A 115343-nucleotide genomic window follows, 5' to 3' on the forward strand; every position below is an offset into this window, starting at 1 on the left:
TCTTGCCCGGTCAAAGCAGCGGCGAACCCACCCGGCGGACCCCGCCCCGCCGAGACCACAAGTTGGGCCAGCAAACCTGTGACGACGACCATCGCCGCCGCGAAGCCAACCGCGGCTATGGCCGTGGACGGCAAGTTGGGCACCACGACCTCCGTGAACGCTTCGTGGTGGTGTGCGCTCGAGGAGCCGTTGTTCAGGTGCGGGTGGTCAATGTCGATCGCGGACTCAGCGCCCAGCGATGAAACCAAAGCGTGCGGTGGGTGAAATGGCGGGGATACGTGCCTAAGGATGTCGACGTGCGCCGCGAGCACGAGCATCCCCGCCACAGCCACCACGGTGACGAGGGATCGCGGCCCTAGCCGACTGCATCCAGCGAGGCGCCGGACTTCCGCCCAGATCCTCCGATACCCCATACCCGTTAACGGTACCGCAGCGCCGATCGCTTTTCCAACGGCAAGGACAGGTTTGTTCCGGCGACGCCCCGCCACTCAACCCGGCTCCCGGCTGCACGGCGCGCGCCCAGCTGGTGCGCCCGCAAAACCAAGGTGACTGCCGATGCCACGATGGATCGCAGATAGCAGAGTATGCGTGTCGGCGGCAGGTTGTTGAGGGAGCAGATCGGGGCCAACGAGAACACGCCTCAGGCGCGTTGACATGCTCGCATCACCGATCACATCAACCTCGACTGTCCCAGCTTGGCTCCTCCGTGTAAGAAGACATAGATATGAGCGCGCGCTATCTCGGATTTCTCCGTTGTCCCCGGTGCGGGGAGGTAGCACCAGAAGACCGAGCACCGTTCGGCTGTCCCCGTTGCGCCCGCGGCGATGTGGGTGTGAATCTCACCCCCGCATACGCGCTGACAGCTGGCTGTTTGCCGTCCGAGGCGTCTCAGCCAGGAATCTTCGAATTCCGCGATCTGCTGCCTTTGGCGCCCGAGAATGCTCCGGTGACCCTGGGAGAAGGTCAGACGCCCGTAATTCCGTTGAATCGGCTGGGACCTCGGCTTGGGCTGCACAGACTCATGCTCAAAGACGAAGCCCGCAATCCTACATGGTCATTCAAGGACAGGCTGGCGGCGGCGGCTGTCACAAAGGCAGCGGCGGCTGGAGCTTCAACTGTCATCGTCTCCTCAACGGGAAACCACGGCGCGGCCGTGGCCGCCTACGCAGCCGTGGCCGGCCTTAGCTGCGTGGTACTTACCGTGTCGTCGGTGCCGCGGGAGATAAGCACCCTGATGCAAGCTTATGGCGCCTGCGTCGTGGCGTACGAGAATGGCCCGGACCGGTGGTCGGTGCTGCGGCAAGCGGTCGAGGCGTTCGGCTGGACGCCGATATCCGGGGTTGTGACCCCCCCGATCGGTTCTAACCCGTTTGGTGTGGAGGGATACAAGACGATCGCCTATGAGCTATGGCGCCAACTTGGGGAAGCGCCCGACGTTGTCGTCGTCCCAACAGCCTACGGTGACGGGCTGGCCGGTATCCGCCGGGGATTTTCTGACCTCGTCGAGCTCGGTCTGAGCACCCGCATGCCCAGGTTGGTCGCGGTCGACCCGTTTGGCGCCTATGCCCGCGGGCTGCAATCCCCACCGGGAAAACAGCCGACCGTTCCCACTCGGCCCTCGACTGCATTCTCGGTCGCTACGCGGGTCGCGACCTATCAGGGACTGGACGCAATCCGGGCCACCGACGGCACGGCGGTTGCCGAACCAAGCAATGACGCGATTGTTCGCATGCAACTCGAATTAGCGGCGAGCGAAGGACTTTACGCAGAAGGCGCGTCCGTGTTGGCGGTACTCGCCGCTGCGCAGCTGGCCGCGCGGAGCTGGATCGATGCTGATGAGCGCGTCGTGCTGGTGTCGACGTCGACCGGGTTGAAGGATCCCGGCCCGGCGGCCAGCCACCTGCCCGATTTGCCGGTCCTCGAACCCACCCTGAAAGCCCTCGAAGGCGCGCTGCCGGCGGGCATGTGCCAATGACAATGCGGACCCGAATCCGGGATCACCCCCGGGCCTGGCGGGCGTGCCCGCTATCTGTCTCAGCTGCTCCTTGCTCGGCATCCGGGCGTGCTGATTTCCTGCACCTCCCGAATCCGGTCCAGCAAGCCTGAGACGCACTTGACCCGGACCGTGGTATCCGTCGCGTGCCCGCCCAAGCTGATCAACGTCGATCCAGCCGAAAGCCCTAGCGCTTCAAGGCAATCCGTGATTACTTCGGCATCCGGCGGGAAGTAACGCAGCGTAGCAGACAGCACACCGGTCAGCTCTTCGGACAACGCCTTGATCTGATGCGTGCGCATGCGAGAGATCGGTTGGGCGACGCCGGACACGGTCGGTTCGGCTAGGCGCACCGGGTCCACCCGCGAGGATCGGAAGCGGCACACCCGCCATTGCGCGACCGACGGCACACCCGCGGACAGGTAGGCGGCCAAGGCGCGCCGCGCACTGATTCGGATCGCGCGACGATACAGATCCATCAGGACATTGTCGTCGTCGGGCCGAAAGTCCCAAATGCCCACCAGCCGCGCCGAACCCAGGGCATGCACCCCGCGCAGCACACCGGTGATCTCGTTGTATGGGACGAACCCGCCGGCCTCGGCCAGCGCGGAGACGCGCACCATCAGGTTGCCGCTCAGCGCGATCGACTCCGCGTAGCGCGCAAACTGCTCGGTGTGTTCCGGATCGGCGGCGGTGGCCCTCTGGCGGCGTATGAACCTGGCGGCAAGCAGCGCGCGCAGCGCGTCGGCGGCGAAGAACACCGGCAGCATCGGGGCGGGCGCCCACCGGCTGTCGAACAGCACCGGGCCGGCCGCCAGGTCGGCCCGCACCGGTCCGGTCACCGCCTGGCGCAGCTCCTCGAGGACTCCCGCCGGAATCGCCACCAGGTCATCGTCGGCGACGACAAAACCGGTGCTTGCCGGATCCAGCCGCTGCACCCGAATCACCGCGTCCAACATCAGCTGGCGAAGCTCCCCAACTCCCATCCGGCTCGGCATCACCACCTCGGCGATCCCGAAGCGCACCGCCGCCGAACCCGCCCGGGAGATGGCCGCACGCGCCCGCATCATGGTGTCGTCCGCGGGCCTGCTGGCCGGCCGGTTAACCAAGAACACCACCGAGATCGGCACCGAACACCGCTGCCGGGCCAGTTCGGCGATGGTGTCATCGAGCACGGCCCCGCTCTGCCCACCGAATCCGACCGTGGGAATCAGCACCGGCACCGCGGGGCCCGCCGGAAGCTGGCCGGCCAACTGCTCGACGACGTGGTCGAACAACCGCCGATGGTCGGGACCGGCCTCCTCGCCGGCAGGCCGGCCGGTCAGATACCCGGTCATGGCGCTTTCTCCTCGGTCTCCTGCACGAAGGGCGCGGCGATGCGAGCCAACTGATCCGCACGCACCAGCACCTTCCGGAGAGTGTCGGCACCCATCGGCTTGCGCAGCCCATCACGAACGGGATCCCATCGCGGATCACCAAACGGGCGGTTACCCACGCCCACCTCGGCAGTCGGCGATAGCGCGGGCACCGCGGCGATTACCAGGTCCCGGAGCCCGCACAACACGTCGACCTGGGCGGCCTGCCGCCGCGACAGCACCGGCACGGACGTCCAACCGAACAGACGTTCCTCCTCGTCCTCGACCAACACCGTGACGGTCAGCGACCCCGGCTCGTCGGGTACGGTCGTCGCGCAAGACAATCCACCCTCAACCGGTTCAGCGGGCCGATCCCCGGCCGATATCGTCCACCAGAACCGGGTGCCATCGCGGACCGGCCGGTCCAATGCCACATGAAACGTCACCGGATGCCCGGCCACGGCCAGACAACGGCCATGCCGAGCCGGAAACGGTCCCAACACCCGCACCCCCCGGTTGACCAGCCGGCGCAGCACGTTACGCGTCACTCCAGCCACCACCGAATTGCCCTGCTCGAGAACCCTGGGCCAGTCGGTGGTCCCGCAGGTGAAAACCGTCCCGATAGCGCTGTAGGCGCCCAGCACAGCATTGGCTTCCGCTCCCGCCGGGCGATCCTGCCAGCCCTCCCCCAGCTGCGCGACGCCAAGCACCGCCAGGTCCAGCGGGGTGCCGTCGGTGCCGGCGGCCCGCAGCTGGCCGTCCGGCCCCCGGTCGAGGGTCGCCCCGTCGCACTCGTAGCCGACCAACCGTTCTTCGGCGCCGAACGTGTCCCCGGTGCGTAGACCCAAACCCTCGTACACCCAGTGCCCGCCGTGCTGCACCGTGTAGCCGACGGGGTCTCGCGGGCCGTCCCACCAGCCGCCGCCGCGGCGATAGCTGACGCCGGTCATGGCGTTCTCCGGCGCGCTGCGCCACCACTGCCCGCCCTTCGGATGGCTGACCGGCGGGTGCACACAGGTCATATCACCGTTGTCGGCCAGGTCGATACGCCACCAGCTGGTGTTGCCGCTGAAGAAGGCGACGTTGCCGCCCGCCGCGACGAACTGTTGGACGGCTTGACGCATCCGCGGGCTCCAGTACTCGTCGTGGCCGACACTGAGCAAGAGCCGGTAGCCAGACAACAGATCGGGGTCGCGATGCAGGTCGAGGTCGGTGCAGAAATCGACCGCGACACCCTCCCGCTCCAGCCAGCGGAGCATCGGCAGATCCCAGTGCGCGAACCCTTCGCGCGGGGTGCTCTCGTCGTAGACGTCGATCGCCTCGGGAAACGAGAGTTGACCACCGGTGCCACCGCCGGGACGACGGGTGGTCAGCACCGTGGCGGTTGCCGTGGGCACGAACGACGCCGTGTGGTACATGCTGCCGCCGCCCGATGCGTTGTAGGCGTGGTAGGTGGCCCAGGACAGCTTGTACAGAATCCGTGGCCCATCGCCGGCCTGTCGCCGGACCACGAACAGTGTCCGGCCCGACCGCGCGTCGATAGCGGGTGCCGCATCCGGCGAGTCGATCACGGCGGCGGCGGTGATCACCGCGAGATACACACCGCCCGGCCAGCTGTCGGGGATGTCGAATTCCTCCGGCGGCCAGCCCCAGTCCTGATCCGGCAGCCCCGGCGACAGGTCGTATCCGTGGCACGGTGGACTTGTGCCGAGGTGGACGGTTTGCAAGCCGACCCGGAAGAACGCCACTCGGTAATGGGATTCGGCGGTCGACACGTGCAGCACCAGCCGTCCGCCCGGGCGGACCGTCGGCTCGCGCGGGTACACCTGCGCAGCTACCTCGCGTTGCGGTCCGGTTCGTGCCGATCGCGGTCCTGCCGACCCACCATTGGAGGCTCCTGGCACCGCGAATCCTTTGTCCATGCAAACCCCCGAGTTTGCCGTCCGCTACCTAAGCGGGCGGCGGATCACGCGAGCTGTCCGGTGATACAACGAGAACCGGTCCCGTCAGATATCAAATCTATACCCACGCGGGGTATACGCTAAACCTTGGCTAAGCCGGCAGTTCGGGTGCCGAGACAGAGTAGTAGGACATGAGCGAAACCGCCGACGTGGTAGTGGTGGGAGCCGGGCTGAGCGGTTTGGAATGCGCGAGTGCAATCGTGGCGGCGGGGGTTGGCGACGTTCTCGTCGTCGAGACCGGCGGCGCACGCACCGGCACGACGGCCCCGACCCCGCTGGCATGGGTCAGCACCGCGCCACCGCATTATGTGCGCACAAGCCGCGAACGGCTGGTCGGCGGGCGATCGCTGGACTGGCACGGGGTGGTGCTGCGGCTCGAGGAGTGGGCGCTGGCCGACCCGGCCTGGCCCGCACCGGCCCGGTCGGCGCTGTCGAGTCTCTACGAGCAGGTCGAGGGCGAATTGGCGGATTGGGCGGGCGGCACGCTGAGCCGCGATCGCCAGATCCACGGCTTGGGGCGCGTGTTGCCTGCGGGTCAGGCGGTGCCGCAGGCGGTGCGCCCAGACGGCGACGGCGGCTGGCGCGCCTACACACCGCTGGACCGTTGTACCAGCTGGATGGCCTCCGGCGAGCGCGGGGGCCAGCCCAGGGTCCGCACCGGGTGCCAGGCGCTGACCTTGGTGACCCGGGCGGGCAGAGTCAGCGGGGTTCGGGTGCAAGATCGCGGCACCGGCGACACTGAGACGATCACCACCACCACCCTGGTGCTCGCCGCGGGAACCCTGGACAACACCAGGCTGGTGGCGCAGCTGGCGGGAGCCGACCGGCCACCGGCCTTCACCGGCGTGAACGACCACTTGGTGCAGGGCTTTGTGGTTCGGCTGCCGCCCGCCGCGCTTGGCTGGCCGCAGCCGGCGGACGCGTTTGAGTACCTGGCTTGCGGCAACATCCGGTCCAACCTGTTCGCGCGCACCCGGGCGGTGCCGGAGAACACCCAAGAGGTGCTCCTGGATGTGTGGGCAATGGGCGAGCAGTTACGTTCGGAGCACAATGCTGTCTCGTTCCCCGACCCGGGACGGGTTCCCTGGTACGGCCTGGTCACACCAGGGCTGAGCGAACCCGACCGCGCGGTGCTGGCCGGGCAGCGACGTGAGCTGACCAAGCTGTGGACACGCCTTGCCGGACGTCAGGCCACAGCCTTGCGTCTCCCGGACTTCCTGGACACGCCATTCGCCTTCGATCGGGCACTGGCCCGGGTCATGAGTGAACCGCTCGCGGTGCCGGTCGGCTACTGCTGGCCGCTGGGGACCGTCGAGCACGAATCAGGCACGCTGCCGCTGGGCGGGGCGCACGTCGGCGAGACCGGTGAACTGAGCGCCGCCGCCGGCGGATATGTCGTCGGGCCCGCGACGTTTCCCCGCTCGGGCGCCGCGAACCCGTCACTGACGACCCTGGCGCTGGCCCGCTGGACGGCAGCCAGGGTACTGACGGGCTGAATCGCCGCAGCAGCGTCACAGTGCGCCTGCGTGCCTGGCGACCTTATGGAACGCGGCTACGACAACCTCCAGCCCCGTCGGAGTGCTCAGCAGCACCCGGTGCGGCAGCAGCATCAGGTTGTCGTAGAGGTGCTCGGCGTCTGGAAAGCGGGTGCCGGCCGGCGGCCGCAGCCGTTCGCGCAGCCAGCGGTAGCGCGGTTTCGTCTCCGGGCAGTACAACCGGTTCTGGTGTAACGGACGGTCGGCGCGATACACCCGCACACCCAATTCGGCGGCCACCGCCGCGCACACGCGATCGGTGGGCGCACCGGCGAACGCGTCGGGATCTCGCCGCACACCGTAGGCGAACACGCTGGGCAGATCGAGTTGCGCCGGCCGCGCCAGCGGCCGCAAGCCCGGCACCCGGGCGAGTTCGGCGTCCAACAGCTCACCGGCTTGGGCGCGCTGATGCAGCTGCGCCGGCAGCCGCTCCAGCTGGTCGAGCAACAGCGCTGCCGATAGCTCGGGCAGGCAGTGGTTGGTCCCCATCACCTCGCATGCCTCGGTGAGGTAGGGATAGCCGATCGCCGGATCCGCCTGCGGGTAGCGACGCGAGTCCGCCCGCAACTGCTGCAACCGGTCGTACAGGTGCGCGTCCGACGTGCAAACCGCACCGCCTTCCCCGCAGGTCAGCACTTTGCCCTGTTGCATGCTGAATGCGCCGACGGTGCCCAGTGAGCCCGCCGCCCGGCCGTTCCAGCGGGCGCCGTGTGCTTGCGCGCAGTCCTCGATCACAGCCAGGCCGTGCCTCTTGGCGATGGCGCCGACGGCATCCATGTCGGCCATCCGAGAATGCAGGTGCACGACGACCAGTGCCTTGGTGCGCTCGGTGATCGCCTCGGCCACCGCTGCCGGGCTGACACAGCCGGTGCCCGGGTCCACGTCGGCGAAGACCGGCACCGCGTTGACGTTGAGCACCGCGGTGGCAGTGGCGACCCAGGTGAAGACGGGAACCACCACTTCGTCTCCGGCGCCCACCCCAACCGCCTCCAACGCGATGACAAGGCTGCTGGAACCGTGGTCGGTGCTCACGCAATACGGGACCCCGAGGAACTCGGCGAAGCGCCGGGCGAACCGGCGCTCATAGGGCTCGACGCCGGTCCAGCCGCCGGTCAGCGTCCATCGGCCACTGGTCAGGGCCGCGGTGACGCGTTCGATCGTGGCCTGGTCGCACTGCGGCCACTCGGGCCAGCCGCCCGACCACAGCGGGAGACCCCCGTGCAACGCCAACTCTGCCATGACACCTCCAGGCCGTGCTTCGAGACGATCACCTTACGTGGCATGGCATCCAGGCCAGCCGAAATGGGCGGCGAGCCCGGCCGGCGTCCGGGTGAGGCGGGCTAGTAGCGGCATCGCATAACGTCGTGCTGCCATGGCGTAGATCCCTCACGGCTGGCATGCGATCTGGCGGCTACCGACGAGCCACTTGCGCCGTTTCCGTGGCTGGCCGGATACCGGAACCGTCTCTCAACCAAGCCGCAGGGAATCGCCGCGGCCGCCGAACCCGTCCAAGGTCGGCTTCTCCCCGGACGACGCCACTGCCGCTTAGCGTTGTGGACGGGATCGGAGGCGCCGGGGCCGTACGCGCAAGTTTGCCGAGCTGAATCGCGGGTATCCCCGGGTCATGAGGAAGAAGGTCAGGAAACAAAAGGTGGCAATCGCTGCGGCGACGATCGCGATCGCAGCCGGTTTAGGGGTGGGCGGTGCGGCTGATGCCCAGGCGCGGCCAGCGCCCCTCCCGACTGACCCGTGGTGCCCCGGGTGGTTCTGGAACCCCGTTTGGGGGCCCAATTGGGATTGGGACCACTGCCATGACTCGTACCGCGGCGGCGGACACGGCGGCGGCGGACACGGCGGCGGATACGGCGGCGGCGGACACGGCGGCGGCGGATACGGCGGCGGCGGACACGGCGGCGGCGGACACTAGTGCAGCGTGGTGGCTGCCTGGCAGCCTGAGGGCTGAATCCCGGTCAGCCGCGGTAGTGGTCTTCGCCGCCCGGGGCATTGTTCCCGGCGCGGCTACCCCATAGGGGGGCGAACGTCAACGCTGAGGAGGCGGTCCGTCAGCCGGTCCCTGTGACTAACCAGCGACCGGAGAGGGTGCGAACGCCGACCAGGACAAGTCGGAGCGCCGTAAATGTGGCGAGACCGGACCAGATTCCTGCCAGCCCCCAGCCGAATACGAGCGACAACCAGATCAGCGGCAAGAAACCTACTGATGCGCCTATCACGGTGACGTTGCGCAGGAACCTCGCGTCTCCCGCGCCGAGGAGCACCCCGTCCAGACCCCAGACGATCCCGGCGATGGGAAGCTGGCCGGCCAGAAACCACCAGGGCACCTGGATCATCGCCAGCACCGACTGGTCGTCGGTGAACAGCTCGGGCACCACGGGCGCCCCAACGGCGAGTAGCAGCGCCAGCGCCGAGGCTGTCAGCAGTGAGAACGCCGTAATGCGCCCCGCCACCGACTTGGCGTTCGCGGTATTGCCAGCCCCCAGCGCGGCTCCGACCAGCGCCTGTGCCGCGATGGCCAGCGAATCAAGCACCAGCGCGAAGAAATTCCATAACTGCACCACCACTTGATGCGCGGCGACCGCCGCGGCCCCGAACCTGGCGGCTACCGCCGCGGCCGAGACGAAACAAACTTGGAAAGCGACGATGCGGACGAACAGATCGCGGCCCAGCACCAGCTGCGCCCTTAGCACCGCACGGTCGACGTGCAATGAGATCTGTTCGGCCAGCAGCGCCCTGCAAAACAGCAGTGCGGCCAGCCACTGCCCGGCCAGGTTTGCCGCCGCTGAGCCGGGCAGCTCCAGGCGCGGCAGACCCAGCCATCCGTAGACCAATAGCGGGCACAGCAGCGCCGATAGCCCAAAGCCCGCGACGACATAGCGCAGGGGACGCACAGTGTCCTGCACCCCGCGCATCCACCCGTTCCCCGCCAGCGAGACGAGAATCGCCGGCGCGCCCAAAATCGCGATTCGCAGCCAACGCAACGCCGCCTCGGCGATATCACCGCGGGAGGCGATCACCGACACCAGCGGCAGGCCGGCAGCTTCCACCACGATGGTGATCACCGAGCCGATGGCCAGCGCTAGCCATGTCGCCTGTGTCCCTTCGTTGACGGCCGCCGCACGATCGCCGGAGCCGAAGAACCGTGCTGCTCGCGCCGTGGTTCCGTAGGACAGGAACGTCAACTGCGACTCGCTGAGCACCAGTCCGCCAATGGCCAAACCCGCCAGCGGAAGCGCGCCCAGATGCCCGACCACCGCGGTGTCAAACAGCAGATAGAGCGGCTCGGCGGCCAGCACGCCTAGTGTGGGCAGCGTCAGCGCCGCGATCTGTCGCCCACCGGCACCGGGCCGGGATTTGTCAGTCAACGCTGGTCAGCCTCGTCGGAAGTCCTCGGCTTGCTCTTGCCCGATGCGCCTGTCGGCGCGCAATGCGCTGACGACCGCGACGCAAAGCCGCACACAGCTGCCGCGCAGCACTTGTCCCAGGCTATTTGACAGCTAATCGCCGGTACGGTCGAATTTTTCGTCGAAATGTGCGCTGTGGGTGCAGGCCCCAGTCTGTTCGTGATGACCGCGCCCGGCGAGCAGCGTAATCGGGTCCTGCGGTGGTTGGGGCAGCGAAAACTCCGCGGTTTCCTTGACCGGCGCCGTGCCCCCGTTGGCGCACTTTCCGTCCGCCCCACTGGACCAGGTCCAGCTCCCGCTGCTGAATACGAGTGGCTTCGAACTATCGGGCAGCGCGTGGAAAAAGCTCATGCAGCGATCACCTGTGCGAAGACAATCGGTACGAACAACCCAGTCGTACACGTTCGGTTTCATCCCCGCCTCTTCCCAGGTGATCGTGTCGCGGTACCGGCCGTGCAGCGCCTCGGCCGGCGACACCACCCGCGGCGGCTGGCTCGCCGGGTCGGCAACGCTATTGACGTCGACGTCTCCGGTGCGGGTGAAGGTCACCGGCGTTCTTGTCGCGCAGCCGTTGGCGCTGGTCTTGCTGACTTCACCGGTCAGCGTGCTGTCCGGACGCGGCTGCAAGGTCATCACCACCCAGAATTCGGAGGGAGCGTCACGGCATGTGTCGGTGCTGAGGCCCACGGCCAACCAGCGTCCGCCGACATCGTCGAAAACCATCGCCGACAGCGCTGTGGTTTCGCCACTAATGCGTGACGCCGTCGCCAGGCACCCGGTGGGGCGGCATACCGAGCGCACGCCCCACGTGGTTGTCGACGGCTTCGAACCGGCGACAGGCCCGCCGTCGAGGCCAGGCCCGAGGGCCTGTCCATAGTCGCCTTTGTATGTCCCGGTGAAGGGTCCTCCGGGGGGACCCGCGCTGCTCGCCGCCCCGGCACTCGGCGGCGCCGAGGCGGAAGGATGCTCGTGCCCGGCAAGTTTGACGATCGCGAAGATGCCGCCACCCCCGATCAGCAACGCAACGGCCACCAAAGCGCCAACCAAGAGGTGGGTGCGCCGCTCCCGTCGCTTGCCGGCCGGTGGCGGTGACGGTGCTGGTAACGATGGTGGTAATGGTGGTGGTAACGGTGGTGATGACGGTGGCAGCGGCCGGACGGGCGCATAGCCTGCGCCTGCCATTTGGGTGTCTTGGGCGTTTGGCCCGAGGATCGGTTGTGGCCCGAACCGGGTAGGGGCGGTGCCCCAATCCAACGCGCGGTGCAGCTGAGCAGCGAAGTCCTGGCAGCGGGCGAATCGCTCGGCCGGTTTCTTGGCCATCGCTGTGGCGAACACCGGCTCCAGCGGCGCCAATTCGGGGCGGTGTTGGCCGATCGGTGGCGGCGGGGCCATCACATGCTTGGTGATGACGACCGCGGCGCTGGGATAGTCAAAGGGCTGCCCGCCGGTGAGCAAGTGAAAAGCACTGCAGGCCAACGCATACTGATCTGCGCGGCCGTCGATGGGCTCACCCATCAGCTGTTCGGGCGCGGCATAGGCAATTGTGCCCATGGAAACGTTGGTGGCGGTCAGACCCGCAGTGTCATCGACAGACCGGGCGATGCCGAAGTCGGCCAAAAATATCCGTTGTGCTTCCGAACCCAGGTCGGCGATCAGGATGTTCGAGGGTTTGACGTCACGATGCAACAGACCGCGCTGGTGCGCGTAATCCAGGGCCGCCGCCACGGCGGTGACGATCTGCATGGCCAGGATTACCGGCATCCCGCTGGGATAGCGCTCGCGCAACAGTCTCGCCGCGTCAGTGCCAGCGACAAAGTCCATCGAAATCCAGAACTGGCCACCGAACTCGCCCCGGTCGTGGATGCCGACAATGTTGGGATGCGAAAGGGTGGCGGCGATGTCGGCTTCGCGCACAAACCTGGCCCGGTATTGCGGGTCAGCGGTGAGCTGCGGCGAGAGCACCTTCAGGGCATCTTGGCGCGGCAACCGCGGATGCTGGGCCAGATATACCGTGCCCATCGCGCCCGCACCGAGCACCCGCAGAATGGTGTATCCCGCAAAAACCTCACCGACCGCCATTGGCATGGGCAAATAATAGGTCCGCGCGGCCAGTTAGTCCCGGAAGCGGGCGTCAAAGCGGCGGTATCCGATACCGGGCAGTGAAGCCGGCTTTGTCGTGTTCCTCGCGACGGCACCAGGATGGCCGGCGGCCGTCGGGGTGGCAACGCCGGTGAAAGCCGGACCTCGGTGGGCACCACCGGATACCCGCGATATTCGCCGTGGCCGGAAAGACACCGTCCATATCGTTGCGGATCGCGATGCCATGCCAATGCACCGACGTCGGACCGCTCAGCCGGTTTTGACCGTAATCGCCAGCTCATCGCCGATCGGAGTGGCCGGCCAGTTCGTCCGCCCGAAGGGATACTTGTTAATGACAATCATGTTCATTAAAGTCGGAGTTCGGTCGGATTCATGTGCAGGAGCGGCAGCAAGTGTCACGTCGAGCGATAGAAGTCCTGGCCACCGCCAACGCGGATAGCGCGGTGCTCACCCAGGGCGGGGAGGGGCTGGGTCCCAGTGCGGTCGCGGTGGCTGAGTCGCGAACCGGCCTCTTGAACAAGGACGGGCAGGCCTTGGCGTCACATCAGAGCCCCCGCGGTGCGCCGTGATCGTCCCGCTGTGGATGGCATTGCCGCCGGAAGTGCACTCGACGTTGCTGAGCAGCGGCCCGGGTCCTGGCCCGTTGTCGGAGGCCGCGGCGGCATGGTCGTCGCTGAGCGCCGAATATGCTTCTGCCGCAGAAGAACTCGCGGCGGTGTTGGGCGCGGTACAGGTCGGCGCTTGGGATGGCCCCAGCGCCGAGCAGTATGTCGCCGCGCATCTGCCGTACCTGCTGTGGTTGGCGCAGGCCAGTGCCACCGGCGCGCAGACGGCAGCCCAGCATGACACGGTGGCAACCGCCTACACCACGGCACTGGCGGCCATGCCGACTCTTGCCGAGCTGGCCGCCAACCATGCCATGCACGCGGTTTTGGTGGCAACCAACTTCTTCGGGATCAACACCATCCCGATCGCCCTCAACGAGGCCGCCTATCTGCGGATGTGGATCCAGGCCGCCACCACAATGAGCACCTATCAAGCAATCGCCGGCGCGGCGGTGGCGGCGGTATCGCGCGTCTCGCCAGTGCCGCAGATCCTGAAATCCGACAGCACCAGCGGCAGCGACGGCTGCAACCTCGGCACCCGAACAGATCCATGGACCGGAGAACCCGAGGTGGTTCTTTGCCCGACCGACCCACAGTTCTATTTGGGCTGGGCGTCCGAACTTAGTGAGCAGCTGCCAGGGCTTTGGAACACCCTGTTGACGAATCCAGCGCAGGTGCCAACCTTTCTTGCCGTGATGGAAGCCGATTTCATGTTCCATGTGCAGGTGGTTGTCACCTACCTGATTCAATCTCCGCAGTTGTTGTCGGTCGGCCTTGGCCTGGCGATCGCGAATCTGGGCGCGGTCAGCGGCCTGGCAGCAGGGAGCGGCCTAGCCGGCCTGGCCGCGATACCTACCGGGGGCGCAGCCGCCGAACCTATCCCGGTCGCGGCCGAGCCGAAGTTGGCGACCATCGGGCTCGCCCCGACTGCATCGAGTGTCGTGAGCCCCGGCTCGGCTCCCGCTTCCAGTGCGGTGCCCGCGCACACACCAACCGCCACTCCGGCCGGCCCGCCGCCGCCGGTCGCGGGTGTCGCGGGGTTCGGCTACCCCTACCTGGCCGGCGGCCCCGGCATTGGGTCTGACTCGCGGATGAGCACCAGTGCCAGCTCCGGCGCCAAGAAGGAGGCGCCGGAGCCCGATACCGCCGCGGCCCCGGCGGCAGCCCGGGAGCAGGCGCGAGCACGGCGGCGCCGGCGCGCGACGCTGCGTGGGCATGGCGACGAGTTTATGAATATGGACGTCGAGGTCGCCCCGGACTGGGGCCGGCCGCCGGGTGGCCAAACCGTCGGCGCGGTGGTGAGCTCCGAAGACGGTGCGGCGCCGTTTGGTAGTGCCGGCATCGTTTCGCAGGACAGCATCCCCACGGCAGCGGGATTAACGACGCTAGACGATGACGGATACGGCGGCGGCCCACCGATGCCCATGGTGCCGGGCACCTGGTCCCCCGACCAGCCCGATGCGGCAGGAGGAATTGGACGGCCCAGCTGATGCTCCAGATCTATTGCCCGGCAACTGATTTGGAACGCTGCGACTATCCGGCTTTGGACGCGGGCACCCTGTAGCAGTCGGCCGGCCACTCGGCGCCCGGCGCTAGCTAGCGTGGTCTTGATTGGGCTTCACGACAAACGGAGCCGTGGGCAGCAACGGTCTTGTCAATAGCCGGGTCGTCGGACCAGAAGACTTGACCAACACGTCTCTCCGCGCCAACGGATCCGGCTTGCGATCGTTGGCCATCGAAGCGGGCTCGTCGTAGAAACGTCACCGAAATGCTGCGCTCGAAGTCGTTGGGTTGCGGCACCCGGTGGTGTACCCTGGGCGGGTATGGGGCACATCCGGTTATGGTCGGGTGTCCGAGGTGTCTCGGCATGCAGACCGCTGCGGCTGCGATTCGCTGTCGCGGTAGCGGCTGCGGTGGCGATGCTGGCGATCGTTGGCCACTGCGGGGCGGCGCGCACCGTGTCTGCGACGGCTAACGCACCGCAACCCCTTCTGTCCACATCGCTACCCGGCGCCCTCGCCGTCACTGCGGATCAGCCGCAACTTGTCCAAGGGCTGCCGATTTGCAAGTCGTCGAAGGTATCTGCGATCGCTGCGCAGCCCCAATCGGCGGTCACCGCATTAATTGTGGTGGGCATCGTTTTGGCGGCGCTCGCCGGCAAGGGATGGCTGACTCACCTTGTGGGGCCGGCCGGTCGTAGTCCCCCGCGTGCGCCGGCCACCGTCCTCACTGGTCAAGACCTCTTGACCCGGTTCTGCTTGGCTCGCCGCTGACTGGTCAGCATCAGGCCGTGGTGTTATGCCACGACGGCCGGTGACAGCTGACTCACGTCCACCTCCGCGCCTCATGTCGCGGCCTCGATTAAAGCGGCGATCGCATGAATCATGTCGTGTCCAAGGACCCCCTTGGCTACATCAACCGTGCACTGCGCAGCTCGTGGCAACCGGGCCACCCGAGCGGGTACGACACCACCGGCCAACGTCGCCACCGCGAATCGCGCATCACGCCAGGACCGATCCCCACAGGGGCCGGTGGCGGCAGGTTTGCACAGGTCCAGGCGCGCGGCCTGATTGCCGTCGACCGACTCGCTGAAATCTCGAGCACTACAACGAGCCCGACGACATCGGGACTATTCGAGCAATCGAGCAACAAACGCGTCGGCGGCAGCGGTGCCGACGTTTTCAAGGGAGGCAACCCATGTCATTTGTGACTGCACAACCGGAAGCGCTGGCGTCAGCGGCCGGCGATCTGCAGAGCATCGGTTCGGCAATCAGCGCCGGAAACGGGGCCGCAGCGGCTCCGACGACCGGCGTGGTGCCGGCGGCTACCGACGAAGTGTCGGTGCTGACCGCGACCCAATTCGCCGCGCACGCGCAGCTCTATCAGGCGGTGGCCGCCGAGGCCACAGCCATTCATGACCAGTTTGTCGCCGCCTTGGCGACCAGTGCCGGTTCCTATGCAGCCACCGAGGCCGCCAACGCGGCCGCAACCGGCTGAAGCGGCCAGTGATCGAAGGGATACGCGAATGGATTTCGGGGCGCTCCCACCGGAGATCAACTCCGCCAGAATGTATGCGGGTCCCGGCTCGGGGCCGATGCTGGCGGCCGCGGCCGGCTGGGATGAGCTGGCCGTCGAATTGAGTTCGGCGGCAGCATCTTACGAGGCGGTGATCTCGCGGTTGGTCGCCTTGTCCTGGCATGGTCCGGCGGCGACATGGATGGCGGGCGCAGCCGCGCCCTATGTGGCGTGGATGAACACCGCCGCTGCTCAGGCCGAGCAGGCAGCCGGCCAGGCCCGGGCCGCCGCGGCGGCCCATGCCGCGGCATTCGCGGCGACGGTGCCGCCGCCGGTGATTGCGGCCAACCGCAGCCTGTTGATGACGCTGATCGCCACCAACATCTTCGGGCAGAACACTCCGGCGATCGCGGCTACCGAGGCCCACTATGCGGAGATGTGGGCCCAGGATGCGGCGGCGATGTATGGCTACGCGGGCTCATCTGCGGCGGCGTCGATGTTGACGCCGTTCACCTCGCCGCAGCAGGTCGCCAACCCGGCCGGACTCGCCGCGCAAGGTGCGGTTGTGGCCCAGGTGAGCGGCAATTCGATCGTGACGAACACGCAGGCCGCACTGACCCAGGTGACCTCAATGCTGCCTTCGGCGTTGCAGGGCCTTGCCTCGCCGCTATCGTCACCGTCCTCGGCGCTGAGCTCGCTGAGTCCGATGCTGTCGGTGATGAGTTCGACCGCGTGGATAGCCAGCGCCGGACTGTCGACCGGAGAGAAGCTGAAGGGCCTGCTCCCGTCGGCCACCGCCGCATTGGCACCGGCAATTGCCGACGGGTTGGGTTCGGGCCTGCTCAGATCAGCCTCGGCCGGTTTGGTTGGCGGTAACGCTTCGGTGCTGTCGGCGGGTATGGGGCAGGCAGGCTTAGTCGGGTCGTTGTCGGTGCCACAGGCCTGGACCGCCGCTGCCCCGGCCCGAGCCGCCGCAGCCCTGGCGGGCACTGGCCTCGGTGCTGCTCCGGCCGCCGACGCGAGCGGACTGGGCGGCATGCTAGGGGGGTTGCCGTTGGCGGGTACGCCCGCTCGGGGCATAGCCGGTGTCGTACCTGACGCTCGATTCCTGGAACGGCCGCCCATGGTGCCTCGCTGGTCCATCGGATAACGGGAGACCCAGGCATCGAGGTGGTCCTGATCCCGGCGGAATGGCGCCACGCGGGTCCGGCGGTGGCCCATGTTCTTGCCGCCGCTCGCAGTTGCGGCGGTTCGTTTTAGCAGGGCTGTCAGCGACATTGTCGACGCATGCAGCTTGGTATTGCACACCCCGACGCTGCACGGCCGCGCGATCAACTTCGCCAGCGGCACCGACACGCGGGTGAAGGACATCGTCCAATACATCGTCGAATACATCGAGGACAAATTGGGCGCCACGATCGAACACCGCGCGGCTCGTCCCGGGGAAGTTCAACGGTTTCCCGCTGACATCTCACTAGCCAGGTGTATCGGATTCGGGATCAGCCGCAATACGCCTACGAGCAGGACGGATTCGAGGGCATGTCGATCTAGCTCAAGCCCGTCGCGATTCGGCGACTATTCGTTCAAGGGCCTCGACGGCGGTCACGACATGTCATGATGCGGCGGTGAGCTCCTCGCTGCGGGCCCGGACTTCGACCCGGCCCGGGCAACCGGCGCCCGAGCGGGCAACTGGGCGCGGCGCCCGGGCGGTCATCGCCCGGTTGCTGCTGGGCAGCTCGGCGATACTGTTCATCGAGCTCGTCCTGATCCGCTGGCTGGGGTCAAACGTGCTGCACCTGTCGTACTTCACCAACTTTGTGTTGCTCGGCTCGTTCCTGGGCATCGGCATCGGCTTCTTGATTTCCCGGAAATCCTGGTCGATCCTGCCGCTGTCCAGCGTGCTGCTGATGCTGCTGGTGCTCGCCGTGCATCTGTTTCCGATCAGATTGAACCGCGGCGGCAGCGACATCATCTACTTCACGTCGGTCAGCCCCAGCGGCCTGCCGGCCTGGATCGTGCTGCCGGCGGTCTTCGTTGTCGTGGCAGCATTGATGGCCGGACCGGGCGAGGTGGTCGGCCGCTGCTTCGGGCAACTCGATGCGCTCACCTGCTACCGCTGGGACCTGATCGGTTCGCTGCTCGGCATCGGCATGTTCACGCTGCTGTCCTTCCTGCGGGCGCCGTCGGTGGTGTGGGGGACGGTCGCCGCCGTCATCCTGGTGGCGCTGAATCAGCGCGGATTCAAAGTGGTGACCGCGATCTCGGGCGCCGGGCTGATCCTGGTCCTGCTCGCAGAGTCGATCACGGCCGGCGTCTCTTGGTCGCCTTATTACAAGGTGCAGACCTGGGGACATAGGTCGTGGGACGGCGCGACGCTGGTGGTGATCTCGGTCAACGGCATCCCGCACCAGGTGATGGCGCCGGCGGACTGGATTCTCACCCAGTCCGCTCCGGCCTACCAGCAATACCGCTTGCCCTACGAGCGGACGAACACGCTGCGCCTGGATAACGTGCTCGTCGTCGGGGCGGGGTCGGGGTCCGATGTCGCCATTGCATTGTCCAAGGGCGCTAAGCACGTTGACGCGGTGGACATCGACCCGCGGCTCGTGCAGATCGGCGTCAGGCGCAACCCCGACCAGCCTTACTCGGACCCGCGCGTCACCGTGCACATCAACGACGGCCGGGCCTTCCTGCAATCGACCGACGCCACCTACGACCTGATCCTGTTCGCGCTGCCGGACTCGCTGGCTCTGGTCAACGGCGCCTCGCAGATTCGCCTGGAATCGTTCCTGTTCACCGACCGCGCGCTACGGACGGCCTACGAGCACCTCAAGCCGAGCGGTGTCTTCGCGATGTACAACGCCTATCGCCAGCCCTGGCTCATCGACCGGCTGGCCGAGACGGCGGCCGCCGCCTTCGGACATCGGCCGTGTGTCGACCGGACGGCCAATCATCGTGCAGTGATCACCGTCGCGGTCGATCCGGCCAATCAGAAGTGCGCCGCGCCGTACGCACCGCTTAGCGCGGTCGTCGCGCCCGCCACCGACGACAGCCCGTTCCTCTACTACAAGGGCGGCGCGATCCCGGCGATGTATGTGTGGGCACTGGCCGGAATCATGCTGATCACGCTGCTTGCGGTTCGGCTGCTGGGCGGCTCGTTTCGATCGATGCGGTCCTACTTCGACCTCTTCTTCATGGGCGCCGCGTTCCTGCTACTGGAGACCAAGAACATCGCCACCTTCGCGCTGCTGTTCGGCACCACCTGGCTGGTGAACGCGCTGGTCTTCGCCTGCGTGCTGGTGATCGTCCTGGCGGCCGTCGAGACCACCCGGAAATTCCGCACTCCACCGCTTCCCGTGGTGTGGGGGGCCATCGTCGCGTCCCTGGCTATCGCGTATGTTGTCGACCCAGCCTGGTTGCTGAGTTGGCAGTTCTGGCCACGACTGCTCGTGGCCTGCGTGGTCGGGTTCCTGCCGATTTACCTGGCCAACATCGCCTTTGCCAAGCGCTTCGCCGCCACCGAGCACGCACAGTCCGCATTCGCCATCAACCTGCTCGGTTCCATTCTGGGGGGCTGCCTCGAATATGGCGCCCTGGTGACCGGCTACCGCAATCTGCTGATCGTCGTCGGGGTGCTCTACCTGCTGGCGTTCGTGCTGACCCCGAAGCGGGACGGGGCGCTGGTCACCGTCTGACCCCCGACCGGCCGCACCCGCGTTGAGATGCATTGCGCCAGAAACGATGCCGACGCCGGTGGTGGCGGCAAGGTACCGCACGACGGGGTGTCTCCGGTGATCCCCGGGTCACCCCGCGCCTGGAAGGGCGGCCGGCCGGCGACGTGCCGGATGTGGTGTCCGGCGCGACCAGCTGATGCGGCGCAGTGACCTATCAGCGACCTATCAGCGACGAACCTGGGACGTACCTGGGCCGAGCTTTCGTCACCCGCCAACCGCGGGGCTGACTACGGCGGCAAAACTCGACGCCGTGGCCCTTGAAGGAGCAGGATGCCTTCGTGAGCGACGCCTCGGTGATCGGTTGCGTTGGGACGTTGATCGTGGCAACCAGGGGTGCAGACGGTCCCGGCGAGGTCATACTTTCGGTGCGGGGCACCAGGGAGGCATTCCTGGCCCGCTCCGACGAACCGTTGCCGAAGGGCACCAACGTGTTGGTGGTTGGGGTTCGGGGTGCGAGAACGGTCATCGTCGAGCCCTGGACCGAAATGATCCCAACCGGACTTTTCTCGTAGAAACCGCGAAAGTGTAAGGAGTCCAACGATGCTCGGTTACAAGGTGCCCGCTCCCGACGAGGCGATGCTGATCTCCGGGGGTAAGGCCAAGGGCAACGTCCCCTTCCGGGTCGTCACCGGCCACGGCGCCTTCGTCGTCCCCTTCTTCCGGAAGGCCGCCTTCTTGACGTTGGCCATGTGCGAAGCCGAGGTTGCCGAGAAGTGCGTAACCCAGCAAGGAATCACGCTCAACGTCCGGGCCGTGATCGCGTTCAAGGTCGGCAACGACGCCGAGAGCATCATCGCTGCCGCACAGCGATTCCTGTCCGAGCAAGACCAGATGTCGGTGCTCACCGGCCGCATTTTCGCCGGTCACCTGCGCTCGATCATCGGCTCGATGACCGTCGAGGAGATCATCCGCGAGCGCCAGAAGCTGGCCACCGAGGTACTCGACGGCTCCAAGGAAGAGATGGCCCGGATCGGCCTGACCGTCGACGCGCTGCAAATACAGTCCATCGACGACGACGGACTTGGCTACATCGACGCGATGTCGGCGCCACATAACGCCGCGATCCAGCAGCAGGCCCAGATCGCCCAGGCGCGGGCCAACCAGGCCGCGGCCGAAGCCGAGCAGGAGTCGCAGCGCAAGCAGGCCGAGTTCGCCCGGCAAACCGCCATCGTCAAGGCGCAATACAAGGCCGAGATCGACAAGGCGCAAGCAGAGGCCGCGCAGGCCGGTCCGCTCGCCGAAGCCCAGGCCCAGCGAGAGGTGCTGCAAATGCGCACCGAATTGGCCGAGCGGGCCGCCGAGCTACGACAGCAGGAACTGGTCGCCGAGGTGGTCCGGCCGGCCGAGGCCGAAGCCGAACGGGTACGGATTCTGGCCGGCGCCGACGCGGAGAAAATGAAGATCCAGGCCGAAGCGGCGGCTTCGCACAATCGGGTGGCGCTGGACCGGATGCTCATCGACCAGCTGCCGGTGATCGTCGAGAAAGCCGCCCGTGGCCTGGCCGGGGCGAATCTGACCGTGCTGAACGGCGCCGAAGGGCTCAGCCAGGTGGCTGCCGGGCTGGTGTCGCAAGGTGTGGCCATCTTCGACGCGCTGCGCGGCGGAGCACTCGACTACGACGAGGACTCCGACAACGTGGTGTCGCCGCTCACCGGCGGCGCCAAAGAGGGTGCGTAACGACGTGACCGGCACGCCGATCCGGGCGACTGGGCCGCCCGACGGTTAACGGCGCGACTAACCGGCTATATCCGCTTGGCGAATATCAGTGACGGCCGGCCGTTGGTGGTGTAACACTGAAGCGCCGCGATTCCGATGAGCAATCGGTACCGGCACCTACCGGCAACCTGGGGCGAAAGGTCTGCGGACGTGAGCGAGGAAGTCCAATCAACGGGGCTGGCGGAAGCGGCACGCGATCACCTCGCCGCCGAGCTGGCCAGGCTGCGGCAACGCCACGACCGCCTTGAGATCGAGGTAAAGAATGATCGCGGCATGATCGGCGACCACGGCGACGCCGCCGAGGCAATCCAGCGCGCCGACGAGCTCGCCGTCCTCGCGGACCGGATCAACGACCTGGACCGCCGGCTGAAGTCCGGGCCGCTGCGCGAGACCGGGTCCGACGCGCTGCCCGGTGGCACCGAGGTGACGTTGCGGTTTCCCGACGGTGAGGTCGTCACGATGCACGTGATCTCCGTCATCGAAGAGAGCCCCGAAGGCCACGAAGCGGAAACGCTGACCGCCAACAGCCCGCTCGGTCAGGCGCTCGCCGGGCGTCAACCCGGCGACACCGTCACCTACTCCACCCCCCGGGGACCCAGTCAGGTCGAGCTGATCGCAATGAAGTTGCCCACCTGATCGGCTGACGCGCGGCATCGGAAGGCACCCGGTGCGTCGGCCGGCCCGGTTAGACTTCCCCCCGATGATCCCGCCCGAGCCTGATCCCACGCCCACGCGCGAGCACCATCAGCACCTGCATCTGACGACTCAGATGGTGCGTTTCGTCGTCACCGGCGGTTTCGCGGCGATCGTCGACTTCAGCGTCTACGTTGCGCTCTACAAAGGGGCGGGCCTGCAGGTTGACCTGTCGAAGTTCATCAGCGTCATCGTCGGCACCATCACCGCCTACCTGATCAACCGCCGATGGACCTTCCAGGCCTCACCGAGCAGCGCGCGGTTCGCCGCGGTCATGGGCCTTTACGGGGTTACCTTCGCCGTGCAGGTCGGGCTCAATCATCTCTGCCTGGCGCTGCTGCACTACCGGGGGTGGGCGATACCCGTCGCGTTCGTGATCGCGCAGGGCACCGCCACGGTGATCAACTTCGTCGTGCAGCGAGCGGTGATCTTCCGCATCCGCTGAGCGGACCGCGACCTTGGCTCGTTACCTCCGCTGCCGGACGTCGGCGTCCCGCAACGTCACCGCGGGAGGCGGTACCCTCTTTGACGATGTCGAGCAACGCCAGTTCCACCACTCCCACCCGGCTGACCGGGTGGGGCCGCACCGCGCCGTCGGTGGCCGACGTGCTGCGCACACCCGATCCGGAGGTGATCGCCAAGGCGGTGGCCCGGGTGGCCGACTCCGGTACCCGCGGTGTGATCGCCCGCGGCCTGGGCCGCTCCTACGGCGACAACGCGCAAAACGGCGGCGGCCTGGTGATCGACATGAGCGGACTGAACAACATCCACTCCATCAGCGCCGACACCAAACTGGCCGACGTCGACGCCGGCGTCAACCTCGACCAGCTGATGAAGGCCGCCCTGCCGTTCGGGCTGTGGGTGCCGGTGCTGCCCGGCACCCGCCAAGTCACCGTCGGCGGCGCGATCGCCTGCGACATCCACGGCAAGAACCACCACAGCGCGGGCAGCTTCGGCAACCATGTGCGGTCGATGGACCTGCTGCTGGCCAACGGCGAGGTCCGGCGGATCGCCCCGGACGGTGACGAGGCCGAATTGTTCTGGGCCACCGTCGGCGGCAACGGGCTGACCGGGATCATCCTGCGCGCCACCATCGAGATGACACCCACCGAAACCGCGTACTTCATCGCCGACGGTGACGTCACCGCCACCCTGGACGAAACCATCGCCCTGCACAGCGATGGCAGCGAAGCGCGCTACACCTATTCCAGCGCCTGGTTCGACGCGATCAGCGCCCCCCCGAAGCTGGGCCGGGCGGCGGTGTCTCGGGGCTGTTTGGCCAAGCTCGACCAGCTGCCCGACAAACTGCGGCGCAATCCGCTGAAATTCGATGCGCCCCAACTACTTACGTTTCCCGACGTGTTCCCCAACGGGCTGGCCAACAAGTACACCTTCGGGCCGATCGGCGAGCTGTGGTACCGCAAGTCCGGAACCTACCGCGGCAAGATCCAGAACCTGACGCAGTTCTACCACCCGCTGGACATGTTCGGTGAATGGAACCGCGCCTACGGTCCGGCGGGTTTTCTGCAGTACCAGTTCGTGATTCCCACCGAGGCGGTCGACGAGTTCAAGAAGATCATCCGCGACATCCAGGCCAGCGGCCACTACTCGTTTCTCAACGTGTTCAAGTTGTTCGGCCCCGGCAACCGGGCACCACTGAGCTTTCCCATCCCGGGCTGGAACATCTGCGTCGACTTTCCGATCAAGGCCGGCCTGAACGAGTTCGTCAGCGAACTCGACCGCCGGGTACTGGAATTCGGCGGCCGGCTCTACACCGCCAAGGATTCCCGCACCACCGCCGAAACCTTCCACGCCATGTATCCGCGCATCGACGAATGGATCGCCGTGCGCCGCAAGGTCGACCCGCTGCGGGTGTTCGCCTCCGACCTGGCCCGACGTTTGGAGCTGCTCTAAATGGTGCTTGATGCCGTGGGGAACCCCCAGTCCATCCTGCTGCTGGGCGGCACGTCCGAAATCGGGCTGGCCATCTGCGAGCGCTACCTGCGCAACGCCCCGGCCCGCATCGTGCTGGCCTGCCTGCCCGACGACCCGGGCCGCGACGACGCGGTCGCTGCGATGAAGGCCGCCGGCGCGCGGTCGGTGGAACTCGTCGACTTCGACGCGGTGGACACCGAAAGCCACCCGAAGGTGATCGAGCAGTGCTTTGCCGATGGTGACATAGACGTGGCCATTGTCGCGTTCGGATTGCTCGGTGATGCCGAAGAGCTGTGGCAGAACCAGCGCAAGGCGGTGCAGATCGCCGAGATCAACTACACCGCGGCGGTTTCGGTGGGCGTGCTGCTGGCCGAGAAGATGCGCGCCCAGGGCTTCGGCCAAATCATCGCGATGAGCACCGTGGCCGGCGAACGGGTGCGCCGGTCCAACTTCGTCTACGGCTCCACCAAGGCCGGCCTGGACGGCTTCTACCTGGGTTTGTCAGAGGCGTTGCGCGAGTATGGGGTTCGGGTTCTGGTGATACGGCCGGGCCAGGTCCGTACCCGGATGAGCGCGCATATCAAGGAAGCTCCGCTGACCGTCGACAAGGAGTACGTCGCCAACCTCGCGGTGACCGCGGCCGCAAAAGGTAAGGAATTGGTTTGGGCGCCAGCAGCATTCCGTTACGTGATGATGGTGTTGCGACACATCCCGAGAAGCATCTTCCGCAAGCTGCCCATCTGAGCATGCCGGGCGCCCGCAACGCGCTGGCCACTATTGGCCAGATGGCCCTGGCAGCGCTGGTGGCTGTGGTCGTAGCCGTGGTGTCACTGAACGCTATTTCGCGGGTGGAGTGGCCGGCTTACCCGTCGTCCAACCAGTTGCATGCGCTGACCACCGTCGGCCAGGTCAGCTGTCTGGCCGGGCTGCTCGCCGTCGGCTGGGTGTGGCGCTTGGGGCGGTTTCGCCGGCTGGCGCGGCTGGGCGGGCTGGTGCTGGTGTCGGCGTTCACCGTGGTGACGCTGGGCATGCCGCTGGGAGCCACCAAGCTGTACCTGTTCGGGATCTCGGTCGACCAGCAATTCCGTACCGAGTATCTGACCCGGCTCGCCGACAGCCCCGCCCTGCAGGACATGACCTACCGCGGGCTGCCGCCGTTCTATCCACCGGGCTGGTTCTGGATCGGCGGGCGCGCCGCCGCGCTGACCGGCACACCGGCCTGGGAGATGTTCAAGCCGTGGGCCATCACGTCGATCACCATGGCGGTCGCAGTTGCGCTGGTGCTGTGGTGGCGGATGATCCGCTTCGAGTACGCGCTGCTGGTCACCATCGCCACGGCGGCGGTGACGCTGGCCTACAGCTCACCGGAGCCGTACGCCGCGATGATCACCGTGCTGCTGCCGCCGGTGCTGGTGCTGACCTGGTCGGGGCTGCGCGCCGGCGATCGCCGCCGCGAGCGTGACGCCACAGTCACGCCCGAAGCCGAGCGTGACAATGGCGTCACACGCGCCTTGACGATGAGGACGGACGGTTGGGCCGCCGTCGTCGGCGCCGGTGTCTTCCTGGGCTTCGCGGCGACCTGGTACACGCTGCTGGTGGCCTACAGCGCGTTCACGGTCGCGCTGATGGCGCTGCTGCTGGCCGGGTCCCGGTGGCGGCGCGGCGGCCTCAAGGCGGCCGTCGACCCGCTGCGCCGGCTGGCCGCCATCGCCGTCATCGCGGCCGCCATCGGCTCCACCACCTGGCTGCCGTATCTGCTGCGGGCGGCCCGCGACCCGGTCAGCAACACCGGCAGCGCCCAGCACTACTTGCCGGCCGACGGCGCCGAACTGACCTTCCCGATGCTGCAGTTCTCGCTGCTGGGAGCGCTGTGCCTGCTGGGCACCCTGTGGCTAGTGATCCGGGCGCGGTCCTCGACCCGGGCCGGCGCACTGGCCATCGGTGTGCTGGCCGTCTACCTGTGGTCGCTGCTGTCGATGCTGACCACGCTGGCCCGCACCACGCTGTTGTCGTTTCGGCTGCAGCCGACGTTGACCGTGCTGCTGGCCGCAGCGGGAGCGTTCGGCTTCGTCGAGGCAGCACAGGCGCTGGCCGTAAGGCGGCACGCTGTACTCCCGGTAGCCGGCGCGATCGGACTGGCCGGCGCCATCGCGTTCAGCCAGGACATCCCCGACGTGCTGCGACCCGACCTGACCATCGCCTACACCGACACCGACGGCCACGGCCAGCGCGGTGACCGGCGACCGCCCGGCTCCGAGAAGTACTACCCGGCCATCGACGCCGCCATTCGGAAGGTCACCGGCAAACCGCGCGATCAGCTCGTGGTGCTTACCGCCGACTACAGCTTCCTGTCGTACTACCCCTATTGGGGTTTCCAGGGATTGACCTCGCACTACGCCAACCCGCTGGCGCAGTTCGACAAGCGCGCCACCCACATCGAGAGCTGGGCCAAGCTCAAGACCGCCGACGAGTTCATCGCCGCCCTGGACAAGCTGCCCTGGCCCGGGCCGACGGTGTTCCTGATGCGCGGTGGCCCCAATACCGGCACAGCTAACGCCTACACCCTGCGGCTGGCCGAAGACGTCTACCCCAACCAGCCCAACGTCCGTCGCTACACCGTGGGCCTGAAGGCCGCCCTCTTTGCCGACCCGCGTTTCAGCGTCGAGACCATAGGCCCTTTCGTCTTGGCCGTTCGCAAACCGGCGCCGGGTGCCTGATGGCCACCGAAACCGCAGCGGATGCACTGCAACGCCCCGGCCTGATTGCCGGACTCCTCAGCGGGCCCCACCGGCCCGCATCGTCGCCCGGCTACCATCTACCTCCGTGAGCGATGCGGGAGCAAACTACCGGATCGCCCGGTTCGTCGCCGCCGTCGCGGGCCTGCTCGGGACCATCCTGGCGCTGGCCACCCCGCTGCTGCCGGTCAAGCAGACCACCGCGCAACTGAACTGGCCGCAAGGCAGCACTTTTACCAGCGTCGAGGCGCCGCTGATCGGCTATGTAGCCACCGAACTGACCATCAGCATCCCCTGCCAGGCCGCCGCCGGACTGGCCGGGCCGCAGAACACCGGCAAGACCGTGCTGCTGTCGACGGTGCCCAAGCAGGCCCCCAACGCCGTCGACCGTGGGCTGCTCATCCAGCGCGCCAACGACGACCTGGTGCTGGTGGTACGCAATGTCCCGGTGGTCAGCGCCCCGCTGAGCCAGGTGCTGAGCCCCGCATGTCAGCAGCTGACGTTTACCGCTCACGCCGACAAGGTCGCCGCCGAATTCGTGGGGCTCAAACAGGGTCCCAACACCGAACATCCCGGCGAGCCGCTGCACGGGGAACGCGGCGGCTACGACTTTCGGCCGCAGATCGTCGGGGTGTTCACCGATCTGTCCGGCCCGACACCGCCGGGCCTGAGCTTCTCGGCGACCGTCGACACCCGCTACAGCAGCAGCCCCACCCCGCTGAAGATGGCCGCGATGATCCTCGGCCTGCTGTCCACCGCCGTCGCCCTGGTGGCACTGCACGTCCTCGACACCGCCGACGGCACTCGCCACCGGCGCATCCTGCCGCAGCGCTGGTGGTCGGTCGGCGGGCTGGACGCGCTGGTCATCGCCGTGCTGGTGTGGTGGCACTTCGTCGGCGCCAACACCTCCGATGACGGCTACATCCTGACCATGGCCCGGGTGTCCGAACACGCGGGCTACATGGCGAACTATTACCGCTGGTTCGGCACACCCGAGGCGCCCTTCGGCTGGTACTACGACCTGCTGGCAATGTGGGCGCACGTCACCACGGCCAGCGTCTGGATGCGGCTGCCCACCCTGGCGATGGCACTGATGTGCTGGTGGTTGATCAGCCGCGAGGTCATCCCCCGTCTCGGCCACGCCGTCAAACACAGCCGCGCGGCGGCGTGGACGGCGGCGGGCATGTTCCTGGCAGTCTGGCTGCCGCTGAACAACGGCCTGCGGCCCGAGCCGATCATCGCCCTGGGCATCCTGCTGACCTGGTGTTCGGTGGAGCGCGCGGTGGCCACCAGCCGGCTGCTGCCGGTGGCGATCGCCTGCATCCTCGGTGCGCTGACACTGTTCTCCGGGCCCACCGGCATCGCCTCGATCGGCGCGCTGCTGGTTGCGATCGGGCCGCTGCGGACCATCCTGCACCGGCGCTACAAACAGTTCGGCGCGCTGCCGCTGCTGGCGCCGTTGCTCGCCGCGGCCACCGTCACCGCGATCCTGATCTTCCGCGACCAGACATTTGCCGGCGCGACCGGGGCCAGCCTGCTCAAGCGTGCCGTCGGGCCCAGCCTCAAGTGGTTCGACGAACACATCCGCTACGAGCGGCTGTTCATGGCCAGCCCCGACGGGTCGGTGGCCCGCCGCTTCGCGGTGCTGGCGCTGGTCGTCGCGCTCGCCGTCGCGGTGGCAATGTCGTTGCGCAAAGGGCGAATTCCGGGCACCGCGGCCGGGCCCAGCCGTCGCATCATCGGGATCACCATCATCTCGTTCCTGGCCATGATGTTCACCCCGACGAAATGGACCCACCACTTCGGGGTGTTCGCCGGGCTGGCCGGCTCACTGGGGGCGCTGGCCGCGGTCGCGGTGAGCGGGGCGGCGTTGCGGTCCCGACGCAACCGCACCGTGTTCGCCGCCGTGGTGATCTTTGTGATGGCGTTGTCCTTCGCCAGTGTCAACGGCTGGTGGTACGTATCCAATTTCGGTGTGCCATGGTCGAATTCATTCCCGAAGTGGCGCTGGTCGCTTACCACCGCACTGCTCGAGCTCTCGGTCGTGGTGCTGATGGTGGCGGCATGGTTTCACTTCGTCGACACCGACGACGGGCCGCCCAGGACCCGGATCGGGGCACGGCTGGCCCGGATAACCCAGTCTCCGTTGGCAATTGCGACGTGGCTGCTGGTAATCATGGAAGTCGCGTCGCTGACCCTGGGGATGATTTCCCAGTACCCGGCGTGGTCCGTCGGCCGGTCCAACCTGCAAGCTGTCACCGGCAAGAGGTGCGGGCTGGCCGAAGACGTGCTGGTGGAGCTCGATCCCGAGGCCGGTATGCTGCCCCCGATGAGCGCCCCGGTAGCCGAGGCGCTGGGTGCCGGCCTTTCAGAAGCGTTCACTCCCAACGGAATTCCCGCTGACGTCTCGGCCGACCCGGTGATGGAACGTCCGGGCGATCGCAGCTTCATCAACGACGACGGGCTGGTCACCGGCACCGAGGCCGGCACCGAAGGCGGCACCACCGCCGCACCAGGGATCAACGGCTCCCGCGCCCGGCTGCCGTTCAACCTCGATCCCGCCCGAACCCCGGTGCTGGGCAGCTGGCGGGCCGGCATCCAGGTGCCGGCCCTGCTCCGGTCGGGCTGGTATCGCCTGCCCCCCAAGGAGGAACGCAACAAGACACCGCTGCTGGTCGTTTCGGCGGCCGGCCGCTTCGACCCCCGTGAAGTCCAGGTGCAATGGGCCACCGACGACCAAGCGGCGGCTGGAAAGCCGAGTGGGTCCATGAGTTTTGCCGACGTCGGCGCCGCGCCCGCCTGGCGCAACCTGCGGGCGCCGCTGTCGGCCATTCCCGACAGCGCCACCCAGATTCGCCTGGTGGCCGACGACGAGGACCTGGCTCCGCAGCACTGGATCGCCTTGACACCGCCGCGGATTCCACGGCTGCGCACGCTGCAGGACGTGGTGGGCTCCAAGGATCCGGTGTTCCTGGACTGGCTGGTCGGGCTGGCATTCCCGTGCCAGCGACCGTTCGGCCATCAAAACGGCGTCACCGACACGCCGAAATGGCGGATCCTGCCGGACCGGTTCGGCGCCGAGGCCAACTCGCCCGTCATGGACAAGAACGGCGGCGGCCCGCTGGGCATCACCGAGTTGCTGCTGCGCGCAACGACGGTCGCCAGCTATCTCAAGGACGACTGGTTCCGGGACTGGGGTTCCCTGCAGCGGCTGACCCCTTATTACCCCGACGCCGAGCCGGCACGCTTGCAGCTGGGCACGGTGACCCGTAGCGGTTTGTGGAATCCGGCGCCGTTGCGCAAGGGGTAATACCGGCAGGCAAGTCCGGGTTCAGAAGCTGTCCTAGCTAGGCCGTTGAGAAGTCGGCGACCGGGTCGCGCGCGGCCCGCGCCGCGCACTGTAGGCCCGAAGCTCGACCGCTGGGGTTGCACCAGCTGAGCGCGCACCCCACCCCAGCACCCCACCGTCCGAGCCCGCGCTGGCTGCGCCGAGACTGCGCGCACATCGCCGTTCAGCGCCGGCTTCACGCGACTGACGCAGACTCGACCGCAATAACCGCCCACGCTGTCCGGCCCCGCATCTCAAAGCCACTCAGCCTCGTCGCCTACGATCGACCCTCGTGCCCCTCGACGGTAATGAGCGATCTCACCGGATCGCCCGCCTAGTAGCCGTCGTCTCGGGAATCGCCGGACTGCTGTTGTGCGCCCTGGTTCCGCTGCTTCCGGTGAAGCAGACGACGGCGACGATCCTGTGGCCCCAGGGCAGTACCGCCGCCGGCGATACAACCCAGATCACCGCACCGCTGGTGTCGGGGGCGCCGCGGGCACTCGACGTCTCGGTCCCGTGCGCGGCGATCGCCACCCTGCCCAGCGCCGGCGGCCTGGTGCTGTCGACCCTGCCGGCCGGCGGCGTGGACACCGGTAAACATGGCCTGTTCGTCCGGGCCGACAAGGACACCGTCGTCGTCGCCTTCCGCGACACGGTGGCCGCGGTGGCGTCGCGCTCGGCAATCGCCGAGGGACGCTGCAGCGTGCTGCACCTATGGGCCGACGCCGGCGGCGCGCACGCCGACTTCGTCGGCATTCCCGGTGCCGCGGGAACTCTGCCCGCCGAAAAGAAGCCACAGATCGGCGGGATCTTTACCGACCTGAAGGTGCCCGCCCAGCCCGGCCTGTCGGCCCGCGTGGACGTCGACACCCGATTCATCACCAACCCCACCGCCGTCAAGACGATCGCGATGACCCTGGGCGCGCTGGCGGTGGCGGCCGCCATCGTCGCGTTGGCGGTCCTGGACCGCCAACGCCGGCGCGGCGTGCGACTCTCCCGACGCCGCCCCGGCTGGGCAATCTGGCTTGCCGACGCCGGGGTGATCGCCACATTGCTGCTCTGGCACATCATCGGCCCCACCTCGTCCGACGACGGCTACAACCTGACCATCGCCCGCGTCGCGCCCAAGGCCGGCTACGTCGCCAACTACTACCGCTACTTCGGCACCACGGATGCGCCGTTCGACTGGTATCTCGGCATGCTGGCCCACCTGGCGTCGGTGAGCACCGCCGGCGTGTGGATGCGGCTGCCGGCCACGCTGGCCGGGATCGGCTGCTGGCTGATCATCAGTCACTTCGCGCTGCGGCGGCTGGGACCCGGCAAGGGCGGCCTGGCGTCCAACCCGGCGGCGGTGCTGACCGCCGGCGCGGTGTTCCTGGCCGCGTGGCTGCCGTTCAACAACGGCCTGCGGCCCGAGCCGCTGATCGCGCTGGGTGTGCTGATCACCTGGGTGCTGGTGGAACGCTCGATCGCGCAACGGCACCTGGCGCCGGGCGCGCTCGCCATCATCGTCGCAATGCTGACCGCCACGCTGGCGCCGCAGGGCCTGATAGCGCTGGCCCCGCTGCTTACCGGCGCCCGCGCCATCGCCCAAATCATCCGGCGGCGCCAGGCCACCGACGGCCTACTGGCGCCGCTGGCAGTGCTGGCGGCATCACTGTCGCTGATCACCGTGGTGGTGTTCCGCAGCCAGACGTTGGCGACGGTCGCCGAGTCGGCGCGGATCAAGTACAAGGTCGGGCCCACGATCGCGTGGTATCAAGACTTCCTGCGCTACTACTTCCTCACGGTCGAGTCCAACGCGGACGGGTCGATGTCGCGGCGATTCGCCGTGCTGGTGATGTTGCTCTGCCTGTTCGGAATGCTGTTCGTGCTGCTGCGGCGCGGCCGGGTGCCGGGGCTGGCCAGCGGCCCGGCTTGGCGGCTGATCGGTACGACGGCTGTCGGCCTATTGCTGTTGACGTTCACTCCGACCAAATGGGCCATCCAGTTCGGCGCGTTCGCCAGCCTGGCCGGCGCCCTGGGGGCGGTCACCGCGTTCACCGTGGCGCGGATCGGCCTGCACAGCCGGCGAAACCTCACGCTCTACATCACCGCATTACTGTTCGTGCTGGCGTGGGCCACCTCGGGCATCAACGGCTGGTTCTACGTCGGCAACTACGGGGTGCCGTGGTACGACATCCAGCCGGTCATCGCCAGCCACCCGGTGACGTCGATGTTCCTGGCGCTGTCGGTGCTGACCGGCCTGCTGGCCGCCTGGTACCACTTCCGGATGGACTACGCCGGGCACACCGAGGTCAAGGACAACCGGCGCAACCGGGTCCTGGCCTCCACCCCGTTGCTGGTGGTCGCGGTGATCATGGTGCTGGGCGAAGTCGGCTCGCTGGCCAAGGGCGCGGCCGCCCGCTACCCGCTGTACACCACCGCCAAGGCCAACCTGGCCGCCCTGGAATCCGGGCTGTCGAGCTGCGCCATGGCTGACGACGTGCTGGCCGAGCCCGACCCCAATGCCGGCATGCTGCAACCGGTTCCGGGTCAGAGCTTCGGACCCGACGGACCGCTCGGCGGCGTCAACCCGGTCGGCTTCAAACCCGAGGGCGTGGGCGAGGACCTGAAGTCCGACCCGGTGGTCAGCAAACCCGGAGTGGTCAACTCCGACGCATCGCCCAACAAACCCAACGCCGCCGTCACCGACTCCGCCGGCACCGCCGGCGGCAAGGGCCCGGTCGGGGTCAACGGCTCGCACGCGGCGCTGCCGTTCGGGCTGGATCCCGCTCGCACCCCGGTGATGGGCAGCTACGGCGAAAACACCCTGGCTGCAACGGCCACCTCGGCCTGGTATCAACTGCCCGCCCGCAGCGCGGACCGGCCGCTGGTCGTGATCTCGGCCGCCGGGGCCATCTGGTCTTACAAAGAGGACGGCGACTTCGTCTACGGCCAGTCACTGAAGCTGCAGTGGGGCCTCACCCGCCCCGACGGCAGCATCCAGGCGCTCGGGCAGGTGTTCCCGATCGACCTCGGCCCGCAACCGGCGTGGCGCAACCTGCGGTTCCCGCTGACCTGGGCCCCGCCCGAAGCCGACGTCGCGCGCATCGTCGCCTATGACCCCAACCTGAGCCCCGAGCAATGGTTCGCGTTCACCCCGCCGCGGGTGCCGGTGCTGGAAACGCTGCAGCAGCTGATCGGCTCCCAGACGCCGGTGTTGATGGACATTGCGACCGCCGCCAACTTCCCCTGCCAGCGGCCGTTCTCCGAACACCTTGGCGTGGCCGAACTTCCGCAATACCGGATCATGCCCGACCACAAGCAGACCGCGGTGTCGTCGAACCTGTGGCAGTCCAGCCAGACCGGCGGACCGTTCCTGTTCACCCAGGCGCTGCTGCGGACCTCGACGATCTCGACGTACCTGCGCGGCGACTGGTATCGCGACTGGGGAACGGTGGAGCAGTACTACCGGCTGGTGCCGGCCGATCAGGCGCCGGATGCCGTCGTCCAACAAGGCGTGGTGACCGTGCCCGGCTGGAGCCGGCAAGGACCGATCAGGGCTCTCCCATGACGGTGACCATGAGCATGACCGCAACCAGCCGTGACGTACGGGTGACCCGCTGGGTGGCGACGATCGCGGGCCTGGTCGGCTTCGTATTGTCGGTCGCGACGCCGTTGCTGCCCGTCGTGCAGACCACCGCGATGCTCAACTGGCCGCAGCAAGGGCGGCTTAATAGCGTGACCGCGCCGTTGATTTCGCTGACGCCCGTCGACCTGACCGCCACCGTGCCGTGCGAGGTGGTGCGCGCCATGCCGCCGCAGGGCGGTGTGGTGCTGGGCACCGCGCCCAAGCAGGGCAAGGACGCCAACCTGCAGGCGATGTTCGTCGTCGTCAGCAGCCAGCGGGTCGACGTCACCGACCGCAACGTCGTGATCGTGTCGGTGCCGCGCGACCTGGTGGCTTCCCCGCAATGCCAGCACATCGAGGTCACCTCGACGCACGCCGGAACGTTCGCCACCTTCGTGGGCCTCAAGGATCCCGGCGGGCAACCATTGCGCGGCGGTTTCCCCGACCCCAACCTGCGGCCTCAGATTGTCGGGGTGTTCACCGACCTCACCGGGCCCGCTCCGGCGGGGCTGCGGTTGTCGGCGACCATCGACACCCGGTTCTCCACCACCCCCACCACGCTGAAACTGCTGGCGATCATCGGCGCGATCGTGGCCACCGTCGTCGCGTTGATCGCGCTGTGGCGGCTCGATCAGCTGGACGGGCGGGGCTCAATTGCCCGGCTCCTCCTCAGGTCGCATCGGCCTGCATCGTCGCCGGGCGGGATGCGCCGGTGGATTCCGGCGAACTGGCGCACCTTCACCCTGCTCGACGCCGTGGTGATCTTCGCGTTCCTGCTCTGGCACGTCATCGGCGCCAACTCCTCCGACGACGGCTACATCCTGGGCATGGCCCGCGTCGCCGACCGCGCCGGCTACATGTCCAACTACTTCCGCTGGTTCGGCAGCCCGGAGGACCCGTTCGGCTGGTACTACAACCTGCTGGCGCTGATGACCCATGTCAGCGATGCCAGCATCTGGATGCGGTTGCCGGACCTGTTCGCCGGGCTGGTGTGCTGGCTGCTGCTCTCCCGTGAGGTGCTGCCCCGGCTGGGGCCGGCGGTGGCGTCCAGCAAACCCGCCAACTGGGCCGCGGCGATGGTCCTGCTGACCGCGTGGATGCCGTTCAACAACGGCCTGCGACCCGAAGGCATTATCGCGCTGGGCTCGTTGGTCACCTATGTGCTGATCGAGCGGTCGATGCGGTACAGCCGGCTGACGCCGGCGGCGCTGGCGATCATCGCCGCCGCGTTCACGCTCGGTGTGCAGCCCACCGGCTTGATCGCGGTCGCCGCGCTGGTGGCCGGCGGCCGCCCGATCCTGCGGATCTTCGTGAAACGCCACCGCCTGGTGGGCACGTTGCCGTTGCTGTCGCCGATGCTGGCCGCCGGCACCATCATCCTGACCGTGGTATTCGCCGACCAGACGCTGTCAACGGTATTGGAAGCCACCAGGGTTCGCGGAAAGATCGGTCCCAGTCAAGCCTGGTACACCGAGAACCTGCGTTACTACTATCTCATCCTGCCCACTGTCGACGGTTCGCTGTCGCGCCGCTTCGGCTTCCTGATCACCGCGCTGTGCCTGTTCACCGCGTTGTTCATCATGCTGCGGCGCAAGCGAATTCCCCGAGTAGCGCGGGGGCCGGCGTGGCGGTTGATGGGCGTCATCTTCGCCACCATGTTCTTCCTGATGTTCACCCCGACCAAGTGGGTGCACCACTTCGGGCTGTTCGCCGCGGTGGGGGCGGCGATGGCCGCGCTGACGACGGTTTTGGTGTCGCCGACGGTGCTGCGCTGGTCGCGCAACCGGATGGCGTTCCTGGCCGCGTTGTTGTTCATGCTGGCGTTGTGCTGGGCCACCACCAACGGCTGGTGGTACGTCTCCAGCTACGGCGTGCCGTTCAACAGTGCGATGCCGAAGATCGCCGGAATCACGGTCAGCACAATCTTTTTCGCGCTGTTCGCGATCGCCGCGCTGTATGCGGCCTGGTTGCATTTCGCACCCCGGGGCAGCGGTGAGGGCCGCCTGCCGCGCGCACTGACCACCGCGCCGGTCCCGCTGGCGGCCGGCTTCATGGCGCTGGTATTCGTCGCGTCGATGGTTGCCGGGATCGTGCGCCAATACCCCACCTACTCCAACGGCTGGTCCAACCTGCGGGCGTTCGTCGGCGGCTGCGGGCTGGCCGACGACGTGCTCGTCGAGCCGGATCCCAACGAGGGCTTCATGACTGCGCTGCCCGGCGATTACGGCCCGCTAGGGCCGCTGGGCGGCATCAACCCGACCGGCTTCACCCCCAACGGCGTGCCGGAACACACCGTCGCCGAGGCGATCGTGATGAAACCCAACCAGCCGGGCACCGACTACGACTGGGACGCGCCGACCAAACTCAAGACCGCGGGCATCAACGGCTCCACCGTGCCGATGCCCTACCAACTCGACCCCGCGCGGGTTCCGCTGGCCGGCACCTACACCACCGGGCCGCAGCAGCAGAGCAAACTCGCCTCGGCGTGGTATCTGCTGCCCAAGCCGGACGACGGACATCCGCTGGTGGTAGTGACCGCCGCCGGGAAGATCGCCGGGCACAGCGTGCTGCACGGCTACACCCCCGGGCAGACGGTGGTGCTGGAGTACGCGCTACCTGGGCCGGGCGCGCTGGTGCCCGCCGGACGGCTGGTGCCCGACGACCTCTACGGGGAACAGCCCAAAGCCTGGCGCAATCTGCGGTTCGCCCGCGACAAGATGCCCGCCGACGCCGTCGCCGTCCGGGTGGTGGCCGAGGACCTGTCCCTGACCCCCGAGGACTGGATCGCGGTGACCCCGCCGCGGGTGCCGGACCTGCGGTCGTTGCAGGAATACGTCGGCTCCACCCAACCGGTGCTGCTGGACTGGGCGGTCGGGCTGGCGTTCCCGTGTCAGCAGCCGATGCTGCATGTCAACGGTGTCACCGAGATTCCGAGGTTCCGCATCACGCCGGACTACAACGCCAAGAAGCTGGACACCGACACCTGGGAAGACGGCGTCAACGGCGGCCTGCTGGGCATCACCGACCTGCTGCTGCGCGCCCATGTGATGGCCACCTATCTGTCCCGCGACTGGGCCCGCGACTGGGGATCACTGCGCAAATTCGACACCCTGGTCGATGCCCCGCCCGCGCAACTCGACCTGGGCGCCGCGACCCGCAGCGGATTGTGGTCGCCGGGCAAGATCCGGATCGGCCCCTGAATTCGAGTCTGCGCCCACAGTGTGCCGAGAGCCGCTGAACACGCGCTGGTCACAGTTTCGACGACAAAGACGCAGTCTCGTCGCAGCCTTCCTTACCGTGCGATCAGCACACTCCTGCCGATGAGGGCCCCGTCGGCGTCCAGCGCCTCGAGTTGGTAGTAGCCGTCCCGGCTTTCGGTCACCGGGATCGATGTGTCGTAGCCGGACCAGGCGACGGTGGTCCGCGGCGTCATGGTGTTGCTTTCCGGGCCGTGCAGTAACCGCCATCGGGTCACCCTGGTGGCGCCGTTCCAGACGGCGTGTGCGGTATCGCCGGCGAAGGTCAGTTGCGGGGGTTCGACGGGATCGCCGGTCCACTCGTCGAGGAAGGCCCGATAGGTACCGCCGGTCAGGCTGGCGTCGAACACCATCTCGCCACCCGCGGTGAACTCGGAGATGTGTTCGGCGGTGCCCCATCCGGAGAAGGTGTTGCCACCCGGGAGCTGTTGCAGGTTGCCCATGGCCCCCACGCTGAGATCTCCCGGGTGCCGCTGGGCCCGGACCAGGCTCGCCCGGCCGGCGGCGCTGTCCAGGTGGATCCATTTCAGGCTGGTCGGCACGGAGCCATCGCCCATGTGCCCCTGACTGCCCTGGTAGTGGTTGTCGAACAACGTGATCGTGGCGGCATCGGGCATCTCCACGTCGTGCTGGTAGGCGAATTCGACGCCGTCGTCCAGGGCGAACGTGGACCGCTTACCACCCAGTCGCCAGTTGATGGCGCCGGTGCGGTAATCGACGTTGAAGACCGTGGAGAGGGCGCGCATGCTGATCACCAGGTTGCCCGCCGGGTCCTGCGCGATCGAGTTCATGTGGTAGACGTCGAGCGTCTGACCGGCGGTGTATTTCGCCGGCGAGTCGCTGATCGGGATGTGGCTCAACGCATCCCACTGGAACAGCATCTGGTTCGTGGCCACGTCGACCACCGAGGCGGTGCAGTTGTAGACCCGGCCGTCCCTGGGTCCGCCGATGGGTGTGAGGTCGGCCGCGACCTCCGAGTAGGAGGTGATCAGGGCGCGGCCGTCCGGGGTGAGCCGGAATTCGTGCATGTCCGAGGACAACTCGCCGCCGGGCGTCAGCGTACTGATCACGTTGTAATGTTCGTCGGCGATATAGCTGGCGCCGAGTCCGTGGCCCCATTGCTTGCGGCCCTGCCACCAGGTGAGCACCGGCTTTCCCCGGTAGCGCTGGACCCGGAGGTTGCCCGCGGTCTCCCCGGCCGGAAGTTGGCGCTGCCACACCACATGTCCGGCCTTGTCGGCGATGACCAGCACACAGGGGCGCGACACGTTCCCGAGATGGGCCGCCGTGGTTCCGGAGACAAAGAATATGTAGCCGGGCGCACCGCCGGGCTCGTTGACATTGACCGTGTACCCCAGCGATTGCGGCGAGACTGCCGATGCCGCGGAGTTCGCGGACTTGTGCCCGCGGGTACCGACGGCAATCAGCCCGCCCGCGAGAATGGCTCCCGTGGCGGCACCGAGTTGTCGCCGCGAGATCCGCAATTCGTGTGTCATCGAACTCGTTTCGACGTGCCCATCACCTTGTAGTCACACCCTTGGAGAGCGCCACTTCCCGCGGCCGGTCGCTGTGGTTATACACCAGATTCGAGGGGCGGGCGGCGTATCCGTCCGCACCCGGCCGGCAAATCCGCGCGAGGTTTCGCCGTCGCCGATGCGGTCAATATCTAGTGCGGGTCGGGCAAACCGCGGGGAAAGAATGGTGGGGGCCATGCGCAGGCTGACACGAACTATGACCATAACGGCAGCAATCACTTTGGCGAGTTGCCCGGCGGCTATCACGGTCGCCACTGCGGTGGCCAATCCCGGCACGAGCAGCGCCACCCGGGTGGCGTTGGGTGCGGCCATGCGGCAATGCGATTACAGCCGCACCTCGGTCGCGCCCATGCTGCCGGCGGTTTCTCCCCCTACCGGCACCGGCTCCGCGCTCATCCACCGAGCGGGGTCGCAGGTGGTCGCCGAGGTGCACCTGGTCGACGCGGCGCAGCCGGGGATGCATTACGACGTCGGCCTGATCCAGGAACCCCGGCCATCTACAGCCCCGTGCGGTCCCGGGGCCCCGGGCACCGCTTTCACCGGCCTTGACCTCGATGCGGCCGGGACGGGGACGGTGACCATTCGCGACACGGTGCGCCAAGGCACGACCGGCGTGTGGGTGATTGTCGAGCATCCCAACAGCAATTCCCAAGACCCCGCCGAGTTCTACACCTCCGAGTTCCTGGTGCCCATGTAGGCGAGGCGGCCGCTCGGTAACTAGCAGTGACTTCGGTCCCTACCGCGGCAGGCCGTCGCATGATGCGATTCAAGGTGATGCGTCAATGGCGTCGGATGGAGGTATGGCCATGAACGTCTCGCCCGATTCGCAGACCCGAACCCGCATGTTCTCCCGGGTGCTCGGTCCTTTCCTGGTGATCGTCGACGTGACGGCTGTGGTGCGCGCCTCCGACATGGCGAAACTGCTGTCACAATTCGAGGCCAATTCGCTGTGGACCTGGGTGACCGGGGCTTTCGTCTTGCTGTTCGGCTTGGTGATGGTGGCCAATCACCAGTGCTGGCGCGGTGCCGCGGCGATTATCGTGTCCCTGCTGGGCTGGCTTGTCACGTTGCGCGGGCTGTTGCTGTTGGCCTTTCCCAAGGTCTTCGTGTCGGTCGCCAACAGCATGATCGGGGCGCAGGCCGTGTGGGTGAGCTTGTGCCTGGTTTTTGCGCTGGTCGGGCTGTATCTCACCTACGTCGGCTGGGCGCCGACGCCCAGCCGGCCGACCCAGCACACGGCAACGGCAAAGCCGGATCTGCCCCACGCCGCGTGAGCGGGCCCCGGTATCTGGGCGCAGCGGGTTCGATCGCGGGCTTGGTGGCGGGCTTGGTGGCGAGGGCGTCACCGCGATCGGATGCACTGTGCCCCAAGGGAGCGCCAACGGGAGCAGCACGACCGAGCCGTTCACCACTGACGGCGGCCGCGGCTCACCCTGGTCGGGCCCGCGCAATAGCTACGCCGGATCCCCTTGTGGCGCAAGCTGTTCGCCGCTACTGAAGCGGCCGGCCGAGGCGGAGCCGCGTCCCGGAAGTATAGACATATATAAAACCTATGTAATAGTGTCGCAGGATGAGCGAATACCTCCTGGAGGCCGTGGACCGGCTGCCGTTCTCGACACCGGAGAAAGCCGGGCGCTACCGCACCGAGAACTACCAGGGCGCCACCGGTCTCAACTGGTACCTCACCGATCCCACGCTGCAATTCACCATGGCGTACTACCTGCAGCCCGACGAATTGGGGTTCGCCGAGCCTCATTTGACCCGCATCGGTGAGCTGATGGGCGGCCCGGTGACCCGCTGGGCCGAGAAGACCGACCACAATCCCCCGCAGCTGGAACGCTACGACCGGTGGGGCCACGACATCAGCCGGGTGGTGATGCCGGAATCATTCACCCGGTCCAAGCGGGCCATTCTGGACGCCCAGCAAGCCCTGCGCGACGACGCCAAGCGGGCCGGCGTGAGCCCGTCGCTGCCACTGTTCGCGTCCAACTATCTGCTCAACCAGGCCGACATCGGGATGGCCTGCGCGCTGGGCACCGGCGGCAACATGGTCCGGTCACTGGTGACGGCCTACGCACCCCCCGATGTGCGCGACTACGTCCTGGGCAAACTCAACTCGGGCGAATGGGACGGCGAGGCGGCGCAACTGATGACCGAGCGCACCGGCGGCTCCGACCTGGGCGCGCTCGAGACCACAGCGACACGCTGCGGCGACGCCTGGCTGCTGAACGGCTTCAAATGGTTTGCCTCCAATTGCGCCGGTGAGGCGTTTGTGGTGCTGGCCAAACCCGAGGGCGCCCCCGACTCCACCCGGGGAGTGGCCTCCTTCCTGGTGTTGCGGACCCGGCGGGACGGTTCCCGCAACGGGGTGCGCGTCCGGCGGCTGAAGGACAAGCTGGGTACCCGCTCGGTCGCCTCCGGCGAGATCGAGTTCGTCGACGCCGAAGCCTTTCTGTTGTCCGATGAACCTCAGGCTGATTCCGGGCCGGCCGACGGAAAGGGCCTCGGCCGCATGATGGAGCTGACCAACAGATTGCGGCTGGGCACCGCCTCGTTCGCCGTCGGCAACGCGCGCCGGGCCCTGGTCGAGTCGCTGTGCTATGCCCGTCAGCGACGGGCGTTCGGCGAGGCGCTGATCGACAAACCGCTGATCCGGCGCAAGCTGGCCGAGATGATCGTCGACGTCGAAGCCGCGCTGGCGCTGATTTTCGACGGCACCGGAGCCGCCAACCACCGTCAGCCGCAAACGATCCGGCAGCGCATCGCCGTGCCGGTGACCAAACTGCGGGTGTGCCGGCTCGGGCTCACCGCCGCGTCCGACGCGGTCGAGATGCACGGCGGCAACGGCTACATCGAGACCTGGCCAGTGGCCCGGATCTTGCGGGATGCGCAGGTGAACACCATCTGGGAGGGCTCCGACAATATCCTTTGCCTCGACGTGCGGCGCGGCATGGAACAGTCGCGGGCGCACGAGCCGTTGCTGGCCCGGATGCGCGATGCGGTGTCGGTGTCCGACGACGGTGAGACCACGCGCCTGGTATCGCGCCGCATCGAGGACCTCGACGCGGCGATCACGGCCTGGACGAAGCTGGACCGGGAGGTGGCCGAGGCGCGGCTGTTCCCACTCGCCCAGTTCATGGGCGACGTCTATGCCGCGGCGTTGCTCACCGAGCAGGCGGCGTGGGAGCGGGCCACCCGCGGCGCGGACCGCAAGGCGCTCGTCGCCCGGCTCTACGCGCAGCGGTATCTGGCCGACCGCGGCCCGCTGCGCGGGATCGACACCGAATCCGACGAAGCGCTGCAGCGCTTCGACCAGCTGGTCGAAGGTGCCTTTACGCATCGATTGTGAACTGGCCGACGCTCATTCGGCGTGTCGCGTCGCCCTATTCACAGTCGGCGACTTGGGTGCCACTAGACCGGGATCAGCCCGTGCTTGCGGCCCAAGCGTTGCCATTGCTGCTTGTCCCGCAGTATGTGCATCGACCGGCGCAGTAGCAACCGGGTTTCGTGCGGATCGATGACCGCGTCGATGAACCCACGCTCGGCGGCGATCCAGGGGATCGCCATGTTGAGGTTGTAACCCTCGATAAAAGACTTTCGAATTGCCTGCGCTTCCGGCGCAGTGGGGTCCGGGAAGCGTTTCATCAGCAGCTGCGCGGCCCCCTCGGCGCCGATCACCGCGATGCGCGCGGTGGGCCAGGCGAAATTGAAATCGGCGGTCAGCTGCCGGGAACCCATCACCGCGTACGCGCCGCCGTAGGACTTGCGGACCGTGATCGTCACCTTCGGCACGTCGGCCTCGACCACGGAGTACAGGAACCGGCCGCCGCGCTTGATGATGCCCCGCTTCTCCTCCTCAGCCCCCGGCAGAAACCCGGGGGTGTCCACCACGAACACCAGCGGGATCTGGAACGAATCACAGAACCTGATGAACCGCGCCGCCTTGTCGGAAGCCTCATTGTCGATGGCCCCGGACATGTGCATGGGCTGGTTGGCGATCACGCCCACCGGGCGCCCGTCGACCCGGGCGTACCCGGTGATGATGGCCGGCCCGTGCTGCGCGGCGACGTCCAGGAAGTCGCCGTCGTCGAAGATGCGCAGCAGGATCTCGTGCATGTCGTAGGCCGCATTGTCGGAGTCCGGCACGATCGAGTCCAGCTCCAGGTCGGTCGGGGTGATCTCCGGTTCCAGTCCGGGATTGATGACCGGCGGCTTGCCGAAGCAGTTGGACGGCAGGAACGACAGGAAGTCGCGCACGTACTGGAACGCCTCGGCTTCGGAATTCACCACGTGGTGGATGTTGCCGTAGCGGGCCTGCGCGTCGGAGCCGCCGAGTTCGTCGAGGGTGACGTCCTCGCCGGTGACCTCACGGATCACGTCGGGTCCGGTGACGAAGAAGTAGCCTTGGTCACGCACCGAGACGAGCAGGTCGTCCTGGATCGGCGAATAGACGGCTCCGCCGGCGCATTTGCCGAAGATGAGGGAGATCTGCGGCACCACCCCGGACAGCGCTTCGTGACGTTGGCCCAGCTCGGCATACCACGCCAATGACGTGACGGCGTCCTGGATGCGGGCTCCGCCGGAGTCCTGGATGCCGACGATCGGACAGCCGACCATCGCGCACCACTCCATCAGCCGGGCCACCTTGCGGCCGAACATCTCCCCGACGGTGCCGCCGAACACCGTCTGGTCGTGGGAGAACACCCCGACCGGGCGGCCGTTGATGAGCCCGTGCCCGGTCACCACCCCGTCGCCGTAGAGCGCGTTGGGGTCGCCCGGAGTGCGGCACAACGCCCCGATTTCGAAGAAGGTGCCCGGGTCCACCAGCTCGTAGACGCGGGCGCGGGCACTCGGGATGCCCTTCTTGTCGCGCTTGGCGGCAGCCTTCTCACCGCCGGGCTCCTTGGCCAGCTCCAGCTTTTCGCGTAGTTCGGCCAGCAGCTCGGCGGTGGTCTTGGTGCTCACTGAGGGGCCCTCTGTTCAGCCTCGATGTTGTCTAACGCGCGGCTCATGTGCTCGCCCACCTTGGCGATGATCGGCTCGTCGATGGCCTGGATGTGCTCACCACCGATCGGCACGACCTCGAGGTCGGAGACGTATTCGCCCCAACCGCCGTCCGGCTGGCGAACGGCATATCGCGGCTCGAACATGATCGCGTCGTCATGGTATCGGTCGGCCATGTAGAGGGTGACGTGCCCGTCGTACGGCTGGATCCGCGCGGTGTCGATCGCCCGGTTGTCCAGGTACGACGTGCGCTGGTGCTCGATGATCCCGGCCGGGATCTGCACACCGGACTCCCGGACGGCGTCGAGCACGAACCGGATCTGGCCCTCGTCGTCGAGTTCCTCGAGCTGCTCGTAGGGGATCGCCGGGATGGTGACGTTGAACGTCTTCTCGGCGAAGCGGGCGTAGCGGTCCCAGCGCTTGCGGATCTCCTCTTTGGTCTGCGGGATCTCCTCGCCGGCCCGCACGGCATCGATCAGTCCCACGAACCGGACGTCCTTGCCCAGCCGCTTGAGCCCGATCGCGCACGCGTAGGCCAGCACTCCGCCCAGCGACCAGCCGACCAGGATGTAGGGCCCGTCGCCCTGCATCTCGATCAGCTTCGGAACATATTGTGCGGCACGCTCTTCGATCGACCCCTCGACCCGTTCGAAGCCGTACATCGGGGTGTCGGCCGGCAGCCGGTTGAGCAGTGGCTCGTAGACCACGGTCGACCCGCCGGCCGGGTGGAACACGAACACCGGCGGCTTGGTGCTGCCCGGCGGCCGGGCCCGCAGCGTGCGCACGAACCCGTCGATCTGCCCGGCCTCCAGGTAGCCACGCACCTTGTCGGCCAGCGCCTCGATGGTTTCCGACGTCAGCACGTCCTCGGCGGTGATCGGGCCTTCGGCGCGCTCGGAGAGCCGTTGCGCCATCTTGGCCGCCTTCTCGTCGTCGAGCTTGGGCAGCGGGTTGAAGATGCCGCCCGGCGACTTGCCGGTGACGATCGCCCAGGTGGCGAAGGTGACCCGCTCGGCAGCATCGCGCGGCGGCACGTCGGAGTTGAGCGCCTTGGCGACCGCCTCCTGGTTCAGCGCTTCGGCGGCGGCCACCAGGTTGGGCTGCCCGTTACCGGTAGGGCCGGAGGGGTCCGTCGGCGGCGGCGGGATCGGGACTTCCGATGCCGGCGCCTCCGCTGTTTCAGCGGTCTTGCCCGGCCCGCCATGCAACATTTCGGCCTGCGCTCGGGCGATCTCCTCGGCGGTCTGCGTCTTCTGGTACTCGCTGAGCTGCTCGACCTCGTCGCGGTGCTCGACCGCGTACTCGATCAGCTTCTCGACGTTGTAGAGGTTGGCGTCGCGCACCGCGGTCAACTGAATCGGCGGCAGGTCGAAGTCGTACTCGACGCGGTTCTTGATCCGCACCGCCATCAGCGAGTCGAGCCCGAGCTCGATCAGCGGCACTTCCCACGGCAGGTCCTCGGGCTCGTAACCCATGGCCGACCCGACGATCATGCCGAGCCGATCGGCGATCGTCTCGCCGGAATCCGGTGACCATCTGCCCATGTCACTCGGCAGGTAGCGGTTGGTCAGGCTGTCGGTCAGCGTGTCGGCCTCCGCCTCGACAGGTGCTTCAGGCACCACCGGCGCCGCAGCAGTGATCGTCGCGCCCGCCCCAACCTGGACCGGCAACACCGCTTCGGAACCGGCCCGGGCCACCAGGGCGTCGTAGACCAGCGTGAACGATTCGTCGATGCGGGCGTGCACCTGGACGGAGGCGCCGCCGGGATGCCGGGTCATGGTGGTTACCAGCCGGGCACCCTCGGCGGGCACCGCGCGCTGCTCGGCGGCTGTCAGCTGTGCGTCCGAAAGCACTTGGGCCGCAGCGGCTCTCACCAAAGCCGCGAGGTCCGGCTGGCCGTCGCGCGGGGCGTACTCCCACACGTGGCGGCCATCCGGCAGCGCGACATGGTTACCCGGCATGATCACCGAGGCGTCGCCGGAGAAGTGCGCGTCGAGCCAGTGTTCTTTGCGCTTGAAGCGGGTCGGCGGAATGTTCGCAAAATCGTCGGGGCCCTTGGCACGGCTGAACAGCGTCCGGATGTCCAGGTCGTGGCCGTACACGTACAGCTGGGCCATGGTCGAGATCATCGATTCGACCTCGTCCTGCTTGCGGGCCAGCGTCGGGATCAGCTGGGCGTCATGCAGACCGGCGGCGGCCGTGGTCAGGCCCACCTGCATCAGCGCCACCGGATTGGGCGCCAGCTCCAGGAAGGTGGTGTGCCCACTGTCGACCGCGTTGCGGATCCCGTGGGTGAAGTAGACGCTGTGCCGCAGCCCCTTCTTCCAGTAATCGACGTCGTGGATGGGCTCGCTGCCGGGCTTGATGTAGCTGCCCTCGTGCACCGTCGAGTAGATCCCGCAGGTGGGGCTCATCGCCTTGATGCCCTGCAGCTCGGCGGACAGCTCGCCGAGCAGCGGATCCATCTGCTGGGTGTGGCTGGCGCCCTTGGTCTGGAATTTGCGGGCGAACTTGCCCTCGGATTCCGCGCGGGCGATGATCGCATCCACCTGCTCGGGCGGGCCGCCGATCACGGTCTGGGTGGGTGCGGCGTAGACGCACACCTCAAGATCAGGAAAGTCGGGGAAGACAGTTTCGATCTCGTCGGCGGAGTACTCCACCAGCGCCATCAACCGGATGTATTCGCCGAACAGCATCGCCTCGCCCTCGCCCATCAGGTGCGAGCGCGAGCAGATGGTGCGGGTGGCGTCGCGCAACGACAGGCCCCCGGCGAAATACGCCGACGCCGCCTCGCCCAGCGACTGGCCCACCACCGCGGCCGGCTTGGCGCCGTGGTGCTTGAGCAGCTCACCGAGGGCGATCTGGATCGCGAAGATGGTGACCTGGGTGGTCTCGATGCCGTAGTCCTGCGAGTCGTCGAGGATCAGCTCGAGCACCGAATACCCCAGCTCGTCCTGCACCAGCGCGTCGACCTTTTCGATCCACTCGGCGAACACCGGGTTGCGCAGATACAGGCTCTTGCCCATCTTGCGGTGCTGGGCGCCGAACCCGGCCAGCACCCACACCGGGCCGTTGGTCACCGGCCCGTCGACGCTGAACACGTACGGCGTCTGCTTGCCCGCGGCGATCGCGCGCAGGCCGTTGATGGCTTCCTCGTGGTCGTGGGCCAGCACCACCGCGCGGGAGCGACCGTGATTGCGCCGCGACAATGCCCGGCCGATCGACTCCAGCGAGGAGGCCTGGCCTTCGGCGCTTTCCATCCAGTCGGCCAGCTCGGCGGCTGCGGCCTTCTTGCGTGAGGTCAGAAACGCCGACACCGCAAGCGGGATGAGCGGCGGCTGAGGTTCCTCCGCGGCGAGCTCTTCCAGAGCGATTTCCTTGAGCCGCAGTGCTTCTTCGGTGACGCCCGGAAGTTCGGGCTCTCGTTCTTCGGCTCCGCTAAATCCCGTCGGTGTGTCGGTGATGATGTTGCCGAAGTCGTCGAACCGTAGCGAGTGGCCTTCCAGCGCGGGCGCCTCGGACGGGGCCGCCTCGGCGGGCGCCGCTGGCGCGGGTTCGGATTCACGCGCCTCTTTCTCCACCACATCGCGCGGCAAGACCTCACGCACCACCACGTGCGCATTGGCGCCGCCGAAGCCAAAGCTTGACACCCCCGCCACGGCGTCCCCGCCGTACCGCGGCCAGTCGGTCACCGTGTCGATCACCTTCAGCCGCATCGCGTCGAAGTCGATATAGGGGCTGGGCCCGGCGAAGTTGATCGACGGCGGCAGCTTGTCGTGCTGCAGAGCCAGCACCACCTTGGCCATGCTGGCCGCACCGGCCGCCGACTCCAGGTGTCCGACATTGGTTTTCACCGCGCCGAGCAGCGCCGGCCGTTCGGCGGGACGACCCTTGCCGACGACACGGCCCAGCGCCTCGGCCTCGATCGGGTCACCGAGGATGGTTCCGGTGCCGTGCGCCTCGATGTAGTCGACGGTGCGCGGATCGATGCCGGCGTCCTTGTAGGCCCGCCGCAGCACGTCGGCCTGGGCGTCCTGGTTGGGCGCGATCAAGCCATTGGATCGGCCGTCGTGGTTGACCGCGCTGCCGGCGATCACGGCCAGGATCTGGTCGCCGTCGCGGCGCGCGTCGTCGACCCGCTTGAGCACCACCATGCCGCCGCCTTCGGAGCGGGTGTAGCCGTCGGCGTCGGCGGAGAACGACTTGATCCGGCCGTCGGGGGCCAGCACCTGTCCGATCTCGTCGAAACCCAGCGTTACCACGGGGGTGATCAGGGCATTGACACCACCGGCCACCGCGATGTCGCATTCGCCGTTGCGCAGCGCCTGCACCGCCTGATGGGTGGCCACCAGCGAGCTCGAGCATGCGGTGTCGACCGCGACCGAAGGGCCGCGGAAGTCGTAAAAGTACGACACCCGGTTGGCGATGATCGAGGTGGCGGTACCGGTGATCGCGTATGGGTGCGCGACCGTCGGATCTGACACGGCCAGGAAGCTGTAGTCGTTGTTGGAGACACCGACGTACACGCCGACCGCCCCGCCGCGCAGGCTCGACGCCGGAATGCGGGCATGTTCGAGCGCCTCCCAGGTCAGCTCCAGCGCCATCCGCTGCTGCGGGTCGATGTTGTCGGCCTCGGTCTTGGCCACCGCGAAGAACTCCGAGTCGAAGCCCTTGATGTCCTTCAGGTAGCCACCACGGGTGCGCGCCGCCTTGACCCGCTCGGCCAGCCGCGGCTCTTCCAAGAACTCCGTCCAGCGGCCCTCGGGCAGGTCGGTGATGGCGTCGCGGCCTTCCAGCAGCGCCTGCCACGTTTCGTCGGGGGTGTTCATGTCGCCGGGCAGCCGGGTGGACAGGCCCACGATCGCGATGTCGACCCGCTCGGCGGGACCGTTGCGGGTCCAGTCGGTGACGTCGACGCCGTCATCAGCGGTTTCGGGTTCGCCTTCGACGATCCGGGTGGCCAGCGACTCGATGGTCGGATGCTGGAAGGCCACCGCGACCGACAGCGTGACGCCGGTCAGGTCTTCGATGTCGGCGGCCATCGCCACGGCATCGCGCGACGACAAGCCCAACTCCACCATCGGCACCGACTCGTCGATCGAGTCGGGGGACTTGCCGACCGCCTTACCCACCCAGTTGCGCAGCCACTGACGCATCTCGGGGACCGTTAAGTCCGACTTGTGGTCGGGCAAGTTCGCTTCGGGGTTCTGAGGGTCGTCGATGTCAGCCATGGGTACCTTTGTGGTTTTGGGGCTCAGGATTCGGTGGCAAACGCCGTCGGGGAACCGACGCCGCTGCGCAGGCTGCCGTCGAGGTAGGCAGCCCGGCACGCGCGCCGTCCGATCTTGCCGCTGGAGGTCCGGGGAATCGTGCCGGCCGACACCAACAGCAGGTCCCGCACGGTCACCGCATGTCCGACGGCGATGGCGGCACGGATGTCGTCGGCGATCGGCTGGTATTCCAGCTTGTGCGTACCGGCAGCGCGTTCGGCGACGATCACCAGCTGCTCGGAGGTGTCCTCGGGGTCGAACTTCAGCCCGGCATGCGGATCGTCGAATACCTGCTGCGGCAGCTGGTTGGCGGGCACCGAGAAGGCGGCCACGTAGCCGACCCGCAAGGCCTTGTTCGACTCCTGCGCGGTGTACTCCAGGTCCTGCGGGTAGTGGTTGCGGCCGTCGATGATGACCAGGTCCTTGATCCGGCCCGCTATATAGAGGTGTCCCTTGAAGTAGGTGCCGTAGTCGCCGGTGCGCACCCACAGTCCGTCGTCGGGGGCTCCCTCGGCGTGCGACTCGCTGATCCGCGACTTCAGGATGTTGCGGAATATCTGAGCGGATTCTTCTTCCTTGCCCCAGTAGCCGATGCCCAGGTTGTTGCCGTGCAGCCAGATTTCGCCGATTTGCCCGTCCGGCACCTCACTGGCGGCGTCTGGGTCGACGATGACCGCCCACTCGTCGACGCCGACCTTGCCGGCCGAGACCTGCGCGACGGCGTTCGGCGCGTCGGCGGGCACCTCGACGAAACGCTGCTTGTTCAGCTCGTCGCGGTCCACGTGGATAACGGTCGGCGGCTCGTTGGGCGCGGTAGTCGAGACGAACAGCGTCGCCTCGGCCAGACCGTAGGACGGCTTGACCGCAGTCTCGGGCAGACCGTACGGCGCAAAGGCTTCGAAGAATTTGCGCATCGACGCCGGCGACACCGGTTCACTGCCGTTGAGGATGCCCTTGACGTTGCTCAGGTCCAATGGTGGGTCGTCGTCGCGGGGCAAACCGCGCACCGCCGCATGCTCGAAGGCGAAGTTCGGCGCGGCGGAGAATGTTCCCCCGGTTTCGCCGGGCTTACGAGCGAGTTCGCGAATCCAGCGGCCGGGCCGGCGCACGAACGCGGCCGGGGTCATGAAGGTGAAGCTGTGGCCCAGCACCGACGTCAGCAGCACGGTGATCAGGCCCATGTCGTGGAAGAACGGCAGCCAACTGACACCGCGGTCGCCTTCTTGCCCTTCCAGGGCATGGAGCACCTGCAGCACGTTGGTGGGCAGGTTCAGATGGGTGATCTGCACGCCGGTCGGGGTGCGGGTCGATCCGGAGGTGTACTGCAGGTAGGCCGTCGTCGACTCGTTGGCGTCGGGCTCCTGCCAGGTTGCGGCGACCTCCGTGGGAACCGCATCGACGGCGATTACCCGGGGCCGCTCCTTGGCCGAGCGGCTGCGGATGAACTTGCGCACACCCTCGGCTGAGTCGCTGGTGGTCAGAATGGTCGACGGGGTGCAGTCGTCGAGCACCGCGTGCAACCGGCCGACGTGGCCCGGCTCGGCCGGGTCGAACAACGGCACCGCGATCCGGCCGGAGTACAGCGCCCCAAAGAAGGAGATCAGGTAGTCCAGGTTCTGTGGGCACAGGATGGCGATCCGATCGCCGGGCTGGGTGACCTGTTGCAGGCGGGCGCCGACCGCGCGGTTGCGCGCGCTGAACTCCGACCACAAGATGTCACGCTCGATGCCGTCCCGTTCGGTGGAGAAGTCCAGGAACCGGTAGGCCAGCTTGTCGCCACGCACCCGCGCCCACTTCTCGACGTGACGCACCAGATTGCTGTTTTCCGGAAACCGGATTCTTCCATTCACGATGAACGGGTTGTGGTACGCCATGCCGCCCTCTCCTGTCACAACACTGCTTGGTCGGCTCCGCCGACGGGGTTTACATCTTGGTCGGCTCCGCCGACGAGTTACTTCCGTGCTCGATCCGGGCCTCTGAGCGGCGCGAACACTCGCGGGCGCGCCGATCGTTGCCAGTTACGACCCAACCGGGTCATCCACATGCTCTTAAATTTCTCTTAATATGTTAAGGGGCGCGAGGCGACAGACCAAATCACAAGGTACCGCTGTTCGCGTAACGATCGGGGCACTAAAGCGTGTCCCGGTGTCTCGATCTGCAAGCACGCGCGTGCTGCGGCGCCTGGCCCCGCCCACGGCGTTCGGGCCACGCGTCCCCAGCTCACCCGTGTTTGGGATGCGGCGCCTTGTCGATGAGATCACGTGTCCAGTTCAACGCCCATAGCGTCGCCGGCTGCCCGTCGGAGTTCCAAAATTCAGGGGTGGCGTACATCGCGTGGACCGGCTGGCCGGCGCCGCCGGCCAATGTGTTGAGGGTGGTCGGCAGGTTAGCGGGACTGAACGCCTCCCGTGGGGCGGCGCAGATGAGATCGCCCTCGGCGCAGATCTCGTTGGTGCGGCTGTCCAGCGCCCCGAAACCGCCCGGCCGGGCACCCGTCATCGTCAGGCCGAGCCCGGACAGCACCGGCACCTCATGCAGGGTCACCTCAGCGCCCTCACCAGGGGGGCTGGGCGGGATGTCGTTTCCCACCCCCGGCTGGCGACGGCCATCGGCGATCAGCGTCACGCCCAGCACCAGGTCGTCGTCGACCGGACCGCGGCCGTTGCCGATATCGCTGGCCACGTCGCCGGCAATCACCGCCCCCTGCGAGAAACCGACCACCACATAGCTGGTCAAGGGGCACTTGTTGGTCATGTCCGTCATGGCCTGCACCATCGCGCGAGTGCCCTCCGCCCGGCTTTCGTTGTAGGACATCTGACCGTCGGAACTGAGCGGATTGTGGAACTGCGCGGTGTAGGGAACCGTGTACGTCTGCACCCGCGGTCCGGGGAACTGCTGGGAGATGGGCCCGGTCACATTGAGTAGCAACGCCTTCGGGAACTGCACCGGGTTAAGCGGGTTGTCCTGCGGCGACGACTCCCAGGTGCCGGGTACCGAGATCAACTGCACGTCCGGGCAGGACGCATCCTGGTAGGCGGGCCGGGGCTTGCGTGGATGGGAGGTGGTGGGACCCGGGGTCAGTACCCCGGGCGGTACTGCGCTGGGCGGTGCTTCCTGGCGGCGCAGCATTACCACACCGGCAACGATGACCAGCGCGACGACCGACGCCAGGGCACCGGCCGCAACCCAGGCGAGGATTCGTTGGCGGCGTCTTCTGCGCCGGGAGTTGGTAGCCATGTTCTCCTGCTAGCAGCGTCGGTAAGTCTGAGTACAGCGTGCGGTCGGCGGCGGTGTCGCGCATGCTCACCGCCCGAGCCGCCCGAAGTCACCCACACCGCGTAGAAACACGGTGGCGCCGCCCCGCTGCCGCACCCCATACACGGTACCGGCTGGTGAGGAAGTTCCGTCCCGGACGATGTCCGCGCCGCGCGGGTCCGGGTCCGACTAGGTGGGCCCGCCCGTCGGCTCGCTAGCGGATCGCGCCGACGATATCGCCGGACATGGCGCCCAGCTGTGCCGACCACGAGCCCCAGCCGTTGTCGCCGCCGCCCGGGAAGTCGAAGTGGCCGTTGTGCCCGCCGACGTTGCGATACTGCTGGTAGAACGACCTACTGTCACCCATCGCCGCACCGGCTTGACCGATCATGGCGGCAGGATCACTGGCACCCAGGTTGGTGGGACTCCATACCCACACCCGGGTGTTGTTCTGCGCCAGCAGAGCGACATGCACGCACGGGTCGTGCCACTTCCACCGGCCCAACTGTGGGGCACCCCACATGCCGTTGCCGTCCACACCGCCGAACTCCTGCAGACCGGCGAGGATCGCGCCGTTGGTGGTGGTGCTCGACGGGTACAGGAACCCGGAGAGCGATCCGGCGAAGCCGAATCGGTCCGGGTGGAACGCGGCCAGCGCCATCGCGCCATAGCCGCCCTGAGATGCGCCGACGGCGGCATGTCCGCCGGGTGCCAGGCCCTTGTTGGCCGCCAGCCAATCGGGAAGCTCACTGGACAGGAAGGTTTCCCACTGCTTGCTGCCGTCCTGTTCCCAGTTGGTGTACATGCTGTAGGCACCGCCGGCCGGGGCGACCACCGAGATTCCCTTGCCGGCCAGGGTGTTCATCGCGTTACCCGCGGTAACCCAGTTGCTGACATCCGGGCCGGCGTCGAAGGGGTCCAGCAGGTATACCGCGTGCGGGCCGCCGCCCAGGAACGCGACCGGGATGTCGCGGCCCATGGCGCCCGACGGCACCATCAGGGTCTCGTACGGGGCGGCTTTGGCCGCGCCCGACGATCCTGCGGCCGCCATGACACCGCCCAGCGCGATCGACAGCACCGCAACGCAGAGCAGTCGCAGCAACACCGACAGACCCCTCATATCCACCTCCATCGTGTATCGCTGCGTGCTCACAGCGCCCGACCGTGCGGCGGGTTCGAGGCAAGCCCCGGCCCGCAAGGTAGCTAACCACACCGCACACAACGGGATAAAGGGGAGATAACGCGGAAATAACCAACGGCGGCGACCCCGGAGGGTCGCCGCCGTCGAATGCGGGTTATCGGACGCCGTCGCGGCGCCCAGGGCGTCTAGGTGCCCTGCGTGGTGCCGGTGCCGCCGCCGCCAGGTGTCGCGCCCAGCGTGTGCTGCAGGTCCGGCTTCATGGCGTTGAGCTGCGCGCCCCAGTACTCCCAGCTGTGCGTACCGTTGTCATCGAAGTTCCACACGGCGTTGTGCCCACCGGCCGCGTTGTAGGCGGTCTGGAACTTCAAGTTGCTGGTCCGCACGAAGCCCTCGAGGAACTTGGCGGGCAGGTTGTCGCCGCCCAGGTCGGACGGCTTGCCGTTGCCGCAGTACACCCAGATGCGGGTGTTGTTGGCGACGAGCTTGCCCACCTGCAGCGTCGGGTCGTTGCGCTGCCACGCCGGGTCATCCTTGGGACCCCACATGTCGGAGGCCTTGTAGCCACCGGCGTCGCCCATGGCCAGACCGATCAGCGACGGCCCCATCGCCTGCGACGGGTCCAGCAGCGCCGACAGCGATCCGGCGTAGACGAACTGCGCCGGGTGGTACGCGGCCAGGATCAACGCCGACGAGCCGGCCATCGACAGACCCACAGCAGCGCTGCCGGTCGGCTTGACCTGCCGGTTGGCCGACAGGTACTGCGGCAACTCGCTGGTCAGGAAGGTCTCCCACTTGTAGGTGGTGCAGCCGGCCTTACCGCAGGCCGGGTTGTACCAGTCCGAGTAGAAGCTGGACTGCCCGCCGACCGGCATGACCACCGAGAGGCCCGACTGGTAGTACCACTCGAACGCCGGGGTGTTGATGTCCCAGCCGCTGAAGTCCTCCTGGGCGCGCATGCCGTCCAGCAGGTACACCGCGGGCGAGTTCGCCCCACCGCTTTGGAACTGGACCTTGATGTCGCGGCCCATGGCCGCCGAGGGCACCTGCAGGTATTCCACCGGCAGGCCCGGCCGCGAGAACGCACTCGCGGTCGCCGAACCGCCGACAACACCGACCAGACCCGACAGCAGGGCCGCGCCAACGGCTCCCACCATGAGTCGGCGCGGCATACCCGTCACGGCGCCACGAAACCTGTCAACAAGCTTCATCCTTGCTTCCTCATCCTCAATCTTTTAGGCGCATCCGGTGGATAGGGCGCATCCTCAACTACGTCAGACTGCGCGCTCGGCGTCGCAGTGCCCGTGTAGTCAACCACAACTTGGGGTCGGTTCTCTCATCGAGCACCGCGCCGAAAGCGTTACCGGGCGCCGATTTCGGGTGATTTTCGCGCCGGATGCGGCGGCCAGAGATCTCGTTTCCGCATGTGCCCGGGGTTCGGTGGTCGCTGGTGACGGCTCAAATGTGATGTTGCTGTCAGTCTCGCCTCAAACCGTGGGAAGCGCGTCACGGACGCCCGCTCGCAATTGGGCCGAAATTCTTCGCGGCAAGGCCCCCGCGGCCCGGCATTCGGGCCGGATCGCTGGCCCCGAATCACTCCCGAGCCGGGGCCGGCGGCACGTCGGGCACCTCGAGCCCGCACCTGATGAGTTCGTTGAACGGCACCCGGTCAATCCGGTACCGGGTGAACTCGAAGGAGTGCACCACGTTGGACACAAAACGGCGCACGGTCAACGGCGCGCGCACCGAATTCAGCACCGCCTGAGTCGCAGGGCACCGCAGGGCCGCCTCCGCCTGCACGACCCAGGCCGGGTCGAGGTAACCCGGAACACCGGGATACCACTTCACCCACGGACCGTCGGCGATCACCCAGTCGGGGAACAGGTTCTTGTCGTGGCCGATCCGGCCATGCTTCAACCGCTCGGTATGTTGGGCCAGCGGGTTTGCCAGCCCGATTTGGTCGAGCACTCTGACGTCGAGACCCACGTTCATGCCCAGCATCCCCAAATTGGTGAAAAACACCGCGTGTTGCGGCTTTTGGGTGGCCGGGATGCCGGGAGCCGTTCCCGGCGGGATCATCGGCACCAGGTCCCACTGGTTGTAGTTGCCCGACGGCAGCAGCAGGGCGCCTTCCGGGGTGTTGTCGAGCGCGGTCAGCACGGCGGCCATCCGCGGGTAGTCGAGATAGTCGGCGGCGGTCAGCGGATGGGCGTGTCCGGTGGCCTGCGCGTAGAAGCGGCGCTCGTCGACGATGCCCGTATAGGTGACGTGCGTGGCGTCGTCGCCCATCCCCGGCGAGTTCGCTGCCCACAGCGACCAGCCCGCCACACCCAGCCACAGGATGCTGACCACACCGGCAAGCCAGTAACCAGTCTCCTTGGCGAAGTCCTTGCCATCGGGCAGTAACACGGGAATCACCGCCACCGGGGCCAGCATGCAGAAGAGCGGCGCCAGCAGCACCCGGCCGTGCATGAAATCGCCGCCTTGCCGGATCCAGTACAGCGCCTGCAGCAGGCCGCTGCCAACCATGAAGGCCACCACCGCCGCCGGGCTCTGCACCGCCCGGGCCACCCGCCCGTAGTCGGGCGCCACCACCGGACGCAGGAACGACGGCCTGCGACGAGCCAGCATCAGAACCAGGCCAAGCGGCACCAACAGCACGATCGGCACCCACAGGGCGTAGGGCCGGTTGAAATTCGAGAGATAGATCATGCCCTGCGACCACTTGTCGCCGGCGGCGTCCTTGGCCAGCGCGGTGCCGGGCACCAGTAACGCGTAGTAGCCCATCCGGAAGATCTGATAGGCGACCGGCAGCAAGCCGCCGGCCAGCACGATCAGCACCCGGCGGCGCCAGGTCCGCGCCGCGACCAGCATCATGATCAAGGCCAGGCCGCCCATCAGCGCCAGCTCGGGCCGGACCAACACGCTGCATCCCGCGACGAAAGCCAGCGCACCGATGAACACCCGACCGTGGGGACGGACCCGCAGCGGCTGCGCCCAGCACACCATCATCCACCACAGCAGCCCGAGATAGCTCAGCACCAGCCCGCTTTCCAGCCCTGACGTGGCGAAGTCTCGCGCCGGCGGCACCGCGATGTAGACCAGCGCGCCGGCCGGCAACATGATCGCGCGGCGCCCGCGCAGGCTGGGGGCATACAAGCGGCCGGTGCCGAGCATCAGCAGCGCCACCCCCAGCAACGACAGCACCAGGGCCACGGCCAGCGCCACATATTCCAGCCGCATCGGCCCGCCCACCCAGCTGGCCATGTAGAGCAAATACGTCCACACCGTCGAGGTGTTGGCCTCCACCCGCTCGCCCATGTTGAACACCGGCCCGTTGCCGGCCAGCAGGTTGCGCACCGTGCGCAACACGATCAGCCCGTCATCGGCGATCCAGCGCCGTTGCCACGCGCCCCAGCCGAACAGCACGCAGACCACCGCAACGTTGACCCACAGACTGATCCGGACCACCGGCTCATAGGGAAAAACCGGCCACCTGACCCGCCGGACCGCGGCCCTGCGGGCCAGCGCGCTGGCCCGCAGGGCCTTGAATCTCGAACTAGCCGAAGGCAACGGCGGCCCCAACTGTTCCTATCCACGCCAGCGCCAGCAACTGCAACACCCGGTCGCGCAGTGCGATGTCTTCGGGCTCCCCGGCCAGCCCCCCGTCGACGTCGACTGCGTAACGCAGGATCGCGATGGTGAACGGGACCATCGACACCGCATACCACGAACCCGAGTACCGGTCGCGTTCGAACGCCCACAACCCGTAGGACACCACCACGGCAGTGGCCGAGAGCGTCCAGACGAATCGAAGATAGGTGCTGGTATAGCTCTCCAGCGACTTGCGGATCGCCGCGCCGGTGCGCTCGGCCAGCTGCAGCTCGGCGTAGCGCTTGCCGGCCACCATGAACAGCGACCCGAACGCCGCGGTCAGCAAGAACCACTGCGACAGCGGAATGTCGGCGGCAGCGCCACCGGCGATGGCGCGGATCAAATACGCCGACGACACGATGCAGATATCGATCACCGCTTGGTGCTTGAGGCCGTAGCAGTACCCCAGCTGCATGGCCAGGTAGACGGCCATCACCACGGCCAGGCTGGGGGTCAGCCGCCAGGCAATGGTCAGCGAGGCCACCCCCAGCACCGCGGCCACTGTGTAGGCCAGCCATTCGGGCACCACCCCGGCGGCGATCGGGCGGAAGCGCTTGGTGGGGTGCTCGCGATCAGCCTCCACATCGCGCACGTCGTTGATCAGGTAGATCGCCGAAGCGGCCAGGCTGAACACCACGAACGCCACTGAAACCTTGGTCAGTACCTCGGCGTAGTCGTATCGGACCCCGCGGCCCGCCGCGGCCAGCGGCGCGGCCAGCACCAGGACGTTTTTCACCCACTGCCGCGGGCGCATCGCCTTGACCACGCCGACAACCAGGTTGGCCGGCGGTCCGGTCACCACGTCTTCACTCATATCGACACACCCCTCTGCAGGCTGACGTCGAGTCGCACTGCAACGGCCGCGACGGCGGCGCCGAGCGCCACACCGGCGGCGACGTCGCTGGGGTAATGCACCCCCAGCAGGATCCGGGAAAGGGCCATCGGTGGCACCAGCACTGCCGCGCCCAGCCCGATCGGCAGGCCTGCGGCCCTGCTCATCAGGATGGCCGCAGCCGTGGTGGAGGTCGCGTGCGCCGACGGGAAGCTCAGCTGACTGGGCGTGCCTACGTTGACCGCGACCGCCGGATGATGAGGCCGTTTGCGCCGGACCACCCGTTTGACCAATATCGCCGCCGCGTGGGCGGCGACGGCGCCGGCCCCGGCGACCAGCCAATCCCGGCGCCGCCGTGGGGAAAGGACCGCCGCTATCGCCGACACGGCCACCCAGCCGATGCTGTGTTCGCCGAAGTAGGAAAGCCCCTGCGCCACCGTCAGCGATTCCGGGCGGTCGGCCAGCGCCGACTGAACAGCCACTATCGCAGCGGTTTCGCCGTGCGCCGGCACCCCCAACGGGTGGGCTTCAGGCATGTCGGTGCTCTTGGTTTTCCGCCGTGAAGAGCACCGTCTCCCACTTCTGCTTGCTGGACAGCACGGGCAACGCGGCGCGGTAGACCCTGCGCATCTCGTCGAAGCGGCGGAGCAGCTGGCGCTGGCGGCGCAGCGACTGCCACAGCAGCGCGAACATCTTGGTCCGATCGCGCTGACGGTAGACCACTCCGCAGCCGTCGGCCGTCGTGACGGTGACCCCGTCGACCGTGCACAACCGGAACCAGCGGGCGTCCTGGGTCGGCACGTTGTACTCGGGGCGCTCATGGTGGGCCGGGTCGGCGGTCGCGAGATTGTGCACGATCCCCCGGGCGAGCCGGTAACCGATGGTGACCGGGTTCACCGGCGGCTTCATCACCTTGTTCTTGTGCAAGGGCGGCGGCAGCTCGCTGGCGGCGGGCAGCACGACCGCATCGGGATAGGCCTTGCGGATGCGGTGTATTTCCGGCAGCGCCGATTCCAGGATGGAGAAGATGTGCTCGGGGCCGGCCAGGAAGTCGTCAATGGCCTTGTTCTGGATAGCCACCGTCGAATATTCCAGGCAGGCAAGGTGTTTCAGCGTCGCTTTGAGATGGCTGCGGACCAGGCCGGTGACGTCACCGTTCCAGTGCATCGCCGCCACCACCAGCCGGTTGCGCAGGTGGAAGTAGGCCTGCCAGTCGATCGCGTCGTCTTTGTCGCTCCAGGCCATGTGCCAGATGGCGGCGCCGGGCAGCGTGACGGTGGGGTAGCCGTGTTCGGCCGCGCGCAGACCGTAGTCGGCATCGTCCCATTTGATGAACAACGGCAGCGGCTGGCCCAGCTCCTCGGCCACCTGCCGCGGGATCATGCACGTCCACCAGCCGTTGTAATCGACGTCGATGCGCCGGTGCAGCAGCTTGCTCAGTTCCTCTTTGTCGTTGAGCGGGTACTCGGCGAAGTCGTGGTCGTACTCGGCGTGCGGCGCGGCGGTCCACATGAAGTTCGAGCGGTTGACGACTTCGCCCATGATGTGCAGGTGCGACGGCTCCTGCAGGTTGAGCATCTGCCCGCCGACCAGCATTGGGCTCTTGGCGAAACGGTGCATGGCCAGCACCCGCAGAATCGAGTCCGGCTCGATGCGGATGTCGTCGTCCATGAACAGGATCTGTTGGCAGTCGGTGTTTTTCAGCGCCTCGTACATCACCCGGCTATAGCCGCCCGAGCCGCCCAGGTTGGGTTGGTCGTGGATGGACAGCCGGTTGCCCAGTCGAGCCGCCGCGGCCGGAAAGTCTGGGTGGTCGCGGACTTTGCGGGTGCCTTGGTCGGGCACAATCACCGCACCGATCACCTGGTCCACCAGTGGGTCGGCGGTGAGTTCGGCCAGCGCGTTGGCGCAATCCGCGGGGCGGTTGAAGGTAGGGATGCCGACGGCGACGTTGGCGGTGCCCGGGGCGGGGATGGGCGCGTACCAGCCACCATTGAGCAGGGTGACCGCGGTGTCGGTGGTGATGTCGAACCAGATCCAGCCACCGTCCTCGAATGGCTGCAGGCTCACCTCGACCTCGACGATTTGCGGCTGCCCCGGCGGGCAGTCCTGAGCGCCGACGAACTGACGGCCCTCGACGAAGATCCGCGCACCGGTGGCTTTGGTTCGGTAGACGTCGAGGCGCCCAGCGCCGGTCAGCTCGACGCGCAGCACCACCGACGTGCAGATCGACCAGCGTCGCCAGTAGCTGGCCGGGAACGCGTTGAAATATGCGGCGAACGACACCTCCGACTCGGCGCCGATCTGCAGCGAGGTGCGGCTGGTCGCATGAGCGCGCCGCGAGTTGGTAATCGACTCCTCGAGGTACAGCTTGCGCACGTCGAGCGGTTCGCCCGGTCGCGGCAGGATGATCCGGGACAGCAGGCTTTCGGCGGTCATGCGGAGATTTCCTCTATTAGGGGCACACCGTCGCGCAGGTGGGGCGCAAGGACGTTCTCGTACATGCTCAAAGCGCTGGCAATGGCCATATGCATATCCAGATATTGATAGGTGCCCAAGCGGCCGCCGAACAGGACCTTCGCTGACGCTGTCTCGGACTTCGCCCTGGTCCGGTAGGCGGCCAACAGGGCGCGGTCGGCCTCGGTGTTGATCGGATAGTAGGGCTCGTCGTCGTCTTCGGCGAACCGCGAGTATTCGCGCATGATCACCGTCTGGTCCGTCGGGTAATCGCGCTCGGGGTGGAAGTGGCGGAATTCATGAATGCGGGTGTAGGGCACGTCGAGGTCGTTGTAGTTCATCACCGCGGTGCCTTGGAAGTCTCCGACCGGCAGCACTTCCACCTCGAAGTCCAGGGTGCGCCAACCCAGCCGGCCTTCGGCGTATTCGAAGTAGCGGTCAAGCGGGCCGGTGTACACGACGGGCGCGTCCGGGCTGTCGGCGCGCAGTTGGTCGCGGACGTCGAACCAGTCGGTGTCCAGCCTGACCTCGATGCGGTCGTCGGTGGCCATGTTCTGCAGCCACGCCGTGTAACCGTCGACCGGCAGACCCTCATAGGTGTCGCTGAAGTACCGGTTGTCGAAGGTGTAGCGCACCGGCAGCCGATTGATGACGGCAGCCGGCAACTCAGCGGGGTCGGTCTGCCATTGCTTGGCGGTGTAACCCTTGACGAAAGCCTCGTAAAGCGGTCGCCCGATCAGCGAGATGGCCTTCTCCTCGAGGTTTTGGGCGTCGGCGGTGTGGATTTCGGAAGCCTGCTCGGCGATCAGCTGGCGCGCTTCTGTCGGCGTGAAGTATCTGCCGAAGAACTGCGACACCAGGCCCAGGCCCATAGGGAACTGGTAGGCCTGCCCGTTGTGCATCGCGAACACCCGGTGCCGGTAGTCGGTGAAGCCGGTGAACTGGCACACGTAGTCCCACACCTTCTTATTGGAGGTATGGAACAGGTGCGCGCCGTACTTGTGGACTTCGATCCCGGTCTGCGGCTCCGGTTCGGAATAGGCGTTGCCGCCGATATGCGGGCGCCGCTCGACAACGAGGACCCGCTTGCCGAGTTCGGTAGCCACGCGCTCGGCGATCGTCAGGCCGAAGAATCCGGAACCGACGACGAAGAGGTCGAAACGTGCGGTCATCGGTTGCCTAGGTTATCCGACCCCGCCGCCAAAACCCGACTTGGCGGCTCGCCCGAGTGAGGGTTCTCGCAGGTTTTGGGTGAGTCCGCAGCTTCTCATGTCCGTCACCGACCCAACATCGCACCTTTGGTGCGATTGCCTCACGATTCGATATAGCCACACTAGTCACACAAACCTCACTCGTACCATCGACCTTGTGGGTTTCCTTCCGTCGACGACGGCGAGGGAGCCGACGCGATAAATAGTCCAGATTGAGGAGACTTCCGTGCCGAATCGACGCCGACGCAAGCTCTCGACCACCATGAGCGCAGTCGCGGCCCTGGCAGTTGCGAGTCCTTGTGCATACTTTCTCGTTTACGAAGCGACCGCGGGAAGCAAACCGCCCGAGCACCACGAGTTTGTCCGGGCGGCAAGCGTGGCCGATTTGCCCGGTGAGCTGATGTCGGCCCTGTCGCAGGGGCTTTCGCAGTTCGGTATCAACCTGCCGCCGGTGCCAAGCCTGACCGGCAGCAGTGCCGCCGGCACCGGCCTGACCAGTCCGGGCCTGACCAGCCCGGGTCTCACCAGCCCGGGGCTGACCAGCCCGGGACTGACCAGTCCTGGACTGACCAGCCCGGGTCTCACCAGTCCGGGACTGACCAGCCCGGGACTGACCAGTCCGACGGGTTTGACGCCGTCGACGCCGGGATCACTGGCCCTGCCGGGTACCACCTTGACGCCGCCGACACCGGGGACAGCGGTGAATCCCGCGCTGACCAGCCCCACCGGAGCGACGCCGGGCCTGACCAGCCCGACGGGGCTGGACCCGGCACTTGGCGCCGGCGCCAACGAGATTCCCATCACGACACCGGCCGGCCTGGACCCGGGGGCCGACGGCACCTACCCGATCCTGGGAGACCCGTCATTGGGCTACGGGCCAGGCACCGGCTACGGGCCGGCCACCAGCCCGATCGGCACCGGCACCGGTGGCGCAGGAAGCAGCGGCGGCGGCGGGCTCCTCAACGACGTGATGCAGGCGGCCAATCAGCTGGGCGCCGGGCAGGCCATCGACCTGCTGAAGGGCGTGCTGATGCCGTCCATCATGCAGGCCATCCAGAACGGCGGCGCGGCGGCACCGGCTGCTGGCGCACCTGCCGTCGGTGCACCCGCCGTGGTTCCGCCCGCGGTGCCGGCGGCCGCCGCGCCGGTGGTGGCACCGCCGGCAGTGCCGACGACGCCGATCGCCTGAGGCCGCGCAGCCTCGAGGCAGCGTCGAGAAGAACGTCGGGACCTGTCACCTGACGGCACCGCAGAGTCGCCCCGGACGGGCTGCACGTCATCACTCTGCGGTGTCGTCGACAGGTTTTCCCGATAAGTACCGTGTCGTCTCATTAGAAACATTAGACACACAAGTAACATTAGTTGGTGGCGTCTCGCAGCCGTGTCCCGACCATGCTGGTCACCGCTGTCGCCGCCACGGTGGTCATCGTCTCGTGGGTGCTGAACCGTCCTCCTCACAGCACCCATGAGCGACTGCCCGCGCAGGACACCCAGCTCGTCGAGAAGCCGCTGATCGGCCTCGGCGGCGGTGTCACGGTACGCGAACTCACTCAGGAGACGCCGTTTTCGTTGGTCGCATTGACCGGTCACCTGGCCGGCACCTCGACGCGGGTGCGGGCCAAACGCCCGGACGGGTCATGGGGGCCTTGGTACCAAGCCGAGTATGAAACCGCGGCACCCGACACACCGGGCACAGACCCTGGTGGGGGGCCGCGCAGCACCGATCCGGTGTTCGTCGGCACCACGACGACCGTCCAGGTCGCAGTCACCCGCCCGGCCGATGCGCCGGTGACCCGGCCGCCGGTGGCTGCCGAGACGAACCCGGACGGCCTCGGCTATCGCCCAGCCACCAAGGAGCAACCGTTCGGGCAGAACATCTCCGCGATCCTCATCTCGCCACCGCAGACGCCGGCCCGAACACAGTGGACACCACCGACCGGGGTCACGATGCCCGGCCAAGCGCCGCCCATCATCAGCCGTGCGGAATGGGGAGCCGACGAGTCGCTGCGCTGCGGTAGCCCGCAATACGACCGGGCCGTTCGCGCCGCGGTGATCCACCACACCGCCGGCAGCAACGACTATTCGCCCCTGGAATCCGCCGGGATCGTCAAGGCGATTTACACGTATCACAGCAAGACACTGGGCTGGTGCGACATCGCCTACAACGCGCTGGTCGACAAGTACGGCCAGGTGTTCGAGGGCAGCGCCGGGGGCCTCACCAAAGCGGTCGAGGCGTTCCACACCGGCGGATTCAACCGCGACACCTGGGGTGTGGCGATGATCGGCAACTTCGACGACGTCGCGCCGACACCGCTGCAACTCCGCGCCGTCGGGCGACTGCTCGGCTGGCGGCTGGGCATGGACGACGTCGACCCCAAGGGCACTGTGGAACTGGAGTCGGCCGGCAGCTCCTACACCACCTTTCCGGCTGGTGCGATCGCGCGGTTGCCGGCCATCTTCACCCACCGCGACGTCGGCAACACCGACTGCCCGGGCAATGCCGGTTATGCCCTGATGGACGAAATCCGGGACATCGCCGCACATTTCAACGATCCCCCCGAGGAGTTGCTCAAGGCGCTCGAGGGCGGCGCGATCTACGAGCGCTGGCAGGCGCTGGGCGGGATGAACAGCGTGCTGGGCGCGCCGACCTCGCCGGAGGCCGAGGCAGCGGGCGCGGCACGCTATGCGACCTTCGCCAAGGGAGCGATGTACTGGTCGCCCGACACCGGCGCGCAGCCGGTCACCGGTGCGATTTATGACGCCTGGGCTTCGCTGAGCTACGAACGCGGGCCGCTCGGCCTGCCGACCAGCGCCGAGATCCAAGAACCGCTGCGGATCACCCAGAACTTCCAGCACGGCGTGTTGAACTTCGAACGGCTCACCGGCAACGTCAGCGAGGTCGTCGACGGAATCACGACGCCGCTGTCTCCCGTGTCCGCGCAACCCCCGAGCGGCCCCGCGGTCCCTCCCGAACACTTCTCGCTGCCAACGCATCCAGCGAACTGAGGTCGGGTTAGTCTTGCGTCTCGTGCCGGAGACGCCGTATCTGACGATCGATCTGGATCGGGTGCGCGACAATTTCGCGCAGCTGCAAGCCGCGCTGCCCGGCGCTTCGATCCGCTACGCGGTCAAGGCTAATCCGAGTGAACCCGTACTGCGTCTGCTCGCCACCGAAGGGGCCGCATTCGACGTTGCTTCGGTCGGCGAGATCCAGGCATGCCGTTCCGCCGGGATCGATGGTGGCCGGCTGACATTCGGCAACACCGTCAAGAAGCCGTCGGAGGTGGCGCAGGCGTCGGCAAGCGGAGTGCGGCGGTTCGCGTTCGACACCGTTGCGGGGCTGACGCCAATCGCCGAGCACGCCCCCGGAGCCGGCGTGGAATGTCGTATCGCTCCGCGGTTTCCGTCGTCGGTCACGCCGTTCGGCCACAAGTTCGGCTGCGCTCCCGAAGAGGCCGCCGGGCTGCTCGAACATGCCCGGCAACTGGGCTTGCGCCCCGAGGGCGTCTGTTTTCACGTCGGTTCCCAACAGCTCGACCCGGCCGCGTGGGAGCTCGGGATACGTTGTGCCGCTGACGTCTTCGCTGAGTTCGACGGCCTCACGGCGGTCAACGCCGGCGGCGGCTTCCCGATCGCCTATGCCGCCGACGCGCCAACACTCAGCGCCGTTGCCGAGACCATCAAGTCGGCGCTGGCACGCCATTTCGGCTCCCGTCATCCCCAGCTGGTGATCGAACCCGGCCGCGTGATCGTGGGCTCAGCGGGGGTCATCAGCTCCGAAGTGGTGTCGGTGCGCACCGGTACCGATGGTCACCGTTGGGTGTACCTCGACATCGGTCGCTACCGGGGTCTTGCGGAGACGGAAAACGAGTACATCCGTTATCGCCTGAAGACCGAACGGGACGGCGACCCCGTCGCCGATGCGGTGCTCGCGGGACCGACCTGCGACGGCGACGACGTGCTCTACCGCAGCTACGCCCTTCCGGTGACGCTGCGTCCCGGCGACGGCGTGCAGATCGACGACGCCGGGGCCTACACGGCGAGCTACGCATCGGTTGAGTTCAACGGATTTGCGCCGCTGCCAACCTATTTCGTCGGCGGAGCCGGTGGCGCTACGCCGGGCTGGGAGATCATCGAGCCGCTGGCGCCCGGACTGAGCCGACGTTGGCAACTGCACGAGGTCATCTGTGAGGCACGGACCCCATTCCAGCAATTGCTGATCGGCAAAACGGCCCAGGGTGTGGCGTTGTTCAGTGACGGCGAACGGCAGAGCACCGAGTTCAGCCAGCTGGTGTACCACGAGGCGTTGCTGGTGCCGGCGCTGCTGTTGGCGGAGCGGGTGGAGCGGGTACTGGTCATTGGTTCCGGCGAAGGCGTGGTATGTCAGCTGGCGGTGGCCGCCGGAGCGGCACATGTCGATCACGTCGACATCGATCGGGATGCCGTTCGGCTCTGCGCGGAGCATCTACCCTACGGCTACCCGATGGACGAACTGCTCAGGGCCGAACAAGGATTCGGTCCGGTCACCGTACATTACCGTGACGGCAGGGAATTCGTGGCGCGGTCCACCGAGTGCTACGACGTCGTCGTAATCGATCTTCCCGACGAGCGCATCGGGCTGGCCCAGCACAACCGGTTGTACGACGTCGACTTCCTCAGGAGATGCCGCGCAATCGGTCGGGTCGTCGTGTCCCAGGCCGGGTGCCCAACAGTGTGGCGCAACGAGCCATTGCGCCGGTCTTGGCGACGCTTTCATGAAATCTTTGACACCGTGGTCTATTTCGGTAGCGACGAGCACGAGTGGGCCTTTCTGTCCGGCCTTTCCGGCCCCATTTCCGACGATCCCGTCGCGGCGATGACGGCCCGATTGCCCGGGTTGGCGTACCGACCCCGCACCATCGACGCCGACTCGCTGGCCGGCTGCACGGTGCCACCAAAGTCGCTGCGCGGCTAGCGTCTCCTGGCGAGCCCCCGGTCTAGAGTGCGGTGTCATGACCAGGTCTGGCGGATGAGGGTCGGTCTGGTTCGACTGTCCGTGACGCGGGGATTGATTTCGGCCGCGACCGCATCGATTGCGGTCGTCTGGCGCTACGCCGCATTCATCTTCACCGGTTCGGCGTTTCTCACCGGGTTGCTCGACACCGCCTATACGTTGGCGTTTGCCGCGGCCTCCTATTGGTTGACGACCCGAGGCGCCGCACTGTCGGGGCGCACCTCGATCGTGGCGAGCGGGCTGGTGTCGGCGACGGTCACCATGGTGATGGCGCTGCTCATTCCGCTGCACCAGTACCTGTGGCTGCTGCTGCCGGCCATGGTGATCGGCGCGGTCACGGGGGTGAACTATCCGGCCTGGTACTCACAGCTGCGTCGCGGCCGTGACAGCAATGAGCTGTATGGACAGATCGGCCCGTATGAGGCCTTCCGCGTAGCGGCGATCCTCGGCGGCACCGCGGGCGGCGGACTGGTCGCCCACCTGCTGGGCCTGCAACCCGCGAGCTCGCTGATCGCCGTGGTGTTCGCGGCCGGCGGCGGGCTGGCGCTGACCTTCCCGCGACCGAATGCGGTAGCGGCGCCACATCGCAAGCAACCCGGAAATCCTGCCCACGCCGACGACCCGGTGGTCTATCACCGGGTCCGGCTCTTGTTTGGGCTGCTGGCCGCCTTACAACTGATGCTGGCGCCGATTGTGGCAGTGACGCCGGTGCTCGCGGTCGAAGGCGTCGACGGCGGCGTCGCGCAGGTAGGCGTGCTGTTCGCGTTGTACGCAACGGGCAGTGTCCTGCAGGTCTTCACGACGCGGGCGGCGGCCCGCGGCGTCGGCGTCCGTGTGCTGGTGACGGTGCCCCTGACGCTGATGTTGACGTGCGCCGTTTTGGCCGCAGTCCGGGACACGATGGTGAGCGCCGGGTTGTTGATGGTCTCGTTCGGCTTCGGGGTAGCGTCGATTGGCACGTTGATCAATGCCGAGATTCAATCGGCGGTGCACGAGTCGGTGCGGGATCGGCATGTCTCGACGCTCGCCCTCATCTTCTCCATACCTCTCGCGATTGGGAGCGGCCTGTGGGGCCTGGCAGCCGACTTCCTCGCGGTGCCGACCATCGCGACCATCACGACCCTCGTGACCGCCGCGATCGCGGCCCTGCTGCTGGTCTCCTGGCGGCGCGTGAGCGGCAGGTGGGGCAAATCACGGTGAACCCGGGCGCTCCACCAGATAGGCCCGAGACGACGAGTTGTCGTCGTGAACGTCGGTGACGACGAACCCGAGGGAGCGGAGTTCGTCCATTTCCCAGTCATGGGTGACGTAGCAGGTTCCATTCCCCGCGTCGTCGTGCAGCACCACGATCCCGGTCGAGCCGCCAGGCCGGAGATCAGCCAGTCTTTGTCGTTCGATGGTGGACAGTTCGCCGCGGCGATCGGGACCTGACCGGTCCAGCAGCCACTCCAGCGAATGAGTAGTGAAGTACAACGAACCACCCGGTCGCAGCACTCGGGCCGCTTCGCCCAGGATCCGGGTGCGGGTGGGGGGATCTGCGTAATCCAGGCCGTTGAACGGGAAACACACCAGGTCGAAAATCCCGGCGGCCAGAGGCAGCCGCGCCGCATCGGCGACTAACACCGTTGCGCGACCCGCCGTGCGCTCGACCGCACGCCGGGCCAATTCGTGAACCAACTCCACTCCGACATAGCGACCGGCGCGCCAGCCGAACGCGAACCAGGTACGTCCGGTGCCTATTCCCAAATCGAGAACGCGAAGTTGTGCCCACTGGTCGGCAAAACGCCGCAGCAGCGCGCGTTCGTGATCGTCGGGATCCCAGCGGTCCGGGCCTGCGAAGGATCGCTCGCGGGTAGCCGACGGTTCGACCTTTCGGGACACGCGCGCAACTTAGCAGGCGCACGCCCCGACCCGGTCGGTTTGACCGTCGCCGGACACCGGGCTTGCAAAACAATCAATCGATCGATAATATTTGGCGACGACAGTGGCATATGGCAACTGTCTTCATGTAAGGAGATTCCCCGATGCAACAGCACGATTTTGTCGACGTCAGCGTCCCCCGGACGTCTGACGAGAGCGCGGAAGCCGTCTGGCTTGAATGGATGTGAGTACTGATTTCGTGGCCGTCGGCGGCTCAACCGCCGACGGCCACGAAATACCCTGCAGCGCGGAGCGCCTTTCCCGCATCTTCGATGGCGAAGCACCCGTGATCGCCGTCGACCTCCCCGACCTGGTCGATTGGCTCAACGACGCCGGCATCCCGGCTATCCCGCTCAACGAGATCGACTCCCTCGCCGACGGAGCCGTGGTCGCGGTCAACGCAAACCCCGACACGGTCGGGCTTGCGCTGAGGTCACAACCGGGGGTGCGCAAGATCCACGTGGTCCAGTCCGTACATAACGGCGACGAGCACACGGTGCGCTACACGGTCGAGAAGCTATTGGCATCTGACCCGTTGTCCTGCGTCCAGCGCCAAGGCGATATCGCCGTAGCCATCAAGTCGTCGGGCGGCCATATCTCGTTCACCGGCGAGGGCACCGATCTGGCGGTCCGATCCCGCGGCCAGGCCGGCTTGATCCACCTGGACGACCCGACCATCAAGCCCGGAGAATGCCTATCGGCCCACTCCTTCTTCGAGATCGGGCTGGCTAACCTCAAGGCGGACCACGACAGCGCATTCCTCGTCGACGGCCATTGCCGGGCCATCGGCATGATCGCGTCGCGGGATCCGCAGTTGCGCGCCGGGCCCGAACCGGCGGAATGGGTGGAGCACCGCCGCGAGATCTCTCGCAAGGGTGTGGAGCTTCATATCAAAGACAACCAGCTCGTCCGGTGTCTGCTCGACGGCCGTGACATCAAGGACGACATCGCCCGGTGGACACGTGACTACGGTCTGCGCATCACCGAATGCTCCATCGGCACCAACCCACAGGTGCTCGCCGGCGCCGACTGGTCACTGAACTCGCTGATGAACGAGGGTGCCCAGGGTATCCACGTCGGCTTCGGCCGACCCATCGACGGCATCCACTTCGACTTCATCTGCCCCGCCGTCGCCCTGGTCGCTGGGTGACCGATCGAAGATGACGGCTACCGTCTACGCACTGCAGACGGTGCTGGGAACCACCGATTGCCAGTTGGTGGCCGACCCCGTCCACCGCGATCCCTGGGTGCCGGACCAGGCTTCCCGGTTGCTGTGGCGACGCATGTTGACCCGGGCCGCTGAACTGGAAGTCGACTGGGCGAGCGGGGAGGAATTCTGTTCCGACCCGCCGTTGGACCTTGGCCCGATCACCATGAACCGATTGTCGCCATTCAATGCCGCGGTGCGTCGGTTCGGTGTGCTCGACGGGTACCGCAGGTTGGCGTCGGCGGTGGTGCTCTTGGCGGTGTTGAGCAGCGAGGCACAGTCCCGCGGCGACTCGCTGGGAGCGGCTCGAATTCGGGGCAAGTACCTGATCAACAGGTATGCACGGCATCACGGTGATCGGTGGCGGCTGCTGCCCCCGCCGGTTGACGCCAACGGCTGGGAGGATTTGCTGGCGGGTCGTGGGGCTCCGACGCAACTACTGGTTCCCGTCACTGAAACCGTGGCCCGCTGGTACTCGATTGCGCCCGAGCCGGCAGTGTCGGCGGCGACTTACCGGCTGGAGCGTGCCGTCGCGGGCTGGACCACCGTCACAGAACACGCGACCGATCGCACCGGCGTGTCCGACGACTGCGGTCCGGCGTCCCGCATCGCAACGCACGTCACAGGATCGCCACCGCCACCACAATGCCCAACGCGAACTGCGCCGCCGCCACGATAAGACACTCGTAGCTGTATTCGTCGGCCTGGAACAACGTGTCCATGTCGATTCCGATGACCAGGGTCGCGATCCGCATCATCACCACCTGCGCGGCGATGCCCACTATGCCGAAGGTCGCCGACGCCAGCAGTCCCTCGGCCAGCCGGCCCGACGACGAATAGATCGCCAGCACCACGATGAGCGCCATGCTCACCATCCCGGCGGCGGCCACGATGATGGCGTTGGGCTTACCCGCGCGGACCATCTTGCGTAACGGTCCCGGGGTGGTGAAGTCGATGGCGTGAAACCCGATGATCATCAGCACCAGACCGAGGATCGAGTACAACACGACGGCGCCGACCCCGCGACCGAGCCAACTCCAGTAGTCCGAATGCAGCGCCACGATGGTCGTCGTCATCGAAGATCAGCTCCGTTTCATTTGGCGGAAAGGTTTCATTTCAGCGGAATGGCTCATTGCGGCGGAATCCGGTGTGGGACAAAGGCCGCGCCGTCGTCGGTGACCAGTCCGGCGGTCTCCCGGATACCGAGACCCGCCGCCGAGTCGCCAACGATCCACGCTCCCAACGCGGGACGCATACCGTCGAATTCCGGTAGCGGATCCAGCAATTGGTAGACGAAGCCCTCTTCGCCGTAGACGCCGCCGGTGGCGGTCTCCATGCCGGCACCGACGATCGTGATGTTTGCGCCTTCGCGGCCCAGCTTGGGTTTGCGAACGTATTCGGTGAGTTCATGCGGGTCATCGATGTAGGCCGGCAGCAGGTTCGGGTGCCCGGGATACATTTCCCACAACACCGCCAGGATCGCCTTGTTGGACAACAGCGCCTTCCACAGCGGCTCGATCCACATCGTCTGCGGCAGGCTCGATACCACGTGTTTGCCGAACTGGTCATCGAGCACCCATTCCCAGGGGTGCAGTTTGAAGATTGCCTCGATCGGCGCCTCTTCCAGATCGACGAACCGCTCCAGCGCGGCATCCCAGCCGACGTCCTCGATCATCAAGCCGACGGTGTGGAAGCCGGCTTCGGCCGCGGTCTCCTGCAGGTACGTCGTTGTGATCTGGTCTTCGCCGGTTGCTTCCACGCCCGACCAGGTGAAGTGAAGTTCGTTGCCGGGCAACAGATCAGCGACCGCCTTCCAGCGGTCGACGAGCTGTTCGTGCAACGAGTTCCACTGGTCGTCGGCGGGGAACTTGTCCTTGAGCCAGTGCCACTGCAGAATCGCGGCCTCCAGCAGGGTGGTCGGGGTGTCGGCGTTGTATTCGAGCAGCACCGCCGGCCGGCGACCGTCGTAACGTAAGTCGAAGCGGCCGTATACATGTGGGTCGGAGCGCCGCCACGATTCGGCGATGAACGGCCAACTCCATTCGGGCAGACCGAAATCGGCGTACCGCTCCATCAGGACCACCTGCTCGACGGCGTTCAGGCACATCGAGTGCAGCAGTTCGACATCGGCTTCCAGCGCCAGGATCTCGTCCATGTCGAACTCGTAGTACACCGACTCGTCCCAGTACGGCCGGTCGGCGCCGGCCGCATCGCGCGCGGGCGTGCCGTAGACCAGGCCCTGCGATTCGACGATGGACCGCCAGTCGGAACGCGGCTGTGTCCTGGCGCGTTTCACGAGCCGCCGCTCCCGCCGCCGCCCTTGCCGCCGCTGCCGCCGAGCCCGCCACGCGAAATGGTGGTACCGGACTTCGTGGTGATCGTGGCACCTTTCGGCGCAACCGTGGTGCCGCCGCTGGGCCGTTGACCGACCGTTCCGGAGCTGCCGTAATAGTACCGGTATTGATGTCCGCCGTAGAAGAAGAAGCCGTTGAGACCCGCGGTATGGCCGGTGCAGTAGCTGTCTGGGACGATCACCGGCTGACCATTCGGGTCTTCCTGAACGCATTGGGCGGTGACATGCTCGGGCGTCAACAACCAGTACCCCAGGCCCGCCACCAGACCCACCACCCCGACGCCGGCCGCGGCGCCCATCAGGACACGCTTCTGCCTGGCGCGCTTGGCCTCCGCCTCGAGCCGAGCCTCTTCGATCGCGCGCTGCTTTTCCTCGTACTTCCGCCGCGCCCGCAGCTCGGCCGGCGTCGGGGGACGTGGCCGCGAGGTTTCCGCGTCCTGATACTGGACGCTGCCAGCCCGGCGCTTGGCCGGTGCGTCCCCTGCCGATTCGACATCCTGCGCCGGTTGCGTCTCCTCGGGCTCGCCCTGCTCGGATCCGACCTCCGGCGCCGACGGCGTCTCGTCGGACCGCTCGGCAGCCGCGGCGGGCTCCTCCTCCGGTGCCGGTTGCGCATCCTCGCGCCGCCCGGCAAGCCGGCTCTGGTCGTCGTCGGGTCGGCCGCTGACGGGTGGGTCTGGTTCCGGCCCCACTAGCTCTCCTCCGGTCCGGGTAACTGGCCCGGCGTGGCGACACACTTCCCGCCCAGGCGGCGAGAATCAGGCTGGTACGCCGGCACGCGGGCAGTCTCCCACATCAGCGGCGCCGTCCGGATCAGGACCACCAGCGCTCCAGCACCCGGGCGACGCCGTCGTCGGTGTTGGGAGCGGTGACCTCGTTGGCCGCGGCGCGCGCGTCGGGATGGGCATTGCCCATCGCCACCCCGAGCCCGGCCCGCAGCAGCATCGGCACGTCATTGGGCATGTCCCCGAAAGCCACCACGTCCGCCTCTGCAATTCCCAGCGGCCGGCCGATCTCTGCCACACCGGTCGCCTTGCTGATGCCCAGCGGAACGACCTCGACCAGCCCGTTGTTGGTCGAATAGGTGATTTCACCTTTGGCACCGAGATGTTCGGCCAGCCGGGCCGCCATCTCCGCGCTGGTTGCGCCGGTCTTGCGGATCAGCAGCTTGATCGCGGGCGCGCTGAGCAAATCTTCGATCGACACCTCGGTGTGGTCCGGGTTCAGCCAGGCATGCTCGTAGCCCGGCGAACTGACGAACTGGGGGGTCGCCGTATCGTGCGCACGGTCGCCGATCCGCTCGACGGCCAATCCGGCACCGGGGATGACCCGTTGGGCGGTCTCGGCCAGGGCGGCTAGCGCATCCACGGACAGGGTGCGCGCCGATAGCACCCGGTCGGTGGCGGGGTCATAGATGACCGCGCCGTTGGCGCACACCGCCATCGGCGCGAATCCGAGTGCGTCGACAACCGGCCGCACCCAACGCGGCGGGCGGCCGGTGGCCAGGATGAACGTCGCGCCGGCGGCGACCGCGGCGCGTACCGCGGCACGGGTGCGGGCAGTGACGATTTCGTCGTCGTCGAGCAGAGTGCCATCGACGTCGCACGCGATGAGGGCCGGCGGGCTCGGCGGTGTCGTCAGTGCGGTACGCCTTTGCTGCGACTGGGCGTGGTCACGCCGTGGTGACCGCGCCGGCGCGCTCGCTGGGCCAGTTCAGCGATTCTGCTGCGACTCGGCGATGTCACGCGGGCCCGCTCACGCTTTCGCGCTCGCTCAGCCAATTCGGCGATTCGGAAGGCCTGCGACTCCTCCGGGCTCGGCGCGGTACCACCGAGCCGCCTGGGCACCCAGTACTCCCCCGGCGGATGCGGATACTGCTCCTGCACCCGATACAGCATCGATTCCATTGCTTGCCGCAACGTGGCGTTGAGCGTCACCGCGTCGCCCTGGGGCCGCAACGGATGCCCAACCGCCACGGTGATCGGAATCTTGTTGCGGAACAAGTCCTTTGGTTGATCTTTGGGCCAAATCCGGTGCGCACCCCAGACGATCATGGGAACGATCGGCACCTGCGCCTCCAGCGCCATCCGGGCCGCCCCGGTCTTGAACTCCCGCAGTTCCAGGCTGCGGCTGATGGTCGCCTCCGGGTGCAATCCGACCAGTTCGCCCCCGCGCAGCCGCTGCACCGCCACCGCATAGGCATTGGCGCCCTCGGAGCGGTCCACCGGAATCAGCTGGGCGTGCTTGATCACGTAATTGACCGCCTTCACCTCCTGCATTTCGGCCTTGATCATGAACCGCAACCGTCGCCTGCGCTGCTTGGCGGCGATCGAGGCGGGAATCCAGTCCACGTAACTGGTGTGGTTGAGGGCGATCAAGGCGCCGCCACGCTCAGGAATGTTCTCCAGGCCGTAGTAGGTGATCTTGTTTCCGTTGGCCGCGACAATCGATGGGACAAGAAACTCCATCATCCGGAAAAATGGCTCGGCCATCTCTTATGTTCTCCTTCCACCGCTACCGCGATTGATGCGGCGCACGGCTGGCGGCTTTCGCCGCCGCCTCGTCAGCCTCCAACTGAGCCGCCTCGAACGGCGTCGGCGCACCGCCGCCGAGTCGGCGCGGCACCCAGTACGCCCCGGGCGGGTGCCGATACCGCTGCTGCGCCTGGTGCAACAGCCCGGTCATCGCCTCCCGCAGAGCAGCATCGGTCTGCGCGATATCGCCGCGGGCCGGAAACGGCGGTCCCACGTGCACAATGACCGGCACTTTGGTCCGCCCAAGGCGCCGGGGATGGCCTTTGGTCCAGATCCGCTGGGCACCCCAAACAATAACGGGAACAATCGGGACGTCGGCTTCCAGCGCCATCCGGGCGGCCCCGGACTTGAATTCTTTGAGCTCGAAGCTGCGGCTGATAGTCGCCTCCGGGTAGACGCCGACCAATTCCCCTTCCCGAAGCCGCTGCACCGCCACCGCATAGGCGCCGGCGCCGGCACCCCGGTCCACCGGAATCGTCCGGGTGCGTTTGATCAGGAAATTGACCACCTTCACCCGTTGCATCTCGGCCTTGATCATGTATCTCATCCGGCGGCGCCGACGATTCATGGCCAGTGCGGCCGGCAGCCAGTCGACATAGCTGGTGTGGTTGATGGCGACCACGGCGCCGCCCCGCTCGGGCACGTTTTCCACACCGAGATAGGTGATCCGGGTTCCGGTCGTCAGCACCAGCAACTTGGCCAGGATCTCCAGGGTGCGGTAGGTCGGCTCGGCCATCGGTCACTGCTCCGCGGCTCCGGCCGGATTGCCGCGCCGAGCGCGGCGAGCCGCCTTCTCCGCCGCGTCTTGAGCATCCATCCGGGCCGCCTCAGCCAACGACGGCGCACGGCCGCCCAGCCGGTGCGGCACCCAGAACTCACCGGCCGGATGTGGTCCGTACAGCTCCTGCGCCCTCTCCAGCAAATGCTGCATCCGCGAGTGCAGCAACTTGTTCAGTTCGGCGGTGCCCAGTGTCGGTTCGATCGGCTCGCCGACGACGACCACGATCGGCACCTTCGGACGCAACAGCTTCTTGGGGTGGCCCTTCGTCCAGATCCGTTGCGCGCCCCACACGATGTGGGGAACGATCGGCACGCCGGCCTCGACCGCCATCCGGGCGGCACCCGACTTGAATTCCTTGATCTCGAAGCTGCGGCTGATCGTGGCCTCGGGATAGACGCCGACCAGCTCACCATCCTTGAGCATGCGGACCGCCGCCTCGTAGGACGCGGCCCCTTCCTGCCGGTCCACCGGGATGTGCCGCAGGCGACGCATAATTGGGCCGGTGAACTTGTGGTCGAAGACTTCCTGTTTGGCCATGAACCGCACCTTGCGCCCGAGGCCCTGCTGGTAAGCGGGCAAACCTGCGAAGGTGAAATCCAGGTATCCGGTGTGATTGATCGCGACGACCGCGCCACCGCTGGCCGGTACATTCTCCGCACCGGTGACGGTGATCCGGAGACCCTGGATGCGCCAGGTCAGGCGGGCAAGCTGAATGATAGTCCCGTATACCGGTTCCACAGCTGTCCAGCCTAGTGCTCCGGGCGGCCAACGCTGAAGCCGGAAAAGAGAGGCAAAGAGAGGCGACCTTCCCTTCCCATGTCCTTCCCCACGTCACCGCCGGCCGTGCCTGCGGTGGTCCGCGGATTTGCTGCCGGCCGGCGCGTGCGCGCGATCTGGACCAATGAGCTCGGCGGCGTCACCTTCCGGATCGGTCCCGGCACCGAATTCGTCAAGGTAGCCGAAGCGGCGACGGTCGACTTTGCCGACGAAGCGCGGCGGTTGCGCTGGGCAGCGCAGCACACGCCGGTGCCGCCGGTATTGGGTTTCGGGCTCGACGGAGACCGGGCTTGGCTGCGGACCGGCGGGCTGCCCGGGGTTTCGGCGGTGCACCCGCGCTGGCTGGCGGCACCGGAGGTGGCGGTGCGGGCGATCGCTGTGGGGTTGCGCACACTGCACGACAGGTTGCCGGTGCCGTCGTGTCCGTTCGACTGGTCGGCGGCCGGCCGGCTGACCAGGCTTTCCCCGGCCTGGCGGGCAAAGCTCGGCGACCCCCCGCCGGTCGATCGGGTGGTGGTCTGTCACGGTGACGCGTGTTCACCCAACACGCTGATCGATGAGCACGGCCGGTGCTGCGGACATGTCGACTTAGACGCCTTGGGTGTTGCCGATCGGTGGGCCGACCTCGCGGTAGCAACACTGTCGCTGGGCTGGAACTACCCGGGGCGAGGCTGGGACACGGTGTTCTTCGAAGCCTATGGGGTCGAGCCGGACCCGCGGCGCCTCGACTACTACCGGCGGCTGTGGCAGGCCGAAGATATCGACGCAAGCTAAGCTCGATGCTGCATTTGGCGCCGTAGGCGCGCGCACATCGATCTCCTCTGAACGGCACAGAAAGGTATTTGTGCAGGTCACAAGCGTCGGCCATGCCGGCTTTCTGATCCGGACTCACGGGGGCAGCATCCTGTGCGATCCATGGCTCAATCCGGCCTACTTCGCGTCCTGGTTCCCGTTTCCGGACAACAGCACACTGGACTGGGACGCCCTGGGCGCCTGTGACTATCTATACGTATCCCACCTCCACAAGGACCACTTCGACGCGGAGAACCTGCGGGCCCACGTCAACAAGGACGCGGTGGTGCTGCTTCCCGACTTTCCGGTACCCGATCTGCGAAATGAGCTGGAGAAGTTAGGGTTCCACCGTTTTTTCGAGACCACCGACTCGGTCAAGCACCGGCTCAGCGGGCCCAAGGGTGAGCTGGACATCATGATCATCGCGCTGCGCGCCCCGGCCGACGGTCCGATCGGGGACTCGGCGCTGGTGGTTTCCGATAGCGAGACGACGGTGTTCAACATGAACGATGCCCGTCCGATCGACTTGGACATGCTGGCAGCGGAGTTCGGCCCTATCGACGTGCACATGCTGCAGTACTCGGGCGCCATCTGGTACCCGATGGTCTACGACATGCCGGCGCGTGCCAAGGAAGCTTTCGGCACCCAGAAGCGGCAGCGCGGGATGGACCGGGCTCGCCAGTACATCGCGCAGGTAGGGGCTACCTGGGTGATCCCGTCGGCCGGACCACCGTGCTTCTTGGACCCCGAACTGCGCCACCTCAACGACGACGGCAGCGACCCGGCCAACATCTTCCCCGACCAGATGGTGTTCTTGGACCAGATGCGCACCCACGGCCACGATCGCGGCCTGCTGATGATTCCGGGATCGGTCGCGGATTTCACCGGCGCGCAGCTGAATTCGCTGAGCCATCCACTGCCCGTCGAAGACGTCGAGTCCATCTTCACCACCGGCAAGTCGAAATACATCGCCGACTATGCCGAACGGATGGCGCCCGTCGTCGCGGCCGAATGTGCCAGCTGGGCTTCGGCCAGCGGTGAGCCGCTGCTGGAGCCGCTGCGCGCGCTGTTCGAACCGATCATGATGCAAAGCGACCAGATCTGCGACGGCATCGGCTACCCGGTAGAACTAGTCCTGGGTCCCGAGACCATCGTCTTGGACTTTCCGAAACGTACCGTGCGCGAACGCATTCCCGACGAGAAGGTGCGCTACGGGTTCGCGATCGCGCCCGAGCTGGTGCGCACCGTGCTGCACGACCGGGAACCGGACTGGGTCAACACCATCTTCCTGTCCACCCGGTTTCGGGCCTGGCGCGTCGGCGGCTACAACGAATACCTGTACACGTTCTTCAAGTGTCTGACCGACGAGCGGATCACCTACGCCGACGGCTGGTTCGCCGAGACTCACGACGACAGCGCATCGATCACCCTGGACGGCTGGGAAATTCAGCGCCGCTGCCCCCATCTAAAGGCCGACCTTTCGAAATTCGGTGTGGTAGAAGGCAACACGTTGACCTGCAACCTGCACGGGTGGCAATGGCGGCTGGACGACGGCCGCTGCCTGACCACCCGCGGCCACCAGTTGCGGAGTTCGAAAACATGATGCAGTTCTACGACGACGGCGTGGTCCAGCTGGACCGTGCCGCGCTGACGTTGCGCCGGTACCACTTTCCGTCCGGCACGGCCAAGGTCATCGCGTTAGACGACATCCGCGGCTACAAGGCCGAGCCGCTGGGCCTGCTCACCCACCGGTTCCGTATCTGGGGCAGCTCGGACCTGCAGCGCTGGCTGCCGCTGGACGTCAACCGGCCACTCAAGTCGACGTTGATCACCCTGGACATACCGGGGGCGCGGTGGAAACCGGCCTTCACGCCCGCGCGTCCGGTCGATTTCATGGCGCTGCTGGATGGGTTGCTCTCCGAACGCGGTTAGCCTCTCGCCGAACGTGAATCCACTGCGAAGTTTCCGCGGTTTTTTCGCACTGGGAACACGCTCGGCGAAGCGCTAAAGCTAAAGCTAAAGCTCGGCCAAGGCCGCACGTCCGGCGTTGAAGCCCGGGATGAACGTGATTCCGGGCCCGCCGTGGCATCCCGCACTTCCCAGGTACAGCCCGCCGATCGGGATGGGCTGCCCGATATAGCCTTTCGGCCCCGGCCGGTTCGGGCCGATCTGGTTCGGATGCAACAGCCCGTGGCAGTAGTCGCCACCGGGGGCGCCGAACATCACCCCCATGTGCTTGGGCGTGAAGGTGGTGTGCCTGGTGATGCTGCCGGCGAAATTCGGTGCCAGCCGGGTGATCTTGTCGATCACGTGCTGGCCCATGTCGAGCTTGGACCGCCCGTAGTCGGCACCGCCTTCGATCGGGAACCACATCGCGAACGCCGACGCGGCGTGCTTGCCTTGCGGAGCCAGCTGCGGATCGTGCAACGACGGGATCTGCAGTACGACAGTCGGGTCGGCCGGCACGATTCCGCGGCGGCACTCCTCCCACTGCTGCTGCACCTCCTCCGGCGTGCAGAAGATGCCGATCGATGCCTGCATGGCCGGATCGTTGAGCGCCTGGTACGGCGCGGCAAAGCTGGGAGTCTCGTCCAAGGCGAAGTGCATCTGCAGGTAGCTGCCGCGGTGGTCGATACGCGCATACCGTTCCCGGATGCCGGCGGGCAGCGCCGCGGGATCGATCAGCTCGTTGACCGTGACGTCGGGCGCGACGGCCGAGACCACGATCGGGGCGCTCAGTATCTCGCCGGCCTCGGTGCGCACCCCGCTCACCCGGTTGCCCTCGACGCGGATCTCGGCCACCTTGGATCGCAACCGGACTTCGCCGCCGTGGCTTTCCAGCAGCCGGCGCAGATGCGCGGTCAGCGCGCCGATGCCGCCGCGCAGCTTCTTCATCTGCACGAAGTCGCCGTCGGGGATTCCGAGTCCGAAGGCCAGCGCGGCGGCGCTGCCCGGCGTGGCCGGCCCGCGATAGATGGTGTTGACGGCCAGCACCGTCATCGAGCCGCGCAACGCGGCGTGCTTCTGGCGGTCCGGCAGGTAGCGGTCCAGCACGTCGGTGACCGATCCGAACAGCATGTCGTCGATGGCTGAGCGCTCGAATTCGTTGGTGGCGCACGCATACATCTCGTCGAAGGTCTTCGGCAGCGTGCCGGCCTCGAAGCGTCCCAGCGCTCGTGTCGGCGCCTGGGCCCACGCCAGCAGCCCTGCCATTCCGGTCACCGCGTCCGCCCCGTGCACCTCGTTGACGTGGGCGAACATCTTCATCGGGTCGGTGTACTGGACCAGCGGATCGTCGCCGAGACCGCGCAGTGCTACCGACATAACTTCCATTTCGACGGTCGGCAAGGTGTCCAATCCGAGTTCGCTGATGACCACCGCCGACGTCGGGAACTGCACCGAGCCGGCGATCTCGAACCGGTACCCGTCGAACAGCTCGACGGTGGCGGCCATCCCGCCGGGGTAGCGCTTGGCATCCAGGCACACGGTTCGCAGTCCCGCCCGCTGCAGCAGCACCGCCGCGGTCAGCCCGTTATGCCCGGCGCCGATGACTATCGCGTCGTAATCCGACATGCTGCTGCCCTCCCGCAAGGCACGCTGGCACGGATCGCAGTGTTTTGTCAATTATGACGAAACGTGGTTGGGCACCCACGCCTCGGTGATACCGGCCCGCAGCGATTCCAGCGCCGTGTGACACATGCGCGCCAACTCGCCGAGCGACCGGTCGTCAGCAAGCATCCACACCTCCATCGCGCCGAAGACGGCCGCGGCGATGCACCTCGCCGTCACCGCCGCCCGCAACCGCTGGTCTCGTGTCGGGTCTGCAACGCAGCTACGGCGTTGCAGCTGCCCGGCGATGGCCTCGGCGAAGTCGGCCTGGACATCGCGGATATGCCGAACGATCCGGCCGGGATCGAGCTCGCTACCGCGCAAGGCGGCGATTTTCGTGACAGCTTCCACATCATAGGGAAATGCGAAGACGGCCGACCGCACCGAATCGATGATCGGTTCGTCGGCCGGTCTGGCGTCCAGCGCCGCGCGAAACCAATGCAGCCCGGTGTAATCGGCAAACAGCAAATCGTGCTTGGAGCGGAAGTGGCGATAGAACGTCCGCAGCGACACCCCAGCATCTGCCGCGATCTGTTCGGCAGAGGTATCCGCCACACCTTGGGCCAGAAACCGCACCAGGGCGGCCTGACGCAACGCCTCCCGGGTGCGTTCGCTGCGCGCCGTCAGCGCTGGCCGGACCATGGCAGTAAGGTACCAAGAAAAGTTATGACAATATTGACAAAACTTTTCGGCGCGGTGACACTGCGGCCATGGTGTCGCTCGTTGTCCACGCGTTACTCGGGCTGGCCGTCGTCGCCTGGATCGTGGCGTCGAACCCGAAGGTCTATGCGAAACCGGCGGGCGGGTCCTGGTTGTCACCGCTGGAATGCGTGTATTACACCGCCGGCGTCACCTCGATCGCGCTGGGCTGGTACTTCAACATCCACTTCGTGCAGCACTACACGCACGGATCGGCCAACCCAATCTGGGGTCCCGGCAGCTGGGCAGACTACATCCGGCTGATGTTCACCAACCCGGCCGCCAGTTCTGCCAGCCAGGACTACACGATCGCGAATGTCATTCTGCTGCCGCTGTTTACCATCACCGACGGCTATCGGCGGGGTATCCGGCGCCCGTGGCTGTACTTCCTTAGCAGCCTGTTCACCAGCTTCGCCTTCGCGTTCGCCTGCTACTTCGCCATCATCGAGCGGCAGCGCCGGCACGAACAGTCGCATCAGACCGTCCCCGCTTAAGGTTCGAGCACGTCGGTACCGACAAACGGGACCAGCGCCTTGGGGACCCGCACACTGCCGTCGGGCTGCTGGTGGTTCTCCAGGATCGCGACCAGCCAGCGGGTGGTGCCCAGCGTGCCGTTGAGAGTCGCCGCGATCTGCGGCTTGCCGTTGCCATCCCGATAGCGAATCGCCAGCCGGCGCGCCTGAAAGGTGGTGCAGTTCGACGTCGAGGTCAGCTCGCGGTAGGCGCCCTGAGTCGGGACCCAGGCCTCGCAATCGAACTTGCGCGCCGCCGACGAGCCGAGATCGCCCGCGGCCACGTCGATGACCCGATACGGCACCTCGATCAGGGCCAGCATCTCGCGCTGCCAGCCCAGCAGCCGTTGATGTTCGGCCCGGGCGTCGCCGGGTGTGCAGTAGACGAAGCCCTCGACCTTGTCGAACTGGTGCACGCGGATGATGCCGCGGGTGTCCTTGCCGTAGCTGCCGGCCTCGCGCCGGAAGCACGACGACCAGCCCGCGTAGCGCAACGGCCCGGCGGACAGGTCCAGGATCTCCCCGGAGTGGTAGCCGGCCAGCGGAACCTCCGAGGTGCCCACCAGGTAGAGGTCGTCGGCTTCCAGCCGGTACACCTCCTCGGCATGGGCGCCCAGGAAGCCGGTCCCGGACATGACCTCCGGGCGCACCAGCACCGGCGGGATCATCGGGATGAAGCCGTTGTCGACGGCCAGCCGCAGCGCCAGCTGCAGCAGCCCCAGCTGCAGCAGTGCACCCCGCCCGGTCAGGAAGTAGAACCGCGATCCGGACACCTTCGCGCCGCGCTGCATGTCGATGAGCCCCAGCGCCTCGCCGAGTTCTAGGTGGTCTTTGGGGTGGTCCAGCGGTGCGGGCTCACCGACGACGTCGAGCACCGCGTAGTCGTCCTCCCCGCCGGCAGGGACGCCGTCCATTACGACGTTGGGGATCGCCAGGTGCGCCGCCGTGAACACCGCCTCGATTTCGGTTTGGTTTGCTTCGGCGGCCTTGACCTGCTCGGCAAGGTCTTTCGCGCGCTGCAGCAGGGCCGGGCGCTCCTCGGGTGACGCGCCGCCCACGCTCTTGCTGGCGGCCTTCTGCTCGGCGCGCAGCGCATCAGCCGCCGCGATCGCGCTGCGGCGGGCGGCGTCGGCCGTCAGCAGCGCATCGACCAGCGACGGGTCCTCACCACGACTGAGTTGGGAGCGCCGCACGGCGTCGGGGTCTTCGCGGAGCAGCTTCAGGTCGATCACGGCCGCAAGACTACTTTTGACAGCACAGCCCGATGGCGTCAGATGGCCGGGCATCGGCTCTGGTCTCACATCAGCAACATTGGTCACGCGACTGGGTGGGCCCTGTCAGAATGGAACGGATGTTGGACACGCCCGAAAAGCAACTGCCACCTGACAGCTCACCGGACACCGGAGCCGCCGCGGCCCAAGCGGAGCCGCCGCGGGCGGGCTTCCGCTGGCCCCGTGCTCTGCAGGCGTCGGCGACCCGGCGGGCGCTGCTGCTCACCGCTTTGGGTGCCCTGTTGATCGCCGGGCTGGTCACCGCGGTTCCCGCGGTGACCACCGGTCCCGGGCGGCTGGCCGGTTACATCGACAACAATCCGGTGCCCAGCACCGGCGCCAAGAGCAACACCGCCTTCAACCGCGCTGCCAGCGGCGACTGCCTGACCTGGCCCGACGCCATGCCGGAGGCCGCGACCATCGTCAGCTGTTCCGACGACCACCGGTTCGAGGTGGCCGAGTCCATCGACATGCGGGCCTTCCCCGGTTCGGAGTACGGGCCCAACGCCGCTCCCCCGTCGCCGGCACGCATCCAGCAAATCAGCCAGGAACAGTGCGAGGCCACGGTACGCCGCTACCTCGGCACCAAGTTCGATCCGAACAGCAAGTTCACCATCAGCATGCTGTGGTCCGGTGACCGCGCGTGGCGACAAGCCGGCGAGCGGCGGATGTTGTGCGGCCTGCAGTTGCCCGGCTCCAACAATCAGCAGGCCCTGTTCAAAGGCAAGGTTGCCGACCTCGACCAGTCCAAGGTCTGGCCGGCCGGCACCTGCCTGGCCATCGACTCGAACACCAACCAACCGGTCGATGTTCCGGTCGATTGCACGGCCCCGCACGCGATGGAGGTCACCGGCACGGTCAACCTCGCCGAGAAGTTCCCCAACGCGCTGCCCGCCGAACCCGAGCAGGACGCGTACATCAAGGACAACTGCACCCGGATGACGGACGCCTACCTGGCGCCCATCAAGTTGCGGACCACCACGTTGACCCTGATCTATCCGACGCTGTCGCTGTCCAGTTGGTCGGCCGGAAGCCGTGAGGTCGCATGCAGTATCGGCGCGACACTGGGCAACGGAGGCTGGGCCACGTTGGTGAACAGCGCCAAGGGGGCGCTGCTGGTCAACGGCCAGCCCCCGATACCACCACCCGACATCCCCGAGGAGCGGCTCACGCTGCCGCCGATCCCGCTGCAGGTGCCGACCACGCAACCCGCTGCCCCGGTCCAGGAGATCCCGATCACGCCGCCGGGCAACCAGCACCTGCCCAATCAACAGCCGGTGGTGACACCGTCTCGCGCACCCGCAGCCCCGGCTACCACCCAAGCACCCGCTGCCCCGGCTACCACCCAAGCACCCGCCGCCCCGCCGGCCGATGGCGGGGGGCCGCCGGCGGCCCCGGCACCCGAAGCCCCCGCACCCGCCGAGCCCGCGCCGGAAGGTTAGCCGGTGGCGGTGCGGATGGACCCGCAACGGTTCGACGAACTGGTTTCCGACGCCCTCGACCTCATCCCGCCCGAACTGGCAGCCGCGATGGACAATGTGGTCATCTTGGTCGCCGACCGCCACCCCGACGACCGCGACCTGCTGGGCTTGTACGAGGGGGTCGCGCTGACCGAGCGTGACTCCGATTACGCCGGAGCACTGCCGGACGCCATCACCATTTACCGCGACGCCCTGCTGGATGTCTGCGAATCCGCCGACGAAGTCGTCGACCAGGTGGCGATCACGGTGATCCACGAGATCGCCCACCACTTCGGCATCGACGATGCCCGGCTGGACGAACTGGGGTGGGGCTGACCGAACCCGGCCGGTGACGGGCGCGGCATCCCGGATTTGTCCGGCCCCGGTGCTAAGAACGCTTCATGAGCACAGTCTGTCGCGACTGCCGGACGGGCGTCTATCACTGCCACGGGGCCATCATTCGGCATCCTCTGGGCCGGGCCGAATGCACCGAAACCGACTGCGACGGGCCGGAGATATCGGTGCACACGTTCGTCATCGACTGCGACGCGGTCGGCTGCGGGTGCACTGACACGGCTAACGGAGGGGTTGGATCACCCCATCGGGTCAGTGCTTGACGTCACCGCGTCGATGACTGGGGTGGGTGGGCCTTGGGTGAGGTCGGGGTAGAACGGCGGCGTGAGGCTTCCCCACTGCACACAACTCCACCGCCCGTCGGTGATCGGAGCCAGCACCACGCATTCGGCATTGCCCAAATGGTTGTCGAGCACGAAGGTGCCGTCGACTCCGGCCAGTACCGCCGAGGTCAGCCGGATCGCCGCGCCATGGCTGACGACCACGATGTCACCGTCCCAGGCGGCGTCGTCCAGGTAGCGCATCCGTAGTTCGGTGAGCACCGGCACGCAACGGTCCAAGACGTCTTCGCCGGACTCACCACCGGGCAGCGGCACATGCAACTCACCGCGATGCCAGCGGTCGTAGATGGCGTTAAATTCGGCGACGGCCTCGTCGTCGTTGCGATTTTCCAGCTCCCCCACCTGGACCTCGTGGATGCCGTCGAGCCGCAGCGGCGACAAGTCCAGCTCGGCCGCGATCACCTCGGCCGTTTCCGCTGCGCGGACCGCCACCGAGTGCGCAAGCAGGAGCGGCCGGGCAGGGCCGCCGAGCGCGAACGCGCGTGCTTGTTCGCGTCCCAGGGGTGTCAACGCCGTGCCCGGTGGCCGAGTGTCCAACCGGCGCTCGACGTTGCCGTGGGACTGGCCATGCCGCAACAGCACCAGACGACCGCTCATCGCCCCGGCTCCCGGACCGGGTCGGGCTGGCCCTCCCTGAGCCGAGCCAGCCAGATCGATGCATCGTCGGGTGGCGGCGGTCGCATGCCGGCCGCCTGTCCCGTCGGCCAGGAACCCAGGTATCGCACATCAGCACAACGACGGTGCAACGCCTTGAGTGCCTCGGCGACGGCGTCGTCGTCGATGTGACCGACGCAGTCCACGAAGAACATGTAGGTGCCCAATTCGGTGCGGGTGGGCCGGGATTCGATCCGGGTGAGGTCAATGCCGCGCATGCCGAACTCGGTCAGCGCTTCCACGAGTGCGCCGGGCACGTTGTCGATCCGCAACACCGCCGAGGTGCGGTCGGCACCGGTGCGCGCCGGAGGTCGGGCTGGCCGGCCGATCAACACGAAACGGGTCCGCGCGCTGGATTCGTCGACGACACCGTCGGCCAGCGGCGCCAACGCCCAGTGGGCGGCCGCCAGCGGCGACGTGACGGCCGCGTCGACCCGGCCATCGGCCACCTGGCGGGCCGCGTCGGCATTCGAATACGCCGGACACATCTCGACGCCGGGCAAATGCGCGCTGAGCCATTGCCGTACCTGCGCCGCCGCCACCGGAAAGGCAGCCAGCGTACGTACCTCGGCGGCACTGCGGCCGGGCCGCACGACGATGCTGAAGGCCACCTCGAGCGTGGTCTCGGCGAACACCTGCAGGGGCGAACCGATGGCCAGGCTGTCCAACGTGGGCGCCAGCGATCCGTCGATCGAGTTCTCCATTGGCACGCAGGCGAAATCCGCCGCGCCGTCCCGGACAGCGTCGAGCGCGGCGGGGGTGCTTTCGACCGGCAGCCGCTGCGGCAGCTCCGTCAGCTCCGCGTCCCGCCCGGGTATCAGCCCGGCCGCGGTTATCTGCAGCAGCGCCGCCTCGGTGAAAGTCCCTTCCGGACCGAGGTAGGCGATGCAGACCACGCTGACAACACTAGTGGCGCATCGGGTCCTTGCGACGAACGAGGCAGGTGGCTTAAGTTAGGCTTACCTAATTCCGAGGAGTCGCTGCGATGTTTCCGATCACCAGCCCGACGCCCACGACGGCCGAGCGCATTCGCACTGTGTGCGCCCGGGCCGGCGCGGGCCTGCTGGCGGTAGAGCCCGACCAACCGATGGCCGCGCCGCTGCACCACTTGATGTCCGACGGTTCCTTCGCCGTGGCGGTTCCCGCTGACCGCGCCGCCGTGACCGGTTACGGGCTCGGCTGCGGATCTCAGGCTTTGCTGGAGCTCACCGACTACGCCCCGCTGCCGGTCCGGGAGCCGGTCCGATCCCTGGTGTGGATCCGCGGCCGCCTGCAGCGGGTCCCGTGGGGAGCGGTTAGCTCGGTGGTGGACACGATCGCCACCGAGAACCCGGACCCGGCCCTCCTGCAGGTCGAGACTCCCCGATCCGGCCCCGCCCTCCGGCAGCAGAGCCGGTACGCATTGCTGCGGCTGGAGACCGAATCGGTGGTCGTGACCGACACCACCGGAGCCTCGCCGGTCAGTGTCGCTGACCTGCTGGCAGCCCGGCCGGACCCGTTCTGCGAGATCGAATCGACGTTGCTGTGGCATCTGACGACCGTCCATGGCGACGTGGTTGCCCGGTTGGTGTCCCGGCTGCCGGCCCAATGGCGACGCGGCCCGATCCGTCCCCTCGGCCTCGACCGGTACGGCGTGCAATTTCGGGTCGAAGGCGACGACGGCGACCGTGACATCCGGCTGCCGTTCCACCGGCCGGTTGACGACATGAACGGGCTGGGGCAGGCCATCCGGATGTTGATGGGGTGCCCCTTCGTCAACGGTTTGCGCGCCCGCCGGCGCCGCGCTTCCTAGCACGCCCTCGCGGCCGGCTGCATCGTCGGGTCCGGCCACGTACGTTGTCCAGGTGAACGGCGATCGATCACCGGAGCCCGGGGGACCCCGAAGACCGGTGCATCAACGGCCGGCGGAGCCGTCACAGGTCATCCGTCGCGACAACCCGCCACCGCGGCCACCGGGCAGACCCCGGCCCGAACCGGAACCCGCACCAGCGACCACTGACTCGCCAGTCCGGCCAGTCCGGCCCGGACGGCAGCACGGTCCCACCGCGTCGGCTCCGCCCCCGCGGCCGGTAACGCCGAAGCCGCGCCGCAAGCGGATCAGGCGGCGCTGGGGCAGGATCGTGGCGCTCAGTGTGCTGGTTGTTCTGTTACTGGCCGGGGCGGGCATCCTCGGCGGTGCGCTGTGGCTGGACACATCTCTGCGCCGCGAGCCGGTGTTCAGCGACTACGCCGATCGCCCGGGAAGCGGCCGCGGCACGAATTGGCTGCTCGTCGGCTCCGACAGCCGCCAGGACCTCACCGCCGAGCAACAGCAGAACCTCGCCACCGGCGGCGACGTCGGCACCGGACGCACCGACACCATCCTGCTGGTGCATGTGCCGGGGTTCGGATCGAGCACCCCGACGACGTTGGTGTCGATACCGCGCGATTCCTCGGTGCCGATACCCGGTCACGGTCGCGACAAGATCAACTCCGCCTTCGTCACAGGTGGCGCGCCCTTACTGGTGCAGACGGTTGAGCAGGCCACCGGCTTGCGCGTCGACCATTACGCCGAGGTTGGGTTCGGCGGCTTCGCCGAGCTGGTCGACGCGCTGGGCGGGGTCAACATGTGCCTGAGCGAGCCGATCCGCGATCCGCTGGCCGGTATCGACCTTCCGGCCGGCTGCCAACAACTGGACGGCCGACGAGGGTTGGGTTACGTCCGATCTCGTGCGACACCGCGGGCCGATCTGGACCGGATGCTCAACCAACGCCAGTTCATGGCAGCGCTGCTGCACCGTGCCGGCAGCCCCGCGGTCTGGCTGAACCCGTGGCGTTGGTATGCGGTGCCACACGCAGCCACCGCGGCGCTGACCGTCGACCAGGGCACCCATGTCTTCGACCTGGCCCGCCTGGGATGGGCGCTGCACGGACACACCACAGCGCTGACGGTTCCGATCGGCGCGTTCACCGACAGCGACGTCGGCTCGGTGGTGGTATGGAACCACGACGCGGCCCGGGAATTGTTCGACGCGCTCGCTTCGGATGCTCCCGTGCCGGCTTCCGCGCTCGACGGGCAACCATAATCACTTAACCCGGTGTGCAGGACGCGTCGAACGTTGATCCCGCGACGGTTCACGCTCGGCGCGAGGAAGCCTTGGAAGTCTCGGAAGTTTCGGCCCCAAATCAGATCCCCAGAGAGGTCACGCATCGTTTGCGCTACGGCCACCCGCAATAATGCTCTATTAGGATTAATTTGGTTAGGCAATCCTGGCCTGATAAAGAGGGTTATTGATGGCCTCGGAACAGTTAGGAAATGCTTTCCTCACTAAGTGATGCCTTCGTTGCGGACCACGCTCTACCTGCACTAACCTGGCTTCATGACTGACTACGACGGACACAAGACCAAATTCCATGCGCTAATGCAGGAGCAAATCTTCAACGAATTCACTACCGCGCAGCAATATATTGCGATCGCGGTCTATTTCGACGGCGAGGACTTGCCGCAATTGGCGAAGCATTTCTATGGCCAGGCGGTCGAAGAGCGCAACCACGCGATGATGCTGGTGCAACATCTGCTCGAGCGCGGTCTTCGCGTCGAAATACCGGGCGTTGACACCGTCCGAAACCAGTTCGACAAACCGCGTGACGCGCTGGCGCTGGCGCTCGACCAGGAACGTGCCGTCACCGACCAGGTCAGCCGGCTGGCGGCGGTGGCCCGTGACGAGGGCGACTTCCTCGGCGAGCAGTTCATGCAGTGGTTCCTGCAAGAACAGGTCGAAGAGATGTCGCTGATGTCCACCCTGCTGCGGATTGCCGACCGGGCCGGATCCAACCTGTTCGAGCTCGAGAACTTCGTCGCCCGCGAGGTGGGCCGGGCGCCGTCCGCCTCAGGCGCCCCGCGCGCCGCCGGCGGCAGCCTCTAGCCGCCGGCCTGGCCGGCGCGCCCCTGCTGCAGCCAGGCCTTCGTGCGGGCGGGGTGGTGAGTGGCCATCCACGCCACCCCGACCTCACGGCAGAATTCGACATCGTCGTATTCGTCGACGTTCCAGCAGTAAACCGCCCGTCCCTGGGCGGCCGCACGGTCGACGAGTTGCGGGTAGTCCTTCAATGCCGGCAGCGACGGTCCCACCGCCGTCGCCCCGACGGCGGTGGCCGCGCTGCTGGCGAGGTAGCGTCCGGTCTTGCCGAGCAGCACCGTCGGCAACAGCGGCGCGGCGCGGCGGATCCGCCAGACCGCCGCGGCCGAGAACGACATCACGACTGCGCGCGACCGGTCGGCGGAAGCGGGTGCGGCGATGCCGAAGCGGTGCAGAAGTGCCAGCACTTTGTTTTCGACCAGCGAACCGTAGCGGACGGGGTGCTTGGTCTCGATGAAGATCTTCACCGGCCGGTTCCAGTCCAGCACCAGCGCGACTAACGCGTCCAGGGTCAGCAGGCTGGTGTCGCCGTGAGTGCCGTCCGGACGCCAGCTTTCGTGCCAGGCGCCGTATTCCAGCTCGCGTAGCTCGGCCAGCGTCATCGTGCTGACCAGCCCGACTCCAGTCGAGGTTCGGTCCAAGCGCCGGTCGTGCACACAGACGAGGTGGCCGTCACGCGTTAGCCGCACGTCACATTCCACGCCGTCGGCGCCCTCCTTGAGGGCCAGGTCGTAGGCGGCCAGCGTGTGTTCTGGTCGAGCAGCGGACGCGCCACGGTGGGCAACCACAAACGGGTGCCCGGCGATCACCTCGTCGGCCCAGGTCATGCCCATTATGCTGCCGGTTCTTGCCTTTGCGGCTCAACTGCACCGGCAGCTGGCGGGGCGGGTTGCCGGGGCGGGCCGTCCGGCACCACGAGCCACCGGTGTGCCGGCCGTTCGACCGGTTTGCGCTCGAACCCTTCGAAGACCCGCCCGGCAGCGGAGACGGCGGCTGCCGCCAGCGCGTAGCCGACAACCGTCATGACCGTGTTGTTGGCGATGCCCTGGGCGTCGCCGGCAAAGCTGGTGGCGATGGCGAAGATCGACACCGCGTTGCTGACCACCCAGGCGATCCACCACACCACGATGGGCCGGCGCAGCCGGTGGTAGTGGTCTTCGACCACCGCCAATTCGATGACGTACACCGGCGCCCAGAACAAATTGGCCAACGGCAGCAGGCAGCCGGCCCACAACTGCCGCGACGAGCGGTGCTCGGGCAGGCCATGATGCCCGAAGGCGGCGGCCCGACGAGCGATCAGCCAGCGAATCAGCACGACGAAGCAGCCGATCATCGCAACGAGCGCGGCAATGCTGGCCAGCACCCCCAACCACAGCGCGGCGCCGGCCACCAGGGAGTTCAGCAATAGGCTGCGGTTGACGATGAGCAGCACGTATCGCACCGCATAGACCAGTGCGGCGATGCCGAGCACCACGATCGTGGCGAACAGCACGGACCGCACCGTCGGTGCGGCCGGCCCGGATTTCTCGGGCATCTCGGCAGGCGAAGGTGCGGTCGAAGGGAGTCGGTCCGCCAGACCCCACCGCGGCATCACGGCATAGCGTGGCGTGGGTCCGCGGAATCGTCGCCAGGTCCGCGGTGGCGGCGGGGCGCCCGGGCGTACCGCGATCCATCGAAACCCGGGTGGGAGCCGCGCCGGGGTGCGCTGCATGAGCTGAGGCGCCGGCTGCGGGCCCACCGGCGAACGCCACCGCGGGTCACCCGCCGACGGGTCCGCCAGCGGCGCCATCAGGGTCCCCCGGCAACGTGGACACCACACCCGCTGACGATCGCGGACGTTCCACCGAGTGCCGCACTGGGAGCACACCTGAATCACCGGACCAGCCTAATAGCGTGTCGGCGCCACGGCACAGCACGGCGTCAAACCGGATCGGGGAAGCACTTGCGTGCGCGGGACAGAGCGGGACCGCGGCGGCCCGGGCCCCCGACGAGGCAGCCCGTGCGACCCTCGACAGAACCTGGACAGGGACCTGGACAGCTACCAAGGAGTAGCCATGACCTATCCACAGTTTCCACAGCTTTATCCACAGCCGGTGGGCCATCTCGATGCCACCTCTATCGGCCTGGTTCGAGTCGGACTGTGGATAACATCGCCCCCCCGGGACGCGCCGATCGACAGCCCGACGGCGCCGCGAGCGAAGTGCGGCTCTCCGCCGGGCGAAGCGCCGCCGTCGCCTGGTCACGCGACTTGCCGGCGCAGCGGCGGCCGAGCCGTCAGCGGTTGTCCGGCCCGACTCACCCACGGGGCCGCGGGCAGCCGCTTCCGACGGCCGGCAGGAGCGGTCTTGCCATCACATGGCCATCAGTTGGCGGCCCTGCCCGGGGTTGCCCGTCGCGAAATTTTTCAACCTGTGCACCAGGCGTTATGATCTCCGACGCGATGTTCATTGTGACTCACCTCACTGAGGCGAGATGACCATGCAGGTGGAAGGCGTTTGATGGCGACACAGTCCTACGGTCCGGGGTCGACGCCACCGTCGAATTCGCGCCCCGGCTCGCCCGCCTGGAACCACGCGTACATCATCGCCGCCCTTCGTGCCGGACTGATCGCGCTCGCGCTGCTCGCGGTGCTGGTCCTCCTGGTCGTGTATTAAGTCCCCGCCGCCCGGGCAATCCCAGGGAGCTGTTCGAGCTGTTCCCGATGGGGGCTGTTCTTGCGGCGCGCGCGGTCATGCAGCAGGGTTGACTACGTCAGCCCGCCGCGTGGCGGAACCCACGCGAATGACGTGTCAGACGATTAAAAGGAGGGAATGCCGTGGCTGAATACGCTTTGCCCGATCTGGACTGGGACTACGGGGCGCTGGAACCACATATCTCGGGTCAGATCAACGAACTTCACCACAGTAAGCACCACGCCACCTACGTCAAGGGCGCCAACGATGCGGTCGCCAAACTCGAAGAGGCGCGTGCCAAGGAAGATCACTCAGCGATCTTGCTGAACGAGAAGAATTTGGCTTTCAACCTCGCCGGCCACGTGAACCACACGATCTGGTGGAAGAACCTGTCTCCGAACGGGGGCGACAAGCCGACCGGCGAGCTCGCCGCAGCCATTGATGAGGCGTTCGGGTCGTTCGACAAGTTTCGTGCCCAATTCCACGCCGCCGCCACCACGGTGCAGGGGTCGGGCTGGGCGGCGCTGGGCTGGGACACTCTCGGCAACAAGCTGCTGATATTCCAGGTCTACGACCACCAGACGAACTTTCCGCTCGGAATCATTCCGTTGCTGCTGCTCGACATGTGGGAACACGCCTTCTACCTCCAGTACAAGAATGTCAAGGTCGACTTCGCCAAAGCGTTCTGGAATGTCGTGAACTGGGCAGACGTGCAGGCCCGTTACGAGGCGGCCACCTCGAAAACGCCGGGCCTGATCTTCGGCTGACGCCAATTTTTCAGGGCTTGGGCGCCGCGCACTATTGCGCGGCGCCCTGGTCTTTGGCCGGTTTCGATATCGCGACTTCTGGACGACAGCTGGATGACAATGCGAACGTGGCGTGGGGTTAGCCGTGTCGGGTTGCGCGGCGCCAAATCCCCGCGCATGCTTGATTATTGAAACTAGACGGTTGTTCGAGCTACCAGCGTGGTTATTTCGGATGGAGGCATCTCGGAGGTCGGGATGAATGCCGGGTCAGATAGACCAATAGGGGTTGCTCCCTTTCATTCTCGTGGCGCTCTGAAAGGGTTTGTCATCTCTGGACGCTGGCCTGATTCGACCAAAGAATGGGCGCAGCTGCTGATGGTCGCCGTCCGGGTCGCGTCGTGGCCCGGACTGCTTTCCACGACAACCGTATTCGGTGCCCGCGAAGAATTGCCCGACGAACCCGCGCCCGGAACCGTCGGCCTGGTGCTGGCCGAGGGAACGGTGTTCGGCGAATCCGCCATCCGACCCGGATATTTCGCCGATCACCAGCCCCCGGCATTGCTGATGTTGCATCCGCCCTCGGAGACAACGCCGTCGCTGCCGGAATGCACCGGCGCAGCGTCGGGCTGTGTCCTGCTGCCCGGGTTGCCGCACCTGGGTCTGGAGCACCGGGCCGCCTGGGTGGAAGCCGAAGCGGACGGCACCATCACGTCCATGGTGAGTCGCGTCGGTGTCGACCCGATCAGCCATCCCGACACGGCGATCCTGGCGATGCTGCTTGCCGCATAAGCAAATTCGAAACCCTGGTTTCGGTTCGCGAATTCGAGAATGCGACTGCCCGAACTCCGTCGGCACCCTGGCGCGCCCGGAACCCTCCCGCTAACCTGGGGATCGTTAGCGAAGGGGAGTAGCCCCGAATCGTCGGGTCGACATACTGGTGAAAGCCCGGCCGGCGAACCGTCGAGCAGACGGTGGGCGAGACCTTCGACCGATGTTTGATGACCACGTCGTCATCGACCACGTGTCGAAAGGTCGTCCGAAATGCTCGCAGCCACACTGCTGAGTCTCGGGGTTGTTTTCGTCGCCGAACTCGGCGACAGATCCCAACTCCTGACCATGACCTATGCGCTGCGGTTCCGCTGGTGGGTGGTGATGGCCGGCGTGGCGATCGCCTCTTTAACGGTGCACGGGGTCTCGGTGGCGATCGGCCACTTCCTGGGCGCCACCCTGCCGGCGCGGCCAATGGCTTTCGGGGGCGCGATCGCGTTCCTGATTTTCGCGGTGTGGGCCTGGCGAGAGGGCGCGGCGGGGGACGACAAGCCCGGGACACCGCGCCAGCCACGGTTCGCACTGCTCACCGTGGTGTCATCGTTCGTACTGGCCGAGCTCAGCGACAAGACGACGCTGGCGACGGTGACCCTGGCCAGCGATCACGACTGGGTCGGCGTGTGGATCGGCTCCACGCTGGGCATGATCTTGGCCGACGGGCTGGCAATCGCTGCGGGGTTACTGCTGCACCAGCGGCTGCCCGAGCAGCTGCTGCATGTTCTGGCCAGCCTGCTGTTCCTGCTGTTCGGCTTGTGGATGCTGTTCGACAGCGCGCTCGGGTGGCGCTCGGTCGCCATCGGCGTGACGGCGGCGGTGGCGATCGTCGCGGCGGCCGGTGTTACAGCGCAAACCCTTCGGCGGAGCCGCAATGCCTCCGCGGTAGCCGCGAGGTCGGTCCGCCGACCCTGAACCGCTGCCGAACGGCACCTACCGGACCCCGTACCGTTCGGCGATGCCGACGACCGCTTGCGGGCGGCTCCGGTGGGCCGGTGACGACGCCGCCGGTCTGCGCCGCGTCCCGCAGTGCACCTCGACAGCAAAGGAGCAGCCAAGCACTGTGCCATTGGGTCTTGGTTGCCCGACATTGAATACATTCACCTGCCGAGGTGCGCGTACACCGGTCCCGGACGACCGGCCCGATGAATCGCCGAGCACCCCCACGCGCTGTATTCTGCGGATAGCCTGTGAAATCCGTTCATTCTGTAGACACCTCACCGAATCGGTTGGACGCTCGTCAAGGGCATCCTGATCGTGCCTCCAGCACGCCGGCACTCAATCCGCTCAGGTTTGCACTTGGTTGTGGACGTAACTGTCGCTACCATGATCAGCAAATAACGATAGGTAACCGTTCGATCTTGCAGCCCGGTGGAGGTCATATCGATGAGCACGACGTTCGCTGCCCGCCTGAACCGTCTGTTCGACACGGTGTATCCACCCGGACGCGGGCCGCACACCTCCGCGGAGGTGATCGCCGCGCTCAAGGCGGAGGGCATCACGATGTCGGCTCCCTACCTGTCCCAGCTACGCTCGGGCAACCGCACCAACCCGTCGTCGGCGACCATGGCCGCCCTTGCCAACTTCTTCCGCATCAGGGCGGCCTACTTCACCGACGACGACTACTACGCGAAAATCGACAAGGAATTGCAGTGGCTGGCCGCGATGCGGGACGATGGCGTACGCCGCATCGCGGAGCGCTCCCATGGGTTGTCGGCGCAGGCGCAGCAAGAGATCGTGGACCGCATCGACGAACTGCGCCGCGCGGAACTGCTCGACGCGTAACAGCCGGCAGCCACCGACCTGACGGGTTGCCCACGCCCAACGCGGATTAGGGTTGGCCCAACGATCGCGCACGCACCGCGATAATCCACGAGAACCGGGAGGCGGCCGGGAATGGGCCTGTTCCGCAAGCGAAAGAGCCGGGCGATTCGCCGCGCCGAAGCTCGCGCGATCAAGGCCCGCGCCAAGTTCGAGGCCAAGCTGTCGGCGAAGAACGCGGCGCGTCGCCTCAACTACGAGCGGAAGGCGGCGGACAAGGCCCTCAAGGCGCAGCTCAAGGCGCAGCGGGACAGCGATCGTGCGGCACTGAAGGTCGCCGAGACCCAGCTCAAAGCGGCGCGTGAGGGTAAGTTGCTGTCGCCCACCCGAATCCGCCGGGCGCTGACGGTGTCGCGGCTATTGGCCCCGATATTGGCGCCGGTGATATACCGGGCGGCCATCGCCGCGCGCGGGCTGATCGACCAGCGTCGCGCCGACCAGCTCGGGGTTCCGCTGGCTCAGGTTGGACAATTCTCCGGGCACGGCGCCCGGCTGTCGGCCAGGATCGCGGGGTCGGAGCAGTCGCTGCGGATGGTCCAGGAAAAGAAGCCGAAGGACGCGGAAACCAAACAATTCGTCGCGGCCATCAGCGAACGGCTCGCCGAGCTGTCAGCGGCCATCACAGCCGCGGAGAACATGCCGGCGCAGCGGCGCCGGGCCGCCCATACCGCGATCTCCTCACAGCTCGACGGCATCGAGGCCGATCTGATGGCCCGGCTGGGGCTGACCTGAGATGCGCCGGCGATCATGAAGCATCTGCTCGGTGTCGCATGGGCGGCCGTGCTGCTGGTCGCCCTGACGATCGCCGCGCCCCTGATGGTGGATGGCGCCAGCGGTGACCCCGTCCGCGCATCCGCGGGTCCAACCCGGGTGAGCCTGACCGGCATCCAGCATCCGGGCACCGGGTGGCTTACCGCCGAGCCGGAGATCACCGGCCCGGCCGTCACCGGGCGGCCACACCGGCAGGACAGCTACCCGGTGACGGTAGCCCGGGCCAACACCGACGCCGATGTGCCTACCTGGCCTTTCGCGGTCGGTGCGATAGCCGCGGTCGCCGCGGCGGCGCTGTGGGCGGTACGGCGGCGGCGGTAGCCGGTAAGCGCGCACAGGTAGCCGAGATGGCGGCACACCGCGTCCTGGCATGATGGGACCCGAGTGCTTCGCGACTCAGTGAGCGACCCCAAGCAAACAGTGAAGCTGCAAAGGAGCGGCCACATGGCAGACCCGCAGGATCGACCCGTCGGCGAACCCGACGGCACACCGAGACCACCGGCCAAGAAGCAGCCCGCCAAGAAGGCCGCGAAGGCCCCCGCCAAAAAAGCGCCCGCCAAAAAAGCGCCGGCCAAAAAAGCGCCGGCCAAAAAGGCGCCGGCCAAGAAAACCCCCGCCGGCAACCCGGAATCCACACCCGCCGCAGTGGCCGCCCAGCCGCCCGGACTCGAGCAGCGCGTGAAATCCAATGGCGAAATTGCCGCTGCCGCCAAAGATGCCGCAGCACAAGCGAAGTCAGCCGTCGACCGGGCCAACGACCCACTGTCCCGGGACCTGGAGCAGGCGTCGAACAACTTCACCGTTCCACTGCTGGTCGCCGTCGCGCTAAGCCTGCTGGCAATGCTGCTGGTCCGGCAGCTGCGCCGCCACTAGGTCGATGCGCAGCGTGTCGTTTCGGCCGACGGTCGATCTGGTCGACGACATCGGGTCCGACGTGCGCAGCTGCGACCTGCAATTCCGCCAGTTCGGCGGGCGCACGGAGTTCGCCGGGCCGATCAGCACGGTGCGCTGCTTTCAAGACAACGCCCTGCTGAAATCCGTGCTCTCGCAGCCGGGGGCCGGCGGCGTGCTGGTGATCGACGGCGCCGGCTCGTTACACACCGCGCTGGTCGGCGATGTGATCGCCGAATTGGCGCGGTCCAACGGCTGGGCGGGCCTGGTGGTACACGGTGCGGTACGCGATTCCGTCGCACTGCGCGGCATCGACATCGGCATCAAGGCGCTGGGCACCAATCCCCGTAAGAGCACCAAGACCGGCGCCGGGGAACGCGACGTCGACGTCACCCTGGGTGGCGTGACATTCGTGCCGGGCGAAGTCCTCTACAGCGACGACGACGGTATTGTCGTCGTCTCCCGGTGAAAACCTAAACCCGCACGGGGGCACGCTTTTTGGAGAAGCGCAGCCCTTCGTCGTCGATCCTGCCCCGCCTGATCAGATGGATGTCGCGCAGATAGTTCTGATTGAGCCGCCACGGCTTTCGCGAGCCCTGCTTCGGGAGTTCGTCGATCGAGCGCAGTACGTAGCCGGGGGTGAATTCCATGAACGGCCGTTCCTCGACATCCGGACCCGGATGTTCGGCCATCACCGTGTCAAATCCATTGGCGTCCATGTAGTTCAGCACACGGCAGACGAACTCCGACACCAGGTCGGCCTTCAGCGTCCACGAGGCATTGGTGTAGCCGACCGTGTACGCCATATTGGGAATCCCGGACAGCATCATGCCCTTGTAGGCCATCGTCTTGGTGAGATCCACCGGTTCTCCGTCGACGGAGGCGGTCGCCCCGCCGAAGAGTTGTAGGTTCAAACCCGTTGCGGTGACGATGATGTCGGCCGGAAGTTCACGTCCGGAATTCAGCCGGATTCCGGAAGGGGTAAACCGATCGATGGTGTCGGTGACTACCTCGACCTGCCCGTGGCGAATGGCACGGAACAGGTCGCCGTTGGGCACCAGACACAGCCGCTGGTCCCACGGATTGTAGTGCGGGCCAAAGTGCTTGCGTACGTCGTAACCTTCGGGCAGTTGGCGCGCGGCCAAGCCCATGAACATCTTCCGCATCCGCCGCGGCCACTTCTGGCAGGCCCCATACACCGCCGCCTGACGCAACACATTCTTCCACCGGACCGCGAAATAGGCCAGGTTTTCCGGCAGCCACCGGTTGAGCCTGTCGGCGATGCTGTCACTGTCCGGTTGGGAGACAATGTAGGTCGGCGAACGCTGCAGCATCGTGACGTGGTTGGCACCCGAATCCGCCAGTGCCGGAACGAGAGTGACGGCGGTGGCGCCACTTCCGATCACGACGATGTTCTTGCCCTCGTGGTCGAGGTCCTCGGGCCAGTGCTGTGGATGGATGATGGCACCGGTGAAGTCCGCCGCGCCGGGGAATTTCGGCGAATAGCCCTGTTCGTAGTTGTAATAGCCGCTGCACAGAAACAGGAACGAGCAGCTGAGCTGGCTGCGGGTGCCATTGGTCTCGATGTTGACGGTCCAGCGGTTTTCGGCCGTCGACCAGTCGGCGCTGACGACTTTCTGGTTGAACCGGATGTGCTTGTCGATGCCATACATGGCCGCGGTGCCCTTGACGTACTCGAGAATCGGCTCGCCGTCGGCAATGGCTTGACGCTCGGTCCAGGGGCGGAACCGGAAGCCCAGGGTGTGCATATCGGAGTCGGAGCGAATGCCGGGATAGCGAAACAGGTCCCAGGTGCCGCCCATGGCGGACCGCTTCTCCAGGATGGCGTAGCTCTTGGTGGGGCAGCGGTCCTGCAGATGCCAGGCCGCGCTCACGCCGGAAATACCCGCCCCCACGATGACGACGTCAAGGTGCTCGGTCATGGAACCACGTTATCAACGCGATGTTGAATGCGTCAACGTAGTGTCGAAATTATCGACACACGGTAAGCTGCGGGTCGTGGCCTCTTCCCCGACCGGTCAGGCGTCGCTGCATCGCGGCCGGCGCACGGCGCGGCCATCCGGAGACGATCGAGAACTGGCCATCCTGGTTACCGCTGAAAAGCTGCTGGAAGATCGTCCCCTGGCCGACATCTCGGTCGACGACCTGGCCAAGGGGGCAGGAATATCGCGGCCGACGTTCTACTTCTATTTCCCGTCCAAGGAAGCGGTGCTGTTGACGCTGCTGGACCGGGTGGTCACCGAGGCCGACACCGCGCTGGAAAACCTGATCCAGGCCCCAGACGCCGACCGCGACACCATGTGGCGCACCGGGATCAACGTTTTCTTCGAGACATTCGGTTCGCATAAGGCGGTCACCCGGGCCGGTCAGGCCGCCCGGGCAACCAGCGGCGAGGTCCGGCACCTGTGGTCGACGTTCATGCAGAAGTGGATCTCCTACACCGCCGAGGTGATCGAGACCGAACGCGACCGCGGCGCCGCGCCGGTCACCGTGCCCGCCCTGGACCTGGCCACCGCGCTCAATCTGATGAACGAACGGACGCTGTTCGCGTCCTTTGCCGCCGAACAGCCGTGCGTCCCGGAAGCGCACGTGCTGGACACGCTGGTGCACATCTGGGTCAGCAGCATCTACGGCCAGGGGCCTTGATCCCCGCGGTCAATCGTGGCGTAACCGGTTCCGCACGGTTGTGATCGCGTCATGAATGCCGCGCCGGGTTCGACCCGCCGGACGTCCTAGGCCCTAGACCAGGCAGTGGACCAGATCCGGCGCCGCTTCGGCAAATCCGCGCTGACCCGCGCGGTGCTGATTGGCCGCGACCCGGGCGTGGAGATGTCGAGGCTACCGGACTGACACCCACGCCAGCAGCTGCTCGGCCGGCCAGGCGTTGATGATGCGGTCGACCGGCACACCGGCATCGAGAGCACGCTGCGCACCGTATCCCAGGAAATCCAGCTGGCCGGGCGCGTGGGCGTCGGTGTCGATGCTGAACACGCAACCGATCTCCAAGGCGAGGTTGAGCAGGCGCGTCGGCGGGTCCCGACGCTCGGGGCGGGAGTTGATCTCTACCGCGGTACCGTGGTCGCGGCAGGCGGTGAACACCGCCTCCGCGTCGAACTTCGATTCGGGCCGGATACCACGGTTGCCAGAGATCAGCCGGCCCGTGCAGTGGCCCAGTACGTCGACGTGGCCGTTGCAGACTGCGCGGACCATCCGCCGGGTCATCGCGGCCGCATCCATCGCCAGCCTCGAGTGCACGCTGGCCACCACGATGTCGAGCCGGTCCAGCAGCTGCGGCTCTTGGTCGAGGCTGCCGTCTTCCAGGATGTCGACCTCGATGCCGGTGAGGATGCGCATCGGGGCGAGCTTGTCGCGCAGCTCGTCAATGACGTCGAGTTGGTGACGCAACCGCTCCGGGGACAGGCCGTTGGCAATCGTCAGCCGCGGCGAATGGTCGGTCAGCGCGCAGTATTCATGGCCCAGGCCGGCCGCGGTGGCCATCATCTCCTCGATCGGCGCCGACCCGTCCGACCAGTTCGAATGCAGGTGCAAATCGCCCCGCAGCGCGGTGCGGACCGCCCCCCCACCGAGATCCTCAGCGGCAGAACGCAATTCGATGAGAAGGTCCGGTTCGCGGCCGGACCACGCCTGGTCGATCACCTTGGCGGTTTTCGGCCCGATGCCTGGCAGCGACTGCCAGCTGTTGGCCTGACCGTGCCGCTCGCGCGCGGCGTCATCCAGTTTCTCGACGACGTCAGCGGCGTTGCGATACGCCATGACGCGCCTCGGGTCATGACGGCTGCGGTCCTTGTAGTAGGCGATCTGGCGCAGCGCGGTGACCGGATCCATCTAACTCAACTGCCCCACGATGAAGCCGGCGAACACCACGGCGAAACCGCCTATTTCGCCGAGAATGAGCAGGGCCATCCCCAGCCGGGTTCCCGGTGCCGGAGGGTCGAATTGGTTTTCGGTGTCGCGCCGGGCCCCATGCCAGATATAGCTGCCGATCGCGGCGACGAAAAAGAACACCACCACCATCGCCGCCGTCAGGTTGAGCCACGCCGGCCAGGCGCTGAGCTCGACGAAGACCGCGATCAACAGCGTCGCAAACGCGTAGAGCAGCGCCGCCCGGTGAGCGATGTCGACGTAAACATGCGCCCGGCGGTCATCGGAGACCACGATCTGCCGGTACTTCCACACCCCGAGGACAAGCGCCAACAGGAAGATCAGTCCGGCCGCCAGCAGGGTCAGTTTGGTGTCGATTCCCGGGGCGTAGCACATCGTTGCCTCGAGTGTAGTTGCGCTTCTGGGCACTGGACTACCGTCGGCCTCATGCGATTCGCATTCAAGACCTCACCGCAAAACACCACGTGGGCGCAGATGCTGGCGGTCTGGCAGGAAGCCGACGACATCGACGTCTACGAATCCGGATGGACGTTCGATCACTTTTACCCGATCTTTTCCGACCCCAGCGGCCCGTGCCTGGAAGGCTGGACGACGCTGACCGCACTCGCGCAGGCCACCCGGAGGCTGCGGCTGGGCACCCTGGTCACCGGCATCCATTACCGGCACCCGGCGGTGCTGGCCAATATGGCCGCGGCCCTGGACATCATCACCAACGGACGGCTCGAATTGGGTATCGGCGCCGGCTGGAACGAGGAAGAGTCCGGCGCCTACGGCATCGAGCTGGGCAGCATCAAGGAACGCTTCGACAGGTTCGAGGAAGCGTGCGCCGTGCTCACCGGCCTGCTCAGCCAGGAGACCACCAATTTCGACGGCAAGTACTACCAGCTCAAGGACGCCCGCAACGAACCCAAGGGCCCGCAGCGGCCGCACCCACCGATCTGTATCGGCGGCAGCGGGGAAAAACGGACGCTGCGGATCACCGCGCGCTATGCCCAGCACTGGAACTTCGTCGGCGGTCCGCCTGAGGAGTTCGCCCGCAAGCGTGACGTACTGGCCGCACACTGCGCCGACATCGGTCGCGATCCCAACGAGATCACGCTGTCGGCCCACCTGCGCTTGGTCCCGGAACGCGACTACCGGCCGGTCGTCGACGCAGCGGCGGCACTGGCAGCCGAAGGTCTGGACCTCGGCATCGTCTATATCGCCCCACCCCACGACCCGGCGGTCCTGCAGCCGCTGGCGGAGGCCATCCGGGAATCGGGGCTGCTTTCGTAATCCGGGCCCAGATAACAATTCGATATCGTCGAGCAAACGCGTTGCACCCGAGCGGGGGCAACCAGCTGGCGATCACATCGCGAAGCGCAGCAACTCTTCAGCGGTGGCCAGACGCTCGTTCCTGGCGGGAAACTCGTGACTCTTTACCGGGTGACGAAACCACGACCAGGCGATTCGCCCCACCCGTGACCGGGGTACTGGGTTGCTACGCACAGCGACACTCCCTGCGATCGGACAACTCGGGCGGAACTCCACAACGCATCGCTGTGACGGAGCCCACAGAGCCCCATTAGACACCCGGCGTCTGGCAAACAGTGAGCGACTCGCCGAGCAATCAACGGCGTGTTTCTAGTGTTACTAGTGTGGTTATTGAAGCGGCACAGCGGTGGGCTTGATCGGGGCCGGAAGCGCGGTGGAGCCCATCAGATAGCAGTCCACACCGGCAGCCGCGGCCCTGCCTTCGGCGATCGCCCACACGATCAACGACTGGCCCCGACCCATGTCACCGGCCACGAACACACCCGGAACCGAGGTTTCGTAGTCGTCGCCGCGCGCCACGTTTCCGCGGTCGGTGAACTCGACCCCGAGATCGTTGAGTAGACCGGGCTTCTCCGGGCCGACGAATCCCATCGCCAGCAAAACCAGATCCGCCTCGAGTTCGAAGTCCGAGCCTTCGATCTTGACGAACTTGCCGTCCTGCATGGCCACCTCGTGCGCTTTGAGCGCGGTCACGTGCCCGTCGTCACCGACGAATTCCTCGGTGCTGACCGAGAACACTCGCTCGCCGCCTTCTTCATGGGCCGCCGAGACCCGGTACATCAGCGGGTAGGTCGGCCACGGGGTCGAGGGTGCCCGGCTGTCCGGCGGGCGCGCCATGATCTCGAACTGGTGGACGTTGACCGCGCCTTGGCGGTGCGCGGTACCCAGGCAGTCGGCACCCGTGTCGCCACCGCCGATGATGACCACCTTCTTCCCCTTAGCGGTAATCGGCGGCTGCCCATCGGGTCCCAGGACGTCATCACCCTCCCGGACCCGGTTTGCCCACGGCAGGTATTCCATCGCCTGGTGGACGCCATCCAGATCACGGCCGGGAATGGGGAGCTCGCGCCAGGCGGTGGCGCCGCCGGCCAGCACCACCGCATCGAACTCGGCGCGCAGCTGCTCGGCGGTGATGTCGACGCCGACATTGACGCCGGCGCGGAACTCGGTCCCTTCGGCCCGCATCTGGTCCAGCCGCCGATCCAGTACACGCTTTTCCATCTTGAACTCGGGGATGCCGTAGCGCAGCAGGCCGCCGATCCGGTCGTCGCGCTCGAACACCGTCACCGTGTGTCCCGCACGGGTGAGCTGCTGAGCGGCGGCCAGACCGGCCGGGCCCGAACCGACGACGGCAACCGTCTTGCCGGTCAGCGTATGCGGCGGCAGTGGCTCAACGAAGCCTTCGTCGAAGGCGTTGTCGATGATCTCCAGCTCGATCTGCTTGATGGTCACCGGATCCTGGTTGATGCCGAGCACGCAGGCCGGCTCGCACGGCGCCGGACACAGCCGCCCGGTGAAGTCCGGAAAATTGTTGGTGGCGTGCAGCCGTTCGATCGCGTCGCGCCAACGGCCCCGGCGCACCAGGTCATTCCATTCCGGGATCAAGTTGCCCAACGGACAGCCGTTGTGGCAGAACGGAATACCGCAGTCCATGCAACGAGTCGCCTGCTGACGCAACGTCTCGTTGTCGAACTCCTCGTAGACCTCTTTCCAGTCGCGCAGGCGCAGCGGAACCGGCCGCCGCTTCGGCAATTTCCGGTGTGTGTATTTGAGGAAGCCGGTCGGGTCAGCCATGCGCAGCCGCCATGATCGCCTTGTCCACATCCACTCCGTCACGCTCGGCTTCGGTGATGGCTTGCAGCACCCGTTTGTAGTCCCGCGGCATCACCTTGACGAAATGCCACTGCTGCCCATGCCAGTCAGCCAGAATGCGCTGGCCCACCGGTGAATCGGTGGCGTCGACGTGCGCCGCGATGATGCCCTGCAGGAAGTCCGCATCATCGGTGTCGAGCGTCTCGACGTCGACCATCTCGGTGTTGAGGTTGTCGGGCAGTTCGCCGCGCGGGTCGTATACATAGGCGATTCCGCCCGACATACCGGCGGCGAAGTTGCGGCCGGTAGCACCCAGGATGACGACCCGGCCGCCGGTCATGTACTCGCACCCGTGATCGCCCACACCCTCGACCACCGCATGCGCACCGGAATTGCGGACCGCGAACCGTTCCCCGACCACGCCACGCAGGAAAACCTCGCCGCTGGTGGCGCCGAACAGGATTACGTTGCCCCCGATGATGTTGTCCTCGGCGACGTAGTCCGGCGGCGCGTTGTCGGACGGCCGCACCACGATCCGGCCACCGGACAGGCCCTTGCCGACGTAGTCGTTGGCGTCGCCGTAGATACGCAATGTGATCCCCTTGGGCACAAACGCACCGAGGCTGTTGCCGGCCGACCCTTCGAACGTGATGTCGATGGTGCCGTCCGGCAAGCCTTGGCCGCCATAGGCTTTGGTCACCTCGTGACCGAGCATGGTGCCCACCGTGCGGTTGACATTGCTGATGGTCGTCGAAAAGCGAACTGGCGAACCGGAATCCAGCGCCTCGCGGCTCATCACGATCAGCTGCTGATCGAGCGCCTTGTCCAGGCCGTGATCCTGGCGCGAACTGCAGTACAGGTCCTGGTTCATGAACGCCGACTCCGGCTCGTGCAGCACCGGCGTCAGATCCAGGCGGTGCGCCTTCCAATGAGCCCGGGCCAGCGTGGTGTCCAGCGATCCCACCTGGCCGACGGCCTCGTTGAAAGTGCGGAAACCCAACTGCGCCATGTATTCCCGCACTTCCTCGGCGATGAACATGAAGAAGTTCTCCACGAATTCGGCCTTGCCGGTGAACCGTTCCCGCAGCACCGGGTTCTGGGTGGCAACGCCGACCGGGCAGGTGTCCAGATGGCACACCCGCATCATGATGCAGCCGGCCACCACCAGCGGCGCGGTGGAAAAGCCGAATTCCTCGGCGCCGAGCAGCGCGGCGATCATCACGTCGCGACCGGTCTTGAGCTGGCCGTCCACCTGGACCACGATCCGGTCGCGTAACCCGTTGAGCAGCAACGTCTGCTGGGTCTCGGCCAGGCCCAGTTCCCACGGCGCGCCGGCATGCTTCATCGACGTCAGCGGGGTCGCCCCGGTACCGCCGTCGTGCCCCGAGATCAGGACCACGTCGGCGTGCGCCTTGGAGACACCCGCGGCCACGGTGCCGACCCCGTTTTCGGACACCAGCTTGACGTGCACCCGTGCGGACGGGTTGGCGTTCTTGAGGTCATAGATCAGCTGTGCCAGGTCCTCGATGGAGTAGATGTCGTGATGCGGCGGTGGTGAAATGAGGCCCACCCCGGGTGTGGAGTGCCGGACGTCGGCCACCCACGGGTATACCTTGTGACCCGGAAGCTGGCCGCCCTCGCCGGGTTTGGCGCCCTGGGCCATCTTGATCTGGATGTCGGTGCAGTTGGTCAGATAGTGCGAGGTGACCCCGAAACGGGCCGAGGCGACCTGCTTGATGGCGCTGCGGCGCCAATCGCCGTTGGGGTCGCGCTCGAATCGCCGGATGTCCTCCCCGCCTTCGCCGCAGTTGGAGCGGGCACCCAGCCGGTTCATCGCGATCGCCAGCGTCTCGTGTGCCTCGGCGGAGATCGAGCCGTAGCTCATCGCCCCGGTCGCGAAGCGCTTGACGATCTCACTGGCGGGCTCGACCTCCTCCAGCGGCACCGGGGGCCGCACGCCCGCGCGGAATTTGAGCAGGCCGCGCAGTGAGGCCATCCGCTCGCTCTGATCGTCGACCAGGCGGGTGTACTCCTTGAAGATCTTGTACTGCCCGGTGCGGGTGGAGTGTTGCAGCTTGAACACGGTCTCCGGGTTGAACAGGTGGTATTCACCTTCCCGGCGCCACTGGTACTCCCCGCCCACTTCGAGCTCGCGATGCGCCCGTTCGTCCGGCCGGTCCAGGTAGGCCAGCGCGTGTCGGGTGGCAACGTCTGCGGCGATATCGTCCAGGGTGATGCCGCCGGTAGCGCAGGTCAGCCCGGTGAAGTATTCGTCGAGCACGTCCTCGGAGATGCCGACGGCCTGGAACAATTGCGCGCCGGTGTAGGACGCCAGCGTCGAAATGCCCATCTTGGACATCACTTTCAGCACGCCCTTGCCCGCGGCTTTGATGTAGTTGTTGAGCGCCTTCTTGCGGTCGACACCGTCCCCGAGTCCTTCCAGGGCGCCCCGGTCGAGCATGTCTTCGATGGATTCGAAGGCCAGGTAGGGGTTGACCGCGGCGGCCCCGCAGCCCAGCAGCATCGCCATGTGGTGAACCTCGCGGGCGTCACCGGATTCGACGACCAGACCGACATGGGTCCGGGTTCGTTCGCGCACCAAGTGATGGTGGACGCCGGCCACCGCCAGCAGGGACGGTATCGGCGCCATTTTCTCGTCGGAGTTGCGATCGGACAAGATGATGACCCGCGCACCGTCGGCGATCGCTGCCGACGCCTGAGCACGCACCTCGGCCAGCGCGGCCGCCAGCCCGCTACCGCCCTCGGCCACCGGGTACAGACACCGAATAACCTTGGACCGCATGCCGTGCGGGCGCCCGTTGACCTCGGTGTCCGGGTCGAGGTTGATCAGCTTGGCCAGCTCATAGTTACGCAGAATCGGCTGGGGCAGCACGATCTGGTGACAGGAGTTCTCGTCCGGGTTCAGCAAGTCGCGTTCGCCGCCGGTGGTGCCCTGCAGGCTGGTCACCACCTCCTCACGGATGGCGTCCAGCGGTGGGTTGGTCACCTGGGCGAACAACTGGTGGAAGTAGTCGTACAGCATCCGGGGACGCCGGGACAGCACGGCGATCGGCGTATCGGTGCCCATCGACCCGATCGGCTCCGCGCCGGTCCGGACCATGGGCGCCACCAGCAGGTTCAGTTCTTCGTAGGTGTAGCCGAAAGTCAGCTGCCGGATGACCAGCCGGTCGTGGGGCATCCGCACGTACTTGCCCGCCGGCAGCTTGTCCAGCGGAACCAGGTTGCGGTCCAGCCATTCCTGATACGGGTGCTCGGCGGCCAGCTCCGCCTTGATCTCCTCGTCGGAGACGATACGGCCCTGCGCGGTGTCGACCAGGAACATCCGGCCCGGCTGCAACCGCATTCGGCGGATCACCGTCGACGGGTCGAGGTCCAGTACGCCGGCCTCGGAGGCCATTACCACCAGGCCGTCCTTGGTGACCCAGATCCGCGAAGGGCGCAGGCCGTTGCGGTCCAGCACCGCGCCCACGACGGTGCCGTCGGTGAACGTCATCGATGCCGGGCCGTCCCAGGGTTCCATCAAAGAGGCGTGGTACTGGTAGAACGCCCGCCGCGCGGGGTCCATCGATTCGTGGCGTTCCCACGCCTCGGGGATCATCATCAGCACCGCGTGAGCCAGGCTGCGCCCGCCCAGGTGCAACAGCTCGAGCGCCTCGTCGAAGCGGGCGGTGTCGGAGGCCCCGGGGGTGCAGATCGGGAACAGTTTCTCGACATCGGCTTCGGACCCGAAGATGTCGGTCTTGATCAACGCCTCGCGGGCCCGCATCCAGTTCTCGTTGCCGGTGACCGTGTTGATCTCGCCGTTGTGGGCGATACGCCGGAACGGATGCGCCAGCGGCCAGGACGGGAAGGTGTTGGTGGAGAACCGCGAGTGGACGATACCCAGGGCGCTGGTCAGCCGGTCATCCTGCAGATCGAGGTAGAACGCCTTGAGCTGCGGAGTGGTGAGCATGCCCTTGTAGACGAACGTCTGGCCGGACAGGCTGGGAAAGTAGACGGTCTCCCGGCCGGGGCCGTCCTGGCCGGGGCCTTTGGTGCCGAGTTCATGCTCGGCGCGCTTGCGAATCACGTAGGCACGGCGCTCCAGCGTCATACCGGAAGCGCCGGCCATGAACACCTGACGGAAGGTGGGCATCGCGTCGCGGGACAGGGCGCCCAGGGACGAGTCGTCGGTGGGCACGTTCCGCCAGCCCAGCACCTGTAGGCCTTCGGCCTCGGCGATCTTTTCCACCGCGGCGCAGGCCGTCGCGGCGTCCCTCGACGACTGCGGCAGGAACGCGATGCCGGTGGCGTAACTGCCCGCGGCGGGCAGCTCGAAATCGACGACCGCCCGCAGGAAGGCATCCGGAACCTGGATCAGGATGCCCGCGCCGTCACCGCTGCGCGGCTCGGCGCCCTGAGCACCGCGGTGTTCGAGGTTGAGCAGCGCGGTGATCGCCTTGTCCACAATGTCGCGGCTACGCCGGCCGTGCATGTCAACGACCATGGCTACCCCGCACGAATCGTGTTCGAACGCGGGGTTGTATAGCCCGACGCGCTTGGGCGCCATACCCACCTAACCCTTCAGCAGACTTTCCTGCGCGGCCTTACCAGCAGCTCCGACGGCGCCATGCCGTGACGTTGCGGGCGTTGACCCCTCCGGTCTTGTCGACAGGCTGTCCGTCAAGCGGAATGATCAGGCCGGGGATTCGTCCGTGCAGCGCTGAACGGTGCCTCGGTACCGATCTCGACAAGTCGTAAAACGATATGACAATACCCGCCTGACATGCCAACTTCCTCAATGGTAACCCGGCCGCCGCCCGTGCCGTAGGTGCTGCGGGACCGGCCTCCGACGACATCCTCACCTGCCGTTTTTGGAACCGTGAAACCGCGGCCTTGACCCGCTTCCGAAGTGCCACCGGTGGCCACAGCAACTGCTTAGACTAATTTGCTGGGGCGGCCCGCCAGCACCCGCTGCCACCACGATCAGCCGCTCGCACAGCCGTCACACCGGTAACAAACTCGGTGATAAAGCATGGCAGCCATGATGCGGAAACCGCCGGGTCTGGTGTCGACGGCCCGAGGACAGCGCTGCGGGCAGTGTCCGGGTGGTTCGCCGTCGAGTTTGCACAATACTAATAGGAGTCTAAAACCGGCCGTGAACGAGCCTGGGCCAACAGCTGAGGCAGCCGCCCGGTGCTCGATACTGGGACGGATACTGGTCGGCGTCCGGCGGTGGTGGTCCGACTCGACTGAGGAGCTTATGAACGAGCGCGACGAATTCCTTAGGGACCGGATGCGGCCGTCGCCGCCCGCCGGCCTGGGCAGCAGCCAGGCCGGTCCGCGGTCCGGGCTTCCGCATTCGGCGCCATCGCGGGCTCCGGTGGCTCCTCCTCGCGCGTCTGGGCCGCATCCCCCCGCCCCGCCGCGCCCACCGGCGCCTCAGCCACCGCATCCGCCGGCGCCCCCACAGCGGCCGGCTCCTCCTCGCGTGTCTGGCCCGCGTCCCCCCGCCCCGCCGCGCCCACCGACATCTCAGCCACCGCATCCGCCGGCGTTCGCATTTGGCTCGCCGCCACCGGCTTCAGCCCAACCCCCGCGCCCTCCCGGACCGGCGCAGCCACGACCGGACACACCGCAGTCAGCGATGCCGCCGCGCCCGCCGATGCGCCCGCCGGCACCGCCCGATCCGGCACCGAAACCGCCGCAATCCGCACCATCCGATGTCCCGGTCCCACCGGGTGTTCGGGCCGAGCGCGCCGTCAGACCGGCAACCGGTTCCGGGGGCGGATACGCCGACCACGGCTTGCGACGCCTCGTTCGGGTGGTGTCCTTCGGCCTGATCAATCCCGGTCCGTCCGCCGCGCAACGCCAGGCAGCCGATTTCGAAGTCGCGATTCGGACCGCCTTGCCCGGTGGCCACAAGGTCGGCGTCCTGGGCAAGGGCGGCGTCGGCAAGACCTCGGTCGCGGCCAGCATCGGATCCATCTTCGCCGAACTGCGCCGGCAGGACCGCGTGGTGGCGATCGACGCCGATACTGCCTTCGGCCGGTTGAGCAGCAGGATCGATCCGGCCGCGCATGGGTCGTTCTGGGATCTGACCGCAGCCAAAGACCTGCAGTCGTTCGCCGACATAGTCGCTCGGCTGGGCCGTAACTCCGTGGGCCTGCACGTGCTGCCCGGCGAACCGATGGCCGGGGCGCGCAGGGTGCTCGACCCTGCGATCTACCGGGAGGCCGCGCTGCGGCTGGACCGCCATTTCGCGATCTCGGTGATCGACTGCGGTTCGACGATGGACGCTCCACTCACCCAGGAAGTGCTGCGCGACCTCGATGCGCTGATAGTGGTGTCCTCGCCGTGGGCGGACGGGGCCTCCGCTGCGGCCAAGACGATGGAGTGGCTATCGGACCGCAGGCTGACGGATCTGTTGCGGCGCAGCATCGTGGTGCTCAACGACTCCGATGGCCATTCCGACAAACGCACCCGCTCGGTGCTTGCCCGCGAGTTCGTCGAACACGGGCAGCGGGTGGTCGAGGTGCCCTTTGATCCACATCTGAGGCCGGGCGGCGTCATCGACGTGTGCCACGAGCTGGCGCCGGCGACTCGGCTGAAATTTCTGCAAATCGCGGCGATCATCATGGAGTACTTCGCATCACGGCCCGACGAGCGCCGGGCCCCGCGCCCTGAGGCGGCGACTCCGGCGCACTGACTCGCCGGCGGGCTCAGCCCGACTCGGCTGCCCGTTTCAGGCCGTTGCTTTCCATGTCGACAGACGAGCGAACACGCGAACCCGCGGTGAGACCGGCCGGCCACGCCAATGGTCCGGTCGTGATCAATTCGAACGTGGTTCGCACGCCGCTCCCGCCTTCGTCGATGCGATGCACCGCCTCGATCGAAAGACGTGGCTGGGGTTCGGGCTGGGTTGCCGCCCAGGTGAAGGTGCATAGGCTGCAGTTCGGTGACCGTCCATACCATCAGTCGACCTTTCGGCTGGCTCACCCGGGACCGGCTGCCCACGGTCAATGGACCGGTTTCATGTGCTCTATCTCGCGCATGGACTTCATCCAGGCCGGCCAGCCCTCGACGTCGACGAGCAGTTCCCATACTCGTGCAGCCGGTGCGTGCACGCTTTCCTCACCGATGTACCGGATGCACCACCTCCCTTGCGACCGGCATCATCGCACCGACGAGCCGGGTCACTCCGGGTGGCCCGGGACGGTGGGTCGTCGAATCACGCTCAGAGTGGCCGTCTTTGCCGCTTGCCGGCGGGCAGCTGATACGAAAACAGCGCGAGAAATCTTTCGATTTCTCGCGCTGTCTACGTGTGGCAACGACTGACCGCCCACCGCACCGCAGACCCCTCGAAGCAGCGGCTCGGATCGCGGCAGTCTTATGCCGATTGCGCGACCACCCGTTCGCGCACGGGGTAACCGTTGCGCTCCGCCAGCGACCGCAGTTGACCCAGCGCGAACGCCCGGGCCCGGCCTGACTCAGGAATTACCACACCGGCCCAAAGACCTTCCGCGCCCGGGGATTCGACGGCGTCCCGGGCGCACGCCCAGCGCCGCGGGCAGGCCCGGCACATCGCCTTGGCCTCGTTGTCGGGTGTCGTTGTCCAGCGGTCGGGGTCCTGCGTGCAGACGCCCAGCGGGACCTCGTACAGAGCCGTTGCGGTCATATCGTTGCGCTCCTCTTAAAGCGTTGCAGGTCGGTAGCCTCCCGAGCAGTAGCGTATAGCACGAACCGTTGCAGTGCAACAGTTGGAGTCAGTAGCCCCTGCCGAAGCGCGCTACGGCTACCTCGAGCGAGTCCTCCATACCCCGCCGATATGCGCCGTCACCTGGCCTTAGATTCAGAAGAGAAGGTGCTCATGACGGCGGCCCGGCGTCCAAAGCGGGCTAACCCATTGCGCAAACCGTTACGGCTTGCAATACTTCTGCGCGGCAGAACCGTAGCGTTTGGTGCGGTACCGCCGCAGCAGTACCCGCCGCCGACCCCCTGCGGCCACGGTCCCAAAAACGTAGCGAAAGCGTAGCGGTGGAAGGGCGCAACGGTTAGGATGATCGTCGGCGGAAGGCTTGTCCTGCTGCCCACCCCAGTACCCGCGAGCTAGGACGAGCCAGGAGAGCGACGCAGATGCCCAACGCCGAATCACCTGTCGGGCCGGCTCTGCTGGTCGCCCACAGCGGCGAACCGTCGCACGCGATCGCCCGCGACCGTGATGTCGTGGCCATCGGTCGCCCACCCCTGGCCGGTGTCCAGTTTGATGATCCAGACGTTTCGCAGGCACATCTGCGAGCAGTGTCCGAAGATGGACCGTGGCGCATCCTCGGCAACAGCCCGAGCGGTATGTTCGTCGACGGACGACGCGAAGGATCTGTGACCGTCAGCGACAAGACCATCGTCCGGTTCGGCGATCCCACTGGAGGCAAGGCGTTGACGTTCGAAGTCGTCAGGCCGTCGAATTCGCCTGAAGAGCAGCGCCGTGAACAACGACCGGCGGACCAGTCGGATGGCCAGACCAGCGAACCCGATCCCGGCGTGGTCCGCGCCGGTGCGGCCGCCGCGGCGCGACGGCGTGAGCTTGACATCAGTCAGCGCAGCCTCGCGGCCGACGGGGTCATCAATGCGGGCGCATTGATCGCCTTCGAGAAGGGCCGTAGCTGGCCGCGGGAACGGACCCGGGCCAAGCTCGAGGAAGTGCTGCAATGGGCGCCCGGGACCATCGCCCGGATCCGCCAGGGCGAGCCAGCTGCGCATCAGCCGGCGATACCGACTTTCGAGGCAGATGCCGAGCCGCAGCCCGCCGAGGGCCCGGCGTCGTTGATCGCGCAGGCGGTGGCGGCGGCCGTCGACACCTGCAGCCTGGCCATCGCCGCGTTACCGCCGCCCGAGGACCCCGAGTTCACCGAGCGCGCAGCGCCGATCCTCGCCGATTTGCGCCAGCTCGAGGCCATCGCCGTACAGGCGACTCGCATCAGTCGTATTACCCCCGAACTGATCAAGGCACTGGGCGCGGTGCGCCGTTACCACGACAAATTGATGACGCTGGGGGCCACCGCCCCGGGAGCCACGCTGGCGCAGCGTTTATATGCCGCGCGCCGGCGGGCCAATCTTTCCGCTTCCGAAACTGCACAGGCAGCCGGAGTGGCAGAAGAAATGATTGTCCGCGCCGAAGCCGAGGAAGCTTTGCCGGCCGAAGCCGCCGAGGCAATCGAAACGCTTATCCGTCAAATCAATTGAGTCGACTCCGGGAGCCGCAACACAATGGAGCGCTCGAGGTTCAATCGTCCGGGGAACGGCACCGCCGCCCGGTCGGCCGGCTGTGCGGTCGCGTCACGCGCCGCGCACGAAATCGCCCGGCTCACCAAAAAATTCGTGCATCTACCGTCACCACAGCGCTGCTAAGCTCAACGTGCGGTGTAAAGATGCACAAAAGTCAGTGCACAGGATCAGCGAGTGTGAGGAAAGACGTAAATGAAGGGCAGCGACCTTTGCAAGAACACCAGTAACTTCATTTGGGGCCAGTTGCTCTTGCTCGGCGAGGGCATCCCCGACCCAGGTGATGTCTTCAACACGGGCGCGACGCTGTTCAAGCAAATCAGCGACAAGATGGGGCTCGCCATTCCGGGTACCAACTGGATCGGCCAAGCCGCCGACGCCTATTTGAACCAGAACATTGCGCAGCAACTTCGCGCAAAGGTGATGGGCGACATCGACTCTTTGACCGGCAACATGATTTCGAACCAGGCCAAGTACGTGTCCAACACGCGCGACGTCCTGCGGGCGATGAAGAAGATGATCGACGGCGTCTACAAGGCCTGCAAGGTGCTGGAAAAGGTTCCGCTGCTGGGTTGGCTGTGGTCGTGGGAACTCGCACTGCCGATGTCCGGCATTGCGATGGCTGTCGTCGGCGGCGCACTGCTGTACCTGACGATCATGACGCTGATGAACATGACCAACCTGCAGGGCCTGCTCGGCCGGCTTATCGAGATGTTCACGACCCTGCCCAAATTCCCTGGTCTGCCCATTCCCAGCATCCCCGACATCATCGACGGCCTCTGGCCGCCGAAACTGCCCGACATCCCGATCCCGGGCCTGCCCGACATCCCGGGCCTGCCGGACTTCAAGTGGCCGCCCGTCCCGGGTATACCGGACTTCAACCTGCCGATTCCGGGCCTGCCCGAATTCGAGTGGCCGTCCATTCCGGGCCTGCCCGACTTCGGCAACTTGCCCGGCCTGCCCGACTTCGGCTTGCCCAACCTGCCCGGCCTGCCGGGCTTCCCCGGCTTGCCAATCCCCGGATTCCCGAGCCTGCCCGGGCTGCCCAGCATCCCCAACTTGTTCCCCGGCTTACCTAGCCTGGGCGACTTGATCCCGGGAATCGGCAACCTCGGCAAGTTGCCGACCTGGACGGAGTTGGCCGCCCTGCCAGATTTCTTGGGCGGCTTCGCGGGCCTGCCCAGCCTCAGCTTCGCCGACCTGCTGTCGTTTAGCCAACTACCCAACGTCAGTTCGCTCACGGCGACGATGGGTCAGTTGCAGCAGCTCGTGGGAGCCGGGGGCGGGCCGGGCCAGCTCGGCAGCATGGCCGGTCAGCAGGCGCAGATGATCTCCTCGCAGGCCCAGCAGGGCGGCCAGCAGCAACAGGCCACCCTCGTCAGCGACAAGCGGGAAGAGGACGAGGAAGGCGCGGCCGCTGGAGCCGGCGCCGAGCGCGCGCCGATCGACGCCGGAGCCGCCGGCGGCCAGCAGCGGCAGGCTCCTCCGCCCAGGCCCGCGCCGAGTGGGCTGGTTTGATGCTCCTGCCGTATCAAAGCCAAGCGCACCAAAGCCATAACGAGTAAAAAGAAGAACGTAGAGGAAAGGTCCACCCCATGACAGGAATACTCGGCGTCGTACCGTCCTTCCTGAAGGTACTGGCGGGTATGCACAACGAGATCGCCGGGCAACTCAAATCGGCCACCTCGGCCCCCAGCGGAATCAGCCAGCGCGTCCAGATCACCCACGGTTCGTTCACGTCGAAATTCAACAACACGTTGCAACAGTTCGAAACGACCCGCA

The 115343-nt window shown here is 66.9% G+C and carries 91 protein-coding genes and 4 pseudogenes (1 of these 95 running past the window's edge); 54 read left to right on the plus strand and 41 right to left on the minus strand.

Annotated features, from left to right (window positions below):
- The coding region (lpqS, locus tag AWC07_RS23895) for a putative copper homeostasis (lipo)protein LpqS (protein WP_482805315.1) at nt 1-317 on the minus strand (317 nt) is incomplete at its 3' end.
- Between the two features lie 407 nt (nt 318-724).
- On the opposite strand from lpqS (AWC07_RS23895), the gene AWC07_RS23905 reads away from it, so the two are divergent.
- Nucleotides 725-1975 (plus strand): threonine synthase, encoded by a 1251-nt coding sequence (locus AWC07_RS23905; protein WP_244187686.1) that lies wholly within the window; start codon nt 725-727, stop codon nt 1973-1975.
- Between the two features lie 59 nt (nt 1976-2034).
- Here the strand turns inward: AWC07_RS23905 and AWC07_RS23910 are convergent, their stop codons facing one another.
- Entirely contained in the window at nt 2035-3330 is a 1296-nt protein-coding gene (locus AWC07_RS23910) for a hypothetical protein (protein WP_051508068.1), read from the minus strand.
- Nucleotides 3327-5252, minus strand: a complete 1926-nt coding sequence (locus tag AWC07_RS23915) for a N,N-dimethylformamidase beta subunit family domain-containing protein (protein ID WP_208622464.1) — start codon at nt 5250-5252, stop codon at nt 3327-3329. The genes AWC07_RS23910 and AWC07_RS23915 overlap by 4 nt, the downstream gene beginning before the upstream one ends.
- A 188-nt stretch (nt 5253-5440) precedes the next feature.
- Here AWC07_RS23915 and AWC07_RS23920 point away from each other — a divergent pair, with 188 nt between their 5' ends.
- Nucleotides 5441-6805: an FAD-binding protein gene (locus AWC07_RS23920; RefSeq protein ID WP_036415088.1), complete on the plus strand. Its 1365-nt coding sequence runs from the start codon at nt 5441-5443 to the stop codon at nt 6803-6805.
- A gap of 15 nt (nt 6806-6820) precedes the next feature.
- On the opposite strand, the gene AWC07_RS23925 is transcribed toward AWC07_RS23920, so the two are convergent.
- Complete coding sequence (locus tag AWC07_RS23925; RefSeq protein WP_051508066.1) at nt 6821-8083, minus strand: DegT/DnrJ/EryC1/StrS aminotransferase family protein; 1263 nt, start codon at nt 8081-8083, stop codon at nt 6821-6823.
- 385 nt (nt 8084-8468) lie between these two features.
- On the opposite strand from AWC07_RS23925, the gene AWC07_RS27820 reads away from it, so the two are divergent.
- Nucleotides 8469-8771 (plus strand): Mtp family mycobacterial-type pilin, encoded by a 303-nt coding sequence (locus tag AWC07_RS27820; protein ID WP_167380128.1) that lies wholly within the window; start codon nt 8469-8471, stop codon nt 8769-8771.
- Between the two features lie 136 nt (nt 8772-8907).
- On the opposite strand, the gene AWC07_RS23935 is transcribed toward AWC07_RS27820, so the two are convergent.
- The 3 genes and pseudogenes from AWC07_RS23935 to AWC07_RS29120 all read right to left on the minus strand — a co-directional run.
- Complete coding sequence (locus tag AWC07_RS23935; protein WP_036415083.1) at nt 8908-10224, minus strand: MATE family efflux transporter; 1317 nt, start codon at nt 10222-10224, stop codon at nt 8908-8910.
- A gap of 132 nt (nt 10225-10356) precedes the next feature.
- Complete coding sequence (locus tag AWC07_RS29430) at nt 10357-12348, minus strand: serine/threonine-protein kinase (protein WP_036415080.1); 1992 nt, start codon at nt 12346-12348, stop codon at nt 10357-10359.
- A 184-nt stretch (nt 12349-12532) separates the two neighbouring features.
- Nucleotides 12533-12627: pseudogene (locus AWC07_RS29120) on the minus strand (multicopper oxidase domain-containing protein); the annotation flags it as partial.
- Nucleotides 12628-12755: 128 nt separating this feature from the next.
- Here AWC07_RS29120 and AWC07_RS27825 point away from each other — a divergent pair.
- The 17 genes and pseudogenes from AWC07_RS27825 (at nt 12756) to embB (ending at nt 36937) form a co-directional block, all read left to right on the plus strand.
- Entirely contained in the window at nt 12756-12932 is a 177-nt protein-coding gene (locus AWC07_RS27825; protein ID WP_167380129.1) for a hypothetical protein, read from the plus strand.
- Between the two features lie 14 nt (nt 12933-12946).
- Nucleotides 12947-14458, plus strand: a complete 1512-nt coding sequence (locus AWC07_RS23955) for a PPE family protein (protein ID WP_036415104.1) — start codon at nt 12947-12949, stop codon at nt 14456-14458.
- 333 nt (nt 14459-14791) lie between these two features.
- On the plus strand, nt 14792-15241 hold the full coding sequence (gene lpqS, locus AWC07_RS30040; RefSeq protein WP_482805314.1) for a putative copper homeostasis (lipo)protein LpqS: 450 nt from the start codon (nt 14792-14794) through the stop codon (nt 15239-15241).
- 424 nt (nt 15242-15665) lie between these two features.
- Complete coding sequence (locus AWC07_RS23970) at nt 15666-15965, plus strand: PE family protein (RefSeq protein ID WP_036411185.1); 300 nt, start codon at nt 15666-15668, stop codon at nt 15963-15965.
- Nucleotides 15966-15993: 28 nt separating this feature from the next.
- Nucleotides 15994-17133, plus strand: coding sequence for a PPE family protein (locus AWC07_RS23975; protein WP_036411183.1), 1140 nt, complete (start codon nt 15994-15996; stop codon nt 17131-17133).
- Between the two features lie 87 nt (nt 17134-17220).
- Nucleotides 17221-17534: pseudogene (locus AWC07_RS23980) on the plus strand (NAD-dependent epimerase/dehydratase family protein); the annotation flags it as partial.
- 74 nt (nt 17535-17608) lie between these two features.
- Complete coding sequence (locus AWC07_RS23985) at nt 17609-19678, plus strand: spermine/spermidine synthase domain-containing protein (protein ID WP_139829854.1); 2070 nt, start codon at nt 17609-17611, stop codon at nt 19676-19678.
- Nucleotides 19679-19995: 317 nt separating this feature from the next.
- Complete coding sequence (locus AWC07_RS23990; RefSeq protein WP_036411193.1) at nt 19996-20229, plus strand: NfeD family protein; 234 nt, start codon at nt 19996-19998, stop codon at nt 20227-20229.
- Nucleotides 20230-20257: 28 nt separating this feature from the next.
- Nucleotides 20258-21394: an SPFH domain-containing protein gene (locus AWC07_RS23995; RefSeq protein ID WP_036411179.1), complete on the plus strand. Its 1137-nt coding sequence runs from the start codon at nt 20258-20260 to the stop codon at nt 21392-21394.
- Between the two features lie 189 nt (nt 21395-21583).
- On the plus strand, nt 21584-22069 hold the full coding sequence (locus AWC07_RS24000) for a GreA/GreB family elongation factor (RefSeq protein ID WP_036411178.1): 486 nt from the start codon (nt 21584-21586) through the stop codon (nt 22067-22069).
- Nucleotides 22070-22205: 136 nt separating this feature from the next.
- The gene (locus AWC07_RS24005; protein WP_139829861.1) at nt 22206-22571 is read left to right on the plus strand and encodes a GtrA family protein; all 366 of its coding nucleotides are present in this window, start codon (nt 22206-22208) and stop codon (nt 22569-22571) included.
- An 86-nt stretch (nt 22572-22657) separates the two neighbouring features.
- Nucleotides 22658-24040: a decaprenylphosphoryl-beta-D-ribose oxidase gene (gene dprE1 / locus AWC07_RS24010; RefSeq protein ID WP_036411174.1), complete on the plus strand. Its 1383-nt coding sequence runs from the start codon at nt 22658-22660 to the stop codon at nt 24038-24040.
- The gene (dprE2, locus tag AWC07_RS24015; protein WP_036411172.1) at nt 24041-24805 is read left to right on the plus strand and encodes a decaprenylphospho-beta-D-erythro-pentofuranosid-2-ulose 2-reductase; all 765 of its coding nucleotides are present in this window, start codon (nt 24041-24043) and stop codon (nt 24803-24805) included.
- Between the two features lie 2 nt (nt 24806-24807).
- A complete protein-coding gene (locus AWC07_RS24020) occupies nt 24808-26778 on the plus strand; it encodes a galactan 5-O-arabinofuranosyltransferase (protein ID WP_036411171.1) in 1971 nt (656 codons plus the stop codon).
- Between the two features lie 106 nt (nt 26779-26884).
- Nucleotides 26885-30106: an arabinosyltransferase domain-containing protein gene (locus AWC07_RS24025; protein WP_051507876.1), complete on the plus strand. Its 3222-nt coding sequence runs from the start codon at nt 26885-26887 to the stop codon at nt 30104-30106.
- A gap of 310 nt (nt 30107-30416) precedes the next feature.
- Nucleotides 30417-33680 carry an arabinosyltransferase domain-containing protein gene (locus AWC07_RS24030; RefSeq protein ID WP_036411169.1) on the plus strand — a complete coding sequence of 1088 codons (3264 nt, stop codon included), beginning with the start codon at nt 30417-30419 and terminating at the stop codon, nt 33678-33680.
- On the plus strand, nt 33677-36937 hold the full coding sequence (gene embB, locus AWC07_RS24035; RefSeq protein ID WP_036411168.1) for an arabinosyltransferase EmbB: 3261 nt from the start codon (nt 33677-33679) through the stop codon (nt 36935-36937). The genes AWC07_RS24030 and embB overlap by 4 nt, the downstream gene beginning before the upstream one ends.
- A 92-nt stretch (nt 36938-37029) precedes the next feature.
- Here the strand turns inward: embB and AWC07_RS24040 are convergent, their stop codons facing one another.
- Nucleotides 37030-38490: an arylsulfotransferase family protein gene (locus AWC07_RS24040; protein WP_084293410.1), complete on the minus strand. Its 1461-nt coding sequence runs from the start codon at nt 38488-38490 to the stop codon at nt 37030-37032.
- A gap of 214 nt (nt 38491-38704) precedes the next feature.
- Here AWC07_RS24040 and AWC07_RS24045 point away from each other — a divergent pair, with 214 nt between their 5' ends.
- The 3 genes from AWC07_RS24045 to AWC07_RS24055 all read left to right on the plus strand — a co-directional run bounded on the left by AWC07_RS24045 (nt 38705) and on the right by AWC07_RS24055 (nt 41878).
- Nucleotides 38705-39226, plus strand: a complete 522-nt coding sequence (locus AWC07_RS24045; RefSeq protein WP_036411187.1) for a hypothetical protein — start codon at nt 38705-38707, stop codon at nt 39224-39226.
- A 109-nt stretch (nt 39227-39335) separates the two neighbouring features.
- Nucleotides 39336-39803, plus strand: a complete 468-nt coding sequence (locus AWC07_RS24050) for a hypothetical protein (RefSeq protein WP_036411186.1) — start codon at nt 39336-39338, stop codon at nt 39801-39803.
- 296 nt (nt 39804-40099) lie between these two features.
- Nucleotides 40100-41878: an acyl-CoA dehydrogenase family protein gene (locus AWC07_RS24055; RefSeq protein ID WP_036411166.1), complete on the plus strand. Its 1779-nt coding sequence runs from the start codon at nt 40100-40102 to the stop codon at nt 41876-41878.
- A gap of 62 nt (nt 41879-41940) precedes the next feature.
- On the opposite strand, the gene AWC07_RS24060 is transcribed toward AWC07_RS24055, so the two are convergent.
- From AWC07_RS24060 to glf, 11 genes are all read right to left on the minus strand, one after another.
- Complete coding sequence (locus tag AWC07_RS24060; RefSeq protein WP_036411165.1) at nt 41941-43494, minus strand: acyl-CoA carboxylase subunit beta; 1554 nt, start codon at nt 43492-43494, stop codon at nt 41941-41943.
- A complete protein-coding gene (pks13, locus tag AWC07_RS24065) occupies nt 43491-48764 on the minus strand; it encodes a polyketide synthase Pks13 (protein ID WP_085105261.1) in 5274 nt (1757 codons plus the stop codon). The genes AWC07_RS24060 and pks13 overlap by 4 nt, the downstream gene beginning before the upstream one ends.
- A 23-nt stretch (nt 48765-48787) precedes the next feature.
- Nucleotides 48788-50677 carry a long-chain-fatty-acid--AMP ligase FadD32 gene (gene fadD32 / locus AWC07_RS24070; protein WP_036412626.1) on the minus strand — a complete coding sequence of 630 codons (1890 nt, stop codon included), beginning with the start codon at nt 50675-50677 and terminating at the stop codon, nt 48788-48790.
- 346 nt (nt 50678-51023) lie between these two features.
- On the minus strand, nt 51024-52040 hold the full coding sequence (gene culp6 / locus AWC07_RS24075) for a carboxylesterase Culp6 (RefSeq protein WP_036412624.1): 1017 nt from the start codon (nt 52038-52040) through the stop codon (nt 51024-51026).
- 232 nt (nt 52041-52272) lie between these two features.
- On the minus strand, nt 52273-53178 hold the full coding sequence (locus AWC07_RS24080) for an esterase family protein (protein WP_036412629.1): 906 nt from the start codon (nt 53176-53178) through the stop codon (nt 52273-52275).
- Nucleotides 53179-53384: 206 nt separating this feature from the next.
- Nucleotides 53385-54407, minus strand: a complete 1023-nt coding sequence (ag85A, locus tag AWC07_RS24085; RefSeq protein ID WP_036412623.1) for a diacylglycerol acyltransferase/mycolyltransferase Ag85A — start codon at nt 54405-54407, stop codon at nt 53385-53387.
- A gap of 382 nt (nt 54408-54789) precedes the next feature.
- Entirely contained in the window at nt 54790-56781 is a 1992-nt protein-coding gene (aftB, locus tag AWC07_RS24090) for a terminal beta-(1->2)-arabinofuranosyltransferase (RefSeq protein WP_036412621.1), read from the minus strand.
- Complete coding sequence (locus tag AWC07_RS24095; RefSeq protein WP_036412620.1) at nt 56756-57664, minus strand: decaprenyl-phosphate phosphoribosyltransferase; 909 nt, start codon at nt 57662-57664, stop codon at nt 56756-56758. The genes aftB and AWC07_RS24095 overlap by 26 nt, the downstream gene beginning before the upstream one ends.
- Nucleotides 57661-58218: a phosphatase PAP2 family protein gene (locus AWC07_RS24100; RefSeq protein WP_051507957.1), complete on the minus strand. Its 558-nt coding sequence runs from the start codon at nt 58216-58218 to the stop codon at nt 57661-57663. The genes AWC07_RS24095 and AWC07_RS24100 overlap by 4 nt, the downstream gene beginning before the upstream one ends.
- On the minus strand, nt 58211-60121 hold the full coding sequence (locus AWC07_RS24105) for a glycosyltransferase (protein ID WP_036412619.1): 1911 nt from the start codon (nt 60119-60121) through the stop codon (nt 58211-58213). Before AWC07_RS24105 ends, AWC07_RS24100 begins: the two co-directional genes overlap by 8 nt.
- Complete coding sequence (glf, locus tag AWC07_RS24110) at nt 60118-61311, minus strand: UDP-galactopyranose mutase (protein WP_036412618.1); 1194 nt, start codon at nt 61309-61311, stop codon at nt 60118-60120. Before glf ends, AWC07_RS24105 begins: the two co-directional genes overlap by 4 nt.
- A 265-nt stretch (nt 61312-61576) precedes the next feature.
- Between glf and AWC07_RS24115 the strand changes: the two genes are divergently transcribed.
- The 4 genes from AWC07_RS24115 to AWC07_RS24135 all read left to right on the plus strand — a co-directional run bounded on the left by AWC07_RS24115 (nt 61577) and on the right by AWC07_RS24135 (nt 67543).
- Nucleotides 61577-62539, plus strand: a complete 963-nt coding sequence (locus AWC07_RS24115; protein ID WP_036413356.1) for an exported repetitive protein — start codon at nt 61577-61579, stop codon at nt 62537-62539.
- A gap of 176 nt (nt 62540-62715) precedes the next feature.
- Nucleotides 62716-64356, plus strand: coding sequence for an LGFP repeat-containing protein (locus AWC07_RS24120; protein WP_244187688.1), 1641 nt, complete (start codon nt 62716-62718; stop codon nt 64354-64356).
- A gap of 22 nt (nt 64357-64378) precedes the next feature.
- Nucleotides 64379-66304 carry an alanine racemase gene (locus tag AWC07_RS29125; RefSeq protein ID WP_244187689.1) on the plus strand — a complete coding sequence of 642 codons (1926 nt, stop codon included), beginning with the start codon at nt 64379-64381 and terminating at the stop codon, nt 66302-66304.
- Between the two features lie 54 nt (nt 66305-66358).
- Complete coding sequence (locus AWC07_RS24135) at nt 66359-67543, plus strand: MFS transporter (RefSeq protein WP_084293520.1); 1185 nt, start codon at nt 66359-66361, stop codon at nt 67541-67543.
- Here AWC07_RS24135 and AWC07_RS24140 read toward each other — a convergent pair.
- Nucleotides 67535-68224 carry a class I SAM-dependent methyltransferase gene (locus AWC07_RS24140; RefSeq protein ID WP_051507998.1) on the minus strand — a complete coding sequence of 230 codons (690 nt, stop codon included), beginning with the start codon at nt 68222-68224 and terminating at the stop codon, nt 67535-67537. The genes AWC07_RS24135 and AWC07_RS24140 overlap by 9 nt on opposite strands.
- A gap of 223 nt (nt 68225-68447) precedes the next feature.
- On the opposite strand from AWC07_RS24140, the gene AWC07_RS24145 reads away from it, so the two are divergent.
- The gene (locus AWC07_RS24145; protein ID WP_139829856.1) at nt 68448-69413 is read left to right on the plus strand and encodes a CgnE/CgnB domain-containing protein; all 966 of its coding nucleotides are present in this window, start codon (nt 68448-68450) and stop codon (nt 69411-69413) included.
- A gap of 10 nt (nt 69414-69423) precedes the next feature.
- On the plus strand, nt 69424-70149 hold the full coding sequence (locus AWC07_RS24150; RefSeq protein ID WP_036413348.1) for a hypothetical protein: 726 nt from the start codon (nt 69424-69426) through the stop codon (nt 70147-70149).
- Here AWC07_RS24150 and AWC07_RS24155 read toward each other — a convergent pair.
- The 7 genes from AWC07_RS24155 to AWC07_RS24185 form a co-directional block, all read right to left on the minus strand.
- The gene (locus AWC07_RS24155) at nt 70091-70546 is read right to left on the minus strand and encodes a DUF350 domain-containing protein (RefSeq protein ID WP_036413345.1); all 456 of its coding nucleotides are present in this window, start codon (nt 70544-70546) and stop codon (nt 70091-70093) included. The genes AWC07_RS24150 and AWC07_RS24155 overlap by 59 nt on opposite strands.
- A gap of 53 nt (nt 70547-70599) precedes the next feature.
- On the minus strand, nt 70600-71766 hold the full coding sequence (locus AWC07_RS24160; protein WP_036413343.1) for a glutathionylspermidine synthase family protein: 1167 nt from the start codon (nt 71764-71766) through the stop codon (nt 70600-70602).
- Nucleotides 71763-72515, minus strand: coding sequence for a hypothetical protein (locus tag AWC07_RS29130; RefSeq protein ID WP_244187690.1), 753 nt, complete (start codon nt 72513-72515; stop codon nt 71763-71765). Before AWC07_RS29130 ends, AWC07_RS24160 begins: the two co-directional genes overlap by 4 nt.
- Before the next feature lie 121 nt (nt 72516-72636).
- Complete coding sequence (locus AWC07_RS24170) at nt 72637-73464, minus strand: Cof-type HAD-IIB family hydrolase (RefSeq protein WP_036413341.1); 828 nt, start codon at nt 73462-73464, stop codon at nt 72637-72639.
- Complete coding sequence (locus AWC07_RS24175) at nt 73461-74315, minus strand: lysophospholipid acyltransferase family protein (RefSeq protein ID WP_084293519.1); 855 nt, start codon at nt 74313-74315, stop codon at nt 73461-73463. The genes AWC07_RS24170 and AWC07_RS24175 overlap by 4 nt, the downstream gene beginning before the upstream one ends.
- A 22-nt stretch (nt 74316-74337) precedes the next feature.
- Nucleotides 74338-75093 (minus strand): lysophospholipid acyltransferase family protein, encoded by a 756-nt coding sequence (locus AWC07_RS24180; protein WP_036413339.1) that lies wholly within the window; start codon nt 75091-75093, stop codon nt 74338-74340.
- Nucleotides 75094-75096: 3 nt separating this feature from the next.
- Entirely contained in the window at nt 75097-75876 is a 780-nt protein-coding gene (locus AWC07_RS24185) for a lysophospholipid acyltransferase family protein (RefSeq protein ID WP_036413338.1), read from the minus strand.
- Between the two features lie 78 nt (nt 75877-75954).
- On the opposite strand from AWC07_RS24185, the gene AWC07_RS24190 reads away from it, so the two are divergent.
- The 3 genes from AWC07_RS24190 (at nt 75955) to AWC07_RS24200 (ending at nt 78639) form a co-directional block, all read left to right on the plus strand.
- Nucleotides 75955-76689 carry an aminoglycoside phosphotransferase APH(3') gene (locus AWC07_RS24190; RefSeq protein WP_036413336.1) on the plus strand — a complete coding sequence of 245 codons (735 nt, stop codon included), beginning with the start codon at nt 75955-75957 and terminating at the stop codon, nt 76687-76689.
- 70 nt (nt 76690-76759) lie between these two features.
- Nucleotides 76760-78310 carry an MBL fold metallo-hydrolase gene (locus AWC07_RS24195; RefSeq protein ID WP_036413335.1) on the plus strand — a complete coding sequence of 517 codons (1551 nt, stop codon included), beginning with the start codon at nt 76760-76762 and terminating at the stop codon, nt 78308-78310.
- Entirely contained in the window at nt 78307-78639 is a 333-nt protein-coding gene (locus AWC07_RS24200; protein WP_036413334.1) for a hypothetical protein, read from the plus strand. Before AWC07_RS24195 ends, AWC07_RS24200 begins: the two co-directional genes overlap by 4 nt.
- Nucleotides 78640-78723: 84 nt before the next feature.
- On the opposite strand, the gene AWC07_RS24205 is transcribed toward AWC07_RS24200, so the two are convergent.
- Nucleotides 78724-80280, minus strand: a complete 1557-nt coding sequence (locus tag AWC07_RS24205; protein WP_036413358.1) for a phytoene desaturase family protein — start codon at nt 80278-80280, stop codon at nt 78724-78726.
- Between the two features lie 51 nt (nt 80281-80331).
- Nucleotides 80332-80958, minus strand: coding sequence for a TetR/AcrR family transcriptional regulator (locus AWC07_RS29135; protein WP_085105262.1), 627 nt, complete (start codon nt 80956-80958; stop codon nt 80332-80334).
- 68 nt (nt 80959-81026) lie between these two features.
- On the opposite strand from AWC07_RS29135, the gene AWC07_RS24215 reads away from it, so the two are divergent.
- The gene (locus AWC07_RS24215; protein ID WP_036418244.1) at nt 81027-81509 is read left to right on the plus strand and encodes a DUF2834 domain-containing protein; all 483 of its coding nucleotides are present in this window, start codon (nt 81027-81029) and stop codon (nt 81507-81509) included.
- Here the strand turns inward: AWC07_RS24215 and serS are convergent.
- The gene (gene serS, locus AWC07_RS24220; RefSeq protein ID WP_036418242.1) at nt 81506-82759 is read right to left on the minus strand and encodes a serine--tRNA ligase; all 1254 of its coding nucleotides are present in this window, start codon (nt 82757-82759) and stop codon (nt 81506-81508) included. The two genes, AWC07_RS24215 and serS, sit on opposite strands and share 4 nt — an antisense overlap.
- 119 nt (nt 82760-82878) lie before the next feature.
- On the opposite strand from serS, the gene AWC07_RS24225 reads away from it, so the two are divergent.
- The 3 genes and pseudogenes from AWC07_RS24225 to AWC07_RS29140 all read left to right on the plus strand — a co-directional run bounded on the left by AWC07_RS24225 (nt 82879) and on the right by AWC07_RS29140 (nt 84875).
- Complete coding sequence (locus AWC07_RS24225) at nt 82879-84240, plus strand: septum formation family protein (RefSeq protein WP_139829857.1); 1362 nt, start codon at nt 82879-82881, stop codon at nt 84238-84240.
- Between the two features lie 3 nt (nt 84241-84243).
- Nucleotides 84244-84663: pseudogene (locus AWC07_RS24230) on the plus strand (metallopeptidase family protein).
- A complete protein-coding gene (locus AWC07_RS29140; protein WP_084293692.1) occupies nt 84660-84875 on the plus strand; it encodes a hypothetical protein in 216 nt (71 codons plus the stop codon). The pseudogene AWC07_RS24230 and the gene AWC07_RS29140 overlap by 4 nt, the downstream one beginning before the upstream one ends.
- On the opposite strand, the gene AWC07_RS24240 is transcribed toward AWC07_RS29140, so the two are convergent.
- Nucleotides 84852-85550 (minus strand): histidine phosphatase family protein, encoded by a 699-nt coding sequence (locus AWC07_RS24240; protein WP_036417750.1) that lies wholly within the window; start codon nt 85548-85550, stop codon nt 84852-84854. The genes AWC07_RS29140 and AWC07_RS24240 overlap by 24 nt on opposite strands.
- Nucleotides 85547-86503, minus strand: a complete 957-nt coding sequence (gene pheA / locus AWC07_RS24245; RefSeq protein WP_036417748.1) for a prephenate dehydratase — start codon at nt 86501-86503, stop codon at nt 85547-85549. The genes AWC07_RS24240 and pheA overlap by 4 nt, the downstream gene beginning before the upstream one ends.
- 89 nt (nt 86504-86592) lie before the next feature.
- Between pheA and AWC07_RS24250 the strand changes: the two genes are divergently transcribed.
- The 3 genes from AWC07_RS24250 to AWC07_RS24260 all read left to right on the plus strand — a co-directional run bounded on the left by AWC07_RS24250 (nt 86593) and on the right by AWC07_RS24260 (nt 89512).
- Entirely contained in the window at nt 86593-87399 is an 807-nt protein-coding gene (locus AWC07_RS24250; RefSeq protein WP_036417746.1) for a DUF2470 domain-containing protein, read from the plus strand.
- A 52-nt stretch (nt 87400-87451) separates the two neighbouring features.
- The gene (locus AWC07_RS24255) at nt 87452-88672 is read left to right on the plus strand and encodes an LCP family protein (protein ID WP_036417744.1); all 1221 of its coding nucleotides are present in this window, start codon (nt 87452-87454) and stop codon (nt 88670-88672) included.
- Nucleotides 88673-88966: 294 nt separating this feature from the next.
- A complete protein-coding gene (locus AWC07_RS24260; protein ID WP_085105264.1) occupies nt 88967-89512 on the plus strand; it encodes a ferritin in 546 nt (181 codons plus the stop codon).
- Here AWC07_RS24260 and AWC07_RS24265 read toward each other — a convergent pair.
- Both AWC07_RS24265 and AWC07_RS24270 read right to left on the minus strand, forming a co-directional pair.
- Nucleotides 89509-90333 (minus strand): glycerophosphodiester phosphodiesterase, encoded by an 825-nt coding sequence (locus AWC07_RS24265; RefSeq protein WP_036410997.1) that lies wholly within the window; start codon nt 90331-90333, stop codon nt 89509-89511. The two genes, AWC07_RS24260 and AWC07_RS24265, sit on opposite strands and share 4 nt — an antisense overlap.
- A gap of 5 nt (nt 90334-90338) precedes the next feature.
- Nucleotides 90339-91382, minus strand: a complete 1044-nt coding sequence (locus tag AWC07_RS24270; protein WP_139829858.1) for a DUF4328 domain-containing protein — start codon at nt 91380-91382, stop codon at nt 90339-90341.
- 622 nt (nt 91383-92004) lie between these two features.
- On the opposite strand from AWC07_RS24270, the gene AWC07_RS27830 reads away from it, so the two are divergent.
- The 9 genes and pseudogenes from AWC07_RS27830 (at nt 92005) to rraA (ending at nt 97698) form a co-directional block, all read left to right on the plus strand.
- Nucleotides 92005-92160, plus strand: coding sequence for a hypothetical protein (locus AWC07_RS27830; protein WP_167380130.1), 156 nt, complete (start codon nt 92005-92007; stop codon nt 92158-92160).
- A 161-nt stretch (nt 92161-92321) separates the two neighbouring features.
- Entirely contained in the window at nt 92322-92945 is a 624-nt protein-coding gene (locus AWC07_RS24275) for a superoxide dismutase (protein ID WP_036410990.1), read from the plus strand.
- Nucleotides 92946-93179: 234 nt separating this feature from the next.
- Nucleotides 93180-93713, plus strand: a complete 534-nt coding sequence (locus AWC07_RS24280; RefSeq protein WP_023368897.1) for a hypothetical protein — start codon at nt 93180-93182, stop codon at nt 93711-93713.
- Between the two features lie 252 nt (nt 93714-93965).
- Nucleotides 93966-94661, plus strand: coding sequence for a TMEM165/GDT1 family protein (locus AWC07_RS24285; RefSeq protein WP_036410989.1), 696 nt, complete (start codon nt 93966-93968; stop codon nt 94659-94661).
- Between the two features lie 471 nt (nt 94662-95132).
- Nucleotides 95133-95531: a hypothetical protein gene (locus tag AWC07_RS24290; protein ID WP_036410988.1), complete on the plus strand. Its 399-nt coding sequence runs from the start codon at nt 95133-95135 to the stop codon at nt 95529-95531.
- A gap of 111 nt (nt 95532-95642) precedes the next feature.
- Entirely contained in the window at nt 95643-96299 is a 657-nt protein-coding gene (locus tag AWC07_RS24295; protein ID WP_036410987.1) for a DUF6474 family protein, read from the plus strand.
- Between the two features lie 255 nt (nt 96300-96554).
- Nucleotides 96555-96659 (plus strand): annotated as a pseudogene (locus tag AWC07_RS27220) (LPXTG cell wall anchor domain-containing protein); the annotation flags it as partial.
- Between the two features lie 123 nt (nt 96660-96782).
- Complete coding sequence (locus tag AWC07_RS29435; protein WP_036410986.1) at nt 96783-97211, plus strand: Rv3852 family protein; 429 nt, start codon at nt 96783-96785, stop codon at nt 97209-97211.
- A 4-nt stretch (nt 97212-97215) separates the two neighbouring features.
- The gene (gene rraA / locus AWC07_RS24310; RefSeq protein ID WP_036410985.1) at nt 97216-97698 is read left to right on the plus strand and encodes a ribonuclease E activity regulator RraA; all 483 of its coding nucleotides are present in this window, start codon (nt 97216-97218) and stop codon (nt 97696-97698) included.
- Between the two features lie 4 nt (nt 97699-97702).
- Here the strand turns inward: rraA and AWC07_RS24315 are convergent, their stop codons facing one another.
- Nucleotides 97703-99172, minus strand: coding sequence for a flavin-containing monooxygenase (locus AWC07_RS24315; RefSeq protein ID WP_036410984.1), 1470 nt, complete (start codon nt 99170-99172; stop codon nt 97703-97705).
- Between the two features lie 76 nt (nt 99173-99248).
- Here AWC07_RS24315 and AWC07_RS24320 point away from each other — a divergent pair, with 76 nt between their 5' ends.
- The gene (locus tag AWC07_RS24320) at nt 99249-99896 is read left to right on the plus strand and encodes a TetR/AcrR family transcriptional regulator (RefSeq protein ID WP_036410993.1); all 648 of its coding nucleotides are present in this window, start codon (nt 99249-99251) and stop codon (nt 99894-99896) included.
- Between the two features lie 192 nt (nt 99897-100088).
- Here the strand turns inward: AWC07_RS24320 and AWC07_RS24325 are convergent, their stop codons facing one another.
- Both AWC07_RS24325 and AWC07_RS24330 read right to left on the minus strand, forming a co-directional pair.
- Nucleotides 100089-101096 carry a PHP domain-containing protein gene (locus tag AWC07_RS24325; RefSeq protein WP_036410983.1) on the minus strand — a complete coding sequence of 336 codons (1008 nt, stop codon included), beginning with the start codon at nt 101094-101096 and terminating at the stop codon, nt 100089-100091.
- A complete protein-coding gene (locus AWC07_RS24330; protein ID WP_036410982.1) occupies nt 101097-101528 on the minus strand; it encodes a hypothetical protein in 432 nt (143 codons plus the stop codon).
- A gap of 51 nt (nt 101529-101579) precedes the next feature.
- Here AWC07_RS24330 and AWC07_RS24335 point away from each other — a divergent pair, with 51 nt between their 5' ends.
- Complete coding sequence (locus AWC07_RS24335; RefSeq protein WP_036410981.1) at nt 101580-102428, plus strand: LLM class F420-dependent oxidoreductase; 849 nt, start codon at nt 101580-101582, stop codon at nt 102426-102428.
- A 366-nt stretch (nt 102429-102794) separates the two neighbouring features.
- Here AWC07_RS24335 and AWC07_RS24340 read toward each other — a convergent pair whose 3' ends face one another.
- Together AWC07_RS24340 and gltB are read right to left on the minus strand one after the other, a co-directional pair.
- Nucleotides 102795-104261 carry a glutamate synthase subunit beta gene (locus tag AWC07_RS24340; RefSeq protein WP_036410980.1) on the minus strand — a complete coding sequence of 489 codons (1467 nt, stop codon included), beginning with the start codon at nt 104259-104261 and terminating at the stop codon, nt 102795-102797.
- Nucleotides 104254-108849: a glutamate synthase large subunit gene (gene gltB / locus AWC07_RS24345; protein WP_036410979.1), complete on the minus strand. Its 4596-nt coding sequence runs from the start codon at nt 108847-108849 to the stop codon at nt 104254-104256. The genes AWC07_RS24340 and gltB overlap by 8 nt, the downstream gene beginning before the upstream one ends.
- Nucleotides 108850-109926: 1077 nt before the next feature.
- Here gltB and AWC07_RS24355 point away from each other — a divergent pair.
- Nucleotides 109927-110988: a MinD/ParA family ATP-binding protein gene (locus AWC07_RS24355; protein ID WP_139829860.1), complete on the plus strand. Its 1062-nt coding sequence runs from the start codon at nt 109927-109929 to the stop codon at nt 110986-110988.
- Nucleotides 110989-111298: 310 nt separating this feature from the next.
- Here the strand turns inward: AWC07_RS24355 and AWC07_RS29920 are convergent, their stop codons facing one another.
- Nucleotides 111299-111406: an SRPBCC family protein gene (locus tag AWC07_RS29920; protein WP_425271272.1), complete on the minus strand. Its 108-nt coding sequence runs from the start codon at nt 111404-111406 to the stop codon at nt 111299-111301.
- A 263-nt stretch (nt 111407-111669) separates the two neighbouring features.
- Complete coding sequence (locus AWC07_RS24360) at nt 111670-111957, minus strand: WhiB family transcriptional regulator (protein WP_023368915.1); 288 nt, start codon at nt 111955-111957, stop codon at nt 111670-111672.
- A gap of 458 nt (nt 111958-112415) precedes the next feature.
- On the opposite strand from AWC07_RS24360, the gene espM reads away from it, so the two are divergent.
- From espM to AWC07_RS24375, 3 genes are all read left to right on the plus strand, one after another.
- Nucleotides 112416-113522 (plus strand): ESX-1 type VII secretion system transcriptional regulator EspM, encoded by a 1107-nt coding sequence (gene espM, locus AWC07_RS24365; RefSeq protein WP_036415903.1) that lies wholly within the window; start codon nt 112416-112418, stop codon nt 113520-113522.
- A 234-nt stretch (nt 113523-113756) separates the two neighbouring features.
- Entirely contained in the window at nt 113757-115079 is a 1323-nt protein-coding gene (locus tag AWC07_RS24370; protein ID WP_085105266.1) for an EspA/EspE family type VII secretion system effector, read from the plus strand.
- A 77-nt stretch (nt 115080-115156) separates the two neighbouring features.
- Nucleotides 115157-115343 carry the 5' portion of an ESX-1 secretion-associated protein gene (locus AWC07_RS24375; RefSeq protein ID WP_036416820.1) on the plus strand. It continues 125 nt past the right edge of the window, so only the first 187 of its 312 coding nucleotides appear in the window; the start codon lies at nt 115157-115159; the stop codon falls past the right edge of the window.

Source organism: Mycobacterium gastri (assembly GCF_002102175.1).
Taxonomy (GTDB): domain Bacteria; phylum Actinomycetota; class Actinomycetes; order Mycobacteriales; family Mycobacteriaceae; genus Mycobacterium; species Mycobacterium gastri.

What these genes read in the sequence shown, in the direction of transcription:
- AWC07_RS23905 (WP_244187686.1), top strand. Translation starts at nt 725, where the DNA reads ATGAGCGCGCGCTATCTCGGATTTCTCCGTTGTCCCCGGTGCGGGGAG.
- AWC07_RS23910 (WP_051508068.1), bottom strand. Translation starts at nt 3,330, where the DNA reads ATGACCGGGTATCTGACCGGCCGGCCTGCCGGCGAGGAGGCCGGTCCC.
- AWC07_RS23920 (WP_036415088.1), top strand. Translation starts at nt 5,441, where the DNA reads ATGAGCGAAACCGCCGACGTGGTAGTGGTGGGAGCCGGGCTGAGCGGT.
- AWC07_RS23925 (WP_051508066.1), bottom strand. Translation starts at nt 8,083, where the DNA reads ATGGCAGAGTTGGCGTTGCACGGGGGTCTCCCGCTGTGGTCGGGCGGC.
- AWC07_RS27820 (WP_167380128.1), top strand. Translation starts at nt 8,469, where the DNA reads ATGAGGAAGAAGGTCAGGAAACAAAAGGTGGCAATCGCTGCGGCGACG.
- AWC07_RS29430 (WP_036415080.1), bottom strand. Translation starts at nt 12,348, where the DNA reads ATGCCAATGGCGGTCGGTGAGGTTTTTGCGGGATACACCATTCTGCGG.
- AWC07_RS23955 (WP_036415104.1), top strand. Translation starts at nt 12,947, where the DNA reads ATGGCATTGCCGCCGGAAGTGCACTCGACGTTGCTGAGCAGCGGCCCG.
- lpqS (WP_482805314.1), top strand. Translation starts at nt 14,792, where the DNA reads ATGGGGCACATCCGGTTATGGTCGGGTGTCCGAGGTGTCTCGGCATGC.
- AWC07_RS23970 (WP_036411185.1), top strand. Translation starts at nt 15,666, where the DNA reads ATGTCATTTGTGACTGCACAACCGGAAGCGCTGGCGTCAGCGGCCGGC.
- AWC07_RS23975 (WP_036411183.1), top strand. Translation starts at nt 15,994, where the DNA reads ATGGATTTCGGGGCGCTCCCACCGGAGATCAACTCCGCCAGAATGTAT.
- AWC07_RS23995 (WP_036411179.1), top strand. Translation starts at nt 20,258, where the DNA reads ATGCTCGGTTACAAGGTGCCCGCTCCCGACGAGGCGATGCTGATCTCC.
- dprE1 (WP_036411174.1), top strand. Translation starts at nt 22,658, where the DNA reads ATGTCGAGCAACGCCAGTTCCACCACTCCCACCCGGCTGACCGGGTGG.
- dprE2 (WP_036411172.1), top strand. Translation starts at nt 24,041, where the DNA reads ATGGTGCTTGATGCCGTGGGGAACCCCCAGTCCATCCTGCTGCTGGGC.
- AWC07_RS24020 (WP_036411171.1), top strand. Translation starts at nt 24,808, where the DNA reads ATGCCGGGCGCCCGCAACGCGCTGGCCACTATTGGCCAGATGGCCCTG.
- embB (WP_036411168.1), top strand. Translation starts at nt 33,677, where the DNA reads ATGACGGTGACCATGAGCATGACCGCAACCAGCCGTGACGTACGGGTG.
- AWC07_RS24040 (WP_084293410.1), bottom strand. Translation starts at nt 38,490, where the DNA reads ATGACACACGAATTGCGGATCTCGCGGCGACAACTCGGTGCCGCCACG.
- AWC07_RS24045 (WP_036411187.1), top strand. Translation starts at nt 38,705, where the DNA reads ATGCGCAGGCTGACACGAACTATGACCATAACGGCAGCAATCACTTTG.
- AWC07_RS24050 (WP_036411186.1), top strand. Translation starts at nt 39,336, where the DNA reads ATGAACGTCTCGCCCGATTCGCAGACCCGAACCCGCATGTTCTCCCGG.
- AWC07_RS24055 (WP_036411166.1), top strand. Translation starts at nt 40,100, where the DNA reads ATGAGCGAATACCTCCTGGAGGCCGTGGACCGGCTGCCGTTCTCGACA.
- pks13 (WP_085105261.1), bottom strand. Translation starts at nt 48,764, where the DNA reads ATGGCTGACATCGACGACCCTCAGAACCCCGAAGCGAACTTGCCCGAC.
- fadD32 (WP_036412626.1), bottom strand. Translation starts at nt 50,677, where the DNA reads ATGGCGTACCACAACCCGTTCATCGTGAATGGAAGAATCCGGTTTCCG.
- culp6 (WP_036412624.1), bottom strand. Translation starts at nt 52,040, where the DNA reads ATGGCTACCAACTCCCGGCGCAGAAGACGCCGCCAACGAATCCTCGCC.
- AWC07_RS24080 (WP_036412629.1), bottom strand. Translation starts at nt 53,178, where the DNA reads ATGAGGGGTCTGTCGGTGTTGCTGCGACTGCTCTGCGTTGCGGTGCTG.
- ag85A (WP_036412623.1), bottom strand. Translation starts at nt 54,407, where the DNA reads ATGAAGCTTGTTGACAGGTTTCGTGGCGCCGTGACGGGTATGCCGCGC.
- AWC07_RS24095 (WP_036412620.1), bottom strand. Translation starts at nt 57,664, where the DNA reads ATGAGTGAAGACGTGGTGACCGGACCGCCGGCCAACCTGGTTGTCGGC.
- AWC07_RS24100 (WP_051507957.1), bottom strand. Translation starts at nt 58,218, where the DNA reads ATGCCTGAAGCCCACCCGTTGGGGGTGCCGGCGCACGGCGAAACCGCT.
- AWC07_RS24105 (WP_036412619.1), bottom strand. Translation starts at nt 60,121, where the DNA reads ATGACCGCCGAAAGCCTGCTGTCCCGGATCATCCTGCCGCGACCGGGC.
- glf (WP_036412618.1), bottom strand. Translation starts at nt 61,311, where the DNA reads ATGACCGCACGTTTCGACCTCTTCGTCGTCGGTTCCGGATTCTTCGGC.
- AWC07_RS24135 (WP_084293520.1), top strand. Translation starts at nt 66,359, where the DNA reads ATGAGGGTCGGTCTGGTTCGACTGTCCGTGACGCGGGGATTGATTTCG.
- AWC07_RS24150 (WP_036413348.1), top strand. Translation starts at nt 69,424, where the DNA reads ATGACGGCTACCGTCTACGCACTGCAGACGGTGCTGGGAACCACCGAT.
- AWC07_RS24155 (WP_036413345.1), bottom strand. Translation starts at nt 70,546, where the DNA reads ATGACGACGACCATCGTGGCGCTGCATTCGGACTACTGGAGTTGGCTC.
- AWC07_RS24175 (WP_084293519.1), bottom strand. Translation starts at nt 74,315, where the DNA reads ATGGCCGAGCCATTTTTCCGGATGATGGAGTTTCTTGTCCCATCGATT.
- AWC07_RS24180 (WP_036413339.1), bottom strand. Translation starts at nt 75,093, where the DNA reads ATGGCCGAGCCGACCTACCGCACCCTGGAGATCCTGGCCAAGTTGCTG.
- AWC07_RS24190 (WP_036413336.1), top strand. Translation starts at nt 75,955, where the DNA reads ATGTCCTTCCCCACGTCACCGCCGGCCGTGCCTGCGGTGGTCCGCGGA.
- AWC07_RS24200 (WP_036413334.1), top strand. Translation starts at nt 78,307, where the DNA reads ATGATGCAGTTCTACGACGACGGCGTGGTCCAGCTGGACCGTGCCGCG.
- AWC07_RS24205 (WP_036413358.1), bottom strand. Translation starts at nt 80,280, where the DNA reads ATGTCGGATTACGACGCGATAGTCATCGGCGCCGGGCATAACGGGCTG.
- AWC07_RS29135 (WP_085105262.1), bottom strand. Translation starts at nt 80,958, where the DNA reads ATGGTCCGGCCAGCGCTGACGGCGCGCAGCGAACGCACCCGGGAGGCG.
- AWC07_RS24215 (WP_036418244.1), top strand. Translation starts at nt 81,027, where the DNA reads ATGGTGTCGCTCGTTGTCCACGCGTTACTCGGGCTGGCCGTCGTCGCC.
- AWC07_RS24225 (WP_139829857.1), top strand. Translation starts at nt 82,879, where the DNA reads ATGTTGGACACGCCCGAAAAGCAACTGCCACCTGACAGCTCACCGGAC.
- AWC07_RS29140 (WP_084293692.1), top strand. Translation starts at nt 84,660, where the DNA reads ATGAGCACAGTCTGTCGCGACTGCCGGACGGGCGTCTATCACTGCCAC.
- AWC07_RS24240 (WP_036417750.1), bottom strand. Translation starts at nt 85,550, where the DNA reads ATGAGCGGTCGTCTGGTGCTGTTGCGGCATGGCCAGTCCCACGGCAAC.
- AWC07_RS24250 (WP_036417746.1), top strand. Translation starts at nt 86,593, where the DNA reads ATGTTTCCGATCACCAGCCCGACGCCCACGACGGCCGAGCGCATTCGC.
- AWC07_RS24260 (WP_085105264.1), top strand. Translation starts at nt 88,967, where the DNA reads ATGACTGACTACGACGGACACAAGACCAAATTCCATGCGCTAATGCAG.
- AWC07_RS24265 (WP_036410997.1), bottom strand. Translation starts at nt 90,333, where the DNA reads ATGACCTGGGCCGACGAGGTGATCGCCGGGCACCCGTTTGTGGTTGCC.
- AWC07_RS27830 (WP_167380130.1), top strand. Translation starts at nt 92,005, where the DNA reads ATGGCGACACAGTCCTACGGTCCGGGGTCGACGCCACCGTCGAATTCG.
- AWC07_RS24280 (WP_023368897.1), top strand. Translation starts at nt 93,180, where the DNA reads ATGAATGCCGGGTCAGATAGACCAATAGGGGTTGCTCCCTTTCATTCT.
- AWC07_RS24285 (WP_036410989.1), top strand. Translation starts at nt 93,966, where the DNA reads ATGCTCGCAGCCACACTGCTGAGTCTCGGGGTTGTTTTCGTCGCCGAA.
- AWC07_RS24290 (WP_036410988.1), top strand. Translation starts at nt 95,133, where the DNA reads ATGAGCACGACGTTCGCTGCCCGCCTGAACCGTCTGTTCGACACGGTG.
- AWC07_RS24295 (WP_036410987.1), top strand. Translation starts at nt 95,643, where the DNA reads ATGGGCCTGTTCCGCAAGCGAAAGAGCCGGGCGATTCGCCGCGCCGAA.
- AWC07_RS29435 (WP_036410986.1), top strand. Translation starts at nt 96,783, where the DNA reads ATGGCAGACCCGCAGGATCGACCCGTCGGCGAACCCGACGGCACACCG.
- rraA (WP_036410985.1), top strand. Translation starts at nt 97,216, where the DNA reads ATGCGCAGCGTGTCGTTTCGGCCGACGGTCGATCTGGTCGACGACATC.
- AWC07_RS24315 (WP_036410984.1), bottom strand. Translation starts at nt 99,172, where the DNA reads ATGACCGAGCACCTTGACGTCGTCATCGTGGGGGCGGGTATTTCCGGC.
- AWC07_RS24325 (WP_036410983.1), bottom strand. Translation starts at nt 101,096, where the DNA reads ATGGATCCGGTCACCGCGCTGCGCCAGATCGCCTACTACAAGGACCGC.
- AWC07_RS24330 (WP_036410982.1), bottom strand. Translation starts at nt 101,528, where the DNA reads ATGTGCTACGCCCCGGGAATCGACACCAAACTGACCCTGCTGGCGGCC.
- AWC07_RS24335 (WP_036410981.1), top strand. Translation starts at nt 101,580, where the DNA reads ATGCGATTCGCATTCAAGACCTCACCGCAAAACACCACGTGGGCGCAG.
- AWC07_RS24340 (WP_036410980.1), bottom strand. Translation starts at nt 104,261, where the DNA reads ATGGCTGACCCGACCGGCTTCCTCAAATACACACACCGGAAATTGCCG.
- gltB (WP_036410979.1), bottom strand. Translation starts at nt 108,849, where the DNA reads ATGGCGCCCAAGCGCGTCGGGCTATACAACCCCGCGTTCGAACACGAT.
- AWC07_RS24355 (WP_139829860.1), top strand. Translation starts at nt 109,927, where the DNA reads ATGCCGCCGCGCCCGCCGATGCGCCCGCCGGCACCGCCCGATCCGGCA.
- AWC07_RS24360 (WP_023368915.1), bottom strand. Translation starts at nt 111,957, where the DNA reads ATGACCGCAACGGCTCTGTACGAGGTCCCGCTGGGCGTCTGCACGCAG.
- espM (WP_036415903.1), top strand. Translation starts at nt 112,416, where the DNA reads ATGCCCAACGCCGAATCACCTGTCGGGCCGGCTCTGCTGGTCGCCCAC.
- AWC07_RS24370 (WP_085105266.1), top strand. Translation starts at nt 113,757, where the DNA reads ATGAAGGGCAGCGACCTTTGCAAGAACACCAGTAACTTCATTTGGGGC.